The following is a 114711-nucleotide window of genomic DNA, read 5'->3' on the forward strand; positions in this document are numbered from 1 at the left end:
CCGACGCCGTCGAGGCCGCGCGCCAGGCGCAGGCCCGGGCCGTGCAGGCCGAGGGCCGGGCGGTCCAGCTGCGCGAGACGCGGACGGCGGCCGTCGGTGCCGCCGACGAGGAGCGCCGCCGCATCGAGCGCGACCTGCACGACGGTGCCCAGCAGCGCCTGGTCGCGCTCGGCGTCGAGCTGGGCGCCGCGCGGCGCAAGGTCTCGAGCGACCCGGTGGCGGCCGCGGCCCTGGAGCACGCGCACAGCGAGGTCAAGGAGACGCTGGCGGAGCTGCGCGACCTGGTCCGCGGCATCCACCCGGCCGTCCTCACGGATCGCGGCCTCGATGCGGCCCTCTCGGCGCTCGCCGCCCGCAGCCCCGTCCCGGTCCGCGTCGAGGTCCCCGACCCGCCCTCCCTGAGCCGCGCGAGCACCTCCGCGCAGGCCGCGGCGTACTTCGTCGTCGCCGAGGCGCTCACCAACGCRGCCAAGCACGCCGAGGCGCACCAGGTGGTGGTCACGGTCACCGCCGACGGCATGCTCCGCCTCGTCATCGCCGACGACGGGCGCGGGGGAGCGCACGCGACGCCCGGCAGCGGGCTGGACGGCCTGCGCAGCCGCGTCGCCGCCCTGGACGGCACCTTCGACCTGGACAGCCCGGCCGGAGCCGGCACCCGACTCACCGTGGAGGTGCCGTGCGCATCGTGATCGCCGAGGACTCGGTCCTGCTGCTCGACGGCCTGACCAGGCTGCTCGCCGCGGAGGGGCACGAGGTCACCGGCTACACCACCGCCGACGACGTGGTCGCCGCCCTCGGGCCGGCCACGGAGCTGCCGGACATCCTCGTCACCGACGTCCGGATGCCCCCGTCGCACACCGACGAGGGCCTGCGCGCCGCGGTCCACCTGCGCAGCCTGCACCCGAGGCTGCCGGTGCTGGTCCTGTCGCAGTACGTCGAGCAGCGGTACGCCCGGGAGCTGTTCGCCGGTGACGTCCGCGGGCTCGGCTACGTGCTCAAGGACCGCGTGGCCGACGTGGACGAGTTCCTCGACGCCCTCGGCCGCGTGGCCGGCGGCGGCACGGTGATCGACCCCGAGGTCGTCGCCCAGATCCTTGCCCGGGCACGGCGCTCGGGCCTCGAGACCCTCACGCCGCGCGAGCGGGACGTGCTCGGCCTCATGGCGGAGGGCCGCTCCAACGCGGCCATCGCCGACCGCCTCGTCGTCGGCCTCCCGGCCGTCGAGAAGCACGTGACGTCCATCCTCACCAAGCTCGACCTCCCGCAGGCCGCCGACGACCACCGCCGCGTGCTCGCCGTCCTGCGCTGGCTGGAGCACGAACCAGGAGACCGCTCATGACCACGACCCTCGAGCGCCCGCCGGTCACCTCGCCGCCCGCGCGCACCCCTGCTGCCCGCGCCCTGACCTGGGTCGGCGCCATCATCGGCGGCGTCCTCGTCCTCTCGGCCGGCTACAGCGCCGTCAACCTTCTCGTGCTCGGGTCCGGCGACGCGACGACCGTCGTCGGCACCGCCTCCTACCCGGCCGCGCCGGTGGTCGAGCTGGTCGCCGACGGCCACGTCACCGTGACCACCGGCGGCGACCGCGTCGAGGTCGAGCGCACCAGGCGCACGACGCTGACGCCCGCCCGCTACGACGCGGCCCGGGCCGGCGACCGCCTCACCGTCAGCTACCGGTGCGAGTCGTGGCGGCCGGGGTTCTGCTCCGCGTCGCTCGACGTGACGGTCCCCGACGGCACCGCCGTGGTGGTCCGTGCCAGCGACGGCGCGGTCGACGCGTCGGCCCTGCGCGGTCCGCTCGACGTCCGCGTCAGCGACGGGGACTCGAGGATCTCCGACGTCGACGGCGACGTCACCGTTCGCGCCAACGACGGCACCGTCGACGTGGACACGGTCCGCGGCTCGCTCACGGTGAGCTCCGCCGACGGCGGCGTGACGGTCTCGGGCGTGTCGGGCTCGGTCGTCGCGCGCTCGAGCGACGGGCGGGTCGAGATCTCGGACGTCCAGGGCGACGTCGACGCGCACGCCAGCGACGGGGACGCGACCGTGTACGGCACGGGGGAGCCGGTCGCGCTGGACATCTCCGCCTCGGACGGCCGCGAGATCATCGAAGGACCGACCGACCCCGCCGCGTCGACGCACGTGCGCATCCGCACCAGCGACGGAGACGCTGCGTTCCTGGCGCCGCGCGGCTGACCGACCGCACGAGAAAGGCCCCTGATCAGCAGATCTGCTGATCAGGGGCCCTTCTCGTCTGTCGGGGTGGCGGGATTCGAACCCACGACCTCTTCGTCCCGAACGAAGCGCGCTACCAAGCTGCGCCACACCCCGTGGAGCCTGGTAAGGATAGCCGACGACTACCCGTGCGACGAAACCGGATCAGGCCGCCACGAGCGTGAGGAGCGTCGCTTCCGGCCGGCACGCGAACCGCACCGGCGCGTACGGCGACGTGCCGAGCCCCGCGGACACGTGCATCCACGTCGAGCCCGCGCCGCCCGGCTGGTCCGGACGCGGTCCCGGCCAGCCGTGCAGACCCTTGGCTCGGCGGGTGTCGAGGTCGCAGTTGGTGACGAGCGCCCCCCACAACGGCAGCGCGAGCTGCCCGCCGTGCGTGTGCCCGGCGATCGCCAGGTCGACGTCGTCGGCGTGCATGGCGTCCAGCACTCGGCGGTACGGCGCGTGCGTGACGCCCAGGTGCAGGTCCACCGGCGTCGAGCCCGTGCGGGCGTCGTCGTCCTCGCCCGCCGCCGGGAACCGGTCGCGGTCGAGGTGCGCGTCGTCGGTGCCGACGAGCGACAGCACCCGCCCGTCGACCTTGACGACGTCCCGGCGGTTGGTGAGGTCGATCCAGCCCGCGGACCGGAACCGTGAGGTGAGCTCGCGCCACGGCAGCTCGACCGGCGGCTCCTGGTGGGTCCGACGGGCGTCGGGCAGCAGGTAGCGCGCGGGGTTCTTCGGCGTCGGCGCGATGTAGTCGTTGGAGCCGAGCACGAACGCGCCCGGCACCGCGAGGTGCGGCTCGAGGGCCTCCAGCAGCGCCGGCATCGCGTCGAGGTGCGCCCAGTTGTCACCCGTGTCGACGACGAGGTGCGGGTCCAGCGACGCGAGGTCGCGCACCCAGTCGACCTTCCTGCGCTGGCCGGGCGTCAGGTGCAGGTCGGAGAGGTGCAGGATCCGCAGCGGGTCCTGGCCGGCCGGCAGCACCGGGACGGTGACCTCGCGCAGCGTGTACCAGCGCGCCTCGACCAGCGAGTAGGCGAGCCCAGCCGCGCCGGCGAGCGCGACGGCACCGGCGGCGCGGGCGAGCGTCTGTGCGTTCGAGCGGTCCCCGCCCGTCACGGCTTGCCACGGCCGCGGCCGTCACCGGGTCCACCCTGGCCCGGCCCCGGCTGGGCGCCCTGCGCGGGCTGGTTGGGGTCGACCGGCGGCGGCGGCGCGGCCGGCTGGCCGTTGGACAGCGTGAGCAGGATCGCCGAGCCGCGCGTGGCGGTGCCGGACGGGCTCTGCGACACGACCGTGCCGGCCGGGTAGCCGGAGCCCACCTGGGTGGGGTCGATGCTCACGTTGAACCCGGCGCCCTTCAGCACCGCGCGGGCGTCGCCCTCGGACTTGCCGACGACGGACGGCACCGGGATCTTCTCGCCGAACACCAGCTTGTTGTCCGGGTCCGCGAAGCCGGGGTTCGCCGCGCCGTCGAGCGCCTGCGTCGAGAACCGCTTCCAGGTCGGCGCGGCGATGGTGGAGCCGAAGGTGTACTTGACGTACTTGCCGTTGATCGTCAGCTTCTGGACGGGCGTGAAGCCCTCCTTGTAGCCGACCCACACCGCGGTCGCGAGCAGCGGCGTGTAGCCCACGAACCAGGTCTCCTCGTTGTGGCTCGTGGTGCCCGTCTTGCCGGCGGACGGGAACGGCGGGGCGCCGACGGTCTTGGCGGTGCCGTTCCACACGTTGCTCAGCGCGAAGTTGATCGTGTTGGCGTACTTGGGCTCGATCGCCTGGTGGCAGTTGGCCTGGGGGACCGGGAGCTCGTTGCCGTTGGCGTCCTTGACGCTCGTGATGGCGACCGGGGTGCAGTAGGTGCCACCGGAGGCGAAGGTCGCGAACGCCGCGGCCATCGACAGGGGCGCGACCGAGTCGCTGCCGATGACGTTGGACGGGTTGGTGCCGGGGGTGGACGAGCCGTCGGCGCGAGGCTTCGCCGTGTGCATCCCGAGGTCCTCGGCGCCCTTCATGATGTTGCACATGTCGAGCTGGCTGGCCATCGTCAGGTAGGCCAGGTTGACCGAGTTCTTCGTGGCGTCGAGCACGGTCATCATGCCGGCGCCGCCCTCGGAGTTCCCCACGGGCCAGGGCTTGTTCGGGCCCTTCTGGCCGCACGTGGTGAACATGTTCTCGTTCAGGGTGCGCTCGGTGCCGTTGACCTGCTCATAGAGGCTGTGCCCCTGCTTGAGCCACTCGAGCAGCGTGAAGGGCTTGAACGTCGAGCCGGGCGCGAAGCCGCCGGAGCCGCCGTACGCGCCGTCGGTGTTGAAGTTGACCGACTCCTCACGCGTCCCGGGGGCCGCGGCCGCCGCGTAGATGCGGTTCTGCGCCATCGTGAGGATCTTGCCGGAGCCGGGCTCCACGGTGACGATCGACGTGGCCACGCCGGACGGGTCGTCGACCGGGATGCCGTTCTTGACCTCGGTGTCCGCGAGCGTCTGCAGGCGGGGGTCGAGGGTCGTCGTGATGGTCAGGCCGCCGCGGTAGAGCACCGACTTGCGCTCCGCCGGGGTCGCGCCGAACGCGGGGTCGTTGACGATCACCTTGGTGACGTAGTCGCAGAAGTAGCCGGCGCCGGCGATGACGTCGCCCGCGGCGACGCAGCCCTGCTTCAACGGCGTGACGTGCAGCGTGTCGGCCAGCGGCGTCGCGATCCCGGCGGCGTACTCGTCGGGCGTGATGTAGCCCTGCGCCTTCATGAGCGACAGGACCGTGTTGCGGCGGTCCTGCGACTTGTCAGGGTTGAGCACCGGGTCCCACTTGGACGGGCTCTGCGTGATGCCGGCGATCGTCGCGGCCTCGAGGTAGGTGAGGTCCTTCGCGGGCTTCTGGAAGTAGTACTGGGCCGCCGACTCCGCGCCGTACACCGAGGCGCCGAACTGCGCGATGTTCAGGTACTTCTCGAGGATCTGGTCTTTGGTGAACTTCTTCTCGAGCGAGATGGCGAGCTTGGCCTCACGCAGCTTGCGCGCGACGCCCTCGGCACCGTCGGCCTCGCGCGCCGCGTTGATGGCGGCCAGCCGCTCGGCCTCGGTGTCCTTGGAGAGCGCGGCGTCGATGAGCACGTTCTTGACGTACTGCTGCGTCAGCGTCGAGGCGCCCTGCTGCGGCCCGCTCGTCGTCTGGCCCTTGACGAAGGCGCGGAGCATGCCCTGGGGGTCGACACCGGCGTGCTGGTAGAAGCGCTTGTCCTCGGTCGCGATGACGGCGTGCTGCAGCTGCGGCGAGATCTCGGCCAGCGGCACGACGACACGGTTCTGGTCGTAGAACGTCGCCAGCAGCGAGCCGTCGGCGGCCAGGATCGTCGACTTCTCCGGGAGCGCCTGCTCCTGGAGCTCGGTCGGGAGGTCGTCGAAGGCCGTGACGGTCAGGTCGGTCACGCCGTTGGCGGCGGCGACTCCCGGGAGGACGAGTCCGGCGGCGAGCACCCCACCGACCCCGGCGACGAGCACGAAGGACAGCAGGAGGGCCAACGCCTGGAAGACGTTGACCTGTCGGCCGCGCTGGCGCGCAGGGTTCGGCATGCCGTCAGGGTAGTAGGCGGTCCTGTCCGCACTCGTCCGGATCGGCGGCCGACGCCCCGACCTGCACGGGACCTGCACATGCAGGATCCCGGCTGCCTGCGGTCCTCCCGAGTCGGTCACACGTCCATATGACGATATGACCCGAACGGAGTCTCGCCAGGAGGGTCGTCCGCCCGCTAGTTTCCGGGCAGGACTCGGGTGCGGTTGCCACGGCACGCCCCCCTCGGCGTGTTCAGGAGGATCGGGTGACCGCACTCGTGCAGGACGCGCACTGGACCGCGCTCGCGGCATGCGGCGCGGGCAAGCTGGCGCCCGACGCGCTGTTCGTCGAGGGGGCCGCCCAGCGCGAGGCGCGTGCCGTCTGCACCGCGTGCCCGGTCCGGCTCGCCTGCCTGGCGGACGCCCTCGACAACCGCATGGACTTCGGCGTGTGGGGCGGGATGACCGAGCGGGAGCGTCGGGCGCTCCTGCGCCGGCGCCCCGAGGTCCGGTCCTGGCGTGCGGAGCTGGTCGGCTCCGACCCGGTCGGCGGCCTGTGAGAGCGCTCCGACCGGCCGGGCGCCCCCGCTAGGGTGGCTGCCATGGCAACGACGTGGGAGTACGCGACGATTCCGCTCATCATTCACGCCACCAAGGCGATCCTCGACCAGTGGGGCGCCGACGGGTGGGAGCTCGTGCAGGTGATCCAGGGGCCGGACGCCGGCCTCGTCGCCTACCTCAAGCGGCCCAAGGAGTCCTGATGGGTGCCGCTGCCCGGCTGGCCGAGCTCGGGCTGGAGCTGCCGGAGGTCGCACTGCCGCTCGCGGCGTACGTGCCGGCCGTCCGCTCCGGCGCGTACGTGTACACGTCCGGCCAGCTGCCGTTCGTCGCCGGCGCGCTGCCGGCCACGGGCAAGGTGGGCGTCGGGGAGGGGCTCGTCGCCCCGGAGGACGCCGCCGGGTACGCGCGGATCTCCGCGCTGAACGCTCTCGCCGCGGTCGCCGCCGTCGTCGCGGCCGAGGGCGGCCCGTCGGGTCCGGACGCCCTCGACCGGATCGTGCACGTGACCAAGGTGGTCGGCTTCGTCGCCAGCGACCCTGCCTTCACCGGTCAGCCCGCCGTGGTCAACGGGGCGAGCCTGCTGCTGCACCAGGTCCTCGGGGACGCCGGCGTGCACGCGCGCTCGGCCGTCGGCGTGGCGGTGCTGCCGATGGACTCGCCGGTCGAGGTCGAGATCGTCGTCGAGCTGGGCTGAGCCCGCCGCTCAGCGGGCCCGGCGCTCCAGCCGCTCGACGTCGAGCAGCACGACGGCACGACCCTCGCGGCGGACCCAGCCGCGCGCCGCGAAGTCGGCGAGCGCCTTGTTCACGGTCTCGCGCGAGGCGCCGACGAGCTGCGCGAGCTCCTCCTGCGTCAGGTCGTGCGCCACGCGGATGCCCTCGTCCACGCGCTCGCCGAACCGGGTCGACAGGTCGAGCAGCGCCTTGGCGACGCGGCCGGGGACGTCGGAGAACACCAGGTCCGCGAGCGCCTCGTTGGTGCGCCGCAGCCGGCGGGCGAGCGCCTGGAGCAGGTGCTGCGCCACGGTGGGCTTGTCCTGGAGCCAGCGGATGAGGTCGCCGTGACCGAGCTCGAGCACGACGGCGTCGGCGACGACGGTCGCCGTGGCGGTGCGCGGGCCGGGGTCGAACAGGCTCAGCTCGCCGAACATCTCGCCGGGACCGAGCACGGCGAGCAGGTTCTCGCGTCCGTCGTTGGAGCGTCGGCCGAGCTTGATCTTGCCCTCGCGCACGACGTAGAGCCGGTCACCCGGCTCGCCCTCGTGGAACAGCGCGTCGCCGCGCGCGAAGTCGATCGCCTTCATCGTCGCGACGAGCGCCTCCGACGCTTCCGGGTCCAGACCCGCGAACAGCGGCGCCGACAGCACGATGTCGTCCTCCACTCCGGACACCTCACCTTCCTGGCCGCGCGCTGCCCGGATCGTCCCGGTGGCGGCATCGTTCACGACTGAGCACAGACGGACCGACCGCTGGTCAGCGGCTTGATCCGCCCTCAGTCTGCCCCATGGTGGCCGTCATCCGCGGCCCAGAGGCTCCCGCAGTCCGGCGACGACCACGTCGGGGTCCGCGGCCAGGCGCGCGATGAGGCGGTCCGTGGCGCGGGTGAGGGCCGCCTCGACCCCGGCGGCGTAGGTGGAGAGCTGGTCGTCGAGGGCGCGCAGCTCGTGGAGCCGCACGGCGTCGGCGACGGGTTCGGTGCCGCCGAGCACCGACGCGAGCGCGGCCGGTCGGGGGACCTCGACGCCGACCTCGAGCGGCAGGTGGAACGCCACGCCCTCGCCGAGGGTCTGCGGGCGCGCCGCCTGGGCCACCGCCAGGTCGAGGCGGGCGCGCACCAGCCGACGCCACCAGGTCACCCTGGCGTGCTCGGCGCGCAGCGCACGCCGGTCGAGTCGAAGATCGCTGACCCGCTGGTCGACGGGTGGCGCCATGGGCCGGTCCTCCTCAGCCGGGCGCCTCGTCCGGGCGCCATGTCTCGTTTCGGCCCGGTACGGCCCCACCTTGAGCGGGGATACCTGTGTGCGCCACGGGATCACTCCAAGGGAGCAACGCCGCAGGTCACAGGCGACTCGAACGGGTGTGGGCGGCGCGACGTACGCTGCCGCTGTGACTGACCCCGCCGTTGCATCCCCGCTCGCCGTCGAGTCCGACCTCGCCCGCACGCGGCGCGCCCGCCGCATCGACCGCGCCCTCGCGGTCCGGTACCCCGACGCCCGCTGCGAGCTCGACTTCACCTCGCCGTTCGAGCTGCTGGTGGCCACCGTGCTCTCCGCGCAGACCACGGACGTGCGCGTGAACCTCACCACGCCGGTCCTCTTCGCCCGCTACCCGGACGCGGCGGCCCTCGCGGCCGCCAACCCCGAGGAGCTGGAGGAGATCCTGCGGCCGACGGGGTTCTTCCGCGCCAAGGCCAAGGCCGTCATGGGCCTGTCCCGGGAGCTGGTCGAKCGGTTCGGCGGCGAGGTGCCCGGACGCCTGGTGGACCTGGTGACGTTGCCGGGCGTCGGGCGCAAGACGGCCAACGTGGTGCTCGGCAACGCGTTCGGCGTCCCCGGGATCACCACCGACACGCACGTGATGCGGCTGTCGAAGCGGCTGGGCTACACCGCGAGCGACGACCCGATCGTGGTGGAGAAGGAGCTCGACGCGCTGCTCCCCCGCAAGGACTGGACCATGGCGTCGCACCGGCTGATCTTCCACGGACGGCGCACCTGCTTCGCGCGCAAGCCGGCGTGCGGGGCGTGCCCGGTCGCGTCGATGTGCCCGTCGGCCGGCATCGGCGAGGTCGATCCCGTGCGCGCGCTCGCGATGCTCAAGGGCTAGACCGGCGCGACCGTCCGCAGCCAGGTCAGGAGCAGGTCCGTGACGCGCTCCGGCGCCTCCTCGGCGAGGTAGTGGCCGGCCGACGGCAGCAGCTCGAACTGGTACTGCGGCCCGACCAGCGCGGCGGTGTCCCGGGAGAGCGCCGCGCGCGTCGGCGGTCGCAGTCCGTCCCGGCCGCCGTGCAGCTGGAGCACGGGCAGGGGTCGGGTCTGCTCGAGGGCGCCGTGGTAGCGGCGGCCGTCCAGGCGCGGCATCGAGCGCACCAGCCAGCGCAGCTGCTCCATCTGGCTGTGCGCGGCGAAGGGGACGTTGGCCGCGGCGCGGTAGGTGCGTTCGGCCTCGGCATCGAGCCACCCCGGCGTGCCGCCCCACTCGCGCAGCAGCCGGGCGACCAGGTCGCCCCCCATGAGTGCGCGCTCCGGGAACGACGGCAGCTGCACGAAGGCCAGCCGCCGGACGGCCGAGGCCCGCACGGCGGCGCGCGGGTGCCCGCGGGTGTCCAGCGGGTGGGGCGCGGCCAGCGGCGCGATGGCCCGGACGCGGTCGGCGTGCAGCCCAGCCATGGCCCAGGCGATCTCCCCGCCCGTGCCGCTGCCGACGACCACCGCGTCGGGCGCCCCGAGCGACTGGATGACCCCGGCGACGTCGGCCGCGAGCGTCGGCACGTCGTACCCCTGGGGCGGCTTGTCCGAGCCGCCGGTTCCGCGCACGTCCATGGCCGCCACCCGGTAGCCCGCGTCGGCCAGCGGCGGGAGCTGGTGACGCCACGCCCACCAGAACTCCGGGACGCCGTGCAGCAGGACGACCAGCGGGGCGTCGCGGTCGTCCGGTCCGGCGACGGCGACGTGGAACCGGGCCCCGTTCGCGGCCACGAACCGGTGCTCCCAGGGGCCGTCGATGAGGAGCGAGGCGGAGTCGACGGTACTCATCGGGGCGAACCTACCCGGTCTCGTCGGCCCGCAGGGAGGGTGCCGCGGCCTCGCGCGCGTGATGTCGGTCGCGCTGGAACAGCGCTGCGCCGCCCAGCACGGCCGCGACGAGCGACGCGACGAGCACCGAGACGATGACGTGCTCGTCGTGCGCGCTGCCGGCTCCGAAGGCGAGCTCGCCCACCAGCAGGGACACGGTGAACCCGATGCCGCCCAGCAGCCCGACGGCGCCGACGTCCGCCCAGCCCAGCCCCGGCGCCAGCGAGGCGCGCGTGAACCGGGCGACGAGGAACGTCGCGCCGAGGATGCCGAGCGGCTTGCCGACGACGAGGCCGAGGGCGACGCCCTGGGCCACGGGGTCGGCGAACGTGGTCTGCAGCGCGCCGGCGGTCAGGGTCACTCCCGCCGCGAACAGGGCGAACACCGGGACCGCGACGCCCGCGGACAGCGGTCGCCACCGGTGCTCCCACCGTTCGGCCAGGGACTCCTCGGGATCGGCCGACAGCCGCAGGGCCGTGCGGGTCGCCGCCGGGGTGGCCGGCACGACGAGCCCGAGCGCCACCCCGGCGATCGTCGCGTGCACGCCCGAGGCGTGCACGGCGGCCCAGGCGACGAGCCCGAGCGGGACCAGCAGCCAGCCGCTGACCCACCCCAGGCGGATGACCAGCGCGAACACGGCCACGGACGCCGCTCCGACGCCCAGCCAGAGTGCGGAGACGCTGTCGGTGTAGACCACGCCGATGACGATGATGGCCAGCAGGTCGTCGACCACCGCGAGGGTCAGCAGGAAGGCGCGCAGGGCGTTGGGCAGGCTGCGCCCGACGATGGCGAGCACCGAGACCGCGAACGCGATGTCGGTCGCGGTGGGCACGGCCCAGCCCCGCGCGACGCCGTCGGCGGCAGTGAGGTTCACCGCCAGGTACAGCAGCGCCGGGACGACCATGCCGCCGACCGCCGCGACGATCGGGACGACCGCCGTGCTGGGCTTCCGCAGCTCTCCGGCGACGATCTCCCGCTTGAGCTCGAGGCCGACGACGAAGAAGAAGATCGCGAGCAGGCCGTCGGTGGCCCACGTGGCCACCGTCAGGTCGAGGTGCAAGGCGGCCGGCCCGAGGACCGTGTCGGACACCTGGGCGTACGACGCGGGGTCGAGGTTCGCCCACAGGAGGGCAGCGACCGTGGCGGCCAGCAGCAGCGCGCCGCCCACGCGCTCCTCGCGCAGGGTGTCGAGCAGGTTGCGCTCGGACCCGGGGGACAGTGCGGCGAACAGGCGGCTGACGGGCGTGGGCACGGGCACCTCCGTGGCAGGGGAGTGGACGCGCCGACCAGGCTTCCCGGCTCACCGCGGCCCAGGCTACCCAGGGTCAGGCGTCGGCGGTCTCGGGGACCTCGTTGCGCCCGTCGACCGCGCCGCGGCGGTCCTTGGGCGGGTCGAAGCGGTAGCCGACGTTGCGCACGGTGCCGATGAGCTGCTCGTGCTCGGGGCCGAGCTTGGCGCGCAGGCGCCGCACGTGGACGTCGACCGTCCGGGTCCCTCCGTAGTAGTCGTAGCCCCAGACCTCCTGCAGCAGCTGCGCGCGAGTGAACACGCGGCCCGGGTGCTGCACGAGGTACTTGAGGAGCTCGAACTCCTTGTACGTGAGGTCGAGCGGCCGACCGCGCAGGCGAGCGGTGTAGCCGCCCGCGTCGATGGTGAGCTCGCCCGACGAGATCTCCTGCGGGGAGTCGTCGTACCCCGCCGTCGCGGCGCGCTCCATGACGAGCCGGAAGCGCGTCTCCACCTCGGCGGGGTTGGCCGTCTCGAGGATGATGTCGTCGGCGCCCCACTCGGCGGTGACGACCGTGAGGCCGCCCTCGGTGAGGACGAGGATCAGGGGGACCGTCAGGCCGGTCGCGCGCAGCAGGCGGCACGTGGTCCGGGCGGTGACCAGGTCGCGCCTGGCGTCGAGCACGACGATGTCCGCGTCCGGTGCGTCCACGAGAGCCGACGGTTCTACGGGGAGCACGCGAACGCGGTGGGACAACAGACCGAGGGCCGGGAGCACCTGGGCGGAGCCCCCGGACGCTGGAGTGAGCAGCAGCAGATCTGCCACCTGGGACCTCCCCGCGTGCGAGTGGGGGCCACGGTACCGCGCGCGTCGGCGAAGTTGCGCCGGGATGTCGACAGGTGGCGTCCCGTCCCTCGCGTGCGCCGGCCGTAACGCGAGGGAAATCGCGCCGAGATGCGACAATCGGCGGCGTGCCCCTCCCCTTCCTGCAGGCCGCTCGCCTGCGCGCGCTCCCGGACCGGTCGTCCGTGACCCCGGTCGCGGGACGGTAGGGGACCCCATGCAGCTGGCTACCCGCGCGGTCGTCACGGCCGCGCTCGCCGCCGCCGTGGCCGTCGCCGGCTACCTCGGCGGCCTCCCGCTGAGCGTCGCCGCCGCGGTCCTCGCCGTCGTCTTCGCGCTCGGCTGGCCCTCACTCGCCGGCCTGCCCTTCGTGGCCGGCTCCGCCACGGTCGTGGCGCTCGGCGGGGTCGGGGCGGTCGCCGTGGTGCACCTGACCGACACGCAGCCCTTCCTGCGCTACCTGCCCGTGGTGTTCGCCGCCGCGATCCTGCTCGCCTTCGTCAGCGAGCTCGTCCGGCGCGACGGTCGCACCCGGCTCGTCGAGTCCGTCTCCGGGACCGTGGCCGGCACGCTCGTGGCGGTCGCCGTGGCCGGGTGGGTCGCGATCGGCAAGACGGCCGGCGGCGAGCCGCTCGTGGTCGTCGGCGCGCTGGCGCTCGCCGTGGGGTCGGCCGTGGTGGCGCTGCACCTGACGCCGTGGATCGGGTCGGTGGTCACCGCCGGTGCGTCCGCGGGTGCCGGCGCCCTCGGCGGCCTGCTGCTGCCGGGGATCGACCCGCTCGCCGGCCTGCTGCTCGGGCTCGCGGTCGGCATCCTCGTCGCCACGCTGCACGCACTGTTCGACCAGCTGCCGTCGCTCGCGCGCCGGTGGCCCTCGCTCGCCGCCGTGACGTTGCCCGTGACCGTGACCGGCATCCTCGTGTACGTCGTCGGACGGGTCCTGGTCGGCTGACCGGCGCTCACACCGCGAGACGGACGTGGTGCAGGCGGCGCGCGGCGTGCGACTCTGCGGCATCGTGCGCACGCTGACCGCCCTCCCGCTCGACGCCCCCGGCGTCGCGCTCGGCTGCGCCCCCGCACTCGGCGCACAGGCCTCGTGTCCGGGCGAGGTCCCCGCCGCCTGACGGTCGGCCCCCTGAGGGCGATCGGCCGGGCGCGCTGCGACCTCGGCCCCGGGTCGGCCCGTGCCGACCGACGCCCCCCGTCTCGTCCCTCCCCAGGAGTCCCCATGAGCACGCCCAGCACGCCCGCCGGCATCGACCCCCGCGGTCCGCGGTTCGGCGCCGCCCTCACCCTCGTCCTGCTGATCGTCGTCCTGCTGCTCGGCACGACGCCCGCGGCCTACGCCGTGCTCGCCGTGGTCGTCGCGAGCTTCGCCCTCGGCGCGTTCGGCGGCGTCGGTCGCACCTGGCAGGCGTGGGTGTTCCGGACGGTCGTCCGCCCGCGCCTGGATCCCCCTGCCGAGCTCGAGGACCCGCGCCCGCCCACGTTCGCGCAGCTGGTCGGCCTGATCATCACCGGGGCGGGACTCGTGCTCGGGCTCGCCGGGGTGAGCGCGGCGGTCCCGGTCGCCGCGGCGCTCGCGCTGGTCGCGGCGTTCCTCAACGCGGTGTTCGGCCTGTGCCTCGGCTGCGAGCTGTACCTGCTGGGGCTGCGGCTGCGGTCGAGCCGCACCGCCTAGTAGACGAGCGCCTGGGCCCGCTCCGCCAGGGACTCCTCGACGAACACCGCCGCGCCGGCGATCCGCACGCCCGGCAGCACCTGCTCGGGGGTGATGCCGCGGCGGGCCGCGCACTGCGTGCACACGGTCACGCGGCCGCCTTCGAGCACCATCGCCAGCAGCTCGGCCACCGGCGTCGCGTGCTCGAGGACGAGGTCGTCGGCGCGCCCGGGCAGGGCGAACCACGCCGACTCGCCCGTGAGCCACAGGCTGACGTCGGCCCCCGCGGCGACGGCGGCGGCGGCGACCGTGAACGCCTGGTTGGTGGCCTCGGGGCGGTCGGTCCCGGACGTGGTCTTGATCACGAGGGGGCGCGGCGTGAGGGTCATCGGAACAGGCTAGGGGTGTCCGCTCGTTAGGATCGTCGACATGACTGGGCTCGAGCTCTTCTACATCGGCCTGCTGGTCGCGGCGACGCTGACGATCGGCTGGTTCGCCTGCTTCGTCGTCTACCGGCTCTTCAAGGGTCAGCGTTGACCTGCTCCGACACCTCGTCCTGACAGGAGGCCCCCGCATGCCGTTCGTCCTGCCTGATCCCGAGGGCCTCGCCCCCGAGGTGTACCCGCTGGCGTGGCTGCTCGGCACGTGGCGCGGCGAGGGGGTCGTGGACTACCCCGGCATCGACGAGGCGACGTTCACGCAGGAGATCGTCATCGCCAGCGACGGCGGACCGTATCTCTCCTACACGTCCACCATCCGGCTCGTCACGGCACCGCCCGACACGGGCGCGCTGGTGGAGGAGCCCTCGGCGCCGGTCTGGCAGACGGAGTCCGGGTACTGGCGGATCCCGCCCGAGCGCCCCACCGACTGGGGGCTCACGCCCGACCAGCACCCCGTCGAGCTGCTGGTGGCCGACCCGTCCGGTCACGTCGCGCTGTACATCGGCGCCGTGGGCAAGGGCCGGATCGACCTGGTCAGCGACGCGATCGTGCGTGCGGCCTCCGGCGCCGAGGTCAGCGCCGGCAAGCGCCTCTACGGCCTGGTGAACGGCGAGCTCATGTGGGCCCACGACATCGCCGCGTTCGGCCACCCGATGCAGTCCTACGCCTCCGGCCGCCTCTCGCGGGTCGAGGCCCTCACCGACGACGAGGCCTGATGACCACCGACACGCCACCCGTCGAGGCCCCCGCGGGGCACGGCGAACCCCCGCGGCACAGCAGCCCGCTGCTCGCCCGGCACGGCGCGGTCCGCGCCTCGGGACCTGACGACGGGGTGGCGTGGCACTACGGCGACCCGACGGCCGAGCAGCGCGCACTCTCGCGCGGCGGCGCCGTGGTCGACCAGTCGAACCTGGGCGTCGTCACGGTCACCGGCCCCGACCGGCTGACCTGGCTGAACTCGATCACCTCGCAGGAGCTGACCACCCTCGCGCCGCGCACATCGACGGAGCTGCTGGTGCTCAGCCCGCAGGGGCACGTCGAGCACGCGGCCGGCGTGGTCGACGACGGCGAGACCACGTGGCTGCTCACCGAGACGCCGATCGCGCTCGCGGCCTGGCTGAACCGCATGAAGTTCATGCTGCGCGTCGAGATCGCCGACGCCACCGACGACTGGGCGGCCATCGGCGAGCCGGTCGACGCCGAGGGCACCCCCGACGAGCCCGTCACGTGGCGCGACCCGTGGCCCACCACGGCCGTGGGCGGCACGCGGTACGGACCGGCCGACGACGAGCACCCCGGCGCCGACCGCGCCTGGCGGCTCGTGCTGGTGCCGCGCGAGCGCCTGGTCGAGGAGGTGCGCGCGCGGGAGGCCGCCGGCTGGCCGCTCGTCGGCACCTGGGCCAGCGAGGCCGCGCGCGTCGAGGCGTGGCGCCCCCGCGCGTCGCACGAGGTCGACCACCGGACCATCCCGCACGAGCTCGACTGGCTGCGCACGGCGGTGCACCTGCAGAAGGGGTGCTACCGCGGGCAGGAGACCGTCGCCCGGGTGCACAACCTCGGCCGCCCGCCGCGCCGGCTCGTCCTGCTGCACCTCGACGGGTCGGGGCACCTGCTGCCCGAGCCCGGCGCCGCGGTGCACGACGTGGTGCGGACGGACGGCTCGCAGGAGCCCGGCCGGGTGGTGGGGCACGTGACCACGGTCGCCCGGCACCACGAGCTGGGACCCGTGGCGCTCGCGGTGGTCAAGCGCTCGACGCCGTCCGACGTCGAGCTCGTGGTCGACAGCGAGGGCGGCGCCGTCGCGGCGGGCCAGGAGCAGATCGTGCCCGGGGACGGCGTGTCCGTGGACCGGCCGGCCGCTCGCGGACCTCTGACCCGCGGCCTGGGGCAGCACCCGATGCTGTGAGGGTCCGGTGACGGACACGACCTCGCGTGCGCGCGTGGTCGTGGAGGCACGGGTCCGGCAGGGCTGGGCCCGGGTACGGGCCGCCTGGTTCCCGATCCTGCAGGCGTCGCTGGCCGCCGCCATCGCCTTCGCGGTCGCCCGCTACTGGGTGGGGCACCCGTACCCGTTCTTCGCGCCCGTCAGCGCGTGGGTGGCCCTCGGGTTCACCGCGGACCGGTCCCTTCGGCGCGTGGCGGAGCTCGCCGTCGGCGTGGCGATCGGGGTCGCGCTCGGCGACGTGCTCGTGCACCTCATCGGCAACGGTGCCTGGCAGGTGGCCGTGGTGCTGTTCCTCGCGGCGATCATCGCGCGGTTCATCGACCGCGGGCCGATGCTCACCACGCAGGCCGGCGTGCAGGCGCTCGTCATCGTCGGGCTGCCCGCGATCACCGCCAGCGGTGGCCCGCTCGGCCGGTGGATCGACGCCGCGGTCGGCGGTGCCGTCGCGCTCGCGGTCGCCGTGCTCACGCCCCGGGACCCCCGGCGACACCCGCGCGCGCTCGCGCACGCCGCGGTCGAGGAGCTGGCCGGCATGCTGCGCGTGCTCGCCCGCGGGCTGCGGTCGGGGTCGACCGCCGACGTGGAGGACGCCCTCGTCCGCGGCCGGGCGTCCCAGCCGGCGCTCGACGAGTGGTCGGAGGTGGCGGCCAACGCCGGCGAGCTCGCGCGCGTGTCGCCCGCCATCCGCAGGTTCCGCGACGAGCTGGCCGACCTCAGCGGCACGGCGGTGCTCATCGACCGCGCCATGCGCAATGCCCGGGTGCTTGCGCGGCGTGCCCTGGCGGCCGTCGAGGCGCAGACGCACGACATGGCGTCGATCGCCGCGCAGGTCGAGGCGACGGCGCGCGCCACGGACGACCTGGCCTCGGCGCTCCGCGCCGGGAAGGACCCCGAGCGCGCCCGCGCCCGGCTGCTCGAGGTGTCGCGCGCGCTCGACCCGTTCCAGCTGGCGGCGCGMGACTGGCAGGTGCAGAGCCTCGTGCTGCTGCAGCGCTCGCTCGTCGTCGACCTGCTGGAAGCGGCCGGCGTCTCGCCGCGCGACGCCCGAGAGTCGCTGCCCGAGATCTGACGCTCGGTGCCGGACCGGTGCCTACGGGCCCTGCGGGTTCGGTACGGTCGCTCCGTGGACGTCTCGGTCAGCGCGTTGCGCGCAGAGCTCAGGCAGTGGATCGAGGCCGCGCGCGCGGGCGAGGACGTGGTGATCACCGAGCGCGGGATCCCGGTCGCGCGGCTCAGCGGGATCGCGGCTGCGGACCTGCTGACGCGGCTGGAGCGCGACGGGCTCCTCACCGCGTCGTCGCAGACCCGGCCGCCGGCCCGCAGCGGCGACCGCACGTCACCGGCGGCGAAGGGCGGGGTCTCCGACCTGGTCCGGCGACTGCGCCGCTGAGATGGCGGTCGTCTACCTCGACACCAGCGCGCTGGTGAAGCTGTGCGTCGACGAGCCAGGATCCGCGCTGGTCGCGGCCCTCTGGGACGGCGCCGACCTGGTGGTCACGTCCCGGCTGGCCGACGCCGAGGTGCGCGCGGTGCTGGCCGGCGGCCGGCGTGCCGGGCGGCTCGACGACGAGACCGCCCGGCACGCGCTCGCGGCGTGGGACCGCCTGTGGCCGGGGCTGCACGTCCTCGAGCTCCGGGACGTGGTGACGACCGTGGCGGCCCGGCTCGTCGGCCGGCACCCGCTGCGCGCCGCCGACGCCCTGCACCTCGCGTCCGCCCTGGAGCTGCGGTCGCCCGACCTGGTGGTCGCCGCCTGGGACGAGCACCTCGCGGCCGCCGCGCGGGCCGAGGGGCTGCTGGTGGTCCCGTGACGTCTCGTAGGCTCGGCCCGTGATCGCGAGCCTGCAGGTCCTCATCTTCTTCGTGTTCTACATCGCCATCTTCGGCCTCAGCCTGTGGGCACTCATCGACCTGCTCCGGCGCCCGGCCAGTGCCTTCACGCAGGCGGGCAAGCTCACCAAGGGCCTATGGGGGGCGATCGTCGGCGTCGCCACCGCCGTCTCGTTCAGCGTGATCCCCATCCCCGGCGTGCCGCACCTGCCGTCGTTCCTCGCCCTGCTCGCGGCGGTCGGCGCGATCGTCTACCTGGTCGACGTGAAGCCGGCGGTGACGCCGTACACGCGCCGGCGCGGACCCCGTGGTCCGAGCGGCTCGTCCGGGGGCTGGTGAGCCGGTGAGCACGACGGACATCGGCACGGCGGCGGTCCCGCTCGCCCGGGTGCTGCGCGGAAGCCTGGTCGAGTCGGTGCACGCGGGCCACGTCGTGGTGCTCGCGCCCGACGGGTCGGACCGGCTGGTGCTCGGCGACGCGGACGCCGTCGTGTGGGCGCGGTCGTCGCTCAAGCCGCTCCAGGCGGTCGCGATGCTGCGGGCGGGCCTGGACGTCGACGACGTCGCCCTCGCGCTCGTGTGCGCGAGCCACAACGCGGAGCCGGGACACCTGGAGGTGGTCCGCGCGATCCTCGCCGGTGCCGGCCTCGGCCCCGAGGACCTGCGCAACACCCCCGACTGGCCGCTCGACGCCGACGCGGCGTGGCAGTGGCGCGCCGACGGCCACGGCACCGAGCCGCTGACGCAGAACTGCTCCGGCAAGCACGCCGGCATGGTGGCGACCTGCGTCGCCGCGGGCTGGTCCACCGACGACTACCTGGAGCCCGAGCACCCGTTGCAGCGGGCCACGCGCGCGGTGGTGGCCGAGCTGACGGGCGTCCCCGTGGAGCTCGCCACCGTCGACGGCTGCGGCGCCCCGCTCTTCTCGACGACCCTGCGGGGGCTGGCGCGGTCGTTCGGCCGCCTGGCCGCCGGTGACGGCCTCGAGCGACGCGTCGGGGCGGCGATGTCGGCGCACCCGTGGCACGTGGGCGGGACGGGCCGGGATGCCACGCGGTTCATGGAGGCGGTGCCGGGCCTGGTGGCCAAGGACGGCGCCGACGGCGTCTACGCGGCCGGCCTGCCCGACGGCGGCGCGGTCGCGGTCAAGATCGCCGACGGGTCGGCCCGCCCGCGCCCGGCCGTGCTCGCTGCCGCGCTCGCGGTCGCCGGCGTCGACCCGGCGCTCGTCGGGCCGGTGGGGCTCACGCCGGTGCTCGGGCACGGGGCTCCCGTGGGCGAGGTCGTCGCCACCTTCGGCCCGTGAGGGCGGTCGTCCAGCGCGTCACGCGCGCGTCCGTCACGGTCGACGGCATCGTCGTGGGCGCCATCGACCGACCCGGGCTGCTGGCCCTGGTCGGGGTGACGCCCGGCGACGGGCCGGCGCAGGTGAGCCTCATCGCCCGCAAGATCGCCGAGCTGCGGATCCTGCGCGACGAGCAGTGCGCCGTCGACGTCGGCGCGCCCGTGCTCGTCGTCAGCCAGTTCACGCTCTACGGCGACACCCGCAAGGGCCGCCGTCCCACATGGAACGCGGCTGCCCCGGGGCCGGTGGCGCAGCCGCTGGTCGACGCCGTGGTGGCGGAGCTGCGCGCCCGCGGGCTCGAGGTGGCGACGGGGCTGTTCGGCGCGGACATGGCCGTGGAGCTGGTCAACGACGGGCCGGTGACCATCCTGCTGGAGTCGGCGCCGGACGCCGGCGGCTGATCCCGACCAGGCCGAGAAGCCCGAGAAGCCCCGGACGCGGAGAAGGCCCCTCGGAGTAAGCGTCCGAGGGGCCTTGCCCGTGCTCCCAGGTCTTCCGTCACCGGCGGACCGGCGACCGACGCCGCGCTGACGGTGCGGCTACGTCCCGGCACCCGGTGCGCCACCGGTGCCGTCGACCCCGGAGGGAGTCCAGCACCTGCGGCCCGCCGCGGGCGGGACGACTGCGAGCAACCTCCCGGTCCGTAGCGACCCCCGCGGCGTCATCCGCGGGTCGCCGTGTTGCCACGACGATGTGGTCGTCCGTTCTCCGGTCGGCCCGACATCCACAGCCTGTCCACGCCGGCGCGACCTCCCCGAAGGGTGTCCTGCGCCGCCTGCACGGTGCCCCGGAGGGCTCCGCCGCGTCGAGGTTCCGGTCCTCCCGAGCTGGCCTCCACCCGGTCCCCGTGTCCTCCGAAGAGGGCACCTGACCTGCGGTTTCAGTCGTCCCTGGCGGGTTCCTTCACCTGCGGTTCTCGATCTGTCGATCTCGATGTGAGATTTCTAGTCCTGTTCGGGAAGGGGCCACAAGGGTTCCCAGCAGCTTTCTTTGTCCACCGGTTTCCCCACACCCTTGTCCACAGGCCCACCTGCGGAAACATCCCGTTGACACAGGGCTGTGGACAGAATTTGTGGACGGGTCGTGTGTCGTTCACCCGTCCGGGCGCAGGGTCCCGGTAGCCTGGCTCCAGCGAAGGCCCCTCGGAGTAAGCGTCCGAGGGGCCTTGCTGCGTGCGAGCCCCGATGATGGCTCCATGCGCATCGAAGCGGTCCGGGGCGACATCACCACGCAGGACGTCGACGTCGTCGTGAACGCCGCGAACTCCTCCCTGCTCGGCGGCGGCGGGGTCGACGGCGCCATCCACCGGGCGGCCGGCCCGGAGCTGCTCGCCGCCTGCCGCGAGCTGCGCCGCACGACGCTGCCCGACGGCCTCCCGGTGGGCGACGCCGTCGCGACGCCCGGATTCCGGCTGCCCGCGAGGTGGGTGGTGCACACCGTGGGGCCGAACCGGCACGCCGGCCAGACCGACCCCGTGCTGCTCTCGTCCTGCTTCGCGCGGCCGCTCGAGCTCGCCGTCGAGCTGGGCGCGTCGAGCATCGCGTTCCCCGCCGTGAGCGCGGGGGTCTACGGCTGGGCCGTCGACGACGTCGCGCGGATCGCCGTCCGGACGGTGCGCGCCTGGCAGGAGGGGATCGACGCCGGGTGGTCCGACGAGCACCCGCGGCCGGACGGCGTCGAGCTGGTGCGGTTCGTGCTCTTCTCGTCGGACGCCCTGGAGGCCTTCCAGACCGCGCTGGACGGCCGCTAGCGTCGCAGGATGCCCGAGCTGCTGCCGGCGCTGCCGGACTCCGACTTCCGCCGCGTGCTGTGCGTCGTGGCCCACCCGGACGACGTCGAGTACGGCACCTCGTCCGCCGTGGCCGTCTGGACCGCGCGCGGGGTCGAGGTCGCGTACCTGGTGCTGACGCGGGGCGAGGCGGGCATGGACGGCTCGCCGCCCGACCGTACGCGCGAGGTCCGCACCCGCGAGCAGGTCACCGGGTCGGCGGCCGTCGGCGTCACGGACGTGCGGTTCCTCGACCACCCGGACGGCGTCCTGGAGTACGGCCTGAGCCTGCGCCGGGACATCGCGCGGCACGTCCGCGAGCTCCGGCCCGACGTGGTCCTCACCGGCTCCTGGGAGGTCGAGTTCGTCGCCGGGCTCAACATGGCGGACCACCGCGTGGCCGGGCTGGCCACGCTCGACGCCGTCCGCGACGCCGCCAACCGGTGGGTGTTCACCGACCTGCTCGACGACGGTCTCGAGCCGTGGCAGGCGCGCTGGCTGCTRGTGAGCGGCGACCCCCGGCCGACGCACGGCGTCGAGGTCTCCGCGGCCGCGCTGCGCGCCGGCATCGCCTCGCTCGAGGCCCACGCGCAGTACCTCGCCGGGCTGCCCGGGCACCCGGCGCCGCGGGACATGCTGCCGATGATCGCGGGGCTGCAGGGGCGCGCGATGGGCGTCGAGCACGCCGTGCTGTTCCGCGCCTACGACCTGCAGGCGCCGCCACCGGTGCTCGGCGACGACCTCTAGACCCGGGCGCGCGCGGGGCTCACCGCCTCCTGAGTGGCGAGGACCAGCGGGGTCGCCGCGCTGCGGCGCATGAACACCTTGTCCAGCTCGGCGACGATCGGCAGCAGCAGGGCCAGGCCCAGGCACGCCAGCCACTGCGGTCCGGACAGCGACTGGGTGGTGAGCCACTGCTGCAGGAAGCCGAGCTCGGTGGCGAGCACGACGAGGATCACCGGGATCGACAGCACCTTGATGGCGGTGAGGATGGGCGCGGCCAGCCCCGACTCGGGCTCGCGGCGCAGGACGAGCCCGGAGAGCACGGAGCCGAGGCCCATGACGACGAAGGCCATCGTCATCGACGCCGTGGCATGGTCGGGGCTCGGCTCGTCGGGACCGCCGACCAGCGGGATCGCCGACGACGCGAACAGCACGAAGCCGTACAGCAGCCAGCGCCGCACGGCGTGGCCGTTGCTGATGCCCTGGGTGGGGTCGCGCGGCTCGCGGTCCATGATCCCGGGGCCCACCGGGTCCAGCATGATCGCGATCACGGGGAACACGCAGACGAAGAAGTTGAGGAACAGCACCATCATCGGCGTCATCGCGACACCGTCGGCGATGTCGAAGATGCTCGCGGCCAGGAACAGGATGACCAGCCCGATCAGCTGGCTCATCTGGAACCGGATGTACGCCGTGATCTTCTGGTAGATGCTGCGGCCCAGCTCGACCGCGTGCACCAGGGTGCTGAAGTTGTCGTCCGTGAGCACCAGGCGCGCGGCCTGCTTGGTCACCTCGCTGCCCGAGCCCATGGCGACGCCGATGTCGGCCTGCTTGATCGCGGCGGCGTCGTTCACGGCGTCACCGGTCATGGCKACGACGAGACCCTCCTTCTGCATGAGCTGCACCAGGCGGAGCTTGTCCTCCGGCGTGACGCGGCCGAAGACGTGCAGGTTGGGCAGGCGCTCGAGCAGCTCGTCGTCGGTCAGCTGGGCGAGCTCCGGGCCGCTGATGGCCCCCGGCCCGAGGCCCAGCTGGGCGCCGATCGCGCTCGCGGTGACCGCGTGGTCGCCCGTGATCATGCGGACCTCGATGCCCGCCTTGAGCGCGATCTCGACGGCCACCTTGGCGGTCGGTCGCAGGGGGTCGACGATGCCGACCAGGCCGACGAACACGAGCTGCTCGACGTAGGACATCGGGTCGGCGACCAGGGCGACCTCGTCGGCCGGCGTGAGGAACCGCGTCGCGAAGGCGAGGGTCCGCAGCCCCTGCTCGGCCAACCGCTCCATCTCCGCCTCGATGTCGGCGCGCATGTCGTCGAGCGGAACCGTCTGACCGGGTCCGGCGAGCGCGTGCGTGCAGCGTTGGAGCACGACGTCCGGGCCGCCCTTGACCACCTCGACCAGCGACCGGTCGCCGCGCCAGGGGAGCCAGTGGGCGGTGGCCATGAACTTGTACGCCGAGTCGAACGGCACCTCGGCGACGCGGGGGTACGTCCGGCGGCTCTCCTCCGCGTCGATGCCCAGCTTCGCGGCGAGCACCACCAGCGCGGCCTCGGTCGGGTCGCCGATCACGGCACCGTCGTCGGACACCGTGGCGTCGCTGGCCAGGCAGAGGCCGTACGCCAGCGGTGTGAGGTCGGGGAGGTCCGCGCCCGCCGTCTGCAGGATCCGGCCCGTCTTGGCGTAGCCGCTCCCCTCGACCGTGAAGTGCTGCCCGATCGTGTACAGGGCCGTGACCGTCATCTCGTTGAGGGTCAGGGTCCCGGTCTTGTCCGAGTTGATCGAGCTGGTGGCGCCGAGCGTCTCGACGTCGTTGAGGTTGGCCACGACGGCCTTGGCGTCGGCCAGCTGCCGCGCGCCGTACGCGAGCATCGCCTGGACGAAGGTGGGCAGGCCGGTGGGGATCGCCGAGATGGCCACCGCGGTCGCCAGGAACAGCAGGTCGCTGGCCGACTGCCCGCGCGCGATCCCGATGAGCACGATGACCGCCACGGCGCTCCAGGCGATCACGCCGAGCACCTTGGTGAGCTTGTCGAGCTCGCGCTGCAGCGGCGACTTCGTCTTCTCCACCGACGAGAGCAGGGTGGCGATGTTGCCGATCTGCGTGGTCATGCCGGTCGCGGTGACGAGCATCGTGCCCGTGCCGCGCGTGACCGAGGTGTTCTGGAACGCCATGTTCGCGCGGTCGCCCAGCGGGACCTCGTCGTCGGGGAGCGTCAGGACGTCCTTGCCGATCGGGGCGCTCTCGCCGGTGAGCGCCGCCTCCTGCGTCTCCATCGTCGCCGTGCGGATCAGCCGGCCGTCCGCGGGCACGATGTCGCCCGCCTCCAGCTCGACGACGTCGCCGGGCACGAGCTCACGTGCGAGGACCTGGACGAGGGCGCCGTCGCGACGCACCCGGGACTGCGGCTCCTGCATGGTGGCGAGCGCGTCGACACTCTTGCGGGCGAGCATCTCCTGGCGGGTGCCGATGACCACGTTGATCACCACGAGGAACCCGACGATCACCGCGGTGGAGCCCTGGCCGATCGCCGCGCTGACTGCGGCGACGGCGATGAGCATGATGTTCATGGGGTCGCGGACCTGCTGGAAGACCACCGCCCAGACCGACGGTGGCGCCTGCGCCGTGAGCGTGTTGGCCCCGTACCGTTCCCGCCTGGCTGTCACCTCGGTGGCGGACAGGCCCGCGACGACGTCCGTGCCCAGCTCGGCGCTGACGGCATCCGGGTCGAGCGCCCACCAGCGGGTAGCCGGCGCGGTGGTGGACGGTGGGGTCGCGATCTCGGTCACCTGAGCTCCTCGTGCCGTCGAAGCCCCACGCGGGGGCCCTCGAGCCGACGCTATCCCGAGATGCCCGGATCTGGTGACGATCCGGGCATCTCGGTCGCGCGCGAGGTGAGGGTCAGGCGACGGGGACCGCCACGGGCTCCTCCGCCGGCTCCGGCTCGGCCTGCTTGCTGAGCCTGCTGGGCCACCACATCGCCTTGCCGATGTCGAGGTTCAGGGCCGTGACCAGCACGGACCTGACCACCAGCGTGTCCAGCAGCACCCCGAAGGCCACGGCGAAGCCGATCTCGGCGAAGGCCACCAGGGGCAGGGTGCCGAGCACCGCGAACGTGCCCGCGAGCACCAGGCCGGCCGACGTGATGACCCCGCCGGTGGCCGCGAGACCGACGAGCGCGCCGCGGTGGTGCCCGATCCGCAGCGCCTCCTCCCGCACCCGGGTCATGAGGAAGATGTTGTAGTCGATCCCCAGCGCGACCAGGAACACGAAGACGAACAGCGGGAAGGACGTGTCCGCCCCGGCGTAGCCGAAGACGTACTTGAACACCAGCGCGCTGATCCCGATCGCGGCTCCGAACGACAGCACGACGGTGCCGACGAGCACGAGCGGGGCGACGACCGCGCGCAGCAGGATCATGAGGATGACGAAGACGACCAGCAGGATGATCGGGATGATGAGCCTGTTGTCCGCCGCGGAGGCGCGCTGGACGTCGAGGTTGACGGCCGTCGTGCCTCCGACGAGGGCGTCGGCACCCGGCACCGCGTGCACGGCGTCGCGGACCCGGTCGACCGTGTCGTAGGCGTCGTCGCTGTCGGGTGCGGAGGTCAGGGTGCCCTCGAGGTACGCCAGGTCGCCCTTGACGACGGGCTCGGTGATGCTCGTCGGGTCGATGCCCTCGACGCCGCCGAACACCGAGGCGACCTCGGTGGCCTGGTCGGCGTTGGCGATGACCGCGACGGGAGAGCCGGCGCCGCCCGGGAAGTGGGCGGAGAGCACCTTCTCGCCCTCGATCGACGGCTGGACCCCGCGGAACGACTCCTCCGTCGTCAGCCCGGTGGCGTTGAGCGCGACGATGCCGAGGCAGGCGACCGCGAGGGCGGCGGACGTGCCGACCCAGGTGGCGCGCGGACGACGCTCGATGCGTCCCCCGACCCGGGCCCAGAAGCCGTGCACCGACGGCTCGTCGTCGCCGAGCCGCGGTGTGCGCGGCCAGAAGATCCACCGGCCGCAGGTGACCAGCAGGGCGGGCAGCAGCGTGAGCATGACGAGCAGGGCGACGACGATGCCGACCGCGGCGACCGGGCCGAGACCGGCCGTCGAGTTCATGGTCGCGAAGAGCAGGCAGAGCATGCTGATGGCGACGGTCGCGCCGCTGGCGATGATCGCGGGGCTGGCCCGGTGCAGCGCCAGGGCCATGGCCTCGTGCCGGTCGCCGTGCTTGCGCAGCTCCTCCCGGTATCTCGCGACGATCAGCAGCGCGTAGTCGGTGCCCGCGCCGAACACCAGGACCGTGAGGATGCCGGCGCTCTGCGCGTTGACGGTGAGGTCGACGTTGTCCGCCAGCAGGTAGATGACGGCCTGGGACACCGTGAGCGCGACCCCCGCGGAGATCACGGGAAGGATCCAGAGGATCGGGCTGCGGTAGGTGATGAGCAGGATGAGGATGACGACCGCGACCGCCGCGTACAGCAGCGTGCCGTCGATGCCCTCGAAGGCCTTCGACGAGTCGGCGGCCGAGCCGGCCGGGCCCGTGACGTAGACGTCGAGGCCGTCGGGACCGTCCTGCGCCGTGGCCCGCAGGTCGGTGACCGCGTCGGCGGCGAGGTTCCAGCCGTCCTTGCCCAGGTCGAGCGGGACGATGATCTGCGCGGCCTGCCCGTCCTCCGAGGGGATCGGGCCGACGACCTGCCCGTCGAGCGTGTCGAGCGTGCCGAACTGCTGCGCGTCGGCCTGGATCGCCGCGAGGTCGTCGCGCGTCAGGCCCGAGGAGCGCGCGTAGACGATGACCGCGGGGATCGTGTTGGCGGAGACGAAGCTGCCGGCGACGTCGAGCACCTCGGTCGACTCGGCGTTGCTGGGGAGCCAGGACTTGGCGTCGTTGTCCTGCGCGCCCGTGAGCTTGCCCGCGAGCGGTCCGAGGAGCGCGACGACGACGAGCCAGAAGACGATGACGGCGTACTTGAGGTAGCGATGGGTGATCCATCCGGCGACCTGAGACATGGCTGATTCCTCTGTGGGGAGTCGACGACGACGAAGAAGGGCGGCTCGCGCGACGGGTGATACCGCGTCGGGGCGCCGGTGCCGGTGCTGCTTGCGATCCTAGGATTCCGGCGTCGTCAGGCCCAGGGATATCAGGGAGACCCCCGAGCCGACCCTCAGGTTTCCCTCAGGAGTTGCTCAGGGCAGCCGCGGCGCGCGCCACGTCCGCGTCGTCGTTCCACACGTGGAACGCGAGCCGGACCCGGCCCCCGCGGCCCGCCGAGCGCGTGCCGCCGGCCGCCAGGAGGGCTCGTCGCGACCCCGCGGCGTCGTCGGGCAGCGCCACGATCGCGCTGCCGCCGGGCTCGAGGCCGAGGGCCGCGCGGAGGCTGTCGGCCAGGCCGACGTCGTGCCGCCGGACCTGCTCGATGTCGGCGTCGGCGAACGCGGCGAGCACCGGCGCGGCGCCCACCCAGCACAGCCACGCGGGGGAGACGTCCAGCCGCCGCGCGTCGCGCGCGAGGGCCATGTCGGGGCCGTAGACCGACGACCAGATCTCCTCGCCCGCGTACCAGCCTGCGCTGCTGGGCCTCAGGTCGGCCAGGAGGTCCGGCCCGACGGTGAGGAACGCCGTGCCGCGCGGCGCCGAGAGCCACTTGTAGGCCGAGCACACGGTGACGTCGAACCGGTCCGCCGCCACGGGCAACCACCCGGCGGCCTGGGTGACGTCGCAGACGGTGCGGGCACCGGCCGCGCGMGCCGCGGCGAGGACGGCGTCGACGTCCGCGACCCGGCCGTCGAGCGACTGGACCAGCGCGAACGCGACCGTGTGCGTGCCGGGCCGGATCGCCGACGCGAGCTCCTCGAGCGGTGCGTGGCGCACGGTGACCCCGCGGTCGGCCTGGGCGAGGAACGGGAAGACGATGGACGAGAAGTCGCCGTCGACCACGAGCACCTCGGCGCCGTCGGGCACGCTCGCGGCGACCATGCCGACCAGCGCGGACGTCTGCGAGCCGATGGCCACCCGCGACGGGTCMGTGCCGACGAGCCGCGCGTACGCCGAGCGGGAGGCCACGACGGCCGCGTCGTAGACCGCGAGATCCGCCCGGCCCGCCTGCCACGTCTCGATGGCCTCGTGCATCGCCTCGGTCGTGGCCCGGGCCGGCAGCCCGCAGTGGCGGCGTCGAGGTAGCCGGGCACGGGCGTGAACGCGGCGCGCAGGGTGGCGAGGGAGTCCATGCGTCGATGGTCGCGCGGGACCGTTCATCACACAATGACGAGGTGCTTCGCCCAGGCATCACGCAGCGTGATACTTGCGCGTATGGCCCACACACAGCTGCCACCCCGAGCGTCCGCACGATCGGTCGTCAGGACGCCCGGATCTGCGGACATCGCGGGGGACCGCTCGGGGACGTCCGCGCATCCGACTGCCCCGACGACCGGTTCTGCGGACGTCGCGGGGGTGGGTGGGGTGAGCGGGCTCGAGGTCGGGTCGCTGCGCATGCTGCGCGCCATCGCCGACGCCGGCACGATCACCGGCGCCGCCGCGCTGCTCGGGTACAGCCAGCCCGCGGTCAGCCAGCACGTGCGGCGGCTCGAGCGGCGGCTGGGCACCGCGCTGCTCGACCGCACGGGCCGGACGGTCCGGCTCACTGAGGCCGGAGAGGTGCTGGCCCGGCACGGCTCGACGGTCGGCGCGGCGCTGCGCGCGGCGGACGCGGAGGTCTCGGCGCTGGCGGGCCTGCGCGCCGGGCGGGTGCGGCTGGTCGCGTTCCCGTCGGCGTCCGCGACGATCGTGCCCGGCGCGCTCGCGGACCTGCGCGCGCGGCACCCCGGCCTCACAGTCACGCTCGACGAGGCCGAGCCCCCCGAGTCGCTCCGAGCGGTCCGCGCGGGGTCGGCCGACGTCGCGCTGGCGTTCGCCTACCCCGGCGTCGAGCTCGGGCGGGGCGAGGACGACCTCGCGGGCCTGGTGACCCGCCACCTGCTCGACGACGCGACGATGGTCGCCCTCCCGGCGGACCACCCGGCCGCCGGGCGCCCCGAGCTCGACCTCGGCGACCTGGCCGGCGAGCCGTGGATCGCCGGCTGCCCGCGCTGTCGCGGCCACCTGCTCAGCGCGGGCGCCGCCTGCGGGTTCACGCCGGCGATCGCCTACGCCACGGACGACTACGTCGCGGTGCTGGGGCTGGTCGCCGCCGGCCTGGGGGTGGCGCTGCTGCCCGAGCTGGTCCGCCCGACCGCGGAGCGGCAGCCCGGCGTCGTGGTCCGCCGCGCCACGGGCACGTCCGTGCGACAGGTGCACGCGGTCACGACGCCGGACCTGCTGCGGGTGCCGGGCGTCGTGGCGACGATCGAGGCGATCGCGGCGGCCGCCCTCCGGGCCTGACCCGCCGGCTCACCGGCCGAGGGCGTCCTGCACCGACGTCTCGCGGGGCCCGTCGTACACGGGGGAGCGCCGGGTCACCGCGTCCCACGCGGCGCGCCACGACGCGGCGAGCTCGCGAGCGCGCCACGACATCGCCTGGACCGGGCGCACGGAGGCGGACGAGACGCCGACGCCCGTGACCGCGATGCCGGCCTCGGTGCAGGAGAACAGCGCGCGGCGCAGGTGGTAGTCCTGCGTGACGACGACCGCGGCGTCGACCCCGAACACGTCGTGCGCGCGGACGCAGGAGTCGTGGGTGTCGAAGCCGGCGTGGTCGCGGACGACATGGTCGGCCGGGACGCCGTGGGCGACCAGCCAGTCGAGCATCGCGGTGGGCTCGTCGTGGTTCGCGTGGGCGTTGTCGCCGCTGACCAGGACGACGTCGACCGCGCCGCGCGCGTACAGCTCGCGCGCGGCATCCAGCCGACGGGCGAGGTAGACCGACGGGCTGCCGTCCGGTCGGAGGCCCGCGCCCAGCACGAGCGCGACGGCGGTAGTCGGGACGTCGTCGGCGGCGCGGACCTCGGTCTGGCCGAGGCCCTGCACCCACAGGATCGGGCCGATGACCAGCGCGGACGCGGCCGCGACGACGATCCACGCGGCGCGGCGGCGGGTGCTCACGGACGGAGCGTAGGGCGCGAGACGGGACCTGCGTGGAACTTTCGCGCCGACGTCGTCACGCGAGGGCGTCGAGCCAGGTGCGGACGGCCTGCGCCACCGCGGCGGCGCTCGTCGGCAGGTGCGGTCCGGGCAGGAAGACAGTCGTGAGCGGGGCGGGGATCGCGGCCAGGTGCGCCGTCAGCTCGTCGGGCGACCCGAACGGGTCCGTCGAGCCCGAGACGGCCAGGACCGGGACGCGGATGTCGGGCAGGTGCGCGGTGCGCAGGGAGTCCGGGCGGCCGGGCGGGTGCAGCGGGTAGGACAGCAGCACCAGGCCGGCGGCGGGCAGGCCGTCGGCCACCGCCATCGAGCACATCCGGCCACCGAACGAGCGGCCGCCGAGGACCAGCTCGTCGGTGCCGACGCCCAGGGACGACGCGAACGCCTCGGCCTGCGCGCGGACCTGCGCGATCGCCGGGGCGGCGGTCTTCGGGAGGTCGAGCCGCAGCACCGGCAGGGGGGCCACGGCCTTCTCGACGGCGACGAGCGGGCCGCTCTCGCGGCTCCCGCCGAAGCCGGGCGTCAGCAGCAGGCCCGCGACGGTCACGACAGGCCCAGGACCGAGCGGATCGTGCGGACCACGCCGTTCTCGGTGTTGGCCGGCGCGACGAAGCGGGCGTGCGCGCGGACGTCGGGGTGTGCGTTGTCCATCGCGAACGAGTAGTGGGCCGCGTCGAGCATGCCGATGTCGTTGAAGTAGTCGCCGAACGCCATGGTCTGCTCGGCCGTGATCCCGAGCGCGTCCTGGACCGCGCGCAGGGCGTGGCCCTTGTCCGCGGTCGGGCTCATGACGTCGACCCAGTGCTCGCCGGACACCAGGGCGTCGAACGGCTCCAGCAAGGGTCCGGCGCCGGTGGTGGACGACCCGAAGTCGTACACGGCGACCTTGAGCACGTGGTCCTCGACGGCGAGCAGGTCGTCGACGACGGCGAGCTTGGCGTAGTACGGCGTGGCCTGCTCGAGGAACGCCAGGTCGGACCGCTCGACGTAGGCGGAGCGCTTGCCGCACAGCACGGTGCCGAGGTCCAGGTGGGTGGCCGCGCGGACCACCTCGACCACGGCGCGGGCCGTCGACAGGTCCAGGCCGTCCGAGCTGATCTCCTCGTCGTGCTGCACCACGTACGAGCCGTTCTCCGCGATGTAGACCAGCTCGTCGCGGCCGAACTGGCGGCGCAGGGTGGCGTACTGGCGACCGCTGGCCGGGCACAGCCGGATCCCCCGGCGGTCCAGCTCGTCGAGCAGCGGCCAGAAGTCGTCGTGGATCTTCTTCTCGTCGTCGAGCAGGGACCCGTCCATGTCGACGGCGATCAGCCGGATGTCGGGGACGGGGTCGACGACGAGGGGCTCCACGGACCGATCCTCTCAGGCGGTCTCGCGGGCCAGGTGCTCGACCGTCGCGGTCAGCGCCTGCAGGCCCGTCTCGACGTCGGCCAGGCTCACGTCCTCGTCCGGGTGGTGGCTGATGCCGTCGGGGTTGCGCAGGAACAGCATGCCGACGCCCGTGACGGCACCGATGGCCATGGCGTCGTGGCCCGCGCGACTGAACAGCGCGGGCACGTGCCGACGGCCGGTGTCCTCGATCCCGGCGCGCACGACGTCCTGCAGCAGGGCGTCGCACATCACGGCGGGGGCCTCGTGCAGCTCGCGCGCGGACCAGGTGAGCCCCCTGCGCCCGGCGATCTCGTCGAGCTCCCGCGTGATGCTGCCCCACACCCGGTCGCGGTCGTCGTCGTGCTCGCCGCGCAGGTCCACGGTCAGCCGCGCCTCTCCGGGCACCACGTTCACCGCACCCGGGAACGTCTCCAGGCGGCCGACGGTGCCGATGATGTGGTGCTCGGCCCGGCACAGCCGCTCGACGGCGAGCGCGACCTCGCTGGCGCCCAGCAGGGCGTCGTGCCGCTTCTCGTACCGCGCGCCGCCCGCGTGCCGGGCTTCGCCGTCGATCTGCACGGCGAACCGCCGGGCGCTCGCGATCGAGGTGACGACGCCCAGCGGTGCGCCGCCGTCGTCGAGCTCCGGACCCTGCTCGATGTGCGCCTCGAGGTAGCCGGCAAGTGACTCCGGGGTGCGCGCCGCCGCGCCGACCCGGCCCGGGTCGAGGCCGAACTCGCTGAACGCGGTGCGCAGCGTCGTGCCGTGCTCGTCGGTGAGGTCCCACCACGCCTCGTTCCACCGCCCGGCCATCGCGGACGACCCGAGGAGCGCCGTGCCGAACCGGGCGCCCTCCTCGTCCCAGAACGCGACGACGTCGAGCCCGAACCGCAGCGACGACGCGCGGGGGCGCAGCGCCCGGACCACCTCGATCGCCATGAGCACGCCGAGGATGCCGTCGTAGCGGCCGGCGTCGCGCACCGTGTCGAGGTGCGAGCCCAGCAGGAGCGCGGGCGCCTCGGGGTCGTGGCCGTCCAGGTGGCCGACGAGGTTGCCGGCCTCGTCCTGGCGCGTGTCGAGGCCGACCTCGCGCATCCACCGCGCCGCGACGCGGTTCACGCGGGCGTGCTCGGGGGACAGGTAGACGCGCTCGATCCCGCCGGTCATCGACGTGTACGCGGCGAGCTCGTCGCAGCGCGCCATGATGCGGCGGGCGGCCGCGTGCAGGTCGACGGGGTCCATTCAGAACGCCTCGTGGGCGGCGTCGACGCCGCCCCCCTGCGGGACGCGCGCCCCCGCCCGGCGCAGCACCTGCTCGAGGGCCGCGAGCGTCACCAGCACGGTGTCCAGGCGCGCGTTCGCGCCCATGGTGCCGATGCGCCAGACGCGCCCGTGCAGCGGGCCGAACGACGTGCCGATCTCGATGCCGAAGTCCTGCAGCATGGCGCCGCGGGCGGCATCGCCGTCCACCCCGTCCGGGATCTCGACCGCCACCACGTTGTTCATCTTGTGCGCGACGTCGCCGAACACGGTCAGGCCCAGGCCGCGGACACCCGCGAGCATGGCCCGCCCGGCGCGCTCGTGACGATCGATGACGGCTTGCCGCCCCTCGTCGAGGATGATCCGGGCGCACTCCCGCGCGGCGTAGAGCATGCTCGTCGCCTCGGTGTGGTGGTTGAGCCGCCGCGGACCCCAGTAGTCGAGGACCATGCCGAGGTCGAAGTAGTTGGAGTGCACCGGTTCGCCGGCGTCCTCGTCGGACTCCTCGCGCAGGCCGGCCTCGATGCGGCGCCGGCCGCGGATGACCTCCACGGCCGCGTCGGAGAGGCTGATCGGGGCGCTGCCCGACGGACCGGACAGGCACTTCTGCAGGCCCGCGGTCGCGGCGTCGATGCCCCATGCGTCCATCTCGAACGGGTTGCCGCCCAGCGACGCGGTGGCGTCCGTGTAGAGCAGCACGCCGTGCTTCTGGCAGATCGCGCCGAGCTCGTCGAGCGGCTGGTTCATCGTCGTCGACGTGTCGCCCTGCACCATGGCGAGCAGGTGCGGCCGGACGCGGACGATCGCCTCCTCGACGGCCGCAGCGGTGAACACCTGGCCCCAGGGCACCTCGATGGTGTGCACCTCGGCCTGCGCGCGCAGCGCGATCTCGGCCAGCAGGTGCCCGAAGCGTCCGAACACCGGCACGAGCACGCGCTGCCCGGGCCGGACCAGGGACACCAGAGCCGCCTCGATCCCCGCGCGGGACGTGCCGTCCACCAGGAGGGTCGCCTCGTTGGTCGTCGCGAAGACCTCGCGGTACAGCGCCATGGTCTCGTTCATGTAGCCGGTCATGACCGGGTCGTACTGGCCGATCAGCGGGGTGGACAGCGCCCGCAGCACGCGCGGGTCCGCGTTGACGGGCCCGGGGCCCATGAGCAGGCGGGGCGGCGGGTTCACCGGGGCGGTCATGCGGGTCCTCCGAGGGAGCGGGCGTGACGGACGAGGGACAGGTCGCTGCCGCGGGGCCCGACGAAGCAGACGCCGACGGGTGCCGGGCCGAGCGCCGACGGGTACCGCAGCGCGGGCACGGACAGCGCGGGCAGGCCGCCGATGCCGGCCAAGGCCGTCATTCGCAAGGTCGCCGCGCGGACGCCGTCGACCTCCTCGGCGCTCGCGGTCCGGGCGGGGGCCGGGCCGGGCGTCGTCGGGAGCACGAGGACGGCGTCGTCGGCGATCGAGCGGATCACCTGGACGAGCCGCTCGACCTGCGCCCGCGCGGCGGCCTCCTGGTCGGCCGTGACCTGGCTGGCGAGCGCGAACCTGGCGCGGACCGCGCCGCCGACCGCGTCGGGGTGCTCGGTGAGCCAGGCGCCGTGCGCCCGCCATGCCTCGGCGGCCTGCACGACGCGGAACGCCTCGGACCACTCGTCGAGCGGGCCGACCTCGACCTCCTCGACGGTGCCCCCGGCCCAGGCCTCGAACGCCTCGCGGGTGGCCGGCTCGACCAGCTGGAGCACCTCGACCGGCACCACCCGACGCGCGGGGAGCAGCGGGGCGTCGTCCTCGAGGCACCACGCCGCCACGGCCTCGAGCGTCGCGCCGTCGCGGGTCAGCCAGCCGACGGTGTCGAAGGACGGCGCGAGCGGCACCATGCCCTGCCGCGGGACCAGCCCGTGGGTGGTCCGCAGGCCCCACAGGCCCTGGTACGACGCGGGGACGCGGATGGAGCCGCCGGTGTCGCTGGCCAGGCCGACGTCCGCCTGGCCGGTGGCGACGGCGGTGGCCGGGCCGCTCGACGAGCCGCCGGGCAGCGCGCCGGGCAGGGCGCCGTTGGCCGGGGTGCCGTAGTGGGGGTTGGTGCCGGCGATCGAGTACGCCAGCTCGTCGGTGCGCGCCAGCCCGCGGACGGAGGCGCCACCCTTGAGCAGGTCGAGGACCACCGGGGCGTGCTGGCGCTCGGGGGCGGCGCCGCGCAGCCAGGTGGGGTTGCCGGCGCCGATGCGGTAGCCGCGGACCGCGAACACGTCCTTGACCGCGACCCGCAGCCCGAGCAGGGGACCCTCGAACGCGCCCTGGTAGAGCGGGTCGCCGACCGTCCGCCAGACCGCCGTGTCGAAGCTCGGCGTCCGCCCGGTCACGTGGGCCGCGGTGATCCGCCAGCGACCGTCCGGCCGCTGCCACACCTGGGTCTGCAGGCCGGTGCCGCCGCCGTCGTAGCGGGAGGTCGCGACGATCAGCCAGCAGTCGTCGGCCAGCCGGCGCGACTCCACGCGGTCCAGCACGCGCGGGGAGATGCCGCCGCGGGCGCCGCGGAACGCGCTGATGGCGTCGTGCCCGACGAGCAGGCCGCCGCTGTCGCCGCGCAGCGTGTCCGGTCCCGGCGCGAACGCGTCGTCGAGGGCCGCAACGTCGTCCTGCGCGAGCGCGTGCTCGTAGGCGTCGAAGGCGGCCTGGAGGTCGTCGGGGATCATCGGGCCAGCCCGTCGAAGTCAGCGATGCGGATCCGGGCGTGCGCGCCGCACACCCGGTCGACCACCTGCGAGATGTTGATGTCGGCCGCCGCCGACAGGTACGCGTAGGCGAGGTGCTCGTCGAGGCCCCAGCGGGCCTGCAGCAGCGCGAGCGCCGCCCGGACGCACCGGCGGACCGCCTCGTCGAGGTCCGCGTCGAGGCCCGTCGGCACCAGGTACTCCGGCGTCTCGACGAGCGGTCCCTCGAACGACCCGAACCGCGCGCGGGCCTCGGCGGCCGGGACGACGTCGAACCGGAGCGTGACCCGCAGCGAGGCCTCCAGCGCCGTGAGCGCCACCTCGCCGTCGCCCTGCGCGAAGTGCGGATCGCCGACGTAGGCGAGCGCGCCGGGGACCTGCACCGGCAGGTACAGCGTGCTGCCCACCTGCAGCAGGTTGATGTCGATGTTGCCGCCGTGCGCGCCGGGCGGCACGGAGTGCGGCCGCTCGTCGCCCGCCACGGCGACGCCCATGATCCCGAGGAACGGCGCGAGCGGGAACTCGACGAGCCGCTCGCCGCCCTCGACCGCCGGCAGGCAGCCGACCGGGCCGTCCTCGGTCTGCCTGACCGTCGCGAACACGCTGACGTTCTCGGGCCCGCGCGGCAGCTCGCCCGGCAGCGCGCCACGGCCGTGCCGGTTGGAGATCACGCCGTACGGGACCCGCGGCGTCGTCTCGAGCACCGTGACGGCCAGCAGGTCGCCGGGCACCGCGCCCTCGACGTGGATGGGGCCGGTCACCACGTGCGGGCCGTCGTCCGGGTCGCGGGTCAGGGTGCCGACGATCTCGACGGCGTCGCTGAGCACGTCCCGCGGGTCGACGCCGTGGCCCGTGAAGAACGCCATCGGGTCGCTGCCCTGGTCGTCGAGCAGGCCCTCGTGGCTGACCGTGTCGATGGTGACCTCGGTGCCGGCCGCGACCCGCAGCACGGGCTCGTCGGTCGCGCACGGGAGCCGGCCCCACAGCACCGTCGCCGGCGTGGACGCCAGGTACGTCGTCGCCCGGATCGGGCCGGTGCCTGGCTGCAGCGTTGCGCTCATCGGTCCCGCACCCCCACCATGACGCCGTGATGAAGACATGGGACGACGCCCGCCGCCACCTGGTGCTCATGCTGGCGCTGACGTTCACGACGGGCATCGTCGACGCCGTCGGCTACCTGGGCCTGGACCGTGTGTTCACCGCGAACATGACCGGCAACGTCGTCATCCTCGGCATGGCGCTCGCGGGCGCGGACGACCTGCCGATCCTCGGCCCGACGCTCGCGCTCGCCGGCTTCCTGGGCGGCGCCGCGGTGGGCGGTCGCGTGCTGCGCAGCGCACCCGCGGGCTGGTCGCACCGCACGAGCACGACGTTCGCCGCGACCGGCGTGCTGGCGGTCGCGCTCGGTCTCGGGGCGCTCGTCGCCCCACCGCAGGAGGGCACCGTCTGGGCGCTCGTCGTGACCACCCTGCTCGCCGTCGCCATGGGGCTGCAGGCGGCGACCGCCCGGCGCCTGGCGGTCAAGGACGTGACCACCGTCGTCGTGACCTCCACGCTGACCGGCCTCGCTGCGGACAGCCGGCTGGCCGGCGGCAGCGGCGACGGCTGGGCGCGCCGGTCGCTCGCGGTMGTCCTGATCCTGGTCGGCGCGGGTGTCGGCGCTCTGCTGCTGCGCGTGGGCGGCGAGCAGGGCGTGGGCGTCGGGATGCTGTTCGCCGGGGTGCTGGCCCTCGTCGCCTCGGCGCTCGGCCACCGGCACCGCGAGGCCTGAGCGCTCACGCACGGGCGGTCTCCGGCAGCAGCACGCGACCGGTGCCGGGCGCGGTGACCGCCCCGCGCTCGACGACGGGCGAGCCGTGCAGCCACACCGTGCGCACCGCGCCGGCCAGCGTGGTCCCGTCGTAGGGCGAGACCGGGTTGCGGTGCTCGAGGCGGTGCACGTCGACCACGCGCTCGTCGTCCGGTGCGAACGCGACGAGGTGCGCGGGCGCGCCGACCTCCAGCACGCCGAGCCCCACCAGCCCGGCGACCCGCGCCGGACCCGTGGTGAACAGAGGCAGCAGCGCCTCGAGCGGCACCCCGCGCGTGCGCGCCTGCGTCCACACCACCGACAGCCCCAGCTGCAGCCCGGCGATGCCGCCCCACGACAGCCCGAAGTCGGTGCCCTTGAGGTCCGCGGTGGACGGCGAGTGGTCGGAGACGATCGCGTCGATGGTGCCGTCCAGCACCGCGGCCCACAGCAGGTCCTGGTTGGCGGCGTCGCGGACGGGCGGGCAGCACTTGAACTGCGTCGCGGCCTCGGGCACGTCCTCCGCCCGCAGCGCGAGGTAGTGCGGGCAGGTCTCGACCGTCAGGGGCAGGCCCTCGGCCTTGGCGGACCGGACCAGACCGAGGGATCCGGCGTCGGACAGGTGCAGCACGTGCGCGCGGGCGCCGGTGCGGCGCATCGCGTCGATGACGCGGGCGATCGCGTGGCGCTCGCTGAGCGGGGGCCGGCTGGCCAGGAAGTCCGCGTAGCGCGGGCCGAGCGCGCCGTCCCCGCGCAGGTCGGCGGGGTCCTCGGCGTGCACGATCAGCACGCTGCCCAGGCCGGCCACCTCCGCGAGGGCGGTCTCGAGCTGCACCCCGTCGAGGTGCCCGAACTCGTCGACGCCCGACGGCGTGAGGAACGCCTTGAACCCCCGGACGCCCGCGGCGTGCAGCGGCGCCAGCGAGCCGAGGTTCTCCGGCACGGCGCCGCCCCAGAACGCGACGTCGACGCTGAGCTTGCCCACCGTCGCGGCACGCTTCGCCTCGAGGGCCGCGACCGTCGTGGTGGGTGGGATCGAGTTGAGGGGCATGTCGACGAGCGTGGTCACGCCACCGGCGGCGGCCGCGCGCGTCGCCGAGGCGAAGCCCTCCCAGTGGGTGCGGCCGGGCTCGTTGACGTGCACGTGGCTGTCGACCAGGCCCGGGAGCAGCACCTCCTCGTCGGCGAGCCGGACGACCGGGACACCCGGCGGCACGGGGCCGTCGACCGCGGTGACCACGCCGTCGGTCACGTGGACCTCGGCCGGGCGCAGCGCACCGTCGATCCATGCGCGGCCGGCGCGCACGACGAGGTCGGGCGGGGTCATCCAGGCTCCTTGCGTCGTCTGCTGCGTCAGGCTACGGCCACCGGTACGTCGGCGTGGCTCACCCAACCGGCCATCGATTTCGGCATCGTGAACTCTGGACGTCGGTCGTGAGTCCCCGGACGCGCCGAAGGGCCGAGCCCGCGGCCCGGCCCTTCGGCGTGCGTCAGTGGCCGTGCCGACCGAGATCGACGGTCCACACCTCCCCGCCGAGCGTGACGACGTAGGCCGTGCCGCGGATGATCTGGAACGACACCGGCTGGTCGAGGCCGTCGGCGACGACGTCGAGCGAGCCGTCCCTGCCGACCTTCAGCAGCAGGCCCGTGTCGGGCGCCGCCGGGGAGCCCGCCTGCCCGCCGAGCGGCCAGTCGCCCTGCGCGAGCGCGTACAGGGTGTGCCCGTGCGCGGCCTGGACGTCGACCATGAGCGGCCCGCCGGCGGCGACCTCGGTCGCGGTCGTGGAGCGCTTGCCGAACGTCACGACCTTGCCGTCCGCCGCGAGGTGCGGCAGGGGGCCGGCCTCGGCCATGTAGACCCGGGAGCCGACCGTGTCCAGTCCCGTCGGGACGATGTTCTCGAACGCGATCCGCACCGACACCGAGCCGTCGAGACCCACCTGGTAGACGCGGTTGTGGTGGCCGTCGGTGACCAGGAAGCCGCCGGCGTACGGCTCGAGCGCGTACGGGACGCCCGTCGCGATGAAGAAGTCGGTGCTCGGCGGGTTGTTTCTGGCGAAGTCACCGATGTCCGCCACGAGCGTGAACGCGCTGGGTCCGTCCATCCGGTAGATGCCGTCCACGTTGCCCTCAGCGCCGCCTGCCTCTGGCGTGACGAAGCCGACCAGCACGTACGGCGTCCCCCGCACGAACGCGATGTCGTGGGGGCCGCCGTTCGGGGCGGTCGGCAGGCCGGAGGCGAACGTGGTCGTCGCGCCGGTGCGCGGGTCGATCCGGGAGACCTCCCCGGTCCCGGACTCCGCCACGTACAGGGCGCCGTCCGGGCCGACGGTGCTTCCCCAGGCGCCCGACAGCCCGGAGGTGAGCAGCTGCGGCTCGGGCGACGGATCTGGGTGGTGCGCGTACGCGGTGGACGGCGCCAGGACGAGCAGCGCAGCGGAGGACAAGGCGAGCAGCAGTCGTCGGGGACCCATGGGACCCCTCCCCTCGAGGACAACCAGGAGTCGTGCGGGTTCGGGTGGCCGAGGCGTCGTCGCCCCTGCTCGCCCGGGACGCCCTTCGGGCACATCGACGCTAGACCCGGGCGCTCCGGCGATCCATGACCCTGGGCAACCGGGGGCCGTCGTCACGCCTGCGGCGAACACGGGCAGTCCCGGCACCAGCCCCCCGTTAGCATCGAAACAACGCCGCCGTCCGTCGTCCCCCGGTGCGCCAGCCAGGGGAGCCGGCACGCAGCTCGTGAGGAGTGCACATGTTCGAGAGATTCACGGACCGAGCCCGTCGCGTGGTCGTCCTTGCCCAAGAAGAGGCACGGATGCTCAACCACAACTACATCGGCACGGAGCACATCCTGCTGGGCCTGATCCACGAGGGTGAGGGCGTCGCCGCCAAGGCCCTCGAGTCGCTCGGCATCTCGCTCGAGGCCGTCCGCGCCCAGGTGCAGGAGATCATCGGCGAGGGCCAGCAGGCTCCGTCGGGCCACATCCCCTTCACCCCGCGCGCCAAGAAGGTGCTCGAGCTGTCGCTGCGCGAGGCGCTCCAGCTGGGTCACAACTACATCGGGACCGAGCACATCCTGCTCGGCCTCATCCGCGAGGGCGAGGGCGTCGCCGCCCAGGTCCTCAACAAGCTGGGCGCGGACCTGAACCGCGTGCGCCAGCAGGTCATCCAGCTCGTCTCCGGCTACCAGGGCAAGGAGCCCGTCGCCGCCGGCGGTCCCCAGGAGGGGCAGCCCTCGGGCAGCGCCGTCCTCGACCAGTTCGGTCGCAACCTCACGCAGGCTGCCCGCGACGGCAAGCTCGACCCGGTCATCGGGCGCGAGAAGGAGATCGAGCGGGTCATGCAGGTGCTGTCCCGCCGCACCAAGAACAACCCGGTCCTCATCGGGGAGCCCGGCGTCGGCAAGACCGCCGTCGTCGAGGGCCTCGCGCAGGACATCGTGCGCGGCGACGTGCCCGAGACGCTCAAGGACAAGCAGCTGTACACGCTGGACCTGGGCGCGCTCGTGGCCGGCAGCCGCTACCGCGGTGACTTCGAGGAGCGCCTGAAGAAGGTGCTCAAGGAGATCCGCACGCGCGGCGACATCATCCTGTTCATCGACGAGATCCACACCCTCGTCGGGGCGGGTGCCGCCGAGGGCGCCATCGACGCCGCGAGCATCCTCAAGCCGATGCTGGCGCGCGGCGAGCTGCAGACCATCGGTGCCACCACGCTCGACGAGTACCGCAAGTACGTCGAGAAGGACCCGGCCCTGGAGCGTCGTTTCCAGCCGATCCAGGTGGCGGAGCCGAACCTGCAGCACGCGATCGAGATCCTCAAGGGTCTGCGCGACCGGTACGAGGCCCACCACCGCGTGTCCATCACGGACGCCGCGCTGGTCGCCGCCGCCACCCTGGCGGACCGGTACGTCAACGACCGCTACCTGCCGGACAAGGCGATCGACCTGGTCGACGAGGCCGGCGCCCGCCTGCGCATCCGCCGCATGACGGCTCCCCCGGAGCTGCGCGAGCTCGACGAGCAGATCGCCGAGACGCGCCGCGACAAGGAGTCGGCGATCGACGAGCAGGACTTCGAGAAGGCAGCCCGTCTCCGCGACGCCGAGAAGCAGCTCGGTCTCAAGCGCGTGGAGAAGGAGAAGGCCTGGAAGTCCGGCGACCTCGACGCGGTCGCGGAGGTGGACGAGGAGCTCATCGCCGAGGTGCTGGCGATCGCCACGGGCATCCCGGTGTTCAAGCTCACCGAGGAGGAGTCCAGCCGCCTGCTCCACATGGAGGAGAACCTGCACAAGCGGGTCGTCGGCCAGGACGCCGCCATCAAGGCGCTCTCGCAGGCCATCCGTCGTACGCGTGCGGGCCTCAAGGACCCGAAGCGTCCCGGTGGGTCGTTCATCTTCGCCGGCCCCACGGGCGTCGGGAAGACCGAGCTGGCCAAGGCGCTCGCGGAGTTCCTGTTCGGCGACGAGGACGCGCTCATCCAGCTCGACATGTCCGAGTTCTCGGAGAAGCACACGGTCTCGCGGCTGTTCGGCTCGCCCCCCGGCTACGTCGGGTACGACGAGGGCGGCCAGCTGACCGAGAAGGTGCGGCGCAAGCCGTTCTCCGTGGTCCTCTTCGACGAGGTCGAGAAGGCGCACGCGGACATCTTCAACTCGCTGCTGCAGATCCTCGAGGACGGTCGCCTGACCGACTCGCAGGGCCGCGTGGTCGACTTCAAGAACACCGTCATCATCATGACCACGAACCTCGGCACCCGGGACATCGCCAAGGGCCTCATGACCGGCTTCCAGGCCGGCGGCGACCTGTCGACGTCGTACGAGCGCATGAAGTCCAAGGTCAACGACGAGCTCAAGCAGCACTTCCGGCCTGAGTTCCTCAACCGCGTCGACGACGTGGTCGTGTTCCCCCAGCTGTCCCAGCCGGAGATCTTCGCGATCGTCGACCTCATGGTCGCCAAGCTGGACAAGCGCCTGCGGGACAAGGACATGGCCATCGAGATCACGCCCGCGGCCAAGAAGCTGCTGTCGGAGAAGGGTTACGACCCGGTCCTGGGTGCTCGGCCGCTGCGCCGCGCCATCCAGCGGGACATCGAGGACGCGCTGTCCGAGAAGATCCTGTTCGGCGAGCTCAAGGCCGGCCAGCTGGTGATCGTGGACGCCGAGGGCGAAGGCCTGCTCGGGGAGTTCACGTTCCGCGGCGTCCCCAAGGGCGCCACGGTGCCGGAGCCGGTCGCCGTCGGTGCGGCGTCGTCCTACGGCACGCCGAGCTCGGGCACCGACCTGCCCGCGGCGGGCCCGACGATCAGCGACGGCGGCACGGGCACCCTGCCTCAGGTGGGCTGACCCAGCACGCAGCGAAGCCCCGGTCCGCRYGCGGACCGGGGCTTCGTCGCGTCTCGGGGCCAGCCCAGGGCGCCGGCTGCCGTCTCGAGAACGGCACTTTGCCGCGAGAACGGCACTGTGAACTGCCGTTCTCGCGGTGAACTGCCGTTCTCGAGACGTTCTCGTCCGCGCGGAGGCCCAGGACCGGTGGCAGGGTGGGCGCATGCCTGGACGCCGCCGACTGCCCCGATCCACGCCCGAGGAGCAGGGGGTCGACCCTCGGGCCCTGCTCGACCTGGTCGACGCCCTCGAGGCCTGGCCGGAGCTGCACTCGCTCATGGTGGTGCGGCACGGGTCGGTGGTCGCGGAGGGGTGGGCGGCGCCGTTCGCGGCGGACCGGCTGCACGAGCTCTTCTCGCTGAGCAAGAGCTTCACGTCGACCGCCGTCGGGTTCGCGGTGGCCGAGGGGCTGCTCACCGTCGACGACCTGGTGCTCGACCACTTCGCCGACGAGGCGCCGGACGAGCCCGACGAGAACCTCCAGCGCATGCGGGTGCGGCACCTGCTGACCATGACGACCGGGCACGACACGGACCCGACGGAGCGCGTGCGGGCCACGGACGACTGGGTGGCGGCGTTCCTCGCCGAGCCGGTGGAGCACGAGCCGGGCACGTTCTTCGTCTACAACACGGCCGGCACGCACGTGCTCTCGGCGCTGGTGCAGAAGCTGACCGGTCAGCGGCTGCTCGACTACCTCGGCCCGCGGCTGTTCGAGCCGCTCGGCATCGAGGGCGCGACGTGGCAGCAGTCGCCGGCCGGGATCGACGCGGGCGGCACGGGCATGTCGGGGACCACCGAGGACATCGCGGCCCTCGGTCTGCTCTACCTGCAGGACGGCGTCTGGGACGGACGACGGGTGCTCCCCGACGGGTGGGCGGCGCAGGCGACGACGAAGCAGGTGCCCAACGACGGCAACCCCGACATCGACTGGGCGCAGGGCTACGGGTTCCAGTTCTGGCGCGGGCGGCACGACAGCTACCGCGGCGACGGCGCCTTCGGGCAGTACTGCGTGGTGCTGCCGGCGCAGGACGTGGTCGTGGCGATCACGGCGGGCGTGGGCGAGATGCACGGCGAGCTGGCGCTGGTCTGGGAGCACCTGCTGCCCGGGCTGTCGGACGGCCCGCTGCGCGACGACCACGCCGCCCGGCACCGGCTGACCCAGCGGCTGGAGGACCTCCGCCTCGATCCGCCGCACGGCGCACCGACCACGCCGACGGGCGACCGGCTCAGCGGACGGACGATCACGTTCGCGCCGAACACGCTCGGGGTCCGGCACGCGGTGCTCGAGGTCGGGGACGGGCACGACCGGCTCACCGTCGACCACGAGGACGAGACGGTGATCCTCTCGGTCGGGCACGCGCAGCCCGCGCTGACGCGCACCACGCTCCGACGCCCCCACGACCCCGAGGACGTCCTCGTCAGCGGTGCGTGGACCGCACCGGACACCTACGTGGTGACCTGCCGGTTCGTCGAGTCGCCGTTCGTCCTCACGGCGACGGCGTCCGTCAGCGGTGACGAGGTATCGGTCACGAGCGGGTTCAACGTGGCGTTCGGGCCCCCCGAGCTGCCCGTGCTGCGCGGCACCGTCAGCTGAGCTCGAGCACCGTCCACCAGTCGTTGACGTCGCGCTTCGCGTAGCCCGTGACCTCCTGCTGGCCGGCGGTGAGCCGGGCGTCGGAGGCGCGGTGGGAGTGCAGCGCGGCGTTCGTGGCGACGTGCACGAGGCGCACGCGCGCGCCGGCGGTCCACGGGCGGTCGTCGATGACCTCGACGCGCCAGTCGGCCTGGTCGTCGGCGATGTCGCCCGCGCTGACCTCCTGCTGGTGGGAGAGGGGTGACGGCACGCCGGACGCGCTGCGCAGCCAGCGGCCGGTCGACACGTGCCGGAGCCGGATCACCGAGCCGTCGCGCAGGTCGGTGCCCGCGGGGGTCCCGGCCGTGCCGACCAGCAGCCACCGGTCGTTGTCGTCGGCACCGCCGAAGGCCGTGACCTGCTGGAGCCCGTCGGACCCGGGGTGCACGTACGCCCGGTCGTGCGAGTGCAGCGTGAGGCCGGTCCACACGTGCGAGAGCTTGACGGTGTCTCCCGTGGAGACCTGGTCCTTGGCGTCGGGGGCGTGCGTCGTCAGGACGCGCGGGGGCCTGCGCGTGTAGTCCTGCACGAAGAAGCCGCGCCACGCGTGCCCGTTGGACGCCGTCCAGTCGTGCTGGTCCTTCTCCGAGGTGAGGGTCACGGGGCGGCCGGGCGTGTTGTTGTCATGGAGGGTGAGGGTGACCCGCCCGGTCGACCGGTCCTGCTCGTAGCCGTAGGCGATGACCTGGTGGTTGTCGCCGATGGCGGCCAGCGACCGGGCGACGACGAGCCCGAGGACCACCGGCCGGCCGGCGTCGATCGACCGCACGACCCGCGGCAGCTCCTCCTCCTTCGTCCACCGCGTCACGCCCTTGAACACCCAGGTCTCGTCGTCGGAGTGCAGCGACCAGGTGACGAACTTGGCGGCGGACCCGGTGAAGAACGAGTCGCGCAGCCGCTGCGTGAACAGCTGGGCGAGCCAGTGGCTGTCGGGCGGAACGCGGCCGGGCGCCCACAGGTCGGCGCGCCAGCGGGGGACCGGCTGCCCGGCGAGGAAGTAGTCGAGCGCCGCGTACGCCATCCCGCCGCAACGGCCCGCCGTCGTGATCTTCGCGCCGTTGGGCAGCGTGAGCACCTCGTTGACGAACGCGTTCGGGAACGCGAACCCGTGGGTGGCCGGGTCGAACGCGACCGCCTGTCGGGTCAACAGCTGCTCCGGCATGGAATGTCCCTCTCGTCCTGGCGAGCCGCACGACGGCGCGGCGCCCCCCGCTATGGAGGGTGCCACGAAGGAGTGCGCAGGGCGGGGGTGAGATACGCCGACGGCCCCGGTTCCGCAGATCCGGGGCCGTCGGCGCTTCAGGAGCAGGTCACGGGTACTGGGTGACCGTGGCCGGCTTGGTCTCGGTGCCGGACGCCTGCGGCCCGACGCCGTTGACGACGTGGGCGTAGGTGCCCTTGCCGCCCAGGGACACGGTCGACAGGCTGTGCAGCTTCACGCCCGGCGCGACCGGGACCTCGAAGCCGTTGTCGACCGTGATGGACGGGTCCGTGGTGAACACGCAGTAGGAGCCCAGACCCCAGGCCTCGTGCGTGGTCACGTTCGCCGCCACCTTGTAGGCGGCGTACCCGCGGATCCCGTCGTGCGACCACGCCGCCACGCTGGGCGGGTCGTACGGCAGCTCGTTCTGGAAGAAGATCACGCGGCCGCGCTCGCCGTTCCAGAGCAGGTTGTACTTCTGGTAGTGCTCGACGAACAGGCCGTAGCCGTTGACGTCGTTCCCGTTGACGACGAGACCGTAGTCCGACGTGTTCTCGGTCCAGCCGGCCCCGGCCCCGTGGTCGGCGCGCCAGGACCAGATGTGGTCGATGATCGTGTCGTCCGCGTTGACGATGATCCCGTTGTCGGCCTTGCCGGCGACGACGCCGCCGATCCGCACGAAGACGTCCTGGATCGACTGCGGGTTGGCCGCGTGGTCCGTGTGCGCGCCGGCGACGCCGAGCTGGACGACGGCGTGCGACTTCGTGGTGCCCTGGTCGAACAGCAGCCCGGCGATCTTCACGCCGTCCACGTCGGCCGTGCGGATCCCGTCGACGCCGTTGTCCGGCACGATCGTTGCCATCCCGAGGCCCATCACGACGGTGTTGGCCCGCGTGACGTTGAGCGTCTGGTCGAGGTGGTAGACGCCGGGCGTGAACATCACGTTCAGGCCCTGCGCGAGCGCCTGGTTGAGGGTCGCGCCCGTGACGCCCGGCTTGGCCAGGTAGAACGTGTCGAGGCCGAGCGACGTACCGGGCGTCGAGCCGTTCTCCCAGGTGGTGCCGGTGCTGCCGTTGCGGAGGCTCGGGACGAAGACCGCCCAGCGCCCGTTCTCCTTGTAGAGGTACGGCTTCTCCCGCACGGCGCCCGTCGTCGGCAAGGTGGTGATGGCCGGGGCCGGGAAGCTGGTGGCCGGGGCGTTGCGCACGCCGGAGAACACCTGGTTCCAGAGCGAGCCGGTCCACGAGCCCACGCTCGAGTCGCGGGTGTACCACTGCTGCTGGGTGTAGGAGACGACCTGGCCGTCGATCTTCGAGTCGGCGATGTACCCGCCCGACGCCCAGCCGTAGGCCGACGAGTCCAGCGAGATGTTGCCCTTCACGTGGATCCGACGGAACGGCGCCGCCTGCGCGACGGCCCAGCGGGCCTGCCCGGTGCTCGGCGTCACGGCGAAGTTCTCCGCAGAGCGCCAGAAGTTCTGCGTCGCGTTGCCGCCGAACCACTGCGCATCCACCCAGACGCCGCCGTTGATCTGCACGTCGTCGGGGTTGCGACCCACGCCGTTGATGGACGTGTAGAAGCCGATGTTGGCCTGCACGCTGTACGCGCCGGGCTCGAACAGGAACTGCGCGCGCTCGGTGCCGAACTGGTTGGACTCCTGGGTGGCGAACACCTGGTTGACGGTGTTCTGGACCGTGGCCGCCGGCGTCGTCGGGGTGAACACGTAGGTGTTCGGGCCGAAGTCCGGGTTCACCGGGTCGGCGGCGGGGACCGTCGGGCCGGTCGGGGTGGGGTCGGGGGTGGACCCGGAGCCCGTGTACACGCGTGCCTCCCACAGTGAGTAGCCGTAGCCGGTGCCGCGCGCGGTGCCGACGATGCGCACGTAGCGACCGCTGCCGCTGACGGCGACCACCTGCTTGCCGCCGGTGCCGTTGGTCACGGTACCGATGGTCGTGTAGCCGGTCGTGGCGCTCGCCGACGCCTGGATGGTGAACGCCTTGCCGTACGCGCCCTCCCAGTCCAGCTCGACCCGGCACAGGCTTTGCGACGAGCCGAGGTCCACCTGCAGCCACTGCGGGTCGGACGCCGCGCTCGACCAGCGGGTGTCGCTCTTGCCGTCGAACGCGAGGTTGGCGGTGTAGTCGGAGCCGGTCTGCACGGACGACGCGGTCGCGGGCTTGTTCAGCGCGACGTTCGTCGTGCCGCACGTGCCGCTCGGCGGCGTCACGGTGCCCGTGGTGCCGAAGACCTGGAACTCCCACAGCGAGTAGCCGTAGCCGGTGGCGCGGGCGGTCAGGTTGAGACGCACGAACCGGGCGGTGCCCGAGACGGCGACGTCTTGCGTGCCGCCGGTGCCGTTGGTGACGGTGGCCGCGGTGGCCCAGGCGGACCCGTCGGCGGAGGTCTGCACGGTGAACGCCTTGCCGTACGCGGCCTCCCACACGAGGGTCACGTGGTCGAGCGTGGCGCTCTGGCCGAGGTCGACCTGGAGCCACTGCGGGTCGGCCGCGAGGCTGGCCCAGCGGGTGCCGGCGTTGCCGTCGACCGCGTTGGCGGCGGCCAGGTAGCCGGTGTTCTCGGACGAGCTCGCCGTGGCGGTCTTGCCCTGCGAGAGGTTGACGGGGGCGGCGTTCGCGGTGGTCGCGGCGGCCAGTGCGCCGACCGCGACGACCGCGGCCGCGACTACGGCGGCGGCCCACGCTCGGGCGCGCGAAGGGACAGGGGTGTGCATGGAGTGTCCTTACGGAGGGGGTGGGAGCACGGCCCGGCCGGGCCTTCGACGGGTGCGGCCGGGCCGTGCGTCGAGGGGGTTACGGGATGAGGTTGTAGCTCGCGTCGAGCACGGCGCCGGCCCACGGCTTGTAGAGGTCGTAGCCGCGGGGGTTGCACTGCAGGCCGCCGTTGATGCAGTGCTCGGTGAGCGCCTTGAGGGTGGCCGGGTCCCACGCGTTGAAGAAGTCGTAGTGGAACGAGTAGCCGCGACCGCTGCTGAACCGGACGTCGGACATGGTGCCGTCGGCCGGCCACGAGAGCTTGAACTCGATCATCGGCACCGCGACCGGGTGGGTCGCCGGGCACTCACCGTTGACGGGGTACGCCATGTGGCTCTTGTGGTTGGGGGAGTCGAGGTCGACGCCGTTCCAGCAGCTGGGCGCCTGGTAGCGGACGTTGAGCATCGAGCCCGTCGGGCAGGTGGCCGGGATGTCCCAGTTGAACGAGCTGGTGCCGCACTCGAAGCCCTCGACCGCGCCGGGCGCCGTCCGGAACTCGTCCTGCGTGGCGACCATGCTGCCCACCAGGAACTTCAGGCCCTGCGGGAACGGCATGACCTTCTTGTAGTCGAGGATCCCGGACTTGTAGTAGATGGTCTGCTCGGTGCTGGCGACGATCTTGTTCTCGCCCCGCATCAGCGTGGGGAACCAGTACGCCGACTTGTCCTGCGGCACGGTGCAGCTGGTGCCGGTGGCCGCGAGCAGCGACGTCGTCGTGCTGTTCGCGTCCGTGCTGCGGTTGCCCAGGAACGTGTGGCTGTGCGACGCGCCGGCCCGGCCCGGGTAGACGATCGGGTCGTCGTTGAGGGTGCGGGTCGGCGTGCAGTTGGCCTGGAACTCGTGGTGCGTGACCGTGGTGTCGGCGCCGGGCGGGGCCGGCGGCAGGGGCTTCGGGGTGGTCGACGGCGTCGTCGCACCCCCGGTCCCGAACACCTGGAGCTCCCACAGCGAGTAGCCGTAGCCGGTGCCGCGGGCGGTGAGGTTGAGCCGGACGTAGCGGCCGGTGCCCGGTGCGGCGACGGTCTGGTTGCCGCCCGTCCCGTTGGTCACCGTCGCGACGGTGGTCCAGGTGGTGCCGTTGGCCGACACCTGCACCTGGAACGCCTTGCCGTAGGCCGCCTCCCAGCGCAGCTGGACGTTGTCGATGGTGGCCGTGGCGCCGAGGTCGACCTGCAACCACTGCGCGTCCGAGAACTGGCTGGCCCAGCGGGTGCCGGTGTTCCCGTCGACGGCCTTCGAGCCGACGAAGTCGGGACCTTCCGCCGACGACGACGTCGCCAGCTTGCCCTGCGAGATGTTGACCGGTGCCGCGCTCGCGGACGTGGCGATCGCGGCACCGAGGCCGACGGCGACGAGCAGCGCGGACAGCGCGCCCGCGAGCCAGGCCCGGGCCTTCCTCGAGCGTGGGGCGTGCAGATGCGTGGGCATGGTTCTCCTTCAGGGGAGGGGTTCGGAACGGGCCTGAAGGAGGTGCGACGATGCACACGTCCCTCGGGCGTTGTCGGCTCTGTGAGGGGTTGGCCGAGGGGTGGTGCCCGGGGCGGGTGGCCGCCCGCCCCGGGCACGTCATCTAGCGGATGCTCAGGAGTAGATCCCGAGCTCGTACAGCGAGTACCCGTACGCCGTGCCGCGGGTCACGCCCTGCACGCGGACGTACCGCGCGTTCCCGGTGACGTTCAGCGTGTCGACGTTGCCGTCGCCGTCGGTGACCGTGGTCGCGGTGGACCAGGTGGTGCCGTTGTTCGACGTCTGGACGAGGTAGCCCTTGGCGAACGCCGACTCCCACACCAGCTGGACCGTCCGGAACGTCTTCACCGAGCCGAGGTCGACCTGGATCCACTCGTTGTCGGCCCAGTTGCTCGACCATCGGGTGGCGTAGTCGCCGTCGGTGGCCTGGCCCGGCGTGAAGTTGCCGTTGTACGGGTCGAACGACGACGCCGTGGCCGGACGACCCTTGGCGATGTTGGTGCCGGCGACGGCGGGCGGGACCACCCGGAACGACCGGGTCTCGACGCCGACGTTGCCCTTGCCGTCCTCGGCGAACACGTAGACCTTCCAGACGCCGAGCGTCTGGGGGGCCGTCACCGAGAAGGTGCTGCCGCTGCGCGTGAACGTCGCGGGGGCCAGACCCCCGGACTTGTTGATGTAGTTGCTGTTCAGCAGCACGTTGTAGGTGATCGCGTCCCCGTTCGGGTCGGTCGCGGGCGCGGTCACCGTGAAGGTGGAGCCGGCCACGACCGCGTCGCTGTTCTGCACGGTCATCGAGCTGAACGTGGGCGGCGTGTTGACGCCCGCGGCACCGGCGGAGCCGCCGTACGCCTTGGCCAGCGCGTAGTACGACAGGCGCTTGTTGGTGCCCGGCTTGAGGTTGAACCAGATGCCGCCGAAGTCGCCCTCGTTGCCGTAGTGGAACATCGTGGCGCCGAGCGCCACGCCCGGGTGCGCCTTGATGCAGTCCCACGACCGCGTGTAGCCGGCCGCGTTCTGCGCGTCGGTGCCCTGGTCGGGCACGCCGTTGGCGTCGTTGGGCACCTCCCACTCACCGGCAGGTCCGCTCTCCGTGATCAGGTACGGCTTGGTGTAGCCGCCGGCGATCCACGTCGCCTTGGCGTCGCACACCGCGTTGTAGCTGTTCAGGCCGTAGAGGTCCAGGTCGGGCGAGCTGGCCTTGTAGTACGGCCACGAGCCGGTCCACGCGTCGGTCGACGTCACCGGGTGGTTGGGGTCGATCTGGTGGATCCGCTTGGCGGCGTCATTGACGAACGTGGCGTAGGCGGCGCGCTGCGCCTCGAGCTCGGCGCCCGAGTAGCAGTTGCCCAGGCCGAGCAGGGACTCGTTGCCCACGTCCCACATGAGCACGCCGGGGTTGTCCTTGTACGCCGTGACCCACGTGACGATGTCGTTCATCGAGCTCGCCTTGTACGTGGCGTCCGTGACGTAGTTCGGGCAGCCGCCCGAGCCGGGGCCGCCGCCGGGTGCCAGCCAGAAGCCGGCGACCGTGCGGATGCCCGCGGCGGCCGCGGCGTCGAAGAGGACCTTGGAGCCCGCGTCGGTGCCCCAGGTGCGGATCGTGTTGACGCCGAGCGCCTTGAGGTTGGCCACGTGCTGCGGGAAGTCGGCGTTGGCCGGGCCCCACGTCACGCCCTTGACCACCCAGTTCTGGCCGTTGACCAGCAGCGCCCAGTTCCCCTGGCTGCCGGCGACGCGGACCTTGCCGTCGGCGGGGCCCGTCGGCGGCTCGGTCGGCGGGGTCGTCGTGCCGCCGCCGGCGGTGTTCACCGCCACCTCCCACAGGGAGTAGCCGTAGCCCGTCGCGCGGGTCTGCAGGTCGAGGCGCAGGTAGCGGGCGGTGCCGCTCACCGTGATCGCCTGCGTGCCGCCGGTGCCGTTGGTGATCGTGGACAGGGTGCTCCAGGTCGTCCCGTCCGTGGAGCCCTGCACCCGGAATGCCCTGCCGTACGCGCTCTCCCAGCTCAGCGTGACCTTGCAGAGGTTCTGGGCGGACCCGAGGTCCACCTGCCACCACTGCGCGTCGGCGAACGTGCTCGCCCAGCGCGTCGCCGCGTTGCCGTCGACCGCCATGCCGGCCGCGGTGCCGGCGCCCTGCTCGGACGTCGACGCGGTCGCTGCCTTGCCCTGCGCGACGTTCGTCGTCCCGCAGGTGCCGGTCGGCGGCGGCGTCGTCACCGTGCCCGAGGTGCCGTAGACCTGCATCTCCCACAGCGAGTACCCGTAGCCGGTGGCGCGCTTGGTGCCGAGCAGCTGCACGTAGCGGCCGCTGCCGGTGACGTCCAGGGTTTCCTTGCCGCCCTTGCCGGTGGTCGTCGTGGAGATCGTCGTCCAGGACGTGCCGTTGTCCGACGTCTGGAGCTGGTAGCCGGACGCGTAGGCCGACTCCCAGCTGAGGACGACCTGGCTGACCTGCGACGTCGTGCCCAGGTCGATGCGCAGCCACTGGGCGTCGGACGCCTGGCTGGACCAGCGGGTGCCGGCGTTGCCGTCGACCGCGGCGGAGGCCGGCGTGTAGTCGGCGTTCTCGGTGGACGAGGCCGTGGCCGTCTTGCCCTGCGACAGCAGGACCGGGTCGGCCTGGGCCGCTGCGGCGGGGATGCCGACGCCGGCCGCGACGAGCGCGGCCGCGGCCAGGAGGCCCAGGAGGCGTCGGCCGCGGCTGGGCGGCCTCGCGTTCCCGAGCGGGCGTGGGGTGGTGGTCGTGAACACAGGTGTCTCCTCCAGGGGTGGCCCGTGGCAGGGGACGAGGGTGTCGATCTCCGCAGTCGACCTCGTCGTCGATCCGGTGCGCCGGGCGTGCAGTTCGTCGTTGAGCTGTGCCGGTCGTGCTGGGTGCCGCCCGTGGCGGGACGGCGAATGTGGGAGAGCGCTCTATCGCATGGGCCGAATGGCGACCCTCGATCTCACGCTCACGGGTAGGGGTGGTGCCCGATCTGGCTCCCGAACGGGACCGTATACCCGTTTTCACCCGCTCGCATAGTCGTTGTGACGGGAGAAGCCTTCGCTTTGACGCCGAGTCGGCGGGCAGAAGCCGTAGAGCGCTCTCCCGCGCTGGTATCGTCGTGGCTGTGGTGGAGGACGTGAGCGGCCGAGCTCCGACGCCGGCGGACAGCGCTCGCGCGCACGCCGGGGCATCGGCGACGCTCGAGGCGACGCCGCCGGACGGCGTCCCCGCGGTGGCACCCCAGCCCCGGGCGTCCGGCTCGGGGGCGCCCACGCTCGAGGACGTCGCCCGGGTCGCGGGCGTCTCGCGCGCGACGGTCTCCCGCGTGGTCAACGGCAAGCGCCGCGTGGCCCCCGACATCCAGACGGTCGTCCGCGACGCGATCGCCGCCACCGGGTACGTGCCCAACCTCGCGGCCCGGTCGCTGGTCACGCGGCGGACCGGTGCGGTGATCGTCGTCATCTCCGGCGCCGAGGAGCAGGGGCAGCCCGCGACCATCGACTTCGCCGACCCGTTCTTCGGCCGCGTCGTCGGCGGCATGCTCCGTGCGCTGCGGCCCCGCGAGGTCGACCCGATCCTCATGCTCGCCGAGACCGATGCGGACCGCGCCCGGGTGCTGTCCTCGCTGCGCAACGGCAACGCCGACGGCGCGCTCGTCGTGTCCACGCGCGGCGACGACCCGATGCCCGCCCTGCTGGTCGAGGCCGGCCTGCCCGCCGTCGTCTTCGCCCGTCCCGGTCGGCCGATCCCGCTGAGCTTCGTCGACGTGGCCAACCGCGACGGCGCCCGCCTCGCCGCCGAGCATCTGGTCGCCCGCGGGTGCCGGCACGTCGCCGCGATCAGCGGCCCGCTCGACGTGCCGTCCGCCCAGGACCGGCTGTCCGGGTTCCAGGACGCCATGGCCCGGCACGGCCAGGCCTTCGTGCCGACGGTCGGCGGCAACTTCACGTACGAGAGTGGCGTCGCGGCCATGACCTCGCTGCTCGACGGCTACGCCGACCTGGACGGCGTGTTCGCGTCGAACGACCTCATGGCGCTCGGCGCCATCCACGCGCTGCAGGCGTCCGGCCGCCGGGTGCCCGACGACGTGCGCGTCATCGGGTTCGACGACAGCTCGCTCGGCGCCGCGTCCCGGCCCGCCCTGACGTCCGTCCGGCAGCCGATCGAGGAGATGGCGGCCGAGATGGCTCGCATCCTGCTCGACACCATCGCCGAGCCCGGCCGCCGCGTGACGTCGACGATCTTCGAGCCGACGCTCCGCATCCGCGACAGCGCCTGACGGCGGCTTCCCCTCGGAGCGTCCGCACATCCGGTCGCCCCGGCGACCGGTTGCGCGGACGTCCCTGTCGTCACGCAGCGACGTCCGCACTCCGGCGGGGTGGGGCCCCACGGAGTGCGGACGTCGGCGGCGGTTACGGCGGGTCAGCCGATGGCTGACTGCACCTCGAGCGTGAACTGCTTGGCGGCGTCCTTCGGCGTCATCCGACCGAAGAGCACCTCCTGGTTGAGGCGGCGGGTGATCTCGGCGACCTGCCCGGCGCCGACGGGCGGCACGGCGGGTCCGTCGACGATCTCGTCCTCGAGGTCCGCGAGGAAGTCGGCGGCCTGCTGGTCGGTGGGCGAGAACTTCGACTGGACGGCCGCGCGGACGTCGGTGTTGGCGGGCAGGCCGCGGTCGGAGAGCAGGATGTCGCCGGCGGCCTCGTCGTTGAGCAGGAAGTCGACCAGCAGCGCGGCCTCCTTCGGGTGGTCGGACTTGGCCGAGACCGAGTAGTACATGGCCGGCTTGAAGTACATGCCGGTCCGGTCCTCCTCCGACTCGCCGGGGACGCGCAGCAGCTTCAGCTCCTTGCCGGACGCGTTGGTGATGGCGGTCAGCTGGTTGGTCCAGAACCACGCCATGGCGCCCTTGCCGGTGCCGACCAGCGACTGCTCGGGACCGCCGGCGTCGACCTCGACGGTGGTGGCGGCGTCGGGCTCGCCCCCGCCGGACTGCAGGTCGAGCGAGTACTGCCACCAGTCGGCGAGGGTCTTCTCGTCGTACCCGAGCTTGCCGTCCTTCGTGTACAGCGACTCCCCGCGCTGGCGGGCGAAGATGGAGAAGCCGGGCTCGTTGAACCCGTAGTCCTGGGCGCCGTAGACGGTCTTGCCGGTGGCGGCGGAGATCTTGTCGGCGATCTCGACGTAGTCGTCCCACGTCCAGGTGGAGTCGTCGGGCATCTCGACGCCGGCCGCCGCGAACGCCGCCGGGTCGGCGACGATCGCGTAGGCGTTGACGCCGGTGGCCACGCCGTAGAGCTTGTCGTCGATGGTGCCGGACTGGAGCACGTTCTCGTCGATCTTCGAGGTGTCGAGGCCCAGCTCGTTGAGGTCGGCCAGCACCCCGCGGGAGGCGTAGTCGGCGAGGAACCGCTCCTCCTGCGTGATCACGTCGGGGGCGTCGCCGCCGGCCACCGACGTGCCGAGCTTGTCGAAGTAGCTGTTCCAGTCGGTGTAGTCGGGCACCACCGTGATGTACGGGTACTTCTCGGTGAACTTGTCCAGCACCTGCTGGGTCAGCTCGTGCCGGGTGTCGGACCCCCACCACGAGAAGCGGATCTCGACCGGCTGCGGCGGGCCGGACGAGGTGGCCTCGGCGGCGGGCTCGTCGGACGAGCCCGCGCAGGCGGTCAGGGCCAGGGCCGCGACGGCCAGCAGGGCACCTACGCGGAGGGACGGTCGGGGGCGCATGGTTCTCCTTGGGTGACGGGACGACGGTGTGCTGTCGGGAGGGCCGGCGGAACTACTTGATGCCCGTCGTCGCGATCCCCTTGACCAGGTACTTCTGGCCGAAGAGGAACGCGAGGAAGACGGGGACGAGCGAGACGATCGACATCGCGAACATCGGGCCCCACGAGCTGGCGCCCGTGGAGTCCAGGAACGTGCGGAGGGCGACCGGCGCGGTGTACATGTCCGGTCGGGTGAGGAAGATGAGCTGGCTGAAGAAGTCGTTCCACGTCCAGATGAACGTGAAGATCGCGGTGGTGGCCAGGGCGGGCAGCGACAGCGGCAGCATGATCCGCAGGTAGATCCGCCCGTGCCCGCAGCCGTCGAGCCGCGCGGCCTCGTCCAGCTCCCGGGGGATGCCTCGGAAGAACTGGACCATGAGGAAGATGAAGAACGCGTCCGTGGCCAGCAGCTTCGGCACGATGAGCGGCAGGAACGTGTTGATCCAGTCCAGGCGGGCGAACAGGATGTACTGCGGCACGATGATCACGTGGATCGGCAGCATGATCGAGCCGAGCATGATCGCGAACCACAGCCGCCGACCCCGGAACTCCAGCCGGGCGAACGCGTACGCCGCCATCGAGCAGCTGACCAGGTTGCCGAGCAGCGACCCGAGCACGATCACCGCCGAGTTCAGCAGGTACCGGCCGAACGGGTACTGCAGCGCGTTCCAGCCCTCCGAGTAGTTGGTCCAGTCGACGTCCGAGGGGATCAGCGAGACGTCGCGGAAGATCAGGTCGGTGGGCTTGAACGAGCTGACCAGCAGCCAGATCAGCGGGTACAGCATCAGCAGGCACAGGGCGACGAGGCCGGTGTGCTTGAGCGCGGCGCGGCGGCGGGCCGGCCACGGGGAGCGGCGGCGCAGCGGCGCGGGGGAGTCGGCGGCGAGCGCGGCGACGGGCGTCAGGGGGCGCACACGGACCTCAGTCATCGTAGAAGACCCAGAACTTGGAGGCGAAGAAGTTGATCGCGGTCATCACGCCGACGATGAAGACCAGCAGCCAGGCCATGGCGGACGCGTACCCCATGTCGAAGGCCGTGAAGCCCTTCTGGTAGAGGTAGAGCGTGTAGAACATCGTCGAGTCGGCCGGCCCGCCCGTGCCGCCGGAGACGACGAAGGCCTGCGTGAAGCTCTGGAAGGCGCCGATCACCTGGAGCACCAGGTTGAAGAAGATGATCGGCGTGAGCAGCGGGAGCGTGATGCTGCGGAACTTGCGCAGCATCCCCGCACCGTCGATCGCGGCGGCCTCGTAGTACATCTCCGGGATCTGCCGCAGCCCGGCGAGGAAGATGATCATCGGCGCCCCGAACGTCCACACGTGCAGGAGCACGAGCGTGCCGAGCGCGGTGTCCGGGTCCGAGACCCAGCCCTTGCCGACGATGCCGAACAGCGCGAGGAACTGGTTGACCAGCCCGTCGACCCCGAACACCTGGCGCCACAGGATGGCGACGGCGACCGAGCCGCCGAGCAGCGAGGGCAGGTAGAGGACCGACCGGTAGAACGGCAGCCCGCGCAGGCCGCGGTCGAGGATGAGGGCGAGGGCGAGCGCGGCGACCAGCTGCAGCGGCACCGCGGTGAACACGTACGTGAACGTGACCCGCAGCGAGTTGAGCAGCCGCGGGTCCTCGAACATCCGCGTGTAGTTCTCGAGCCCGATCCACTTCGGCGGCGCGAGCAGGCTGTAGTCCGTGAAGGACAGGTAGCCCGACGCGACCATGGGGCCGATCGTGATGAGGCCCAGCCCGAGGAACCAGGGGGCGAGGAAGAGCGCCGCGCTCCGCCCGTCGCCGCGCCGCAGGGGTCGCCGCGTCGGCGCGCCCTTCTCGGCACGGGCGGACCGGGCGGTCCGGCGTAGCTCCGTCACTACAGACATGTCGTCGATCACCTCGCTGTGTTCGCCGTGGGTTGCCGGTGAGAAACCGGTTCCTCGGCGGTACCGTAGCACCCGTTTCTGTGGCTTGGGAACCGGTTTCCCGTGGTGTATGTTCGGCGCGGAGCCACCCCCGTGAGGGTGGGCCGACGGTGGCGGCGGGAGGCTGCAGTGACGCAGAACGGGTGGACGCGCACCGCGTCGACCATCGCCGAGGTGGCGCACGCCGCCGGCGTGTCCCGGGCGACCGTGAGCAGGGTGATGAACGGCCGGTCGACGGTCGACCCCGAGCTCGCGGCGCGGGTGCGCGAGGTGGCCGAGCAGCTGCACTACCGCCCCAGCAACACGGCGCGCAGCCTGTCGCTCGGCCGCACCAACACCGTCGCCGTCGTCGTCCCCGACCTGGCCAACCCGATGTTCCAGCAGGTGCTGCGCGGGGTCGCCTCCGCCGCGGCCGACGAGGGCTACCGGGTGCTCGTCGCCGACACGGCCGAGCACGCCGCCGACGAGGAGCGCATCGCCCTCGACGCCCGTCTGCGCTGCGACGCGCTCGTGCTGGTGTCCCCGCGGATGCCCGAGGCGACCCTGCGGGCGCTGCTGCCCGAGATCGGGCCGGTCGTCGTGGTCAACCGCGCCGCCGACGGTGCGACACCGACGTTGGCCATCGACTACGCCGCGGGGATCGACCAGATCGTCGAGCACCTGACCGGCCTCGGCCATCGTCACCTGCTCTACCTGGCCGGACCGCCCGACAGCGCGTCGCACGCCGCGCGGCTGGACGCGCTGCGGACTGCCGCCGCGCGACGCGAGGACGTCCGGCTCAGCGAGCGGCCGGCCGGCTCGTCCGTCGAGTCGGGGTACGCCGCCGCGCAGGACGTGCTGGCGTCGCGCGCCACCGCCGTCGTGGCCTACAACGACCTCGTGGCGTTCGGGCTGCTCGCGCGGCTCAACGAGCTCGGTGTCGCGGTGCCGGGCGACGTGTCGATCACGGGTTTCGACGACATCGAGCTGGCGCGTTTCGCGACGCCGTCGCTCACCACCGCGACCGTCCCGCAGGCGGAGCTCGGCCGGCAGGCGTGGGCGCACCTGCGCGCGCTCCTGGGCGGTGCGGACCTGGACCCGACGCCCCCGCTGATCGCCCCGGTGCTGGCCGTGCGGGCCAGCAGCGGTCCGGTGCCGCCCGCCGCACGGCTCGGGCGTCGCGCGGCGTCGGACCCCGTCGGACCCGAGGTGCCCCTGCTCACCGGCACACGGTGGGCCCCCGACCTGGGCACCTATCTGCTGTCGGGACTGTCCTCCGGCGCGGCGGTCCCGCTCGCCCGGTACGAGTCCGGCAGCCGCCTGCCGTCCGTGCACGCCCCGCGCCCCTACCTGCACCCCGTGCACTCCGCCGCCGGCACCGCGCTCACGGAGACCAGCCCCGTCGACCACCGCCATCACTACGGCGTCTCGATGGCGGTCCCCGTGGTCAACGGCACCTCCTACTGGGGCGGTCGCACGTTCCTCCGCGACGAGGGCCCGACCCTGCTGCCCAACCACGGCCGGCAGGTCAGCGAGGCCACGCGCCTCGTCGACGGCGACGCCGCGCTCGTCGACGAGATCGTCTGGCGCGACGAGCGCGACCGTCCCCAGCTGCGGGAGGACCGCCGGCTGGCCGCCGCCCCCCTGGCCGACGGGCGCGGCTGGACGCTGCGCTGGTCGAGCGTGCTGCACGCCGCCCACGGCCCGCTGCGGATCGAGAGCCCCGGCACCAACGGCCGCCCGGGCGCCGGCTACGGCGGGATCTTCTGGCGCCTGCCGTCGGCGGACGTCACCACCGTGCTCGGCGAGGGCCTGGTGGGCGAGGAGGCCGTGCACGGCAGCCTGTCGCCGTGGCTCGCGTTCGTGCAGCGCCGGGAGACGACGACCACCACCGTCCTGCTGGTGCAGCCTCCCGACCAGCTCCGCCCGTGGTTCGCCCGGGTGGCGGAGTACGTCGGCGCCGGCCCCGCGCTCGCCTGGGACCGGGTGGTCGACGTGCCCGCGGGCGGTCGGCTCGCTGTGGGGCTCGCCGCGGTCGTCGTGGACCGGGCGCTCGGTGCCGACGAGGCCGCCGAGCTTGCCGGGCCGGCCTGGGGATGACGAGCACGCCGACCGTCGCCGTCGTCGGCGTGCACGGTCACGGCGCCTCGCACGTGCGGAACGTGGCCGACCTGGAGGCACGCGGCCTCGCCACGCTGGCGGCGCTCGTCGACCCCCGGCCCGTCGACGAGGACGTGCCGTGGTACCCCGACCTCGACGCCCTCCTGGCGCACGAGCCACCGGACGTCGTCGTGCTCGCGACGCCGATCCCGACGCACCTGCCGCTGGCGTCGGCGGCCCTGCGCGCCGGCTGCGACGTGCTGCTCGAGAAGCCGACCACCGCGTCGCTTGCCGAGCACGCCGCGCTGCTCGAGGTGGTCGAGGCGACCGGCCGGCTCTGCCAGGTGGGGTTCCAGACCTACGGCTCGGGGGCGGTCGACGAGCTCGCGCGGATTGTCGGCTCCGGCGAGCTCGGCCACGTGACCGGCGTCGGGGCTGTCGGCACGTGGGTGCGCACCGCGGCCTACTTCGAGCGCGCTGCGTGGGCGGGTCGCCGCACGCTGGACGGGGTCGAGGTGGTCGACGGCGTCGTGACCAACCCGCTGGCGCACGCGGTAGCGACGGCCCTGCTGGTCGCCGGTGCGCGGACGGTGGACGACGTCGCCGACGTGCGCGTCGACCTGTTCCGGGCGCACCCGATCGAGGCCGACGACACGTCCGCGGTGGTCGTCGAGACACGCACCGGCGCGCGGGTCTCGGCGGGGCTCACGCTGTGCGCGCCCGACCGCTCGCCCGCGCGGGTCACCGTCCGCGGGTCCCTGGGGACGGCGACGCTCTTCTACGAGACCGACGAGATCGAGGTGCGCTCCCGGCGTGGCACGCGTCGCATCCGGTGCGGTCGCGTCGACCTGCTGACGCAGCTGCTGAGCACGCGGGCCGACGCCGCCGTCGCGCTGCGGTGCTCGGTCGCCGACACGGGCGCGTTCCTCCGAGTGCTCGAGGCGGTGCGCACGGGCCCCGACCCGACCCCGGTCGCGGCCGAGCACGTGGTGTGGCACGGCGACGGACCGGCGCGGCACCCCGTGATCGCGGACATCGAGGACTGGTGCGCGCGCGTCGCCGCCGAGGGCGCGACCTTCACGGAGCTCGGCGCACCGTTCGCCCGCGGGGGGTGAACGCGGCTATGGCATGAGAGCGTCTCGACCGTGGAGGAATCCGAGCTGCTGGTCATCGGCGGGCGGTCCGGGGTCGGCAAGTCGACCGCCGCGTCCGCGCTGCACGCGCTGCTGCGTGCCGACGACGTCGCCCACGCCGTCATCGAGGGCGACGCGCTCGACCTCGCGTGGCCGACACCGTGGGAGCACCGGCTGAGCCTGCGGAACCTCGCGGCCGTCTGGGCGAACTACCGCGAGCTCGGCTACCGGCGGCTGGTCTACACCAACACCGTCGCGGTGCTCGAGGTCGAGGAGCTGGCGGCGGCCATGGGCGACGCGCCTCGCACCACCGCGATACTCCTCACCGCCGGCGACGCCGTGGCGGACGCGCGGCTGGCCCTGCGCGAGTCCGGCGTCGAGCTGGAGGCGCACAGGTCACGCTCCGCCGCCGCGGCGCTGCGCCTGGAGGCCGACGCCCCCATCGGCACGCACCGGATCGCCACGGACGGTCGCTCGCCCTCCCAGGTCGCGGCCGCGATCCGCTCGGTGGCGGGCTGGTAGCGGCGCCTCGTGCGGCACGATCAGGGGGTGGCCGGACGCTGGCGGGTGAGCGCGGTCGTCGGCGTGCTCGCGCTCGCGGGCTGCACCGGCGGACCGGCCGCCGAGCCGACCCCGACGCCCAGCCCCATCCCCGCGGACGTCCTGGCCGGGCTGTCCGTCGAGGTCCGGCAGGCGCGCAGCGACTGGGCGCTGCGCGTGGTCCAGCTGCGCGTGACCAACGCCGGACCCGGAGACGTGACCGTGTCCGAGGCGCGGCTCTCGACGCCGGACGACGAAGGCGTCGCGACGAGCGACCGTGAGCGGCCGGTCCGGGCCGGCGTCGACCGGGACGTCTCCGTGGCGCTGGGAACTCCGGTGTGCGACGAGGCGGCCTCCGGGACGGCTCGCGCGGAGCTCGACCTGGTCGACGATGCGGGTGGCCGGTCGACGCTCGTGGTCGAGCCCTCCGATCCCCAGGGCCACCTGGCCCGGATCCACGGCGAGGACTGCGCCGCGGCCGCTGTCGCGCGCGGCGCCACGCTGACCCTGGCCGACGCGATCACGACGCAGGACGCCGGCGGGACGCTGGCAGCGTCGGTGCAGCTCGGCGTGGTGCCGGTGGCAGACGGCCCGCGGGTGGAGATCACCCAGGTGGACGGGACCGTGCTGCTGGCGCCGGTCGGGGGAGCGACGAGCTGGCCCGCCGACGTGGACACGGCCGACGGCGCCTCGCGCATGATCCCCCTGCTGCTCGTGCCGTCGCGGTGCGACCCGCACGCCGTGGCCGAGGACAAGCGCGGGACGTTCTTCGGCGTGCACGCGCGGGTGGACGGGGTCGAGCAGCCGGTGTTCTACGTCGCCGCGAGCGACGCGTTGCGGGGGGCGTTGCACGAGTTCGTCGGGGAGTCGTGCGGGATGCCGGGCGCGGGCTGACCGGACCGCTCGACTCTCCGAGCGCGATCCGGCGCGAGTGAATTCTGACGCTCGGGACGTTGCTGGGCGGCACCTATGCGCCCGCCGAGCGAGCTGCGCATCCGTGCAGGTCAGCCCGCGGCTGGCGCTCGGCCGGAGGCGTCGTTCGGAGCCCCTCCCCTGGAAAGCGGAATGGCGAGCGCTTTCCCCAGTTTGCCGGAAACCCTTGCGCGACCCGGAGGGCATCGGTAGGAATGTCCTGCTTGCTCGGGTGAATCGTTACAGAATGAAACGATTCAGCACCGATCGGGCACGCCTCTCAACGACGAGACAAAGGGTGATGCCATGCGCTCGACGCGCGCGCACGACGAGGGACCAGGGGAACCGCGGGCGGGACGGACGCGCGTATCGGCGGGGCGAACCCGCACGCGGACACTCCTCGCGGGGGTGGCCACCGCGACCGCGGCCGCACTGGTCGCCGCGGGCGGCCTGCCGGCCCTCGCGGCCGACCCGCCGACCACGTGGAAGTTCGACCTGGGCACCGCGACCAGCCCGGTGGCCGACGGCTACCAGCAGGTGACCGACGCGACGCGGTACAGCGCCGGCACCGGGTTCGGCATCGTGCCGGCCGACGGAGTCACGCCGATCTCCCGCGACCGGGGCGCCGCGGACCCGGCCGACCGGGACTTCGTGCTCGCGACCAGCTGGTCGTTCGTGCTCGACGTGCCGAACGGCACCTACGACGTCACGGTCCGCTCGGGCGACCTGCTCGCGGGCACCAGCACCACCAAGACCACGGTGACCCTCGAGGGCGCCGGCGGCGGCACGCTGAGCACCAAGGCAGCCGCGATCGCCGGCACCTGGCCGGTCACCGTGGCCGACGGTCAGCTGACGGTGGGCATCACCGGCGCGGGCGCCGGCGGCTACGTCAGCTCGATCGTCGTGTCGCAGACCGGCACGACACCGCCGGTCGAGCCCGACCCCGGCACGTCGACCGTCGCCGCGCCCACCTCGGTGCGCATGGCCCACGTGACGCCGAGCGCCGTGACGCTGCGGTGGAACGAGGTCGCCGGCGCCACCGGCTACGTGGTCTCGCGGTCGGATGCCGTGGACGGCGCCTACACCGAGGTCGCCCGGACCGGCGCGCGCGAGGTGTTCGCCACCGACGCCGTCGACACCTCGACCTTGCGCTACTACCGCGTGCAGACGATCGACGCGGCCGGCCTGTCGACCCCGTCGGCCGCCGCCGTGAGCAGCCTGCCGACGGCGCCCAGCGTGCCCGCGGTTCTCGACTTCGACCTGGGCAGCGGAGCGCTGGCACCCGGCGCGATCCGGCTCGACGCGTCCAGCGCCTACGGCGCGCAGACGCGGTACGGCTTCGTGGACACCCGCGCCGTCACCGCCACCGACCGGGGCACCGCCGACCCCCTGCGCTCCGACTTCGTCAGCGTCGGCGACACCGAGCTCGTCGTCGACCTGCCCAACGGCGACTACACCGTGAGCCTGGTCGCGGGCGACGCGACCGAGGCGACGGACGTCGCGATCACCGCCGAGCAGATGGCCAAGGTGGCGCCGACCACCAAGGCGGCCGGCCAGTTCCTCGAGATGTCGTTCGACATCGCGGTGGTGGACGGCCAGCTCAACCTCGAGCTCTCCGGCACCGCGCCGAAGCTCAACGAGCTCCGCATCGCCGCGCAGAGCCCGCGGGCGCCGGGCGACGAGCCGACCGTGTGGATCACGGGCGACTCGACGGTCCAGACCTACACGGCCGACTACGCGCCGCAGGCCGGCTGGGGCCAGATGATCGACCGGTTCCTGTCCGACGACGTCACGGTGGACAACCGGGCGATCGGCGGCCGCTCGTCGAAGAACTTCATCAGCCAGGGCCGTCTCGACGAGGTGCTCCGCCTGATCAAGCCGGGCGACTACTTGTTCGTGCAGTTCGGGCACAACGACGCGACCTACGGGGTCGACGATCGCTTCGCCGCTCCCGCCGACTACGCCGAGTACCTGCGGACGTACGTCGACGGCGCCGTGCAGCGCGGGGCCACGCCCGTGATCGTCACGCCCGTCTCGCGGCGCAGCTTCGACCCGGCGACCGGAAAGTTCAACGTCTCGTTCCCCGAGTACGTGGCCGCGGCGACAGCTCTGGCCACCGACACCGGGACACCCCTGGTCGACCTCGCGGCGTCCAGCCGGGCGTACCTCGACCAGATCGGGCCGGAGGCGTCGACGAGCGTGTTCCTGCACGTCCCCGCCGGGGTCTACCCGGGCCGCCCGACCGGCACCATCGACGACACCCACTTCCAGGAGTACGGCGCCATCCAGATGGCGCGCCTCGTCGCCTCCGGCATCGAGAAGCTCGACGTGCCGCTGGCCGACGAGGTGGTCGACGCCGAGCCGCCGGCACAGGTCCCGGCAGCTCCCGCCGGGGTGGTCGCGGGCAGTGTCTCGAACGCCGGCGTGCAGCTCACCTGGACCGCGAGCGAGGGTGCGGACATCTACCAGGTGTTCCGCAAGGACGCCGCCGCCGGTGACGACGCGTACGCGTTGGTCGCCACCTCCACGCTGCCGCAGGCCGCGGTCGGCGGGCTGGTCGAAGGGGCGTCGTACGACCTGCGGGTCGTCGCCGTCAACGGCCGCGGCTCGTCGGCCCCATCGGCTGCGGTCCGGGTCACGACGAAGGCCGCGCTGTACAAGTTCGACGTGCAGCTGGCCGGCGGCCCCCTCATGCCGGGCTACACCGAGCTGAGCCAGAACTCGCGGTACACCCCGGAGATCGGCTGGGGCTGGCTGGACCCGACGGGTCTGGGCGGCCGCGACCGCGGGGTCAGCTTCACGCCGCCGCCCAACGACCTGCAGCGCGACTTCCTGCTGCCGGGCACCCAGCACGTGTTCGCCGTGGACGTGCCCGACGGCAGCTACGCGGTGAAGACGTACAACGGCGACTGGATCGGCACCAGCCGCTCCAACGTGCAGCTCGAGGGCAAGGACTTCGGCGCCTCCAACGCCGGCGCCGGATCCGTGTCCGAGAAGGTCAGCCAGCCGGTGCTCGTCACCGACGGGCAGCTCAACCTCGTGATGACCGGCTCGTCGAGCCGCCTGAACGGCATCGAGATCACGCCGCTGCTTCTGGCGCCGTCGGGCCTGACGCTGGACGACCTGAGCATCGACGGCTCGGCGGTGAGCGTCTCGCTCAGCTGGACCGGGACCGACGACTCCGCCGGCTACCGGGTCTACCGCAAGGCCGCGGGAGCCTCGGCCGCCGTGGCCCTCGGCGACGTCACCACGACGACGTTCGTCGACACCACGCCCGACGTCGGGCTGGCGTACGAGTACCACGTGGTCGCGCTCGACCCGAGCGGCGTCGAGTCGGTGCCCACCGACACGCTCGACGTCACGACGGTCGACCCCGACGTACCGACGGCGGGCGTACCGACGAACCTGAAGGTCGGCGCCGTCAACAAGAACGACGTCACCTTCACGTGGGACGCCGTCGACGGAGCGCTGTTCTACCAGGTGTCGCGCAAGGCGAAGGACGGCTCGTTCGTCGTCGTCGGCCGTGCGGACGGCCCGTCGTACACGGACACGACCGTGCTGACGACGATCGGGTACACGTACCGGGTCGCCTCGGTGAACGCGGGCGGGGTGTCGGCGGCGTCGTCGCCGATCACGACTCCCGCGGTCACCACGCTCGCGCGGCAGGCCGAGCGCCTCGACCGGTCGCCGGTCGCGGTGAAGACCGACGGCGGCGTCTACCTCGGCTGGCGACAGCTGGGCCTCGACCCCGACTCGATCGCGTTCCACGTGTACCGGGACGGCAAGAAGATCACGACGCTGCCGATCACGACCAGCACGAACCTGCTGGACGCGGGCGGTTCCGCGACGTCGGTCTACCGGGTCAGCTCGGTGGTCGACGGGATCGAGCGCTGGGCCACCGGTGAGTTCCGGGTCTGGGACAGCCAGCACCTGGACGTCCCGCTGGACAAGCCCGCGGACGCGTACACCAAGGACGGCCAGCCGTACACGTACAACGCCAACGACGCGTCCGTCGGGGACGTCGACGGCGACGGGCAGTACGAGGTCATCGTCAAGTGGGACCCGTCCAACAGCAAGGACAACTCGCAGGCCGGCTACACGGGCAACGTGTACGTCGACGCCTACGAGCTGGACGGCACGCGTCTGTGGCGGATCGACCTGGGCCAGAACATCCGGGCCGGCGCCCACTACACGCAGTTCCAGGTGTACGACCTGGACGGCGACGGCAAGGCCGAGGTCACCATGAAGACCGCGGACGGCACCGTCGACGGCGTCGGCACGGTCATCGGGGACCCGCGGGCGGACTACCGGAACTCGTCGGGCTACGTGCTCACGGGGCCGGAGTTCCTCACGGTGTTCAACGGCGCGACCGGCGCTGCTGTCGACACGATCGACTACACCCCGCCGCGCGGTGACGTGGCGGCGTGGGGCGACGCCTACGGCAACCGGGTCGACCGGTTCCTGGCCGGGGTCGCGTACCTGGACGGCGAGCACCCGAGCGTCGTCTTCAGCCGCGGCTACTACACGCGGGCCGTCCTGGTCGCGTACGACTTCGACGGGTCTTCTCTCACCAAGAGATGGACCTTCGACTCCGACGTGGCCGGGTCGCAGTACATGGGCCAGGGCAACCACAACCTGGCGGTGGCCGACGTCGACGGGGACCAGAAGGACGAGATCGTCTACGGGTCGATGACCATCGACGACGACGGCACGGCGCTCTACACCACCGGCCTCGGGCACGGGGACGCGCTGCACGTCAGCGACCTCGACCCCAGCCGGCCGGGCCTCGAGGTGTTCGCGGTGCACGAAGAGGCGCCGCGCAGCAAGGGCATCGGGGCGACGTTCCGCGACGCCAAGACCGGGGAGGTGCTCTGGTCGATGCCGGCCACCGCCGACACCGGTCGTGGTGCCTCCGGTGACATCGACGCCTCGCACCCCGGCTCGGAGTCGTGGGCCGTGGTGTCGGACGGGACGTGGAACTCGCGGTCGGGGGAGATGAGGGCTGCCGACGGCACCCTGATCAGCACCACCATCCCCGCCGCGAACTTCCTCACCTGGTGGGACGGCGACCTCCTGCGGGAGATCACCGACCACGACTGGAACACGACGACCCTCACCGGCGTCCCGACGATCGCCAAGTGGAACCCGTCGACCAAGACCGCCGACGAGATCTACCGGGCGACCGGCACCCTCTCCGACAACGGCACCAAGGGCACACCGGCCCTGCAGGCCGACCTGTTCGGCGACTGGCGCGAGGAGATCGTCACTCGCCTGGCCGACTCGTCGGCCCTGCGGATCGCCACCACGGTGGACCTCACCGACTACCGGATCCGCACCCTGCAGTCCGACCCGGTGTACCGACTCGGCGTCGCCTGGCAGAACACCGGCTACAACCAGCCGCCGCACACGGGCTACTACCTGGGTGACGGGATGTCGACGCCGCCGGCGCCGAGCATCGTCTACACGGGCGCCGCCACGGGTCCGGACGAGCGGGTTCCCGGACCGGCGACCGCCGCACCGGGCAAGGGCGTGCTCTCCAGCGACAACTGGGACAACGACAGCAGCTACACGGTGGCCATGAACCTGTGGTGGGGCCAGAACGCCCAGACCGTGACGCTGCTGGAGAACGGGGTGGCGGTGGCTACGCGCGACCTGGTCGACGCCACCCCGACCGCCCAGTCGGCGGCCTTCCAGATCGCCGGCAAGCCCAACGGGACGTACGTCTACACCGCCGTGCTGACCAACCAGCACGGGTCGACGACGACAGCCCCGCTCACGGTGAAGGTCACCGCAGCAAACCCCGGAGCCCCAGTGCTCACCGCCGACAACAAGGACGGCGACGGGTCGTACACGCTCACCACCAACCTCTGGTGGGGGACCAACGCGACCGTCTACCGACTGTACGAGGACGGGGTGCTCATCGACACCCAGTCGCTCACCGCCAACGGCTTCAACGCGCAGAAGGCGACGACGACGGTCAGCGGCCGAGGCATCGGCACGCACGTCTACCGCGCGGAGCTGGCCAATCCGCTCGGCTCGACCAGCAGCCCGGAGCTGAAGGTCAAGGTCACGCACTGACCTGACGACGACGGCCGGCCCGGGTGGCTCCTCCCACCCGGCCCGGCCGTCGTCGCGTGCTCGGCAACCCACAACGTCCGCACTCCTACGGGTCCTGACCCGTGTGTGTGCGGACGTTGCACTGGAGATGCAACAACGTCCGCGCTTCTACGGGTCCTGACCCGTGGTTGTGCGGACGTTGCGCTGGAGATGCAACAACGTCCGCGCTTCTACGGGTCCTGACCCGTGTTTGCGCGGACGTTGGTGGTGTCAGGGGAGGCGGACGTGCCGCGGGCCGAGCTCCTTGACCGTGGAGACGCCCAGCAGGGCCATGGTGCGGCGGATCTCGCGCTCGAGGATGTCGACCGCCCGGTCGACGCCGCGCTCGCCGCCGGCCATGAGGCCGTACAGGTAGGCGCGGCCGACGAGGGTCGCGTCGGCGCCGAGCGCCAGGGCGGCCACCACGTCGGCGCCGCTCATGATGCCCGTGTCGACCCAGACCTGGGTCCGGTCGCCGACCGCCTCGGCCACGTCCGGCAGCAGGCGCAGCGGGACCGGCGCGCGGTCGAGCTGGCGGCCGCCGTGGTTGGACAGCACGACGGCGTCGGCGCCGGCGTCGGTCACGCGCCGTGCGTCCTCGACGGTCTGGATCCCCTTGATGATCAGCGGGCCGTCCCACGACGCGCGGATCCACTCGAGGTCCGCGAACGTCATGGTCGGGTCGAAGAGCTTGTCCAGCAGGTCCGCGACGGTGCCGGACCAGGTGGTCAGGGACGCGAACGTCAGCGTCTCGGTGGTCAGCAGGTTCATCCACCAGGCGGGATGGGTCGCCGCGTCCAGCACCGTCTTGACGGTGAGCGCCGGCGGGATGCTGAAGCCGTTGCGGGCGTCGCGCAGGCGCGCCCCGGCCACCGGGACGTCCACCGTGAGCATGAGCGCCTCGTAGCCGGCGGCCTTGGCGCGGGCCATGAGGTCCTCGCCGGCGGAGCGGTCCTTCCACACGTAGAGCTGGAACCACTTGCGGGCATCCGGGCCGGCCTTGGCGACCTCCTCGATCGACGTCGTCCCCATGGTCGACAGCGCGTACGGGATGCCGCGGCGCTGGGCCACCTTGACCACCGCGCGTTCGCCCTCGTGGTTCATCATCCGCGTGAAGCCGGTGGGGGCGAACGCGAAGGGCAGGGCCGACGGGGTGCCGATCATGTCGGTGGTCGGGTCCACGTGGGACACGTCGTGCAGGATCGACGGCTGGAACTCGAGCTGGCGGAACAGCGACCGCGCGCGGCGCAGGCTGATCTCGGCCTCGGCGGCGCCGTCGGTGTAGTCGAACACCGACCGTGGTGTCCGCTTGCGCGCCAGCGTGCGCAGGTCGGCGATGGTCAACGCGTCTGCGAGCCGTCGCTTGGTGCCGTTGAGCTCGATCGGCTTGGGGCGCATCAGCGGCTTGAGCTCGGACCAGGACGGGATCTGACGGTCGGTCACCGGGACTCCTGAGGGTGTGGCGCGTCGTCGGGCTGCACGGAAGTTTGAAACGATACAACACGTCGGGGCGGAGCTCCATGCCCGTCCCGGACACCCCTCGACGCTAGCCATCGGGCCGCCGCGCCGCCCGCCCGGCCACCCCGGACGTCGGCATGGCCGGTCGTCCCGGCCACCGAATGTGCGGACGCTGCGCGGGGTGGGGCCGGAACGTCCGCACGATCGCGCGTCCCGACCATCGGATGTGCGGACGCTGCGCGGGTGAGTCGGAACGTCCGGCGAATCGGTCGTCCCGACGACCGAATGTGCGGACGCTGCGCGCAGGGGGCTCGGACGTCCGCACGATCGCGCGTCCCGACCACCCGAGGTGCGGACGTTGCACGAACGTGGGTCGGAGCGCGGACGCAGCAGCGGCCGACGACGGCGGGTAGCGCTTGCCTGACGGGCCGCTCGGTTCTGCCGCAGGCCGCAACGCGTGGCATGGTGGACGCTGGCATTCAGACGTTTGTAACGATTCAGCGAGATTCGTTGACAGCCCGGCAAGCGCTCGCCTACCGTCCGGAATGCGCTTTCACACCCCGAGCAAGGAGGCTCAACGACGATGAAGCGAACCCTGTGGAAGACGGCCGCCGTTGCCGCCGTCGCCGCACTCGCCCTGACCGCCTGCTCCTCTGGCGGTTCCGGCAGCACGGAGCCGACGGCCAGCAGCACCGGCCCTGACACCTCCCCCGTGACCCTGAACTTCACGTGGTGGGGCAACGACGACCGGGCCGACCGCTACAACCAGGCCCTGGCGCTGTTCAAGGAGAAGTACCCGTACATCACGGTCCAGACCAGCTTCGCTGCGTTCCCGGACTACTGGACGGCCCGCTCGACGGAGGCCGCCGGCCGCGCCCTCCCGGACGTCATGCAGTTCGACCTGTCGTACCTGCGTGAGTTCAACCAGAACGGCCAGCTGCTCGACCTGCAGAAGTACGTCGACAACGGCACGATCGACCTGTCGGGCTTCGACAAGACGCTCACCAAGGCGGGCGTGCTCGACGACAAGATGATCGGCATCCCGACGTCGACCAACACGTTCGCCATGTTCCAGAACCCGAACGTGATCGAGCAGACCGGGGCGACGTTCCCGGACGAGGCCGACTACACGTGGGACGACTACAACGACTTCATCAAGGACGTCTCCGCCGCCGGTGAGAAGACGCCCGACGGCTACGGCCTGTACGGCGCGGTCGACTACACGGGCACCTTCTGGTTCTTCATCCAGTGGCTGCTGCAGGAGGGCAAGACGCCCTTCAAGGACGACGGCACCTTCGGCTTCGAGCAGAAGGACATCGTCAAGTTCCTCGACCTGACGGCGGACCTGCGCAAGGACAAGCTCGTCTACCCGACGGACCGGAACATCGCGCTGGCCCCGAAGGGCGGCTTCACGGTGAACGAGACGGCGTCCGAGATGAGCTGGGACAACTTCCTCGCCGGCTACGTCGCCGACTCGGGCACGCAGAACCTGTCGATGGCGCAGATCCCGTCGGTGAAGCCCGGCGAGAAGCACCTGTTCTTCAAGCCGTCGATGCTGCTGTCGTCGGGTGCCAACACCAAGCACCCGGAGCAGGCCGCGACGCTGATCAACTTCCTGCTGACGGACCCCGAGGTCGGCAAGATCTTCGGGACGTCGAAGGGTGTGCCGGCGGACGCCGACCAGCGCGCCGCCGTCGACACCACCGAGGGCAGCGTCGACGCCCAGGTGATCGCGTACGAGGAGAAGATCGCCGACCAGGTGACCGAGTCCACGCCGATCCCCGTCAAGGGCTTCGGCACCATCGAGGCCAAGTGGAAGACGCTGGCCGAGGACCTGGGCTACGGCAACATCACGCCGGAGGACTTCGCCGAGCAGTGGTTCGCCGAGGCGGAGATGTCCACCTCCTGATCCCGGCGGTGGGCCGCCCGCACGCCCGGGCGGCCCACCACCGTCGCGATCCGCTCGACGGACCGCACCGCACCGACCGCACAACGAACGGATCACGCTCGTGACCCTCACCGCCGAGGCTCCGACGACGGGCTCCTCGATCGCCGCGCACTCCGCCGCCAAGAAGCGCCGGAAGCGGGCCGAGACCCGGGCCGGCTACGCCTTCCTCAGCCCCTGGTTGCTCGGGTTCGTCCTGCTCACCGCAGGCCCGATGCTCGCTTCCTTGTACCTGGCGTTCACGAACTACAACCTGTTCGCGCCGCCCCAGTGGATCGGGCTGGAGAACTTCCAGCGGCTGTTCCACGACCCGAACTACGCGCAGGCGTGGAAGGTCACGCTGACGTATGTGGTGCTGGGCACGCCGATCAAGCTGCTCGCGGCGCTGGCCGTGGCCATGCTGCTGAACAACGCGTTCAGCGGCAAGGGCTTTTACCGCTCGTCGTTCTACGCACCCTCGCTCATCGGGGCCTCGGTCTCGATCGCGATCGTGTGGAAGGCGATGTTCATCGACAACGGCATCGTCGACCAGGTCCAGCAGTTCTTCGGCTTCGAGGCCGGCGGCTGGGTCGGTGACCCGTCGCGCACGATGCCGATGCTCATCCTGCTCACCGTCTGGCAGTTCGGCGCCCCGATGGTCATCTTCCTGGCCGGGCTCAAGCAGATCCCCGTCGAGCTGTACGAGGCCGCCTCGGTCGACGGCGCCGGCCCCAGCCGGAAGTTCCGACAGATCACGCTCCCGATGCTCTCGCCGGTGATCTTCTTCAACCTGCTGCTCGAGATGATCCACGCGTTCCAGATCTTCGCATCGGCCTTCATCATCTCCAACGGCACCGGCGGCCCCGCGCGCTCGACGCTCTTCTACACGCTCTACCTCTACTTCCGCGGCTTCCAGGACTTCCAGATGGGCTACGCGTCCGCCATGGCATGGATCCTCGTGATCGTCGTCGGTGCCCTCGCCGCCGTCTTCTTCAAGACCTCGAAGTCCTGGGTCCACTACTCCGGGGAGGGCAAGTGATGAGCACCGTCACCGCCACTGCCGACCGCCTCGTCAGCTCGCAGGACAGCGCGCGGCTGCGCAAGTCGAGCAAGAACCGCAAGCGCGGCCGGGCCGTCCTCTTCCACGTGTCGTCGCTCGTGCTCGTCGCGATCGTGCTCTACCCGGCCATCTGGATGCTCATGTCGTCGTTCAAGCCGAGCAGCCAGATCGTCGGCAACGTGAGCCTCATCCCGACCGACGCCACGCTGGCCAACTTCCAGAAGGCCATCGAGGGCATCGGCGGCGTCTCGTTCTGGAGGTTCTTCACCAACTCGGTGATCCTCGCCGTGGGCTCCGTGGTCGGCATCACGATCTCGTGCTCCATCAGCGCCTACGCCTTCGCCCGGATCGAGTTCCCCGGCCGCAACGTGTTCTTCGCGCTCATGATCGGCACGCTGCTGCTGCCGTTCCACGTCGTGATCATCCCGCAGTACATCGTGTTCAACCGGCTCGGCCTGGTGGACACCTTCGTGCCGCTGCTCATCGGCAAGTTCCTGGCCGCGGAGGCGTTCTTCGTCTTCCTCATGGTCCAGTTCATGCGCAACCTGCCCCGTGAGCTCGACGAGGCGGCCCGCATCGACGGCGCCGGGCACGTGCGGATCTTCCGCTCGATCATGCTCCCGCTGATGAAGCCGGCCCTGGTGACCAGCTCGATCTTCGCGTTCATCTGGTCCTGGAACGACTTCTTCGGCCCGCTGCTCTACCTCAAGCGGCCCGACCTGTACTCGCTCCCGATCGCCCTGCGCCTGTTCGTCGACCAGACCACCACGTCCGACTACGGCGCCCAGATGGCCATGGCCGTCCTCGCCCTCGTCCCCGTGATGCTCTTCTTCCTCGTCTTCCAGCGCTACCTCGTCGAGGGCGTCGCCACGCAGGGGCTCAAGGGCTGATGGCCGTTTCCGCCGCGGGGCGTGAGCGTGTGAGGCTGGATCCCATGAGCACCCCGGGTCCCGACGACGACGCCACGCCCCCGGACGCGGCGCCCGCGCTCGAGCCGGCACCCGACGAGAAGCGGCTGCTCGGCGGCGGACGGTTCGGCCTCTTCAGCGAGGCGCTGCTGGTGGGTCTCGGGGTCTCGGTGCTGAGCCTGCCGATCATCACGGCGGTGCCCGCGCTCGCCGCGGGTGTGTCCCACGTCCGGCGGCACCTCGACGGCCGACCCGACACCCTGGCGGCCCTGTGGGAGGACTTCCGCGCGGCCTGCCGGGGCGTGTGGCTGGTCGCGATCGGCGCGCCGGTCCTGCTCCTCGTGTTCCTGTTCAACCTGCAGCTCGCGGGCTCGGGCGACCTGCCCGGGGGGACCGGCGTGCGCGTCGCGACCCTGTTCCTCGTCGCGATCCTGCTGGTCGTGGTCCTGCGCGCGGCCGCCGGCTGGTCGCCGGGGGCACGCTGGGGGACCGTCGTGCAGGCGGCGGCCAAGCGCGCCGGCGACGACCTCGTCGGCACCTTCCTGCTGGTCGTGGCGCTCGGGCTCTGCGCCGTGATGGTCTGGATGCTCACGCCGCTGGCGGTCATCGTCCCCGGCCTGCTGTCGCTGGCGGTCGTCGCGGTGGAGCACCGCCGAGCCGTCAAGGGCTGACGCTCCAGAGGGCTGCCGAGGTGCCCGCGCAGATCCCAGATCGGTCCCGTGGTCGTCGCGGCTGCTGTCGACGGTTGCTTTCGTCCTGCGGATCTGTGGGCAGGAATCGGCGAATCATCTTGTTCGGTGGCGGACCGGTCGCGGAACTCGGCGTGGATCGGCCTCACGATTCCCTGCTCGTGGCTAACCTCTAGGTGAGCGCGAGCAAAGGAGCCGTCGTGGTCGAGGACAATTGGCACGAAGCGCGATTGATTCCGACGTCTGGGATCAATGGTGCGGACGAGCAGGAGCGCCGCGCGACGTCCGCGCTGCTGGCCGTGATGTGCGCGGTCAGGGAGTTTGGACGGGCCCTGACCAAGCCGTTCGGGGCGCCCGCGGGCACGGTGGAGACGTATATCGAAGTGCCCTTTATCCTCGGCGAGTCGCGCCTCTATCCCGACGGACTGATCCGGGTGCGTCGCGGCCAGAGAACGTGGACCGCCCTCGTCGAGGTGAAGACCGGTGGCAATGAGCTCGCCGTGCCGCAGATCGAGTCGTACCTGGATATCGCCCGCGAGCAAGGCTTTGATGCCGTCATCACTATTTCCAACCAGATTCCGGCAGTTGCTGGGCAGCACCCCACCAAGGTCGACAAGCGCAAGCTGAAGAAGGTCGCGCTCCACCACCTCTCCTGGACGCAAGTTCTCGCCGAGGCGGTCATGCAGAAGGAGTTCCGCGGCGTTGCGGATCCTGATCAGGCGTGGATCCTCGGTGAGCTGATCCGCTACCTGGAGCACCCGCGATCGGGTGCGCTCGAGTTCGACGACATGGGCGAGAGCTGGGTTTCGGTCCGAGAGGCTGTGAAGGCCGGGACGCTCAGAGCCACCGACAAGGGCGTCGGCGAGGTGGCGGCCCGATTCGACGCCCTGTTGCGATTCGCGTGCTTGAGCCTCGGGCGACAGCTCGGGGCGGAAGTTGTGCCCGTCCTGTCGCGTAAGGAGCTAGCCGAGCCGTTGTTGCGGACTCAGTCGCTGGTGGCCGGACTCGTCGCGACGGGGCAGCTGGCTGGGGCTGTACGGATCCCCGGGACGGCGGGCGACCTCGTCATCACCGCCGATCTCCGCGCGAGCACCGTGACGTGCCACATCGACATCGACTCGCCTCGGGAAGGGCGGCCGACGACGCGCGTCAACTGGCTCACACGTCAGTTGAAGGCGGCTCCCGACACGGTCCGGGTCGAGGCATTCGCCATGCACGCCCGTGGGCCCGGGGCGGCTGAGCTGCTGCGCGTCGTCCGCGAGAACCCAGCCAGCCTGATCGTCGATCCGACCCGGGACATCAGGTCATTCCGCGTCGCGATGTCCATAGCGATGGGCGCGAAGCGCGGTCGCGGTCGCGGGGCGTTCATCGACTCGGTGCTCGCGGCCGTCGACGTGTTCTACCTCGAGGTGGTCCAACAGCTGAAGGCATGGTCGGCGACACCGCCGCGCCTGCGCCCCGAGCCGACGCAGGAAGTCGCGGAGCAGGAGGTCCCTCCTGCCCTCGTCTCCACGGCACTCTCGTCCCAGGACGGCGCCGTGGAGGCCAGCGAGCCGGAGCCGGCGGCGACAGTCGACTGATCGGTCAGGGCAGCGCCCCGACGAACTTCTGGATCGCCGCCAGCGCCTCCTGGCCGGCGTCCGTCGTCACGTGGAACTGGAACTCGTGCCCGACGGGCGGCACGTGGTCGGGCTCGAAGAACAGGGTCTCGAACGGCACACCCAGTGCCTCGAGCTTGGCGACGAGCGACAGCGAGTGCCCCAGCGCCGGGTCCGCGCTGCCGCAGGAGACCAGGGTGGGCGGGAAGTCGGCGGTGAGGTGCTCGACCACGGAGATCCCGGCGAAGCGGGGGTTGTCCAGGTAGTCGGTGCTGCCGGTGAACGACCGCATCACCGACTCGACGAACCACCGGTCCCGCCCCCGGAGCCCTCGGGCCAACGACATGTCGAAGACGCCGCAGAACAGGACCGTGCCGACGATCTGGTCGGGGCTGATCCGCGGGTGGGCGTCGATCGAGGCGGCGTACGCGGGGCTCACCACCATGCCCGTGACCTGCGACGCGATCTGCGCGCCGGCGGAGTCGCCCGCGAGCACGAGCCGCCGCGCGTCGACGCCGAGCTCCTCGGCGTGCTCGGTGAGGTACGCCAGGGCGTCGAGCACCTGCCGCGCGGGGGTCGGGTAGGTGGCGCGCGGGGCGATCGAGTAGCCGATGCCGACCACCGTGCAGCCGCCGCCAGCCACCACTCGCAGGTAGTTGGCGATGAGGTCCTTGCTGCCCGACAGCCACGCGCCGCCGTGCACCCAGACGATCGTCGGCAGCGTCCCGTCCGAGGCCGTCGACCGGTGCACGTCCAGGCGCGCGTCCCGGTCACCGGCGCGGTACGGGATGTCCAGCCGAGAGACGACGTCCGCGGGGACGAAGGGTGCCGTCGCGGTGAACCGCGCAGAGCCGTTCCGGTCGAAGTTGCGGCGCAGCAGCGCGGACGCGGGCTTGGGACTGAGGCGCGCGGCGATCCCGAAACCGACGAGGCCCGCGACGAGCAGGCCGATCAGCCAACCGAACCCGAGCGTCAGGCGCCTCATCTGTCGATCGTGCCACTGGCCACCACAAGTCAGACGCGTTCGAGCGTGCCCGGCAGGGCGGTCCAGGACTCGGGCGGCAGCGTGACGACGGTGCTGCCGACGCCGCCGGCCGGGCCGTCGACCTCCGACACGTGCGCGTCGGCCACCGCGGCGGCGTGCGCCGGGCCCTCGACCGCGGGCTCGTGGTCGGCCGTGACCCGCACGCCGCGGCCCAGCGTGAGTGTCACGCCCGGGTGCGAGAGCTCGACGTCCACGGGCGAGGCGGAGCGGTTGACCAGGAAGACGGCGAGGTCCGAGCCGTCGAGCGTGGCGGCGGCGGTGACCACCGGCACGTCGCCGTGGGCCTTCGTCGGCAGGGACGGGCCCGACACCCGGAGGTCCAGCGCCGTGCCCGTGGCCAGGCGCGCCGTCGTCGCGAAGGGGTGGAACGTGGGCTGGCGCCAGGCGGGGCCGCCGGGCTCGGTCATGATCGGCGCGATGACGTTGACCAGCTGCGCGAGGCACGCGACGGGCACGCGGTCGGCGTGGTTGAGCAGCGTGACCAGCAGGTCGCCGACGACCACCGCGTCGAGCGCGGAGTAGACGTCCTCGATGATCCGCGGGGCGTCGCGCTGCAGCGGGAGGTTCTTCTCGCCGACGAAGCGCGACTGCAGGTACCAGACGTTCCACTCGTCGAACGAGATGGTGATCTGCTTGTCGGAGCGGCGCCGAGCGGCCACGGCGTCGGCCGAGGCGACGACCCGGCGGATGAAGCGGTCCATCGAGGTGCCCGACCCGAGGAACGAGGCGCGGTCGCCGTCGAGCTCCTCGTAGTAGGCGTGCATCGAGACGTGGTCGACCACGTCCCAGGTGTGCTCGAGGACCGTCTGCTCCCACGAGCCGAAGGTGTCCATCATCATCGACGACGAGCCGCAGACCACCAGCTCGATCGACGGGTCGACCAGCCGCATGGCCTTGCCGGCCTCGGCCGCGAGCTTGCCGTACTCGTCGGCGTCCTTGTGCCCGATCTGCCACGGGCCGTCCATCTCGTTGCCCAGGCACCAGAGCTTCACGCCGTACGGCTGCTCGCGACCGTTGGCGATCCGTAGGTCGGCCCAGCGGGACCCGGCCTCGCCGTTGCAGTACTCCACCAGCGCCGCCGCCGCGGCGACCCCGCGCGTGCCCAGGTTCACGGCCATCATCGGCTCGATGCCCTCGCGCTCGGCCCACTGCAGGAACTCGTCGGTGCCGACGGTGTTCGGCTCGATCGTGCGCCACGCGAGGTCGATGAACGGCAGGCGGTCGGGCCCGACGCCGTCCTCCCACACGTAGTTGGAGACGAAGTTGCCGCCCGGGTACCGGACCATGCTGACGCCGAGCTCGCGGGTCAGGTCGGCGACGTCGCGCCGGAAGCCGTGCTCGTCGGCGGACTCGTGCTCCGGCTCGTAGATGCCCGTGTACACGGCCCGCCCCAGGTGCTCGACGAACGAGCCGAAGACGCGGCGGTCGATCTCGCCGACGCGGAAGTCGGGGTGGAGCAGGACGGTGGCGCGCTGGGTCATCGGTATCCCTGGGGGTCTGTGCGAGAGCGGGAACACCACCTAGGCTACCTATCGACCGGACAACGCTTTCCGTTGTCCGCCGCAACGAGGCGACGACACACACCGAGGACACCCGTGAGCGACCAGAACCCCACCGCACCGCGTCCCGCGTCCAGCTCCAGCACGGCCGCGAGCGCCGGCGTCATCCCGGAGTTCGCCCCCGCGCCCGCCGGCGAGCAGCTGCGCTACGCCGTCGCCGGCACCGGCCACCGCGCCGGCATGTACATCGGCGCGATCGTCGGCGAGCACGCCGACGTGGCGACGCTGGTCGCGCTGCTCGACACCAACCCCGGCCGCATGGCGTACTACGAGTCCGTCGTCTCGGAGGCGCTCGGGCACCCCGCAGAGCTGCCGCAGTACGCGCCCGACGGGCTCGAGAAGATGATCGCGGAGCAGTCCGTCGACGTCGTCGTGGTCACCGCGCCCGACCACGCCCACGCGGAGCTGGTCGCGCGCGCGCTCGCCGCGGGCGCCCACGTGGTCGTCGAGAAGCCGCTCACCATCGACCGGCCGGGCTGCCGCCGGATCACCGGTGCCGTCGCGGAGACGGGCCGGGACGTCGTCATGACCTTCAACTACCGCTACGCGCCGCGGAACTCCTCGCTGCGCCAGGTCATCGCCTCGGGCGAGATCGGCGAGGTGACGAGCGTGCACTTCGAGTGGGCGCTCGACACCGTGCACGGCGCCGACTACTTCCGGCGCTGGCACCGCGACAAGAAGAGCTCCGGCGGCCTTCTGGTGCACAAGTCGAGCCACCACTTCGACCTGGTCAACTGGTGGATCGGCGACGTGCCGGCCCGCGTCTATGCCCGCGGCGGGCTCAAGTTCTACGGCGACCGGAACGCCGCCGACCGCGGCCTCGGCGCGCGCCCGTCGCGCGGGACCGGCGTGGTGGGCGACCCCTTCGCGCTCGACCTCAACGACGACCCCCGTCTCAAGGCGCTCTACCTCGACGCCGAGGGGCACGACGGCTACCTGCGCGACCAGGACGTCTTCGGCCCCGGCATCACGATCGAGGACAACATGGCCCTGCTCGTCGACTACCGGGGCGGCGCCACCCTGACCTACTCGCTCAACGCGCACAGCCCCTGGGAGGGGTACCGCGTCACGGTCAACGGCACCGCCGGTCGGGCCGAGCTCGAGGTGGTCGAGCGGGGGGCGGTCGAGCTGGACGAGGACGGCAACGCGATCCTCGACCCGTCGGCGACGCCCACGGAGTCGTCGGGCTCGCTGCGGCCCGAGGGCGAGCGTCTGCTGGTGCAGAAGCACTGGGAGCGGGCGACCGAGTTCCCGATCCCGGACGGCATCGGCGGCCACGGCGGCGGCGACGCGATCCTGCTCAAGGACGTGTTCCGCCGGCACCTGCGGGTCTCCGACGACGCCCTCGGTCGGCCCGCCGGGTACCTCGACGGGCTGCGGGCGGTGTCCGTCGGCATCGCCGCCAACCAGTCGCTGGTCACCGGCCTGCCGGTGACGATCGCGGACCTGGACCTCGGCGCGGACCTGACCCGATGACCAGCCTCTCCGCGCTCCACGACGTCGGCCGCGCGATCGACGTCACGCTCGGCGGCACCACGCTCGCGCGCTACGTCTACGTCCCCAAGGACGTGCAGCTCGAGAGCCCGCGCCCGTACCTGCACCCGGTGCGCACCCGCGGCGGCGACCTGGTCACCGCCTTCCGCCCGCACGACCACGTGTGGCACAAGGGCATCGCCTGGTCGCTGCCGGTGGTGGGTGAGCACAACTTCTGGGGCGGCCCCACGTACGTGCACGGCGAGGGGTACGTGCAGCTGGAGAACGACGGGTCGATGGACCACGCCGCGCTCACGTCGCTGGCGGTGACGCCCGAGCGGGTCGACGTGGCGCACACCCTCGCCTGGCACACCCAGGCGCGCGAGCACGTCATCGACGAGCAGCGGTCACTCGCCTTCGTCGTGCCCCCGTCGCGCGACGACGCCTGGGTGCTGACCTTCGCGACGACGATGACCAACGTGTCGACCGCCGACCTCACGATCGGCTCGCCGACCACCCGCGGGCGCGAGAACGCCGGCTACGGCGGGCTGTTCTGGCGCGGGCCGCGGTCGTTCACCGGCGGCACCCTGCTCGCCCCCGACTTCGCGGGCGGCGAGGAGATCCGCGGGACCCGGGGGCCGTGGATGGGGTTCGTCGGTCGGCACGACGAGACCGGCGGGGCGTCGACGGTCGTGATCGTCGACGGCACGGACACCCCCCAGTGGTTCGCCCGCAACGAGCTGTTCGGCTGCCTCAACCCGGCGCCGTTCTTCTCCACCGAGGTGCCCTTCGCGCCGGGCGACTCGCTCACCTTCCGGTACGCGGTCGTCGTCGCCGACGGCGCCGGCGATCCCGCGATCGCCGCGGCGCTGGCGACCCTCGGTGGCGAGACACTGTCCGCATGAGCGGACTTCCCGGCGGCGTCTCGGTCAGCCACCTGCGCGTCTACGACTGGCCGGCGCCGGACGGGGTCGGGCTGGCCGGCAGCGGGTCGCCGCACCTGCACGTCGTCTCGTCGGAGGCGTACGTCGTGCTGGGCGGCACCGGCTCGGTCCACACGCTCGGGCCCACCGGGTTCGCCGCCCACCCGCTGCGCCCCGGGTCGATCGTGTCGTTCGGGCCCGGCGTGGTGCACCGCGCCGTCAACGACGGGGACCTCGAGGTGCTCGTCCTGATGTCGAACGCCGGCCTGCCCGAGGCAGGCGACGCGGTCCTGACCTTCCCCGCCGCCGTGCTCGCCGACCCGGCCGCGTACCGCGCCGCCGCGACGCTCACCGGTGAGGGTGCGTCCGACGACGAGATCGCCGCGGCCGCCCGGCGGCGCCGCGACCTCGCGCTCGAGGGGTACGCGGAGCTGGGCGAGGCCGTCGACCGCCTCGGCCCGGCCGCCGCGCTCGAACCGCTGCACGAGGCGGCCGCGCGCATCGTGCGGACGCTGGTGCCGCACTGGCAGGACGTGTGGACGCGCACGGTCTACCGGGAGACCGAGGCCACGGCCCGCGCGCTCGAGGGGCTCGTCCGCGGCGTCGCTCCCCACCTCGGGCGCGGTGTCGCGACGAACATCGATGCCGATCCCGCACCCCGCCGCTACGGCATGTGCGGCCGTCTGCAGACCTGGCCGATCGGCCCGTGACGCGGCTCTACGCTGCGTAGGACACCATGGGTGCACAGCCGGTCGACGACGGAGGTTCGATGGTTTCCGACAGCTCGCTCACCTTCGTCGGCCGATTCCTGCGCAGCAAGGGCCCGGCCGAGCTGCTGTACGGGGCTCTCGTCTCGGCCGTCGTGCTCGCGACGACGAGCGCCACCGTCGAGAGCGGCGAGACCGTGCTGATCGCGACGGCCCTGGTGTCCGTCACGTACTGGCTGGCGCACGTCTACGCGGACGCGGTCGGCGGGCGGTTCGACGACGTCGACCACTCGTCCCACCATCGCCTCCGGCACGCCTTGAAGAACAACACCGGCGTCCTGCTGGGCAGCATCCCCGTGCTGGCGGTCTTCTTCCTCGGGCGGCTGCTCGGCATGACCATCGCGAACGCCGCCTTCCTCGCCCTGTGGTTCACGGTCGCCATGCTCGCGGCCGTCGCAGCCCTCGCGGCCCACCGGGCCGGCGTCCGCGGCGGCGAGCTCATCGCGGAGACACTGATGGCCGGCGCGTTCGGGCTGCTCGTCATYGCCCTCAAGCTGATCCTCAGCCACTGACCTACTTCGCCTGGTCGTAGGAGTCGACGACGGCCACGTTCAGCGTGAAGTCGACGGGCGTGTCGCCGAACAGCAGCCGGCCGGCCTCGATTGCGGACTCCCGAACGGCGTCGGCGACCTCGGCCGCGACGGCCGCAGGGGCGTGCACCATGACCTCGTCGTGCAGGAAGAACACCAGGTGCGGCCGGCTCTCGATCGCCAGCAGCCGGCGCCGCAGCGACGCCATCCAGCACAGTGCCCACTCGGCGGCGGTGCCCTGCACGATGAAGTTGCGCGTGAACCGCCCCCAGTCCCGGCCGCGGCGACGGGCCTCGCGCACGTCGTCAGCACCCGCCCCCTCGGCCGAGGCGGCCGCGAGCTCGGCCTGCCACGCGGCGTCCGGCCGCGGGGACGTCCGGCCGAGCCAGGTGGACACGACGTCGCCACGCTCCCCGGCGCGCGCACCGGCCTCCACGAGGGCGACCGCGCGGGGATACGCCTTGGTCAGCCGGGGCATGAGGACGGCGGACGGCCCGGTGGTCGCGCCGTAGATGGCGCCGAGCATCGCGTACTTGGCCTCGGAGCGGGTCTCGACGATGCCCGCGTCGACCACGCCCTGGTAGAGGTCCGCGTGGCGGCCGGCCGCGGCCATCGCGCCGTCGCCTGACATGGCGGCGAGCACCCGCGGCTCCAGCTGGGCGGCGTCGGCGACCACGAGCGCCCAGCCGGGATCGGCCCGGACCGCGGCGCGCACGCTCGCGGGCAGCTGCAGCGCGCCGCCGCCGCTGGTGGCCCAGCGGCCCGTGACCACGCCGCCGGGCACGTAGTCCGGCCGGAACCGTCCATCGTGCACCCACGCGTCCATCCACGCCCAGCCGTTGGCGCTGAGCAGCCGGGACAGCTTCTTGTACGCGAGCAGCGGCTCCCGCACCGGGTGGTCGAGCTCCTTGATCTCCCAGGTGCGCGTCGACTCGACGTCGCAGCCGGCCGACCGCAGCCCACGCAGCAGGTCGGGCTGCGAGTCGAGGTTGAGCGACGGCTGCCCGAGCGCCGCGCGCACCTCGTCGGCGAGCGCTTCGAGCTTGGCCGGTCGACCGCTCGTCGGGCGCGGACCGAGCAGGTCGGTGAGCAGCGCGTCGTGCGCCTCGACGCTCCACGGCATGCCGTCGTGCTGCATCTCGGCCGCGATCAGCGCACCCGTCGACTCCGCGGCGAGGAGCAGGCGCAGCCGGCCGGGCTCCTCGGCGCCGGCGACGGCCGCGAGCTGGCGCTGCAGCTCGTCGAGCGGGTCCTCAGGCTCCTCCGCGCGGGGCTCGTCGAAGAGACTGACCTCGACCGGCGCGGGGATGCGCGGGCCGTCCCAGGGGCCCGGCTCGGCCGTGGCCAGCGCGGAGGCCCGCGAGTACACGCTCCGCCGCAGGATCGCGTGGCAGAGCCGCAGGTCGTGGCACCGCTCGACCCGCACGCCGGCGGCCAGCAGCGGCGGGTACCGGCGAGACGTGTCGTCCCAGACCCACCGCGGCCGCTCCGCCTCGCGCTCCCGCACGGCGTCGGCCAACCGGTCGGCCGGGACGTCGGTCGACGACACCAGCGCACCCTCGTCGGTCAGCGACTGCAGCGTGACGACGTCGGGGCGCGACGGGTCGTCGACGAGGAGCTGCAAGGGCACGGCTCATGGTCGCAGCCGCGTCCGACAGGATCCGTCAGGACGCGGCGCCGACCACGTGCCCGACGGTCTCGGGCCGGTCGAGCACGCGGAGCATGAGGTCGGCGACGTCCGCACGCGAGATCGACCAGCCGCCGCGGACGTTCTGGTCGATCGCGGTGCGGTAGTCGCCGGTCAACGGCTTGTCCGTCAGCTTGGGCGGGCGCGCGATGGTCCAGTCGAGCCCGCTGCCGCGCACGACGTCCTCCATGGCAGCGAGGTCCGCGTAGTGGGCCTTGAACAGCACCTTGGGGATCCGGCCGAACACGTGGCGCATGAAGAACCCGTCGCCGGCGTCGTGCTTCGGCGGGTGCGGGATCGCGGGGGAGGGGACGGTCCCGATGGGCGCGGCGCTGACGACGACGAGCCGGCTGGTGCCCGTCGCCCGCATCGCGTCGACGATCGCGCGGGTCCCGCGCGTCGCGATGCCCTCGTCGGCCTTGGTGCGCGCGCCCAGGCCGGACAGCACGGCGTCCGCGCCGGCGACGGCGTTGGCCAGCGCGGCTGTGTCCTTGTCGAGGTCCACGGTGACGACCCGCGCCGTGGTGCCGGGCAGCCGGGACGGGTCGCGGACGACCGCCGTGACGTCGTGCCCGGCGGCGGTCACCTGCTCGAGGATCTGGCGTCCGATGCCGCCGGTCGCGGCGACGATGGTGATCTTCATGGGGTGTGCTCCGGGCTCGGTGTACGGTGCTGATTGCTGTTCGAGAAGATATGAGGACCGTAACATATGACTTCCGAAGTGTCTGCCGACGAGCGCCGCCGCAAGCGCCGGCTCACGCTCGACGTGCGCGACTCCATGCGCGAGCTGAGCATCCAGCTCGACCTGCTCAACCACCAGGTGAGCCAGCGCCTCGACATGCGGGACGTCGACCTCGACTGCCTCGACCTCATCGGGCGGCACGGCCCCCTCGGCGCCTCCGCGCTGGCCCGCCTCGCCGGCCTGCACCCCGCGACCATGACCGGCGTGCTCGACCGGCTGGAGAAGGGCGGCTGGATCGTGCGCGAGCGCTCCGCCGAGGACCGCCGTGCGATCGTCGTCCGCGCCGCGAAGGACCGCGGCGCGGAGATCTACGCGTTGTACTCAGGCATGAATGCGTCGATGGAACAGCTGCTCGACGACTACTCGCCGCAGGAGCTGACGGTCATCGCCGACTTCCTGACCCGGGCCCGCGACGCCGGCGCTGCCGCGACCGGCGCGCTGGCGCGGGACTGACCCTCACACCCCCAGGCCGCCCACGACCTCGCCCTCGACGCTGGTGAACTCGCCGGCGAGCATGGGCATCGCCTCCGTGATCGCGGCGCGGGTGGCCGGGAGCTGGAGCGAGGCGGCGTGGTGGGCGGCCGACTCCCAGACCTCGGACACGGCGATCAAATCCTCGTCGTCGTCCACGAGGGAGACGACGTACGACCGGCACCCGACGTCGGCCAGCGAATCGGTGGAGCGCAGGAGGATCTCGACGACGGCCGCGCGCTGCCCGGGCATCGTCCGCATGGTCCCGACGTACGAGTAGGTCATCGCCGCGCGCTCCTCATCGCCGCCGTCACGGTGACGGGCGACCCGTCGGGGGCGGTGCCGGCCGCCAAGGCGTCGTAGTCGGGCGACCCCACCGGGTACACCGCGAGCCGTCCGTCGGCGTCGGCGTGGATGCCCCACCCGTACCGCTTGCCCAGGTCGCTGGAGCGCAGGCAGGCGTGCGACTGGGAGTAGAACGCGGCCCACTCGTCGGCGGACGCCGGGTCGACGTCGTGGCGGGACGCCCACACCCGGAAGATCACGTCCGACGAGCGCAGCGTGTACGGCGCGGAGGCGATCAGCGAGAAGGTGGCCGACGCGATGGTCGGCGCGTCGCCGCGAGGCAGCGGTTCGACGGCGGTCGGCCGGTCACTGTCGGGCGCGACCGCGATGAACGTGGAGGTGTAGTCGACGTTCTCCATGACGCCCGACGCTAGACCCGAGCACCGACAGCCGGCCTGCTCATGGGGAAGATCCACGGCCCCTCGTCGGTCGCGAGCGCCACGCGCGAGCGGACAGGTTCGTAGCCCAGCGCCGCGTAGTAGGCGACGTTGTCGGGCTTCGTGGTCTCCAGGTAGGAGCGGCCGGCGGCGTCGTCGATCAGGCCGAACGCGGTGGCCATGAGCCGCTTGCCGCGGCCGGCCCGCTGCAGGTCGGGCCGCACGCCGAGCGCCTCCACGTACCAGGAGTCGGACGGCACCCCGGCGGAGGTCACGTCGCCGAAGCGGATGATGCCGAGGCTGTGCTCGCGGGTGTGCGCGGCGATCCGCACGATCCGGAACGCCTGCCGCCACCAGCGCGCCGGCGTCATGGGATAGGTGCCCGGCGGGTAGAGCGCGATCGCCCCGGTGACGGCACCGTCGAGCCGGGTCACGAACGCGTGCCCGTGTCGCACGGCGTCCGACAGGGTCATCCGGTACAGCGCCCGCAGCTCGCGCTCGCGACGCGCGCGGACGGGGAACAGGTGGACGAAGCCGGGGTCGTCGGCCAGCGCCGCCGCCAGCACCGTGGCGGCCTCGGCGATCCCGGCGGCGCCCAGGGGCTCGACGACATCGGGCGGCGGCGGTGCGGACATGTCGGGCATCCTCTACGGGACGTGCGTCCAGATGCAACCCCGACGTGTGCTGGGCAAACGCCGGTGACCTGCGCAAACGCTTACGACGTGGTCAGTGCGTCCTTCAGCTTGATCCGCCCGCCGCTGCGCAGCACCGCGTTGGAGTAGATCCGGCCCGCCAGCCACACGAGCACGGGGATGAGCGCGAGCGACAGCCCGAGCGCGAGCGCGACCTCCCACGGCTCGACCTCGCCGAGGGCGATGCGCATGGGCATCAGCAGCGGCGCGCAGAACGGGATGTACGACAGCCACACCACCAGCGGGTTCGTCGGATCCCAGGGCGCGATGCTCACGCCGATGATGTACGGCACCATCATCAGCGTCATGACCGGCGCGGTCACGGATCCGACGTCCTCCTGCCGCGACACCAGGGCCGCCAGCGCCCCCAGCGCCAGCGCGTACATCGTGAAGCCGATGACGAACCAGATGACCACCCACAGTGCGGTCGTGCCGAGGTTGATCGAGCTAGTGTCGACGAGCCCCAGCGCGACCGCCGTCCCGGCGCCCGCACCCACGACGAGCACCACCTGCGTCAGCCCGATCAGGCCGATGCCCAGCACCTTGCCGGCCATGAGCTGCCAGGGCCGGACGGTGGCCAGCAGCAGCTCGACCACGCGGCTCGACTTCTCCTCGACCACGCCCTGCGCCACCAGCTGGCCGGTGGTCATGAGCGAGATGAACAGCAGGATCCCGGCGACGAACCCGGCGACGATCTGCCCGCTGTCGCGCTCCGGCCCGGGCTCCAGGGCGGTGACGTCGGGCGACGCCTGCGCGATCTCGCGCCCGACCTCCCCGGGGTCGCCGCCCAGCGAGGTGACCGCCGAGGCCAGCGCCTCCTGCTGCGCCAGTGACGCGAACACCGGCGCCAGCGAGTCGGAGAGCGTGGTGTGGACCACCACGGTCAACGGGTCCGTCGACGTCACCAGGGCGTCGATGGTGCCGTCGGTCAGCAGCGCCTCGCCGGCGGCCTGGTCGGCGACCTCCTGCGTCTTGACGGTCGCGCCGGTCACCGCGCCCGTGGCGACGATCTGCTCGGACACGTCCGCCGCGTCGGGCGTGACGCCGACGTGCTGCGTGGTGTCGGACTTCGAGCCGACGAGGTTGATCAGCACGCCGCCCAGCACCACCGCGGCGACGAGCGCGATGGTCGTCCAGATGAAGGCCTTGGACCGGATGCGGCTGCTGATCTCCCGGCCGGCGATCAGGCGGACGGCCGCGCCGGAGGACAGCTCGACGAGCGTCGGGCGGGGGTTCATGCGGACACCTCCGCGGTCTCGGTGAGCTCGGGGGCGTCGGCGTCGGCGCTCACCACGTGCCGGTAGAGCTCGGTGAGCGACGGACGCTGCAGGCTGAACTCGTGCACCGCGCCGGCCGCGAGCGCGGCCCGCAGGATCTGCTGGTCGGCGTCGTCGGCACCCTGTCCCTGCACCTCGACCACCGACCGCGCGCCGTCCGTCGAGACCACGCGGGCCGCGGGGACGGTCGACGCCCACGACGCGGCGGGTGGCCCGTCCACCACCCAGCGCCGGTGGTCGGTGCGCCGCAGCTCCTCGATGCCGCCGAACGCCACCATCGACCCGCTCTTGATGATGCCGACCCGGTCGCACAGCGCCTCGACCAGCTCGAGCTGGTGCGACGAGAACAGCACCGGCACGCCCGCCGCCGCCTGGTCGCGCAGCACCCCGCTCATCACGTCGACCGCGACGGGGTCGAGGCCGGAGAACGGCTCGTCCAGCACCAGGATCTCGGGGGAGTGGACGAGCGCCGCCGCCAGCTGCACGCGCTGCTGGTTGCCCAGCGACAGCTTGAGGATCTCGTCGCCCCGACGGTCCGCGATGCCCAGCACCTCGGTCCAGTGCTCCATCGCGTCCCGGGCCGAGGAGGCCGACAGCCCGTGCAGCCGCGCGAGGTAGACCAGCTGGTCGCCCACTTTCATCCGCGGGTACAGGCCGCGCTCCTCGGGCATGTACCCGATGCGCCGCCGCACGGCGAGGTCCACCGGACGTCCGTCCCAGCGCACCTCGCCCGAGTCGGCCTCCAGCACGCCGAGCACGATCCGCATGGTCGTCGACTTGCCCGCCCCGTTGGAGCCGACGAAGCCGACGATCTCGCCCGCGCGGACCTCCATCGAGAGGTCCCGCAGCGCGCGGATGTCGCCGTAGGTCTTGTTGAGGGACTCCATCGTCAGTGCGCCCATGCGGTCGATCCAAACATGCGGCACCCACCCGGATCGACCCCATAGCAAGATGCAGGCATGCGATCGCGGGCGGTCTGGGGTGTCGGGTTGGTCCTGGTCCTGGCGGCCTGCTCGGGCGGTGCAGCGGAGGCGCCGACCGCGACCCCCACACCCACCGCATCGCCCGGTCCGCTGGCCGGTTGGACCGTCGAGCAGAAGATCGGCCAGATCGTCATGGTGGGCGTCAACCTCGCGGCGCCGCAGCAGGCGAGCATCGACGCCGTGACCGACGCGCACGTCGGCAACGTCTTCCTGCAGAACCGCTCGTCGGCGGGCACCCAGCCGGTGCTCGACCTGGTCCACCAGTTCACCGACCAGGTCTCCGACGAGTCGACGCACGGTGTCCCGCTGTTCGTCGCGGTCGACCAGGAGGGCGGGCAGGTGCAGACCCTCGGCGGCCCCGGGTTCAGCACGATTCCCGCGGCGTTGACCCAGGGGTCGATGTCCGCCGCCGACCTGCAGGCCGCCGCGACGACCTGGGGCCAGGAGCTGGCCGCCGCGGGCGTCACCCTCAACCTCGCGCCGGTCGCCGACATCCCGACCGAGGAGGGCGCCGCCTCCAACGCGCCGATCGGCCACTACCAGCGCGAGTTCGGCTGACGCAGAAGGCCCAGACGGACGATGCCTTCGCCGCGAAGGTCGACGCCGCGGTCCTCCGCGTCCTGGCCGCGAAGCACGCGCGCTGAGAACGGCAGCTCCCCGCGAGAACGGCACTTCACGGTGCCGTTCTCGCGGAGAAGTGCCGTTCTCGCGACGACGCCCGCCAGGTCGTGGACCCGGCGGGCGTCGTCGGCGGCGGTCAGCCCTCGCGCACCACGGCGACCGCGCCGGGCGCGACCACCAGGGTCCCGCCGTCGACCGGCTCGCCGCGCAGCAGCTCGTGGCCGGCGGCGGGCACCTTGATCTCGTCGGCGCTGTGGTTGAGGACGAACAGCCACGAGCGGCCGTCGTCGGCGACGCGGCGCACGGCCTCGACGTCCCCGCTCTCGAGGACCGGGGTCAGCCCCGCCTCGGCGATGAGCGCGTCCGTCACGCCCTGCAGGCCGTCGGAGTCCAGCCGCGTGGCCAGGTACCACGCCGCACCCGCGCCGACCGGTCGGCGCGTGAGCGCCGGCCAGCCCGCGAGGTCTCCGTCGGCGAACGTGCGGATCACCTCGGTGTCCGGGCCGACGTGGACCTGCTCCGACCAGAGGTCCGCCGCCGACCCGTCGTCGAGCGTCAGCACCTCGCCGTCCTGGAGCGCCCAGAGCTCCTCCGTGCGGACGCCCAGCAGGTCCCGGAACGCGCCCGGGTAGCCGCCCAGGCGGATGTGGTCGTGCTCGTCGGCGATGCCCGAGAAGTACGTGACCAGCACCGACGCGCCGTCGGCGGCGGCCTGGGCGATGTTCGCCGCGTCGTCGTCGGTGACCAGGTAGAGCGCCGGCACGACGACCAGCTCGTAGCGCGACAGGTCCGCCGACGGGCGCACGATGTCGACCGTGATGTTCCGCCGCCACAGCGCCCGGTAGTGCGCGAGCACGCGGTCGGGGTACGTGACGGCGGCGGACGGGTGGCTGTCCAGCTCGGTGCCCCACCAGGCCGGGTAGTCGAAGACGATCGCGGCCTGTGCGCGCACGCGGCTGCCCTCGACCTCGCTGAGCGCCTGCAGCGCGGACCCGAGCGCGACGGTGTTCCGCCACACCTCGGTGTCCGTGCCGGCGTGCGGCAGCATCGCCGAGTGGAACTTCTCCGCGCCCGCGGCGGACTGCCGCCACTGGAAGAACATGACGGCGTCGGCGCCGTGGGCCACGTGCGCCAGCGAGTGCCGGAGCATCTCGCCCGGGCGCTTCGTGCGGTTGCGCGGCTGCCAGTTCACGGCGCTGGTCGAGTGCTCCATGAGCATCCACGGCTCGCCGCCGGCCACGCCGCGGCTCAGGTCCGCGCTGAACGCCAGCTCGATGTGCGCCTCGGGGTCGTGGGCGCGCGTGTAGTGGTCGTTGGCGATGACGTCGAGGTCGTCGGCCCAGGAGAAGTAGTCCATCCACTTCGTGCCGGTGCTGAGCATGAGGTTGGTGGTGATCGGGATGTCGGGCGTGATCTCGCGCAGCACGTCGCGCAGCGCCCGGTAGTGGACCAGCAGCTCGTCCGACGAGAACCGGGCGAAGTCCAGCTGCTGCGTCGGGTTCGGGTACGTCGGAGCGCTGCGCGGCGGCAGCACCTCGTCGAAGTCGTCGTACCGCTGCGACCAGAACGCCGTGCCCCAGGCGGCGTTGAGCGCCTCGACCGTGCCGTACCGGTCCGCGAGCCACCGCCGGAAGGCGACCGCGGCGTCGTCGGAGAAGTCGTGCGGCACGTGGCAGCCGAGCTCGTTGTCGACGTGCCAGATCGCCAGCGCGGGGTGGTTCTTGTAGCGCTCGGCCATGGTCCGCGTCATGCGGAGCGCGTACTCGCGGAACAGCGGCGCGGAGACCCGGTACGCCTGCCGGCCGCCCGGGTGCAGCACGGTCCCGTCGGCCAGGACGGGCAGCAGCTCGGGGTGCTTGCGGGTGAGCCAGGGTGGCGGGCTCGCCGTCGCCGTGGCCAGCGCGACCTTGATGCCGGCATCGCCCAGCCGGTCGAGGACGTCGTCCAGCCAGCCGAAGTCGTACTCGCCCTCGCGCGGCTCCAGCTGCGCCCAGCTGAAGATCCCGAGGCTGACCAGCGTGACGCCCGCCTGCTGCATGAGCTCCACGTCCTCGACGCGGGTGGCCAGGGGCCACTGCTCGGGGTTGTAGTCGCCGCCGTACTGGATCATGCCGTCCTCGCCTGTCGTAGGTCTTCGATGCCGTGCAGGAAACCGTCGCGCAGCGTGCTGCCGGGCGCCAGGTCCGCCTTGGTGACCGGGCGGCCCAGCGTGGCCGACGCGTAGATCGCGGTGACCAGCTCCAGCGACCGGTGCGGGTCCGACGCTACGGGCGGCAGGGGCTCCCCCGCGCGCAGGGCCTTGTAGACCGCGCGGAGCAGCGGGGTGTGGCCGGAGGGCTCGTCGCCGGCCGGGAGGGTCCACGACGACGGGTTCTCTGGAGCCTCGCCGCCCGTGACCGAGGGGGCGGCCGTCAGGCGCCACGAGCGCGCGTCGTGCCCGTACAGGTGCTCGACCTCGACCGTGCCGAGCGTCGTGTCCACCCGCACGTAGCTGGTCTGCCGCGGCGCGAGCGCCGTGGTCAGCACCGAGACGATCGCGCCGTTGGCGAACCGCACCACGGCGGTCGACGTGTCCTCGGTCTCCAGGTCGCGGTCCAGGCGGAACGCGCGCGCGTCGACCTCGGCCCACTCGCCCAGGAGGAACCCGAGCAGGTCGAGCTGGTGGATGCCGAGCCCGAGCAGCGGCCCGCCGCCCTCGGTGGCCCACTTCCCGCGCCACGGGACCGCGTAGTAGTCCTCCTGCTTGCGGTACCAGAGCGTGTGGCAGACGCCGACGAGCGGGCGGCCGAGCGTGCCGTCCGCCAGCAGCTTCTGCACGTGGCCGACGGCCGTTCCGGTGCGCTGCTGGAACACGACGGCGTACTCCCGGCCGACCTCGCGGGCGACCTCGAGCACCTCGTCCAGGTCTTTGAGCGAGAGCACCGGCGGCTTCTCGCAGACCACGTGCGCGTGCGCTCGCAACGCGGTGATCGCCTGGTCCTTGTGCAGGCCCGGGGGTGTGCAGAGGTGGACGACGTCGACGGCCTCAGTCTCCAGCAGCAGGTCGAGGCTGTCGTACCGGCCCGGCACGCCGTACTCGTCGGCGAACGCGTCCCGCACCGCCGGGTTCGGGTCCGCGACCGCGACGATCTCCGCCGACGGGTCGGCAGCGAGCACCTTCACGTGGGCGTGGGCGATCGCCCCGGTCCCGACGAGGGCGACCTTCAGCCGGCCCTCCGACAACTCCGTCACGTCCGCTCCCTTGCGTCGTCCCTGACCGTGCCCTGCAACGGTAAGCGCTTGCCTGTCCATCCGTCCATGCGATGGCACCCCGGCGTCGACGCGGCCCCCCGAGCGTGGCCCCCGGTTCGTGAGCTTGCGACGAAGTCGCGGGCGGCAACGCGCGACTTCGTCGCACAGTCACGGTCTCGCCGTCGACGCCGACCCGACCGCTCGCGTCCGGGCTCGTCTCACCGCCGCGCGCGTCGAACTCGTGACTCCAGGTCGACCTCGCCGGTCCTGACCGGCGAGCTCGACCAGCGGTCACGAGTTGGACGGCGGCTGTCCCTGCGCGGCGACCGACCCCGCGGACGCCGGCGTCAGGCCGACGGGTCCGACGAGCCCCGGACCACCAGCTCCGGCTGGAACTGGACGCGCTGGTGCTGGAAGCTCGCGCCCTCCGACCGCTGGCGCAGCAGCAGGTCGGCGGCGGTCCAGCCCAGCTGGTGGGTCGGCTGGCGCACGGACGTCAGCGGCACGGTCAGCATCGACGCGAAGACGACGTCGTCGTAGCCGACCACCGCCATCTCCGCGGGGATGGCGACGCCGTGGGCCCGCAGCGCGCGCAGGGCACCGAGGGCCGTGAGGTCGTTGACGCAGAAGACGGCGGTCGGGCGGTCGTCGGGCGCATCGAGCAGCTGGTTGATCCCCGCCTCGCCGCCCTCGGCGTTCAGCGAGCCGATCGTGATCTCGACCAGCGCCGTCTCCGGGTCGAGGCCCGCGCTGGCCAGGGCCTCCAGCACGCCGGCCCGGCGGTCGACGCACTGCTTGATGGTGAGCGGGCCGTTGATGAACGCGATACGGGTGTGCCCGAGACCGATGAGGTGCTCGATCGCGAGGGCGCCGCCGCGCACGTCGTCGACCGCGACCGAGGAGACGTCGTCGAGCGGCGACGTGGTGTCGAGCAGCACGACGTCGATGCCGCGGTCGCGCAGGGCGAGCACGTTGTCCAGCGACCCGGCGGACGGCGTGACCATGACGCCCTGCACGCCGTGCTCCTCGAACAGCCGCAGGTACCGGGCCTCGCGCTCGGGGTCCTCGTCGGAGGACGACAGCATCAGCGTGTACTCGTCGGCGGCCAGCCGGTCCTCGACGCCGCGGGCGACCTCGGTGAAGAACGGGTTGGCGATGTCGAGCACGATCGCGCCGACCGTCTGGATGGTCCCCGCGCGCAGCTGGCGCGCCGAGGCGTTGCGGACGAACTGCAGCTCCTCGATCGCCACGAGGACACGGTCGCGCGTGGTGTCACTGACCTGGTCGGGGCGGTTGAGCACGTTGGAGACGGTGCCGACGGACACGCCGGCCCGCTTGGCGACGTCGGTGATGGACGGGCGGCGGTCCGCGCGTCCTCGAGTCGTCGTCGACATCGAACCTCTCTTCGTCGCGCAGGGCGCTCGGGCTGTGCAAAACGTGCGTCGCGCGGGCGCCGGGGCTGTGCGCCGACTGTGCCCGGCGCAGGGCTGATGCTAGTTCCCGCTCGCGGACCGTCGTCGCCGCCCCGCTGCGGCATCCCATCCGGTTCCACCCCGTAGCGTAGTGAATCGATTCATGCAGTTTCAAGGCACCGGAAGCTCATTGCTTGACAGCCGGGCGACCGCGTCCCTAGAGTGCGTGAATCGTTTCAACGACGAGATGACCAGGAGGACGGGCTGATGACCCGCGTGTGCTTCATCTCCCGCGTCCGGCCCGACCGGCTGGACGAGTACCGGTCCCGGCACGCCGCCGTGTGGCCCGAGATGCTCGAGGCCCTGCGCGACACCGGCTGGCGCGACTACTCGCTGTTCCTGGCCGACGACGGCCTGCTCGTCGGCTACCTCGAGACCGACGACTACGCCGCCGCGCAGGAGGCGATGACCCGCACCGCGGTGAACCCGCGCTGGCAGGCCGAGATGAGCGACTTCTTCGTCGACGACGGCAATCCCGACGAGGGCTTCCGCGTCCTCGACGAGGTGTTCCACCTGGAGGACCAGCTGCTCGCGGCCGGCCTCCCGACCCATGCACAGGAGCTCCGCGCATGACCTTCACAGACGTCCTCGCCCAGCAGACGATCGAGCTCCCCTCGTGGGCGTTCGGCAACTCGGGCACCCGGTTCAAGGTGTTCGCCCAGCAGGGGGTGCCGCGCGACCCGTACGAGAAGATCGCCGACGCCGCGCAGGTGCACCGCTACACCGGGGTCGCCCCGCGCGTCAGCCTGCACATCCCGTGGGACCTGGTCGACGACTACGACGACCTGGCGCGCCACGCCAAGGAGCACGGCGTGAGCATCGGGGCGATCAACTCGAACCTGTTCCAGGACGACGACTACATGCTGGGCTCGTTGACGCACCCGTCGGCGGCGGTGCGCAAGAAGGCCGTCGCGCACCACCTCCAGTGCATCGACGTCATGCGCGCGACGGGATCGACGGACCTCAAGCTGTGGCTGCCGGACGGCCTGAACTACCCCGGCCAGGACTCGCTGCGGGCCCGGCAGGACCGGCTCGCGGACTCGCTGGCGGAGATCTACGCGGCCCTCGACCCGAACCACCGGCTGATCCTCGAGTACAAGTTCTTCGAGCCAGCGTTCTACTCGATGGACATCCCTGACTGGGGCACGTCGCTGCTGCACTGCCTCGCGCTCGGCGACCGGGCCTTCGTCGTGCTGGACACCGGGCACCACGCGCCGGGCACCAACATCGAGTTCATCGTCGCCCAGCTGCTGCGCGCCGGCCGGCTCGGGGCGTTCGACTTCAACTCGCGGTTCTACGCGGACGACGACCTCATGGTCGGCTCCGCGGACCCGTTCCAGCTGTTCCGGATCATGCACGAGATCGTGCAGTCAGGCGCCCTGGCTCCGACCAGCGGCGTGAACTTCATGCTCGACCAGTGCCACAACATCGAGCCGAAGATCCCCGGGCAGATCCGCTCGGTCATGAACATCCAGGAGGCCACGGCGAAGGCGCTGCTGGTCGACGCCGACGCGCTCCTCGCGGCGCAGACCGCCGGTGACGTGCTCGGTGCCAACGGCCTGTTGATGGATGCCTACAACACGGACGTCCGGCCGCTGCTCGCGCAGCTGCGGGAGTCGCAGGGCCTCGACCCCGACCCGATCGGGGCGTACAAGGCGTCGGGTTACGCGGAGAAGATCGTCGCCGAGCGGGTCGGCGGCACACAGGCGGGATGGGGAGCATGAGCACGGCAGACGAGCTGGTCGCACGGTCGAACCGCCTGGGCGCGGACCCGCGCACGACGAACTACGCCGGCGGGAACACCTCCGCCAAGGGCACGGCGACCGACCCGGTCACGGGGACGGACGTGGAGCTGCTCTGGGTCAAGGGCTCGGGCGGTGACCTGGGCACGCTGACGGAGAAGAACCTCGCGGTGCTGCGCCTGGACCGGCTCCGCGCGCTGGTCGACGTCTACCCCGGCGTCGAGCGCGAGGACGAGATGGTCGCCGCGTTCGACTACTGCCTGCACGGCAAGGGCGGCGCGGCGCCGTCGATCGACACGGCGATGCACGCCCTGGTCGACGCGGTGCACGTCGACCACCTGCACCCCGACTCGGGCATCGCGTTCGCGACCGCCGCGGACGGCGAGGCGCTCACGCAGGAGGTCTTCGGCGACTCGGTCGTCTGGGTGCCCTGGCGTCGGCCGGGCTTCCAGCTGGGGCTCGACATCGCGGAGATCAAGGAGAAGAACCCCCAGGCGATCGGCTGCATCCTGGGCGGCCACGGCATCACCGCGTGGGGCGACACCTCCGACGGGGCCGAGGAGCGCTCGCTCGAGATCATCCGGACCGCGGAGGCGTTCATCGCCGAGAAGCTCGCCGCAGGCCCGCACCCGTTCGGCGACGTCGTCGCCGAGGCCCTTCCCGACGACGAGCGCCGCGCCCGTGCCGCCGCTCTCGCGCCGGTGATCCGCGGCCTCGCGTCGACGGACCGGCCGCAGGTCGGGCACTACACCGACTCCGAGGTCGTGCTGGACTTCGTGTCCCGCTCGGAGCTGTCGCGGCTGGCCGAGCTCGGCACCAGCTGCCCCGACCACTTCCTGCGCACCAAGGTCAAGCCGCTCGTCGTGGACCTGCCGCCGGACGCACCGCTCGAGGACGTCGTCGGCCGGCTCAAGGAGCTGCACGCGCTGTACCGCGCCGACTACCAGGCGTACTACGACCGCAACGCGACCCCGGACAGCCCGGCGATCCGCGGCGCCGACCCGGCGATCGTGCTGGTCCCGGGCGTCGGGATGTTCTCGTTCGGCAAGGACAAGCAGACCGCGCGCGTGGCCGGCGAGTTCTACGTCAACGCGATCAACGTGATGCGCGGCGCCGAGGCGATCAGCACGTACGTGCCCATCGACGAGGCCGAGAAGTTCCGCATCGAGTACTGGGCGCTGGAGGAGGCCAAGCTGGCGCGGATGCCGAAGCCGAAGCCGCTGGCCACACGCGTCGCACTGGTGACGGGCGCGGGGTCGGGCATCGGGCGGGCGATCGCCGAGCGGCTCGCCGCCGAGGGTGCCTGCGTCGTGATCGCGGACCTCAACCTGGAGGGCGCCCAGGAGGTCGCCGCGTCGCTCGGCGGCCCCGACGTGGCCGTCGCGGTGCGCGCCGACGTGACGTCGGAGGCCGAGGTGGCCGACCTGATCGCGGCCACGTCGCTCGCGTTCGGCGGCATCGACCTCGTCGTCAACAACGCGGGCCTGTCCATCTCCAAGCCGCTGCTCGAGACCACGGCGAAGGACTGGGACCTGCAGCACGACGTCATGGCGCGCGGCTCGTTCCTGGTGGCGCGCGAGGCCGCGCGGGCGATGATCGCGCAGGACATGGGCGGCGACATCGTCTACATCGCGTCGAAGAACTCGCTGTTCGCCGGCCCGAACAACATCGCCTACTCGGCGACCAAGGCGGACCAGGCCCACCAGGTCCGGCTCCTCGCCGCCGAGCTGGGCGCTTTCGGCATCCGCGTGAACGGGGTCAACCCCGACGGTGTGGTGCGCGGCTCGGGCATCTTCGCCGGTGGCTGGGGCGCTCAGCGCGCGGCCACCTACGGCGTGCCCGAGTCCGAGCTGGGCGCGTACTACGCCCAGCGCACGCTGCTCAAGCGCGAGGTGCTGCCGGAGCACGTCGCCGCGGCGGTGTTCGCGCTGACCGGCCCGGACCTGGTGCAGACCACGGGTCTGCACGTCCCGGTCGACTCCGGCGTGGCGGCGGCCTTCCTGCGATGAGCCTCGAGAACGGCACTTCCCCGCGAGAACGGCACTGCGAGGTGCCGTTCTCGCGGCGATCTGCCGTTCTCGGGTCGGCGAGCCGATGAGCGCGTTCGCCGCCGTCGACCTCGGGGCGTCGTCCGGCCGGGTGATCGTCGGGACCGTCGCCGACGGACGCGTCCACCTCCACGAGGTCAACCGGTTCCCCAACGGGCCCGTGCGCGTGGGCGGGTCGCTGCACTGGGACGTGCTCGGGCTGTACCGCGGAATCCTCGACGGGCTGCGGGCGGCGACGCGCGAGGCCGGCGCGCTGGACGGCGTCGGCATCGACTCGTGGGCCGTCGACTACGGGCTGCTCGACGCCGACGGCGCGCTCGTCGGCACCCCGTTCCACTACCGCGACGGGCGGACGGACGGCATCCCGGAGAAGGTCTTCGCGACGATCCCCGCCGCCGAGCTGTACGCGCGCTCGGGCCTGCAGGTGCAGCCGTTCAACACGGTGTTCCAGCTGGTCGCGGCGCAGGGCACGGCTGCACTCGCGAACGCCCGGGGGCTGCTGCTCGTCCCGGACCTGCTCGGGTACTGGCTCACGGGCGTCCGGGTCGCGGAGGTCACCAACGCGTCGACCACCGGCCTGCTCGACGCGACCACGCGCACGTGGGCGACGGACGTCGCGGACCGGCTCGGCATCGACCCAGGGCTGCTGCCGCCGCTGCGTGACGCGGGCGTGCTGCTCGGGCACGTGCGCGAGGACGTCGGGCTGCTCGGGTCGGTGCCGGTGTGGACCGTGGGGTCGCACGACACGGCGTCGGCGGTCGTCGCGGTCCCGGCCACCGCCGACGACTTCGCCTACATCTCCTGCGGCACGTGGTCGCTGGTCGGCCTCGAGCTCGACCGCCCGGTGCTGACCGAGGAGAGCCGCGCCGCGAACTTCACCAACGAGGCCGGCGTCGACGGGACGGTCCGCTACCTGCGCAACGTCATGGGCCTCTGGGTGCTGCAGGAGTCGATCCGGACGTGGAACGAGGCCGGCCTGCCCGCCGACCTGCCCGACCTGCTCGCCGCTGCGGCCCGGGTCCCGGCGCTCACCACCGTGGTCGACATCGACGGACCGGTGTTCCTGCCGCCCGGCGACATGCCCGCGCGCATCGCCGCGGAGGCCGCACGGACCGGGCAGACGCCGCCGCAGTCGCAGGCCGAGACCGTGCGCTGCATCCTCGACTCGCTCGCGCTCGCGTACCGGCGGGCCGTGCGGCAGGCGTCGGCGCTCGCGGACCGGTCGGTGTCGGTCGTGCATGTCGTCGGTGGCGGCGTGCGCAACGAGCTGCTCTGCCAGCTCACCGCCGACGCGACGGGGCTCCCGGTCGTCGCCGGCCCGGTGGAGGGCGCGGCGCTGGGCAACGTGCTGGTCCAGGCGCGGGCAGCCGGGGTGCTCTCCGGTGGCTTGGCGGACCTGCGGGCGGTCGGCGCGCGCGGTCTGGAGCTGCGGCGCTACGAGCCCGGCGCCACCGGTGGCCCGTCGGACCGGCAGTGGGACGCGGCGGCGGCCAGGGCCGGGTGGATCGACGCTCCGTAGGAGCCGCCCGTGCGACCTCCGGTCCGACGCGGTCGTCCTCGGCGACAGCACCGTCGTGCAGGCGGGAGACCGGCGCGCGGGCCGCTGCGGACGGGTCCGCGCGCCGGTGGTGTCATCGTCCAGCCGGCGGTCCCGCCGGGCGGGGACCAAGGTCCCGCGTCCCGGGGCGTCAGTGGCGGCACGATGGGGTGAAACGATTCATCCCACCGAGAGGTGCAGGCCATGCTGCAGTCCCACCGCACCGCGCGCGCGACGCCGCAGGTGCGCGACGAGATCCTCTACTACTGCCGCGAGTCCGTCCGGGCCGGCCTGAACTTCAACACCCAAGGCAACATCAGCGTCCGCCTGGGCGACGACGCCGTCGTGATCACACCGTCCGGTGTCCGGTACGACGTCATGACCCCGGACGACCTGCTGGTGGTGGACCTCGACGGCAACGTCCTGTCGGGCAGCCTGCCGCCGTCGACCGAGCTGCCCGTGCACCTCGCGCACTACCGCCGCCGCCCCGAGGTCCGGGCGATCGTGCACACCGAGTCGACCTTCGTGAACGTGCTCGGCGTCCTCGGCCGGACCGTCGATCCCGTCCTGCTCAACATGGTGCTCTACGCCAAGGGGCCGGTCCCGGTCATGCCGTTCGAGTTCTCGACGCACGCGGAGTTCGGCCGTCGCAGCGCCGAGGTCATGGGCGACGACGTCGACGCGGTCGTGTGGGCGAACCACGGGCTGCTGGCCGTCGGCACGACGCTGGAGCGGGCGTTCAAGGTGGCCGTCGCGGTCGAGGAGAACGCCGAGGTGCTGCACCACGCGAGCCTGGCCGGCGTGCCGAACGTCCTCGTCTACGACGACATCGTCGTTCCCGACGGCGCCCGGCTGCCCTGAGTCAGCCCAGGGTCGCGGCGACCACCAGCAGGACCGGCACGCACAGCACGGTCGTCACGAGGCCGGCGTCGCGGGCGAGCGCCTCGCCGTGCCGGTACTGCATCGCGTAGACGAGGACGTTCTGCGCGGTCGGCAGCGCGGCCATCGCGACCACCGCGAGCAGCGCGTGCGGGGGCAGGTGCAGCGCGGTGCCCAGCGCCCACGCGAGGACGGGGTGCAGGACCGTGCGCAGGCCGACCGCGAGGGCGAGGTCGGGTCGCGGCGCGGCCGACTCGACGGTGCGGGCGACTGCGAGCGACATGCCGAACGTCAGCAGCGCGAGCGGTGCGGCCGCGGCGCCGACCAGCCGGAACGGCTCGAACACCCCGTCGGGCAGGTGCCACGGCAGGGCGGCGAGGATCAGCCCGGCCAGGGTCGCGACGATGATCGGGTTGCTCAGCGTGCGTCGGGCGACGGTGCGGATGCGCATGGGCCCGCTGCGCGCGTCGAGGACCGCGAACGCCACGGGGGCGAGCACGAGCAGCTGGAAGAGCAGGGTCGGCACCACCGCGACGGCGTCGTCGAGGAGGTAGACGGCGAGCGGGAGCCCGAGGTTGCCCGCGTTGACGTACGACGACGCGAGCGTCCCGATCGTCACGTCGGCGGGGGTTCGTCGCCAGGCGAACCGCAGGGTGACGACGGCGAGGAGCGCGACCGTGGCCGTCGACGTCCACGTGACCACCGCGGTGCGGGACAGCAGCAGGTGCAGGTCGGCGTGCGCGACGGTGCTGAGCAGGAGCGCCGGCGTCGCGACGGTGAACACCACCCGCGCCAGCACGGGCGCCGCCCGGTCGCCCAGGACCCCGCGCCGTGCGAGCAGCCAGCCGAGCGCGACGACGGCGCCCATGGTGCCGAACGCGGTGACGACGGCTCCCATCAGGTAGTCGCAGGTCGCCGGGGGCTCACGGGCCGATCCTCGCACGCGATCGTGTGGTGGGAAAGCGCTTGCCTTGGACCGTGCGCCGTGGCACGATCGGTACCGACGCGCAGGTCACGCGCGCGTCCCGCACACGAGAGAAGGTAACGATGCCGGCAGTCGCACTGGTCACCGGGGGCAATCGGGGGATCGGCCTCGGGATCACGCAGCGGCTGCTCGCCGACGGCTTCGCGGTCTCGATCCTGGCCACGCGCGAGGAGCCGACCGAGCTGCTGGAGTCGTTGGACGCGCCCGGCCGGGTGCGTTACGTGCGCGGGTCGGTGGCCGACCTCGAGGACCACGCCCGGTTCGTCGACGACGCGGTCGAGGCCTGGGGTCGCCTCGACCTGCTGGTGAACAACGCCGGGGTCGCTCCCGCCGTGCGGGCGGACCTCCTCGAGGCCGGCCCCGAGAGCTTCGACCGCGTGCTCGGCATCAACCTGCGCGGGCCGTACTTCCTCACCCAGACGTTCGCCAACCGGGTCATCGCGCTCGGGTCCGACGCCCTTCCGCGCGCCACCGTCATCAACGTGTCGAGCATCTCCGCGACCGCCGTCTCCACCAACCGCGGCGACTACTGCGTCTCCAAGGCGGGTGTCGCGATGGCCACCCAGCTGTTCGCCGTGCGCCTGGCCCCCGAGGGGATCGTCGTCTACGAGGTGCGGCCCGGCGTCATCGCCACCGACATGACCGCGGGCGTCACCGAGAAGTACGACGCGATGATCGAGAACGGGCTGGCGCCGATCAACCGGTGGGGCCGCCCGTCCGACGTCGCCGGCGCCGTGTCGATCCTGGCCTCGGGGCAGACCCCGTACTCGACCGGCGAGGTGTTCCACGTCGACGGCGGCATGCACATCCCGGTGCTGTGATGGAGTCTCTGCACGGCGTCCCCGTCGTCACCGTCAACACCGTGGTCGTCGGCACCGGCTCGGCCGGCTTCTGCGCCGCCGACCGGCTCTGGGAGCTCGGCCAGACGGACGTCGTCATGGTCGCCGACAAGGTCAACGCCGGCTCGTCGCGGAACGCCGGCTCCGACAAGCAGACGTACTACAAGCTCACGCTGTCGGGCGGCGACGGCGACTCCGTGCGCGAGATGGCCGAGACGCTGTACTCCGGCGGCGCCATGGACGGCGACAACGCGCTGGCCGAGGCCGCCCTCTCCGCCCGCGGGTTCCTGCGCCTGTGCGACCTCGGCGTCCCGTTCCCGCAGAACCGGTACGGCGAGTTCATCGGCTACAAGACCGACCACGACCCGCGTCGTCGCGCCACGTCCGTGGGCCCGTACACGAGCCGGTCGATGGTCGAGCAGCTGGAGAAGAAGGTTCACCGCAACGGCACCCGCATCTACGACGAGTGCCGGGTGGTCGACGTGATCGTCGACGACGGCAAGGTCGCCGGGCTGCTCGTGCTCCGGACCGACGTGCCGCACGACGGCGCCGAGAGCCCGTTCCTGCTGTTCCGCTGCACCAACCTCGTCTACGCGACGGGCGGCCCGGCGGGGATGTACGCGACGCGCGTCTTCCCCAACGGCCAGTGGGGCGCGTCTGGGGCCGCCTACCGCGCGGGCGTGCACGGCAAGAACCTCACCGAGTGGCAGTTCGGGCTGGCCTCGACGCACCCGCGCTGGAACGTGTCCGGCACGTACATGCAGGTCATCCCCACGTTCGTCTCGACGGACGCTTCTGGTGGCGACGAGCGCGAGTTCCTGACCGAGGCCATCCCGGACTACGGGCAGCTCATGTCGCTGGTGTTCCTCAAGGGGTACCAGTGGCCGTTCGACATCCGGAAGGCGCGGGACGGGTCGTCGCTCATCGACCTGCTCGTCTACCGGGAGACCGTCCTGCGCGGCCGGCGGGTGTTCCTCGACTTTCGTCGGAACCCGGTCCTTCCCGAGCTCGACCCGTCGGCGCTGAGCCCCGAGGCGCACGACTACCTCGACCGCGCGGGCGTCCTGTTCGGCACGCCGATCGAGCGGCTGCGGCGCATGAACGAGCCCGCGTACCAGTTCTACCTGGGCAAGAACCCGTACGTGGACCTCGAGACGACCATGCTCGAGGTCGACGTCTGCGCGCAGCACAACAACGGCGGTCTCGTCGTCGACGCCTGGTGGCAGTCGAACGTCGAGGGCTTCTTCCCCGTCGGTGAGGCCGGCGGCGCGCACGGCGTCCACCGGCCCGGCGGCGCGGCGCTGAACAGCGGGCAGGTGGGCGCGACGAGGGCGGCGCAGTTCATCGCGGCCCGGYGGTCGTTCGCGCCGCCGCCGTTCGACGCGGCCGCTCCCGTGCTCCAAGCGGCGCTGTCGCTCGTCGAGGCGGCCTCCGCCCGCGCCGCCTCGGGCATCCCCGACAACACCGGCGACCTGCTGCGGGAGGTCCAGGTGCTCATGAGTGCCAAGGCCGGCCCGGTGCGGTCGGCGTCGTCCATCGACGAGGCGCTCGCGCAGGTCCACGAGTGGCTGTCGACCTACGAGGCGACCGTGTCCGCCGACACCTCCTCGCGCCGGTCGATCAACCGGACGTTCCTCGTCCGCGACATCCTCACGAGCGCGTACGTGTACCTCTCGGCGATGGCCGACTACGTCGCGCACGGGGGACGATCCCGGGGTTCGGTGCTCTACACCGACCCGGCGGGCGAGCTGCCGCACGGCCTCCCGGAGCTTCCCGACGTCTTCCGCTTCACGCTCGACGGCGGCGCTCTCGACGACGAGGTGCAGGAGACGTCGTGGGTGCCGGCGTCGGGTTGGCGGCCCGTCGTGCCACGGGTTCCCGACGACCCCGCCGGCGAGCCGGTGTTCCGCTGGCGTCCGCGCCGGCCGATCCCCGAGGACGACGACTTCTTCGAGAACGTGTGGCGGGAGTTCCGCGAGCACGGGAACGTCCACTGATGCGTCTGGCGCTGCCGGACCCGCGGGTCGAGATCCGCGGGGCGGCGTGGGTGGAGGACGGCCTGCCGCACCGGCTCCCTGCCTCGGCGCGGTGCCAGTTTCCCGACGACTTCATGGCGATGGTCGAGTCGCAGCCGTCCGGGGTCCGGCTGCGGTTCCGGACCGCCGCGCGCACGGCGTCGCTCCAGGTCCAGTCGCTGCGGGTGGCCGTCGACCCCGCCCCGCCCGGCGCGCCGCAGCCCTACGACGTGCTGGTCGACGGGGCGGTCGTGCCGCAGCCGTCGGCGGTCGCGTCCTCCGCCGGCGTGGTCGTGCTCGAGCCGCTCGCCGGGACGACCGTGGAGCGCCCCGGGCCGCCCGGCGTGGTGCAGCTCCTCCTGGGCGGCGACGGGTTGATCGAACGGGACATCGAGATCTGGCTGCCGCCGGGGGAGACCACGCGGCTGCTCGCCCTCACCGCCGACCAGCCCGTGTCCGCGCCCTCGCCCGTCCACGAGCCCCGCTGGGTGCACCACGGCTCGTCGATCAGCCACGGTGCCGGCGCGACCTCCGCCCTCGGTGCGTGGCCGGTCGTGGCCGCCCGCGCCGCAGGGCTCGACCTGGTGAACCTCGGGTTCTCCGGCAACGCGGTGCTCGACCCGTTCGTCGCGCGCGCGATCCGCGACCAGCCGGCCGACGTCATCACCCTCAAGCTGGGCATCAACGTGGTCAATCACGACGCGATGCGCCTGCGCGCGTTCACGCCCGCGGTCCACGGCTTCCTCGACACCGTCCGCGACGGGCACCCGACCACCCCGCTGGTCCTCGTCTCGCCGCTGCTGTGCCCGTTGGTCGAGACCGTTCCGGGGCCCACCTCGTTGGACCCGGCGGACCCGTCCGTATTCCGCACGGTGAGCCACGCGTCCGAGGTCGCCGACGGCAAGCTGTCGCTCACGGTCATCCGGTCCGTGCTGAGCGCGGTCGTGGCGGCGCGGGACGACCCGCACCTCACCTACGTCGACGGGCTGTCGCTCTACGGCTGGCCCGACTGGGACGACCTGCCGATGCGGGACCTCATGCATCCGGACGCCGCCGCGCACCGGCTCATCGGCACGCGGTTCGGCGCGGTGCTCACCGGGCTGCTCGCGCGCTGAGGTCGGTCACAGCCCGTCGAGGATGCGCTGCCGGATCTCGCCGAGCTCGTCGCCAGTGATCAGGCCGCGGTCGTGCAGGTCCTGGGCGTCGGCGAGGCGGGCCTCCGCGGGGCGGGGCACGTCGTCCGTCCGCTCGGGCGCGAGCAGCCGGCTCGAGCGCGCCTGCGCGAGCAGCTGGGCCTCGGCGGTGAACGGGTCGAGGCCGGCCTTCCGGAGGACGGACGCCTTCCGCGCGGCGGTCACCACCGAGAAGACGATCCCGGCGACGATGACCAGCACGACGATGACGAACGCGGCGCTGAACATCGTGTCGAACCCGGTGGGAGCGAGCGGGTCCATCGGCAGTCCTCACCTCGGAGCGAGTCGTCGCCACACGCTAGCGGCGGCAGGCACCGCTCGTCAGAGGAACGGCTGCACGTGCTCCAGGTAGCGCTCGGCGAGCGTGGCGATCGTCTGGTCGCCCGGGGCTTCCCAGACGGACGCGTTGAAGATCTCCACCTCGACGTCGCCGGTGTAGCCGCTCTCGGCCACCCACCGGGTGATCGTCGGGAAGTCGACGTACCCGTCGCCCACGTGCCCCCGGGACAGCAGGGCATCGGCGGCCAGGGGCAGGATCCAGTCGCACACCTGGTAGCTGGCGATGCGGCCCGCGGCGCCGGCGCGGGCGATCTGCCGCTGCAGGTCCGGGTCCCACCACACGTGGTACGTGTCGACGACGACGCCGACGACGTCGGCCGGGAACGGCTCCGCGATGTCGAGGGCTTGGCCGAGCGTCGAGATCACCGCGCGGTCCGCGGCGAAGATCGGGTGCAGCGGCTCGAGCACCAGCCGGACGCCGTGCCCGGCGGCGAACGGTGCGAGCTCGCCGATCCGGTCGGCCACGCGCTGGCGGGCTCCGACGAGGTCGCGCCCGCCCGGCTCCCGGCGCGCCGGTCCGCCAGGAGCGGTCGCGGCCGGCAGGCCACCGACCACCATGATCAGCTCGCGCGTGCCCAGCGCCGCCGCCTCGACGATCGCGCGGCGGTTGTCGTCGAGCGCCGCCTTCGCGTCGGCGTCGTCCTCCGCCGTGAGGAAGCCCCCGCGGCACAACGACGACACCCGCAGCCCGGCATCCGCGATGATCCGCGCCGCCTCCGCCACGCCGATCTCGTGCACCCGGTCGCGCCACGGGGCGATCGCCGGCAGCCCGGCGCGTACGACGCCGTCGACGGCCTCCCGCAGCGTCCAGTGCTTGGTCGTGGCCGTGTTGAGCGACAGCCGGGCCAGCGCCGTGTCTGCCGCGCCCACCGCCGGCTCCGCCCAGGTCTCCGTCGTCACAGCGTGATCGTCGGGACGTCGAGGCGCCGACCCTCCGCCGACGACTGCAGCCCCAGCTCGGCGAGCTGCACGCCGCGCGCGGMCGAGAGCAGGTCGAACCGGTGGGTGCGCCCGGCGACGACGTCGCGCAGGAACTCCTCCCACTGCAGCTTGAACCCGTTGTCGAGGTCGCCGTTCGCCGGGACCTCGAGCCACTGGTCGCGGAACGACTCCGTGACGGGCAGGTCCGGGTTCCACACCGGCTTCGGGGTGTGCGCGCGCTGCTGGGCGACGCACTTGTTGAGCCCGGCGACCGCCGAGCCGTGCGTCCCGTCGACCTGGAACTCCACCAGCTCGTCGCGGTACACGCGCACGGCCCACGACGAGTTGATCTGCGCGACCACCGGGTCGCCGCCGGGCGTCTCGATCTCGAAGATGCCGTACGCGGCGTCGTCGGCGGTCGCGTCGTACGCGTTGCCGCGCTCGTCCCAGCGCGTCGGGATGTGCGTGACGGCCTGCGCGTTCACGGTCTTCACCGTGCCGAGGATGCCCTCGAGCACGTAGTTCCAGTGGCAGAACATGTCGACGACGATGCCGCCGCCGTCCTCCTTGCGGTAGTTCCAGCTGGGGCGCTGGGCCTCCTGGCCGTCGCCCTCGAACACCCAGTAGCCGAACTCGCCGCGCAGCGACAGGATCCGGCCGAAGAAGCCCTCGTCCACCAGGCGGCGCAGCTTGACCAGGCCGGGCAGGTAGAGCTTGTCGTGCACCACACCCGCCGTGACGCCCGTGCTCTCGCGCAGCCGCGCCAGGTCGATGGCGTCCGCCAGCGTCTCGGCCGTCGGCTTCTCCGTGAAGATGTGCTTGCCGGCCTTCATCGCCGCGGCGAGCGCCTCGTACCGGCGGCTGGTCACCTGGGCGTCGAAGTAGATGTCGACCGTCGGGTCCGCGATCACCGCGTCCGCGTCCGTCGTCCAGTGCTCGACCCCGTGCAGCTCCGCGAGCTCCCGCACCTTGTCCGCGTTGCGCCCGACGAGGATCGGCTCGACCTGCACGCGGGTGCCGTCCTCGAGCGTGACGCCGCCCTGGTCGCGGATCGACAGGATCGACCGGACCAGGTGCTGGCGGTAGCCCATCCGGCCGGTGATGCCGTTCATCCCGATGCGCAGGGTGCGAGTCGTCATGGGTTGCTGCTCCGAGTGTTGAGGACCGCGGTGTCGGTCGGAGTGGAATGCGCTTTCCAGCGTAGCGCATGCCGGTCCGGTCCCGTCAAGGCCTCGAAGCCCTGGCGCGGCCGGCCGTGCGAGCAAGTCCCCGGCATGGCCGCCCTCAGCACCTGGCGGGAAGACGTGGTTCCGCGGGGTGCAACGAAGTCTTCCCGGACGTGGCAAGCGCCGGTGTCCGGGCCGGCGTTCGGGCCGGAGCTCGTGCGGACGCGACGGTCCGGGTGACGCCGGAGGTCGGACGCAGACTCGCTCGGCTCGCGGCGACTCAGATGCGGCTGGGCACGAGCGCGGCGACGGCGCTCCGCACGGCCGACCGGAACGCCGTCGAGTCGCGCAGGTCCTCGCCGAACACCGCCCGCACGTCGAGCATCCGGTCGGCGAGGGTGTCGAGCGGCCCGGCGGCGGCCGCCGCGAGGGCGGGCGCGAGCGGGTCGTCGAGCGCGATCCGGCGGCCGTCGACCTCGAGCTCGCCCTGCGTGGTCGCGCGGACGTAGGCGATCCACGCCGCGACGGTGGTCGCGGCGGCCGTCGGGACCGAGCCGGCGGCCAGGCGGTCGCGCACCGTGCCCAGCAGGCGCTGGGGCAGCTTCTGCGAGCCGTCCATCGCGACCTGCACCGTGGTGTGCCCGGTGTTCGGGTTGGCGAACCGGGCGAGGACGTCGTCCCGGTACGCAGGCAGATCGAGCCCGTCGGGCGCGACGAGCGTCGGCAGCACGTCGTCGTCGACCAACGCGCGCACGGCGGCTGACAGGTCAGGGTCGGCCACCGCCTGCGCGATCGTCGCGTACCCGCGCAGGACGCCGAGGTACGCGAGCGTCGAGTGGCTGGCGTTGAGCACGCGCAGCTTGGCCCGCTCGTACGGCGCGACGTCGCCGGTGAGGGTCGCCCCGGCGCGCTCCCAGGCGGGCCGCGGCCCGGCGAACGCGTCCTCGATCACCCACTGCGTGAACGGTTCGCCGACGACCAGGCCGGCGTCCGACAGTCCGAGGAGCGCCCGCGCCTCGTCGCGGTGGGCATCCGTCGTGGCCGGGACGATCCGGTCGACCATCGTCCCCGGGAACCGCACCGACGACTCGATCCATGCGCGCAGAGCGTCCCCGCCCGGCACCGTGTCGAGCGTCGCCCCGACCAGTCGGGCCAGCACCGCACCGTTCTCCGCCAGGTTGTCGCAGCAGACGACGGTCAGAGGTCCGGAGTCCCGCTGCCGGCGCGTCGCGAGTCCGCGCAGCAGCAGGCCGAGTGGCGAGCGCGCGGGCGGGACCTCGGGCGAGCCGCCGCGCAGCTCGGCGGCGAGGCTGTCGAGGTCGGCGGCGAGGTCCGGGTCGGCGAGGTCGGGGCCGCCGTCCGCCGCGCGCCGGTAGCCCTTCTCCGTCACGGTGAGCGTCACCACGTGGGTCGTCGGCGCCGCGATCGCCTCCAGGACGCGCGCCGTGTCCGTGCCGGGGAATGACACGCCGCGCAGCGGCCCGACGAGCCGCAGCGACGTCTCGTCGGTGCCCTTGGTGAGCACGCCGTAGAGGCCGTCCTGGGGTGCGAGCTGCTCGACGACGCGGGCGCTGCGCTGCGTCACGCCGAGGATGCCCCAGCCGAGCTCGCCCGTGGCCGCCGCCGCGTCCTCCGTGAAGACCGCCTGGTGCGCGCGGTGGAACGCGCCGAGGCCGAGGTGCACGATGCCGATGCCCACGGCGCCCGGGTCCACCGCGGGGCGTCGCACGGCGGGAGCCAGGTGGCGGGTGTCGAGCGCCGCCAACGTCTGGCGGGACAGTCGCGCCGAGCCGGCGACGGTCATCGGAGGGCCGCCGACGGGCTGGCCGCGGCGACGCCGGTCGACGCGCGGACCACCAGCTCGACCCCGATGCGCACCGTCGGCGCCGCGTCGTACGTGGCGTCGGCCCTGGGCACCGGCGCCGCCGGGTCGCGACGCGCGGCGGTGAGGGCCGCGGCCAGCGCGGACTCCGTCGCCGTGGCGGCCGGCACGGACCCGGTCTCGACGAGCAGGTCGACCGCCGCCCGGCCGAGGCGCGCGAGCGGGACGGTCACGGTGGTGAGCGCCGGCGAGACGAGCGTCGCGGCCGGGATGTCGTCGTAGCCCACCACGGACACGTCCTCGGGAACGCGGACTCCACGCGCCCGGAGCCGGCTGAGGATGCCGAGCGCGAGCAGGTCGTTGTGGGCGAGCACGGCGGTGACCTCGCTGGCCGCGACCAGGTCGCCCGCGGCCACCCCGCCGCCGAACACCGGCGGGAAGTGGCCGAGGTCCACCACGTCGACGCTGCGTAGCCCGTGCGACGCGTGCTCGAGGCCGCGGCGCCGCTGCCCGTCCGACCAGGAGCCGACGGGCCCGCCGGCGAAGCCGATCCGACGGTGCCCCAGGGCGTACAGGTGCGTGACGGCCTGGCGGACGCCGTCGGCGTTGTCGATCACGACGGACGGCAGACCCCCGTGCAGCCGGTTGACGAGCAGCAGCGGCACGTCCCGGTCGAGGACGTCGCGGCTGAGCCGGTCGAGCTCGGCCTCCGACATCCGCGGAGAGCAGAGCACGACCCCGTCCACCTGTGCGCCGAGATGCCCGACGAGCTCGGCCTCGAGCCGAGGGTCCTCCTCCGCGTCGGCGACGAGGAGCGCGAAGCCCAACGCGCGTGCCCGCGCCTGGACGCCCTTGGCGACCGCGGCGAAGAACGGGTTCTCCAGGTCGGGCACGACGAGGCAGAGGTTGCCGGTGCGCCCTGTGATGAGCTCGCGCGCGGCGCGGTTCGGCCGGTAGCCGAGCTCGCGCGCGATCTGCTGCACGTGCTCGCGACGGGCGGGCGCGACGAGGTCGGGCGCGCTCAGTGCACGCGATGCCGTGGCGGGAGACACGCCCGCGGCCCGCGCGACGTCGCGCAGCGTCACCACCACGTCGCCTCCTTCCTCGTTCACTAACCGGTCGATGAATGCGATTTCATCACCTGACGCTCGTCGTGGCAAGGATCGTCCCGAGATGCGGGACGCCGCCGCTCCGGCCCTTGTTAACGGATCGACGACCTGGTTTGCTGCCATGAATGCGTTTGCACCGTCGGTGCGTCCGACGGGTGCTGCGGGGCTTGAAGGAGGGTTCGATGTCGAGCGAGACCGGGTGGTCGCTGCATCCCGACCGGGCGTTGCCGAGTGATCCGTCGGTGCGTCCGATCGCGCGGGAGATCCTCGCGACGACGGCCGGGCTTCCCATCGTCTCCATGCACGGCCACGTCGACGCCGGTGTGCTGGCGCGCGACGAGCCGTTCGCCGACCCGGCGTCGCTGCTGGTGACGCCGGACCACTACCTGGTGCGGATGCTGGTGTCCCAGGGTGTGCCGCACGACGCCCTCGGGGTCGCCCGTGCAGACCGGCCCGGCGTGGTCGCCGACCCGCGCGAGGTCTGGCGCACGTTCGCCACCCACTGGCCGCTGTTCCGCGGGACGCCGACCCGCTACTGGCTCGAGCACGAGCTGGTCGAGGTGTTCGGCGTCGACGAGCGACCGTCGGCCGCCTCCGCCGACCGGCTGTACGACCTGCTGTCCGAGCGGCTGGCGAAGCCCGGGTACCGCCCGTTGGCGCTGTTCGAGCGGTTCGGGCTGGAGATTCTGGCGACGACCGACGCGGCGACCGCCACCCTGGCCGACCATGGTGATCTCGCCGCCCGCGGTTGGGGCGGACGCATCGTGCCGACGTTCCGGCCGGACGCGGTCCTGCACGTCGACCGGCCCGGCTGGCGCGCTGACATCGCTCTGCTGGAGCAGCGGTCGGGCGTGTCGATCGGCGGGTACGGGGATCTCGTGCGCGCGCTGGAGCAGCGGCGGAGCGCGTTCGTGACGGCGGGGGCGCGCGCGACCGACCACGGCCACCTCTCGGCCGACACCACCCCGCTGAGCGTCGCCGAGGCGGAGCGGATCGTCGCGGACGCGCTGCGGGGAGAGGTCAGCGCGGCGGATGCGCAGGCGTTCTCCGGTCACATGCTGTTCGAGATGGCGCGGATGTCGTCGCAGGACGGGCTCGTCATGCAGCTGCACCCGGGCGTCCTGCGTGACCACGACCGGTCGGTCGCCGCACTGCGCGGACCCGACGTGGGCTACGACATCCCGGTGGCCACCGAGTACGTGCGCGGGCTGCGACCTGTCCTGGAGGCGTTCGGCCACCACCCGAACCTCCGCCTGGTGCTCTTCACCGTGGACGAGGACACGTTCAGCCGCGAGCTGGCGCCGCTCGCGGGGGTCTACCCGGCGGTCCGGCTCGGGGCGCCGTGGTGGTTCCTCGACACCCCGGACGGCATGCGCCGCTTCCGGGAGGCGGTCACGGACACGGCCGCCTTCGCCAACACCACCGGGTTCGTCGACGACACCCGCGCGTTCTGCTCCATCCCGGCGCGGCACGACCTGGCGCGCCGCATCGACGCCGGCTTCCTGGGCCGCCTGGTGGCCGAGCACCGGCTCGAGCTCGACGAGGCGATCGAGACCGCGGTCGATCTGGCGTACCGCATCCCACTGCGRGCGTATGCTCCTCCGAGAGCGGCAAACGCTTTCCCGACGTCCCGTGCGGGTGCAGCACCCGGCGACGAGCACAGTGCGAAGGAGCACGAGTGAGCGAGATCCTGGAGCGCCTGGCGGCGCACCGACTTGTCCCCGTGGTCGTCCTCGACGACGCCGCCCACGCCGACGCGCTCGCGCAGGCGCTCGTGGACGGCGGCCTGCCGGTCGCCGAGGTGACCTTCCGCACGGCGGCCGCGGCGGACGCGATCCGGACCATGGCCGCACGCGGCGACGTGCTCGTCGGGGCGGGCACGGTCCTGACGCCGCAGCAGGTCGACGCCGCGGTCGCCGCGGGCGCGTCGTACGTGGTCTCGCCGGGCACGAGCCGCGCCGTGGTCGAGCGGTGTCAGGAGCACGGCGTTCTCGCGCTGCCCGGCGCGGTGACGGCGACCGAGGTGCAGGCCGCGCTCGAGCTCGGCCTGAGCACGGTGAAGTTCTTCCCGGCCGGCACGTCCGGCGGTGCCAAGGCGGTGGCCGCGCTCGCGGCGCCGTTCGGCGACGTCGGGTTCGTGCCGACCGGCGGCATCGGTCCGTCGAACCTGGCCGAGTACCTTGCGCTGCCCTCGGTGCGTGCCGTCGGCGGGTCGTGGATGGTCCCCCGGGACCTCGTGCGCGGGGGCGACTTCGGTGCCGTCCGCGACCTGACGGCCGAGGCGGTCAGCCTCGTCGCGCACCCCTGAGCCACCCGACACCGAAGGAGCGCCCGCTCATGTCCGACCTGGTCATCCGCCCCGCGGCCGAGACGCGCTACGACGCCGTCTCGCTCGGTGAGGTCATGCTGCGTCTCGACCCCGGTGAGGGGCGCATCCGCACCGCCCGCTCGTTCCGGGTGTGGGAGGGCGGCGGGGAGTACAACGTCGCTCGCGGCCTGCGCCGGGCGTTCGGGCTGCGCACCTCGATCGTGACCGCGCTCGCGGACAACGAGGTGGGTCGGCTGGTCGAGGACTGCATCCTGACCGGCGGCGTGGACACCTCGTTCCTGCGCTGGGTGCCCTACGACGGGGTCGGCCGTGCGGTGCGCAACGGGCTGAACTTCACCGAGCGTGGCTTCGGGGTGCGCGGGGCGGTCGGGGTCAGCGACCGCGGGCACACGGCGGCCGCGCAGCTGGCGCCCGGCGACGTGGACTGGGAGCACCTGTTCGGCGAGCTCGGGGTGCGGTGGTTCCACACCGGCGGCATCTTCGCGGCCCTGTCGGACAGCGCGGCCGAGACCGTCATCGAGGCGGTGACGGTCGCCCGCAAGCACGGCACGATCGTCAGCTACGACCTCAACTACCGGCCCAGCCTCTGGAAAGCGGTCGGCGGGCAGGCCCGCGCGCAGGAGGTCAACCGGGCGATCGCCCCGTCGATCGACGTGATGATCGGCAATGAGGAGGACTTCACCGCCTCGCTCGGCTTCGAGGTCGAAGGCGTCGACGAGAACCTCAGTACCCTCGAGCTCGGCTCGTTCGCGGCGATGATCGACCGGGTCGCGCAGGCGTACCCGAACTTCCAGGTGATCGCGACGACGCTGCGCACCGTGCACTCCGCGACCGTGAACGACTGGGGCGCGATCGCCTGGTCGAAGGGCACCGGGTTGGTCAGCGCGACGCACCGCGAGCGCCTGGAGATCCTCGACCGGGTGGGCGGGGGCGACTCGTTCGCCTCCGGCTTGGCCTACGGCCTGCTGGCCGGCGAGGACCTGCAGACCGCCGTGGAGTACGGGGCCGCGCACGGCGCTCTCGCCATGACCACACCCGGCGACACCACGATGGTCAGCAAGGCCGAGGTGCTCAAGCTCGCCGGCGGCGGGGGAGCCCGCGTCGACCGATGACCCAGGGCCGCCGGCCGGCTACTCCGTGAACCGCCACGACCCGACGGGCGCGTAGGTCGAGTCGGAGATCGTCTCGCCGGCGCCCGGCTCCATCGGGTAGTGCTTCACGTTGCCCGCCCAGTAGCGCAGGATGCGACCCAACTCGCCCAGCACGTCCTCGGGCACGGCGCCGGCGGACAGGTCGACCTCGAGCGTGAACTTCATCGCGCCTCCTTCCGACGAACCGACCGTAGCGTCGGCGGCCGCGCGGCCGTCAAGCAGGCGGGGGCGGCGGTGAAGCGGGCGGCCGCGCGGCCGTCAAGCAGGCGGGGGCACGGCCGTCAGGTCGGCGGGTGCGCGCCGGTCACGCAGGCGCGCCCGCCGTCAAGCGGCGCCGGTCGCTCAGGTGACGGCGCCGAGCTGCCAGGGGATGAACTCGTCGGCGCCGAGGTCGAGCTCTTCGGAGACGGTCTGGCGTCCGGAGGCGACGGCGATGATCATCTCGAACAGCTCTTCGCCGACGGAGGTCACGGTGGCGGTGCCGTCGACGATCCGCCCGGCGTTGAGGTCCATGTCCTCGGTCATCCGCAGGTAGGTGGCGGTGTTCGTCGCGACCTTGATGGACGGGGTGGGTTTGCAGCCGAGGACGGACCCGCGGCCGGTGGTGAACACGACGACGGTGGCGCCGCCGGCGACCAGGCCGGTCACGGAGACGGGGTCGTAGCCGGGGGTGTCCATGAAGGTCAGGCYGCGGGCGGTGACGGGTTCGGCGTACTGGTAGACCTCGACCAGCTCGGCGGTGCCGGCCTTGGCCACGGCGCCGAGCGACTTCTCCAGGATCGTGGTCAGCCCGCCGGCCTTGTTGCCCGGCGACGGGTTGTTGTCC

General features: G+C 72.8%; 99 protein-coding genes and 1 tRNA gene (1 of these 100 only partly in view). 51 read left to right on the forward strand and 49 right to left on the reverse strand.

Annotated elements, in window-relative coordinates; all coding sequences use genetic code 11:
- The 3 genes from AC1DQC_RS07205 to AC1DQC_RS07215 all read left to right on the forward strand — a co-directional run.
- Positions 1-689 (forward strand): sensor histidine kinase (locus tag AC1DQC_RS07205; protein WP_477050540.1); only part of this gene is annotated, 689 nt, incomplete at its 5' end.
- Positions 677-1339 (forward strand): response regulator, encoded by a 663-nt coding sequence (locus AC1DQC_RS07210; RefSeq protein WP_477050541.1) that lies wholly within the window; start codon positions 677-679, stop codon positions 1337-1339. The genes AC1DQC_RS07205 and AC1DQC_RS07210, both read left to right, overlap by 13 nt.
- On the forward strand, positions 1336-2196 hold the full coding sequence (locus tag AC1DQC_RS07215) for a DUF4097 family beta strand repeat-containing protein (RefSeq protein WP_477050542.1): 861 nt from the start codon (positions 1336-1338) through the stop codon (positions 2194-2196). Before AC1DQC_RS07210 ends, AC1DQC_RS07215 begins: the two co-directional genes overlap by 4 nt.
- A gap of 61 nt (positions 2197-2257) precedes the next feature.
- On the opposite strand, the gene AC1DQC_RS07220 is transcribed toward AC1DQC_RS07215, so the two are convergent.
- The 3 genes from AC1DQC_RS07220 to AC1DQC_RS07230 all read right to left on the reverse strand — a co-directional run bounded on the left by AC1DQC_RS07220 (position 2258) and on the right by AC1DQC_RS07230 (position 5786).
- Positions 2258-2331, reverse strand: a tRNA-Pro gene (locus AC1DQC_RS07220).
- Between the two features lie 48 nt (positions 2332-2379).
- Positions 2380-3339, reverse strand: coding sequence for a metallophosphoesterase (locus tag AC1DQC_RS07225; protein WP_477050543.1), 960 nt, complete (start codon positions 3337-3339; stop codon positions 2380-2382).
- Entirely contained in the window at positions 3336-5786 is a 2451-nt protein-coding gene (locus tag AC1DQC_RS07230) for a transglycosylase domain-containing protein (protein WP_477050544.1), read from the reverse strand. The genes AC1DQC_RS07225 and AC1DQC_RS07230 overlap by 4 nt, the downstream gene beginning before the upstream one ends.
- A 245-nt stretch (positions 5787-6031) precedes the next feature.
- Between AC1DQC_RS07230 and AC1DQC_RS07235 the strand changes: the two genes are divergently transcribed.
- The 3 genes from AC1DQC_RS07235 to AC1DQC_RS07245 are packed head-to-tail and all read left to right on the forward strand — an operon-like array spanning position 6032 to position 7020.
- The gene (locus AC1DQC_RS07235; protein WP_477050545.1) at positions 6032-6325 is read left to right on the forward strand and encodes a WhiB family transcriptional regulator; all 294 of its coding nucleotides are present in this window, start codon (positions 6032-6034) and stop codon (positions 6323-6325) included.
- Positions 6326-6367: 42 nt separating this feature from the next.
- Entirely contained in the window at positions 6368-6526 is a 159-nt protein-coding gene (locus AC1DQC_RS07240) for a DUF4177 domain-containing protein (protein WP_146847999.1), read from the forward strand.
- Positions 6526-7020 (forward strand): RidA family protein, encoded by a 495-nt coding sequence (locus AC1DQC_RS07245; RefSeq protein ID WP_477050546.1) that lies wholly within the window; start codon positions 6526-6528, stop codon positions 7018-7020. The genes AC1DQC_RS07240 and AC1DQC_RS07245 overlap by 1 nt, the downstream gene beginning before the upstream one ends.
- Before the next feature lie 9 nt (positions 7021-7029).
- Here the strand turns inward: AC1DQC_RS07245 and AC1DQC_RS07250 are convergent, their stop codons facing one another.
- A complete protein-coding gene (locus AC1DQC_RS07250) occupies positions 7030-7707 on the reverse strand; it encodes a Crp/Fnr family transcriptional regulator (RefSeq protein WP_477050547.1) in 678 nt (225 codons plus the stop codon).
- Between the two features lie 132 nt (positions 7708-7839).
- The gene (locus AC1DQC_RS07255) at positions 7840-8256 is read right to left on the reverse strand and encodes a hypothetical protein (RefSeq protein ID WP_477050548.1); all 417 of its coding nucleotides are present in this window, start codon (positions 8254-8256) and stop codon (positions 7840-7842) included.
- A 175-nt stretch (positions 8257-8431) separates the two neighbouring features.
- On the opposite strand from AC1DQC_RS07255, the gene nth reads away from it, so the two are divergent.
- Positions 8432-9148, forward strand: a complete 717-nt coding sequence (nth, locus tag AC1DQC_RS07260) for an endonuclease III (RefSeq protein WP_477050549.1) — start codon at positions 8432-8434, stop codon at positions 9146-9148.
- Here nth and AC1DQC_RS07265 read toward each other — a convergent pair.
- The 3 genes from AC1DQC_RS07265 to AC1DQC_RS07275 all read right to left on the reverse strand — a co-directional run bounded on the left by AC1DQC_RS07265 (position 9145) and on the right by AC1DQC_RS07275 (position 12170).
- On the reverse strand, positions 9145-10077 hold the full coding sequence (locus tag AC1DQC_RS07265) for an alpha/beta fold hydrolase (RefSeq protein ID WP_477050550.1): 933 nt from the start codon (positions 10075-10077) through the stop codon (positions 9145-9147). The two genes, nth and AC1DQC_RS07265, sit on opposite strands and share 4 nt — an antisense overlap.
- A gap of 10 nt (positions 10078-10087) precedes the next feature.
- Entirely contained in the window at positions 10088-11368 is a 1281-nt protein-coding gene (nhaA, locus tag AC1DQC_RS07270) for a Na+/H+ antiporter NhaA (RefSeq protein ID WP_477050551.1), read from the reverse strand.
- 73 nt (positions 11369-11441) lie between these two features.
- Positions 11442-12170, reverse strand: a complete 729-nt coding sequence (locus AC1DQC_RS07275) for a winged helix-turn-helix transcriptional regulator (protein WP_477050552.1) — start codon at positions 12168-12170, stop codon at positions 11442-11444.
- Positions 12171-12405: 235 nt separating this feature from the next.
- On the opposite strand from AC1DQC_RS07275, the gene AC1DQC_RS07280 reads away from it, so the two are divergent.
- On the forward strand, positions 12406-13140 hold the full coding sequence (locus tag AC1DQC_RS07280) for a hypothetical protein (RefSeq protein WP_477050553.1): 735 nt from the start codon (positions 12406-12408) through the stop codon (positions 13138-13140).
- Positions 13141-13416: 276 nt separating this feature from the next.
- Positions 13417-13869, forward strand: a complete 453-nt coding sequence (locus AC1DQC_RS07285) for a DUF4395 domain-containing protein (RefSeq protein WP_477050554.1) — start codon at positions 13417-13419, stop codon at positions 13867-13869.
- On the opposite strand, the gene AC1DQC_RS07290 is transcribed toward AC1DQC_RS07285, so the two are convergent.
- The gene (locus AC1DQC_RS07290) at positions 13866-14237 is read right to left on the reverse strand and encodes a DsrE family protein (protein ID WP_477050555.1); all 372 of its coding nucleotides are present in this window, start codon (positions 14235-14237) and stop codon (positions 13866-13868) included. The genes AC1DQC_RS07285 and AC1DQC_RS07290 overlap by 4 nt on opposite strands.
- 185 nt (positions 14238-14422) lie before the next feature.
- On the opposite strand from AC1DQC_RS07290, the gene AC1DQC_RS07295 reads away from it, so the two are divergent.
- From AC1DQC_RS07295 to AC1DQC_RS07340, 10 genes are all read left to right on the forward strand, one after another.
- Positions 14423-15004, forward strand: coding sequence for a heme-binding beta-barrel domain-containing protein (locus tag AC1DQC_RS07295; protein WP_477050556.1), 582 nt, complete (start codon positions 14423-14425; stop codon positions 15002-15004).
- On the forward strand, positions 15004-16194 hold the full coding sequence (gene ygfZ, locus AC1DQC_RS07300) for a CAF17-like 4Fe-4S cluster assembly/insertion protein YgfZ (RefSeq protein WP_477050557.1): 1191 nt from the start codon (positions 15004-15006) through the stop codon (positions 16192-16194). Before AC1DQC_RS07295 ends, ygfZ begins: the two co-directional genes overlap by 1 nt.
- A gap of 7 nt (positions 16195-16201) precedes the next feature.
- Positions 16202-17302, forward strand: coding sequence for an FUSC family protein (locus tag AC1DQC_RS07305; protein WP_477050558.1), 1101 nt, complete (start codon positions 16202-16204; stop codon positions 17300-17302).
- A 54-nt stretch (positions 17303-17356) separates the two neighbouring features.
- On the forward strand, positions 17357-17623 hold the full coding sequence (locus AC1DQC_RS07310) for a type II toxin-antitoxin system Phd/YefM family antitoxin (RefSeq protein WP_477050559.1): 267 nt from the start codon (positions 17357-17359) through the stop codon (positions 17621-17623).
- A gap of 1 nt (position 17624) precedes the next feature.
- Entirely contained in the window at positions 17625-18044 is a 420-nt protein-coding gene (locus AC1DQC_RS07315; protein ID WP_477050560.1) for a type II toxin-antitoxin system VapC family toxin, read from the forward strand.
- Positions 18045-18063: 19 nt separating this feature from the next.
- A complete protein-coding gene (locus AC1DQC_RS07320) occupies positions 18064-18402 on the forward strand; it encodes a DUF2516 family protein (protein WP_477050561.1) in 339 nt (112 codons plus the stop codon).
- A 4-nt stretch (positions 18403-18406) separates the two neighbouring features.
- Positions 18407-19369, forward strand: coding sequence for an asparaginase (locus AC1DQC_RS07325; RefSeq protein ID WP_477050562.1), 963 nt, complete (start codon positions 18407-18409; stop codon positions 19367-19369).
- Positions 19366-19809 carry a D-aminoacyl-tRNA deacylase gene (dtd, locus tag AC1DQC_RS07330; protein ID WP_477050563.1) on the forward strand — a complete coding sequence of 148 codons (444 nt, stop codon included), beginning with the start codon at positions 19366-19368 and terminating at the stop codon, positions 19807-19809. Before AC1DQC_RS07325 ends, dtd begins: the two co-directional genes overlap by 4 nt.
- A gap of 794 nt (positions 19810-20603) precedes the next feature.
- The gene (locus AC1DQC_RS07335) at positions 20604-21158 is read left to right on the forward strand and encodes an O-acetyl-ADP-ribose deacetylase (protein ID WP_477050564.1); all 555 of its coding nucleotides are present in this window, start codon (positions 20604-20606) and stop codon (positions 21156-21158) included.
- Between the two features lie 9 nt (positions 21159-21167).
- Positions 21168-21923, forward strand: coding sequence for a PIG-L deacetylase family protein (locus tag AC1DQC_RS07340; protein ID WP_477050565.1), 756 nt, complete (start codon positions 21168-21170; stop codon positions 21921-21923).
- Here the strand turns inward: AC1DQC_RS07340 and AC1DQC_RS07345 are convergent.
- The 3 genes from AC1DQC_RS07345 to AC1DQC_RS07355 all read right to left on the reverse strand — a co-directional run bounded on the left by AC1DQC_RS07345 (position 21920) and on the right by AC1DQC_RS07355 (position 28023).
- Positions 21920-24688 carry a cation-translocating P-type ATPase gene (locus tag AC1DQC_RS07345; RefSeq protein WP_477050566.1) on the reverse strand — a complete coding sequence of 923 codons (2769 nt, stop codon included), beginning with the start codon at positions 24686-24688 and terminating at the stop codon, positions 21920-21922. The two genes, AC1DQC_RS07340 and AC1DQC_RS07345, sit on opposite strands and share 4 nt — an antisense overlap.
- 112 nt (positions 24689-24800) lie before the next feature.
- Entirely contained in the window at positions 24801-26903 is a 2103-nt protein-coding gene (locus tag AC1DQC_RS07350; protein WP_477050567.1) for an MMPL family transporter, read from the reverse strand.
- Positions 26904-27069: 166 nt separating this feature from the next.
- Positions 27070-28023 (reverse strand): aminotransferase class V-fold PLP-dependent enzyme, encoded by a 954-nt coding sequence (locus AC1DQC_RS07355; RefSeq protein WP_477050568.1) that lies wholly within the window; start codon positions 28021-28023, stop codon positions 27070-27072.
- A gap of 330 nt (positions 28024-28353) precedes the next feature.
- On the opposite strand from AC1DQC_RS07355, the gene AC1DQC_RS07360 reads away from it, so the two are divergent.
- Entirely contained in the window at positions 28354-29271 is a 918-nt protein-coding gene (locus AC1DQC_RS07360; RefSeq protein WP_477050569.1) for a LysR family transcriptional regulator, read from the forward strand.
- A gap of 9 nt (positions 29272-29280) precedes the next feature.
- Here AC1DQC_RS07360 and AC1DQC_RS07365 read toward each other — a convergent pair whose 3' ends face one another.
- Genes AC1DQC_RS07365 through AC1DQC_RS07395 form a run of 7 tightly spaced genes read right to left on the reverse strand, consistent with a single transcriptional unit; the run spans position 29281 to position 36373 of the window.
- Positions 29281-29931, reverse strand: coding sequence for a SanA/YdcF family protein (locus tag AC1DQC_RS07365; RefSeq protein ID WP_477050570.1), 651 nt, complete (start codon positions 29929-29931; stop codon positions 29281-29283).
- Positions 29932-29986: 55 nt separating this feature from the next.
- On the reverse strand, positions 29987-30517 hold the full coding sequence (locus AC1DQC_RS07370) for an alpha/beta hydrolase family protein (RefSeq protein WP_477050571.1): 531 nt from the start codon (positions 30515-30517) through the stop codon (positions 29987-29989).
- Complete coding sequence (locus AC1DQC_RS07375; RefSeq protein ID WP_477050572.1) at positions 30514-31320, reverse strand: Cof-type HAD-IIB family hydrolase; 807 nt, start codon at positions 31318-31320, stop codon at positions 30514-30516. Before AC1DQC_RS07375 ends, AC1DQC_RS07370 begins: the two co-directional genes overlap by 4 nt.
- Positions 31321-31332: 12 nt before the next feature.
- Positions 31333-32583, reverse strand: coding sequence for an allantoate amidohydrolase (locus AC1DQC_RS07380; protein WP_477050573.1), 1251 nt, complete (start codon positions 32581-32583; stop codon positions 31333-31335).
- The gene (locus AC1DQC_RS07385) at positions 32584-33792 is read right to left on the reverse strand and encodes a pyridoxal-phosphate-dependent aminotransferase family protein (RefSeq protein ID WP_477050574.1); all 1209 of its coding nucleotides are present in this window, start codon (positions 33790-33792) and stop codon (positions 32584-32586) included.
- A complete protein-coding gene (locus tag AC1DQC_RS07390; protein ID WP_477050575.1) occupies positions 33789-35294 on the reverse strand; it encodes an AtzH-like domain-containing protein in 1506 nt (501 codons plus the stop codon). Before AC1DQC_RS07390 ends, AC1DQC_RS07385 begins: the two co-directional genes overlap by 4 nt.
- On the reverse strand, positions 35291-36373 hold the full coding sequence (locus tag AC1DQC_RS07395; protein WP_477050576.1) for an acetamidase/formamidase family protein: 1083 nt from the start codon (positions 36371-36373) through the stop codon (positions 35291-35293). The genes AC1DQC_RS07390 and AC1DQC_RS07395 overlap by 4 nt, the downstream gene beginning before the upstream one ends.
- A 29-nt stretch (positions 36374-36402) precedes the next feature.
- On the opposite strand from AC1DQC_RS07395, the gene AC1DQC_RS07400 reads away from it, so the two are divergent.
- The gene (locus AC1DQC_RS07400; RefSeq protein WP_477050647.1) at positions 36403-37083 is read left to right on the forward strand and encodes a YoaK family protein; all 681 of its coding nucleotides are present in this window, start codon (positions 36403-36405) and stop codon (positions 37081-37083) included.
- A 4-nt stretch (positions 37084-37087) separates the two neighbouring features.
- Here AC1DQC_RS07400 and allB read toward each other — a convergent pair whose 3' ends face one another.
- Both allB and AC1DQC_RS07410 read right to left on the reverse strand, forming a co-directional pair.
- On the reverse strand, positions 37088-38428 hold the full coding sequence (gene allB / locus AC1DQC_RS07405) for an allantoinase AllB (RefSeq protein WP_477050577.1): 1341 nt from the start codon (positions 38426-38428) through the stop codon (positions 37088-37090).
- Positions 38429-38591: 163 nt separating this feature from the next.
- Positions 38592-39575, reverse strand: coding sequence for a ScyD/ScyE family protein (locus AC1DQC_RS07410; RefSeq protein ID WP_477050578.1), 984 nt, complete (start codon positions 39573-39575; stop codon positions 38592-38594).
- 278 nt (positions 39576-39853) lie between these two features.
- Here AC1DQC_RS07410 and AC1DQC_RS07415 point away from each other — a divergent pair, with 278 nt between their 5' ends.
- Complete coding sequence (locus AC1DQC_RS07415; protein WP_477050579.1) at positions 39854-42439, forward strand: ATP-dependent Clp protease ATP-binding subunit; 2586 nt, start codon at positions 39854-39856, stop codon at positions 42437-42439.
- A gap of 202 nt (positions 42440-42641) precedes the next feature.
- On the forward strand, positions 42642-44072 hold the full coding sequence (locus AC1DQC_RS07420; protein WP_477050580.1) for a serine hydrolase domain-containing protein: 1431 nt from the start codon (positions 42642-42644) through the stop codon (positions 44070-44072).
- On the opposite strand, the gene AC1DQC_RS07425 is transcribed toward AC1DQC_RS07420, so the two are convergent.
- The 4 genes from AC1DQC_RS07425 to AC1DQC_RS07440 all read right to left on the reverse strand — a co-directional run bounded on the left by AC1DQC_RS07425 (position 44065) and on the right by AC1DQC_RS07440 (position 52304).
- A complete protein-coding gene (locus AC1DQC_RS07425; RefSeq protein WP_477050581.1) occupies positions 44065-45273 on the reverse strand; it encodes an MIR domain-containing protein in 1209 nt (402 codons plus the stop codon). The two genes, AC1DQC_RS07420 and AC1DQC_RS07425, sit on opposite strands and share 8 nt — an antisense overlap.
- A 148-nt stretch (positions 45274-45421) precedes the next feature.
- Positions 45422-48043 (reverse strand): discoidin domain-containing protein, encoded by a 2622-nt coding sequence (locus tag AC1DQC_RS07430; protein ID WP_477050582.1) that lies wholly within the window; start codon positions 48041-48043, stop codon positions 45422-45424.
- Positions 48044-48122: 79 nt separating this feature from the next.
- Entirely contained in the window at positions 48123-49511 is a 1389-nt protein-coding gene (locus AC1DQC_RS07435; RefSeq protein WP_477050583.1) for a DUF1996 domain-containing protein, read from the reverse strand.
- A gap of 153 nt (positions 49512-49664) precedes the next feature.
- Positions 49665-52304, reverse strand: a complete 2640-nt coding sequence (locus AC1DQC_RS07440; RefSeq protein WP_477050584.1) for a discoidin domain-containing protein — start codon at positions 52302-52304, stop codon at positions 49665-49667.
- Between the two features lie 371 nt (positions 52305-52675).
- Here AC1DQC_RS07440 and AC1DQC_RS07445 point away from each other — a divergent pair, with 371 nt between their 5' ends.
- Positions 52676-53818, forward strand: a complete 1143-nt coding sequence (locus tag AC1DQC_RS07445; protein ID WP_477050585.1) for a LacI family DNA-binding transcriptional regulator — start codon at positions 52676-52678, stop codon at positions 53816-53818.
- A 143-nt stretch (positions 53819-53961) separates the two neighbouring features.
- On the opposite strand, the gene AC1DQC_RS07450 is transcribed toward AC1DQC_RS07445, so the two are convergent.
- Genes AC1DQC_RS07450 through AC1DQC_RS07460 form a run of 3 tightly spaced genes read right to left on the reverse strand, consistent with a single transcriptional unit; the run spans position 53962 to position 57179 of the window.
- On the reverse strand, positions 53962-55269 hold the full coding sequence (locus AC1DQC_RS07450) for an ABC transporter substrate-binding protein (RefSeq protein ID WP_477050586.1): 1308 nt from the start codon (positions 55267-55269) through the stop codon (positions 53962-53964).
- 52 nt (positions 55270-55321) lie between these two features.
- Positions 55322-56236, reverse strand: coding sequence for a carbohydrate ABC transporter permease (locus AC1DQC_RS07455; RefSeq protein ID WP_477050587.1), 915 nt, complete (start codon positions 56234-56236; stop codon positions 55322-55324).
- Positions 56229-57179: a carbohydrate ABC transporter permease gene (locus AC1DQC_RS07460; RefSeq protein ID WP_477050588.1), complete on the reverse strand. Its 951-nt coding sequence runs from the start codon at positions 57177-57179 to the stop codon at positions 56229-56231. The genes AC1DQC_RS07455 and AC1DQC_RS07460 overlap by 8 nt, the downstream gene beginning before the upstream one ends.
- Positions 57180-57347: 168 nt before the next feature.
- Between AC1DQC_RS07460 and AC1DQC_RS07465 the strand changes: the two genes are divergently transcribed.
- The 5 genes from AC1DQC_RS07465 (at position 57348) to AC1DQC_RS07485 (ending at position 67960) form a co-directional block, all read left to right on the forward strand.
- A complete protein-coding gene (locus AC1DQC_RS07465) occupies positions 57348-59297 on the forward strand; it encodes a DUF6807 family protein (RefSeq protein ID WP_477050589.1) in 1950 nt (649 codons plus the stop codon).
- A complete protein-coding gene (locus AC1DQC_RS07470; protein WP_477050590.1) occupies positions 59294-60412 on the forward strand; it encodes a Gfo/Idh/MocA family protein in 1119 nt (372 codons plus the stop codon). The genes AC1DQC_RS07465 and AC1DQC_RS07470 overlap by 4 nt, the downstream gene beginning before the upstream one ends.
- 30 nt (positions 60413-60442) lie before the next feature.
- Positions 60443-60952, forward strand: a complete 510-nt coding sequence (locus AC1DQC_RS07475) for an ATPase (RefSeq protein ID WP_477050591.1) — start codon at positions 60443-60445, stop codon at positions 60950-60952.
- A 27-nt stretch (positions 60953-60979) separates the two neighbouring features.
- Entirely contained in the window at positions 60980-61864 is an 885-nt protein-coding gene (locus tag AC1DQC_RS07480) for a hypothetical protein (protein WP_477050592.1), read from the forward strand.
- A 426-nt stretch (positions 61865-62290) separates the two neighbouring features.
- Entirely contained in the window at positions 62291-67960 is a 5670-nt protein-coding gene (locus AC1DQC_RS07485) for a rhamnogalacturonan lyase family protein (RefSeq protein WP_477050593.1), read from the forward strand.
- A gap of 249 nt (positions 67961-68209) precedes the next feature.
- On the opposite strand, the gene AC1DQC_RS07490 is transcribed toward AC1DQC_RS07485, so the two are convergent.
- On the reverse strand, positions 68210-69421 hold the full coding sequence (locus AC1DQC_RS07490) for an alpha-hydroxy acid oxidase (protein WP_477050594.1): 1212 nt from the start codon (positions 69419-69421) through the stop codon (positions 68210-68212).
- 598 nt (positions 69422-70019) lie between these two features.
- Here AC1DQC_RS07490 and AC1DQC_RS07495 point away from each other — a divergent pair.
- The 5 genes from AC1DQC_RS07495 to AC1DQC_RS07515 all read left to right on the forward strand — a co-directional run bounded on the left by AC1DQC_RS07495 (position 70020) and on the right by AC1DQC_RS07515 (position 75597).
- Entirely contained in the window at positions 70020-71345 is a 1326-nt protein-coding gene (locus tag AC1DQC_RS07495) for an ABC transporter substrate-binding protein (RefSeq protein WP_477050595.1), read from the forward strand.
- A 139-nt stretch (positions 71346-71484) separates the two neighbouring features.
- Positions 71485-72399 (forward strand): carbohydrate ABC transporter permease, encoded by a 915-nt coding sequence (locus AC1DQC_RS07500; RefSeq protein WP_477050648.1) that lies wholly within the window; start codon positions 71485-71487, stop codon positions 72397-72399.
- Positions 72399-73310 carry a carbohydrate ABC transporter permease gene (locus AC1DQC_RS07505; protein WP_477050596.1) on the forward strand — a complete coding sequence of 304 codons (912 nt, stop codon included), beginning with the start codon at positions 72399-72401 and terminating at the stop codon, positions 73308-73310. Before AC1DQC_RS07500 ends, AC1DQC_RS07505 begins: the two co-directional genes overlap by 1 nt.
- A 44-nt stretch (positions 73311-73354) precedes the next feature.
- The gene (locus AC1DQC_RS07510) at positions 73355-73999 is read left to right on the forward strand and encodes a hypothetical protein (RefSeq protein ID WP_477050597.1); all 645 of its coding nucleotides are present in this window, start codon (positions 73355-73357) and stop codon (positions 73997-73999) included.
- 218 nt (positions 74000-74217) lie between these two features.
- Positions 74218-75597 (forward strand): hypothetical protein, encoded by a 1380-nt coding sequence (locus AC1DQC_RS07515; protein ID WP_477050598.1) that lies wholly within the window; start codon positions 74218-74220, stop codon positions 75595-75597.
- Positions 75598-75601: 4 nt separating this feature from the next.
- Here the strand turns inward: AC1DQC_RS07515 and AC1DQC_RS07520 are convergent, their stop codons facing one another.
- Both AC1DQC_RS07520 and arfA read right to left on the reverse strand, forming a co-directional pair.
- The gene (locus tag AC1DQC_RS07520; RefSeq protein WP_477050599.1) at positions 75602-76600 is read right to left on the reverse strand and encodes an alpha/beta hydrolase; all 999 of its coding nucleotides are present in this window, start codon (positions 76598-76600) and stop codon (positions 75602-75604) included.
- A gap of 29 nt (positions 76601-76629) precedes the next feature.
- A complete protein-coding gene (gene arfA / locus AC1DQC_RS07525; protein WP_477050600.1) occupies positions 76630-78141 on the reverse strand; it encodes an arabinosylfuranosidase ArfA in 1512 nt (503 codons plus the stop codon).
- A 114-nt stretch (positions 78142-78255) separates the two neighbouring features.
- On the opposite strand from arfA, the gene AC1DQC_RS07530 reads away from it, so the two are divergent.
- Genes AC1DQC_RS07530 through AC1DQC_RS07545 form a run of 4 tightly spaced genes read left to right on the forward strand, consistent with a single transcriptional unit; the run spans position 78256 to position 81894 of the window.
- The gene (locus AC1DQC_RS07530; protein WP_477050601.1) at positions 78256-79695 is read left to right on the forward strand and encodes a Gfo/Idh/MocA family protein; all 1440 of its coding nucleotides are present in this window, start codon (positions 78256-78258) and stop codon (positions 79693-79695) included.
- Positions 79692-80597: a DUF6807 domain-containing protein gene (locus AC1DQC_RS07535; protein ID WP_477050602.1), complete on the forward strand. Its 906-nt coding sequence runs from the start codon at positions 79692-79694 to the stop codon at positions 80595-80597. Before AC1DQC_RS07530 ends, AC1DQC_RS07535 begins: the two co-directional genes overlap by 4 nt.
- Positions 80594-81325 (forward strand): cupin domain-containing protein, encoded by a 732-nt coding sequence (locus AC1DQC_RS07540; protein ID WP_477050603.1) that lies wholly within the window; start codon positions 80594-80596, stop codon positions 81323-81325. The genes AC1DQC_RS07535 and AC1DQC_RS07540 overlap by 4 nt, the downstream gene beginning before the upstream one ends.
- A 59-nt stretch (positions 81326-81384) precedes the next feature.
- On the forward strand, positions 81385-81894 hold the full coding sequence (locus AC1DQC_RS07545; protein WP_477050604.1) for a hypothetical protein: 510 nt from the start codon (positions 81385-81387) through the stop codon (positions 81892-81894).
- 1 nt (position 81895) lies between these two features.
- Here AC1DQC_RS07545 and AC1DQC_RS07550 read toward each other — a convergent pair whose 3' ends face one another.
- Together AC1DQC_RS07550 and AC1DQC_RS07555 are read right to left on the reverse strand one after the other, a co-directional pair.
- The gene (locus tag AC1DQC_RS07550) at positions 81896-83542 is read right to left on the reverse strand and encodes a bifunctional 3'-5' exonuclease/DNA polymerase (protein WP_477050605.1); all 1647 of its coding nucleotides are present in this window, start codon (positions 83540-83542) and stop codon (positions 81896-81898) included.
- Positions 83543-83576: 34 nt separating this feature from the next.
- Positions 83577-84242 (reverse strand): NAD(P)-dependent oxidoreductase, encoded by a 666-nt coding sequence (locus AC1DQC_RS07555; RefSeq protein WP_477050606.1) that lies wholly within the window; start codon positions 84240-84242, stop codon positions 83577-83579.
- A gap of 66 nt (positions 84243-84308) precedes the next feature.
- Here AC1DQC_RS07555 and AC1DQC_RS07560 point away from each other — a divergent pair, with 66 nt between their 5' ends.
- The gene (locus tag AC1DQC_RS07560) at positions 84309-84794 is read left to right on the forward strand and encodes a MarR family transcriptional regulator (RefSeq protein WP_477050607.1); all 486 of its coding nucleotides are present in this window, start codon (positions 84309-84311) and stop codon (positions 84792-84794) included.
- Between the two features lie 3 nt (positions 84795-84797).
- Here the strand turns inward: AC1DQC_RS07560 and AC1DQC_RS07565 are convergent, their stop codons facing one another.
- The 5 genes from AC1DQC_RS07565 to AC1DQC_RS07585 all read right to left on the reverse strand — a co-directional run bounded on the left by AC1DQC_RS07565 (position 84798) and on the right by AC1DQC_RS07585 (position 88405).
- Positions 84798-85097, reverse strand: coding sequence for a putative quinol monooxygenase (locus tag AC1DQC_RS07565; RefSeq protein WP_477050608.1), 300 nt, complete (start codon positions 85095-85097; stop codon positions 84798-84800).
- Positions 85094-85516 (reverse strand): DUF6157 family protein, encoded by a 423-nt coding sequence (locus AC1DQC_RS07570; protein ID WP_477050609.1) that lies wholly within the window; start codon positions 85514-85516, stop codon positions 85094-85096. Before AC1DQC_RS07570 ends, AC1DQC_RS07565 begins: the two co-directional genes overlap by 4 nt.
- Positions 85517-85527: 11 nt before the next feature.
- Positions 85528-86169 carry a GNAT family N-acetyltransferase gene (locus tag AC1DQC_RS07575; protein ID WP_477050610.1) on the reverse strand — a complete coding sequence of 214 codons (642 nt, stop codon included), beginning with the start codon at positions 86167-86169 and terminating at the stop codon, positions 85528-85530.
- Positions 86170-86249: 80 nt separating this feature from the next.
- Positions 86250-87464, reverse strand: a complete 1215-nt coding sequence (locus AC1DQC_RS07580) for an ABC transporter permease (protein WP_477050611.1) — start codon at positions 87462-87464, stop codon at positions 86250-86252.
- A complete protein-coding gene (locus AC1DQC_RS07585; RefSeq protein ID WP_477050612.1) occupies positions 87461-88405 on the reverse strand; it encodes an ABC transporter ATP-binding protein in 945 nt (314 codons plus the stop codon). The genes AC1DQC_RS07580 and AC1DQC_RS07585 overlap by 4 nt, the downstream gene beginning before the upstream one ends.
- 57 nt (positions 88406-88462) lie before the next feature.
- Here AC1DQC_RS07585 and AC1DQC_RS07590 point away from each other — a divergent pair, with 57 nt between their 5' ends.
- Entirely contained in the window at positions 88463-89044 is a 582-nt protein-coding gene (locus AC1DQC_RS07590) for a glycoside hydrolase family 3 N-terminal domain-containing protein (protein ID WP_477050613.1), read from the forward strand.
- Positions 89045-89243: 199 nt separating this feature from the next.
- On the opposite strand, the gene AC1DQC_RS07595 is transcribed toward AC1DQC_RS07590, so the two are convergent.
- The 3 genes from AC1DQC_RS07595 to AC1DQC_RS07605 form a co-directional block, all read right to left on the reverse strand.
- On the reverse strand, positions 89244-91217 hold the full coding sequence (locus tag AC1DQC_RS07595; protein WP_477050614.1) for a beta-galactosidase: 1974 nt from the start codon (positions 91215-91217) through the stop codon (positions 89244-89246).
- Positions 91214-92338, reverse strand: coding sequence for a Gfo/Idh/MocA family protein (locus AC1DQC_RS07600; protein ID WP_477050615.1), 1125 nt, complete (start codon positions 92336-92338; stop codon positions 91214-91216). The genes AC1DQC_RS07595 and AC1DQC_RS07600 overlap by 4 nt, the downstream gene beginning before the upstream one ends.
- 347 nt (positions 92339-92685) lie before the next feature.
- Complete coding sequence (locus tag AC1DQC_RS07605) at positions 92686-93732, reverse strand: LacI family DNA-binding transcriptional regulator (protein WP_477050616.1); 1047 nt, start codon at positions 93730-93732, stop codon at positions 92686-92688.
- 285 nt (positions 93733-94017) lie between these two features.
- On the opposite strand from AC1DQC_RS07605, the gene AC1DQC_RS07610 reads away from it, so the two are divergent.
- From AC1DQC_RS07610 to AC1DQC_RS07630, 5 genes are all read left to right on the forward strand, one after another.
- Entirely contained in the window at positions 94018-94383 is a 366-nt protein-coding gene (locus AC1DQC_RS07610; RefSeq protein ID WP_477050617.1) for an L-rhamnose mutarotase, read from the forward strand.
- Positions 94380-95534, forward strand: coding sequence for an L-rhamnose isomerase (gene rhaI / locus AC1DQC_RS07615; RefSeq protein ID WP_477050618.1), 1155 nt, complete (start codon positions 94380-94382; stop codon positions 95532-95534). Before AC1DQC_RS07610 ends, rhaI begins: the two co-directional genes overlap by 4 nt.
- Positions 95531-97561: a bifunctional aldolase/short-chain dehydrogenase gene (locus AC1DQC_RS07620; RefSeq protein ID WP_477050619.1), complete on the forward strand. Its 2031-nt coding sequence runs from the start codon at positions 95531-95533 to the stop codon at positions 97559-97561. The genes rhaI and AC1DQC_RS07620 overlap by 4 nt, the downstream gene beginning before the upstream one ends.
- Before the next feature lie 85 nt (positions 97562-97646).
- On the forward strand, positions 97647-99119 hold the full coding sequence (locus AC1DQC_RS07625; protein ID WP_477050620.1) for a rhamnulokinase: 1473 nt from the start codon (positions 97647-97649) through the stop codon (positions 99117-99119).
- A gap of 222 nt (positions 99120-99341) precedes the next feature.
- Positions 99342-99998: a class II aldolase/adducin family protein gene (locus AC1DQC_RS07630; protein ID WP_477050621.1), complete on the forward strand. Its 657-nt coding sequence runs from the start codon at positions 99342-99344 to the stop codon at positions 99996-99998.
- A gap of 1 nt (position 99999) precedes the next feature.
- Here the strand turns inward: AC1DQC_RS07630 and AC1DQC_RS07635 are convergent, their stop codons facing one another.
- Positions 100000-100914, reverse strand: a complete 915-nt coding sequence (locus tag AC1DQC_RS07635) for an AEC family transporter (protein WP_477050622.1) — start codon at positions 100912-100914, stop codon at positions 100000-100002.
- 149 nt (positions 100915-101063) lie between these two features.
- Between AC1DQC_RS07635 and AC1DQC_RS07640 the strand changes: the two genes are divergently transcribed.
- Genes AC1DQC_RS07640 through AC1DQC_RS07650 form a run of 3 tightly spaced genes read left to right on the forward strand, consistent with a single transcriptional unit; the run spans position 101064 to position 104970 of the window.
- Entirely contained in the window at positions 101064-101822 is a 759-nt protein-coding gene (locus AC1DQC_RS07640) for a 3-ketoacyl-ACP reductase (protein WP_477050623.1), read from the forward strand.
- Complete coding sequence (locus tag AC1DQC_RS07645; RefSeq protein WP_477050624.1) at positions 101822-103837, forward strand: FAD-binding protein; 2016 nt, start codon at positions 101822-101824, stop codon at positions 103835-103837. The genes AC1DQC_RS07640 and AC1DQC_RS07645 overlap by 1 nt, the downstream gene beginning before the upstream one ends.
- The gene (locus AC1DQC_RS07650) at positions 103837-104970 is read left to right on the forward strand and encodes an SGNH/GDSL hydrolase family protein (protein ID WP_477050625.1); all 1134 of its coding nucleotides are present in this window, start codon (positions 103837-103839) and stop codon (positions 104968-104970) included. Before AC1DQC_RS07645 ends, AC1DQC_RS07650 begins: the two co-directional genes overlap by 1 nt.
- Before the next feature lie 6 nt (positions 104971-104976).
- Here AC1DQC_RS07650 and AC1DQC_RS07655 read toward each other — a convergent pair whose 3' ends face one another.
- From AC1DQC_RS07655 to AC1DQC_RS07675, 5 genes are all read right to left on the reverse strand, one after another.
- Positions 104977-105309, reverse strand: a complete 333-nt coding sequence (locus AC1DQC_RS07655; protein ID WP_477050626.1) for an SHOCT domain-containing protein — start codon at positions 105307-105309, stop codon at positions 104977-104979.
- A 60-nt stretch (positions 105310-105369) separates the two neighbouring features.
- Positions 105370-106287 (reverse strand): sugar phosphate isomerase/epimerase family protein, encoded by a 918-nt coding sequence (locus AC1DQC_RS07660; protein WP_477050627.1) that lies wholly within the window; start codon positions 106285-106287, stop codon positions 105370-105372.
- Entirely contained in the window at positions 106284-107447 is a 1164-nt protein-coding gene (locus AC1DQC_RS07665) for a Gfo/Idh/MocA family protein (protein WP_477050628.1), read from the reverse strand. Before AC1DQC_RS07665 ends, AC1DQC_RS07660 begins: the two co-directional genes overlap by 4 nt.
- 307 nt (positions 107448-107754) lie before the next feature.
- Positions 107755-109278 carry a mannitol dehydrogenase family protein gene (locus AC1DQC_RS07670; protein ID WP_477050629.1) on the reverse strand — a complete coding sequence of 508 codons (1524 nt, stop codon included), beginning with the start codon at positions 109276-109278 and terminating at the stop codon, positions 107755-107757.
- Positions 109275-110408, reverse strand: a complete 1134-nt coding sequence (locus tag AC1DQC_RS07675) for a LacI family DNA-binding transcriptional regulator (RefSeq protein WP_477050630.1) — start codon at positions 110406-110408, stop codon at positions 109275-109277. Before AC1DQC_RS07675 ends, AC1DQC_RS07670 begins: the two co-directional genes overlap by 4 nt.
- Positions 110409-110587: 179 nt before the next feature.
- Here AC1DQC_RS07675 and uxaC point away from each other — a divergent pair, with 179 nt between their 5' ends.
- Genes uxaC through AC1DQC_RS07690 form a run of 3 tightly spaced genes read left to right on the forward strand, consistent with a single transcriptional unit; the run spans position 110588 to position 113846 of the window.
- Positions 110588-112087 carry a glucuronate isomerase gene (gene uxaC / locus AC1DQC_RS07680; RefSeq protein WP_477050631.1) on the forward strand — a complete coding sequence of 500 codons (1500 nt, stop codon included), beginning with the start codon at positions 110588-110590 and terminating at the stop codon, positions 112085-112087.
- Entirely contained in the window at positions 112084-112713 is a 630-nt protein-coding gene (gene eda / locus AC1DQC_RS07685; RefSeq protein ID WP_477050632.1) for a bifunctional 4-hydroxy-2-oxoglutarate aldolase/2-dehydro-3-deoxy-phosphogluconate aldolase, read from the forward strand. The genes uxaC and eda overlap by 4 nt, the downstream gene beginning before the upstream one ends.
- 29 nt (positions 112714-112742) lie before the next feature.
- Complete coding sequence (locus AC1DQC_RS07690; protein ID WP_477050633.1) at positions 112743-113846, forward strand: PfkB family carbohydrate kinase; 1104 nt, start codon at positions 112743-112745, stop codon at positions 113844-113846.
- Positions 113847-113864: 18 nt separating this feature from the next.
- Here the strand turns inward: AC1DQC_RS07690 and AC1DQC_RS07695 are convergent, their stop codons facing one another.
- Complete coding sequence (locus tag AC1DQC_RS07695) at positions 113865-114050, reverse strand: hypothetical protein (protein ID WP_477050634.1); 186 nt, start codon at positions 114048-114050, stop codon at positions 113865-113867.
- A 177-nt stretch (positions 114051-114227) separates the two neighbouring features.
- Positions 114228-114711, reverse strand: the 3' portion of a protein-coding gene (locus AC1DQC_RS07700; RefSeq protein WP_477050635.1) for a UxaA family hydrolase. It continues 1040 nt past the right edge of the window; only the last 484 of its 1524 coding nucleotides appear in the window; the start codon falls outside the window, past its right edge; it ends in the stop codon at positions 114228-114230.

The organism is Cellulomonas sp. P4_H12 (genome assembly GCF_056400905.1).

What these genes read in the sequence shown, in the direction of transcription:
- AC1DQC_RS07215 (WP_477050542.1), top strand. Translation starts at nt 1,336, where the DNA reads ATGACCACGACCCTCGAGCGCCCGCCGGTCACCTCGCCGCCCGCGCGC.
- AC1DQC_RS07230 (WP_477050544.1), bottom strand. Translation starts at nt 5,786, where the DNA reads ATGCCGAACCCTGCGCGCCAGCGCGGCCGACAGGTCAACGTCTTCCAG.
- AC1DQC_RS07240 (WP_146847999.1), top strand. Translation starts at nt 6,368, where the DNA reads ATGGCAACGACGTGGGAGTACGCGACGATTCCGCTCATCATTCACGCC.
- AC1DQC_RS07245 (WP_477050546.1), top strand. Translation starts at nt 6,526, where the DNA reads ATGGGTGCCGCTGCCCGGCTGGCCGAGCTCGGGCTGGAGCTGCCGGAG.
- AC1DQC_RS07255 (WP_477050548.1), bottom strand. Translation starts at nt 8,256, where the DNA reads ATGGCGCCACCCGTCGACCAGCGGGTCAGCGATCTTCGACTCGACCGG.
- AC1DQC_RS07265 (WP_477050550.1), bottom strand. Translation starts at nt 10,077, where the DNA reads ATGAGTACCGTCGACTCCGCCTCGCTCCTCATCGACGGCCCCTGGGAG.
- AC1DQC_RS07280 (WP_477050553.1), top strand. Translation starts at nt 12,406, where the DNA reads ATGCAGCTGGCTACCCGCGCGGTCGTCACGGCCGCGCTCGCCGCCGCC.
- AC1DQC_RS07285 (WP_477050554.1), top strand. Translation starts at nt 13,417, where the DNA reads ATGAGCACGCCCAGCACGCCCGCCGGCATCGACCCCCGCGGTCCGCGG.
- AC1DQC_RS07290 (WP_477050555.1), bottom strand. Translation starts at nt 14,237, where the DNA reads ATGACCCTCACGCCGCGCCCCCTCGTGATCAAGACCACGTCCGGGACC.
- AC1DQC_RS07295 (WP_477050556.1), top strand. Translation starts at nt 14,423, where the DNA reads ATGCCGTTCGTCCTGCCTGATCCCGAGGGCCTCGCCCCCGAGGTGTAC.
- ygfZ (WP_477050557.1), top strand. Translation starts at nt 15,004, where the DNA reads ATGACCACCGACACGCCACCCGTCGAGGCCCCCGCGGGGCACGGCGAA.
- AC1DQC_RS07315 (WP_477050560.1), top strand. Translation starts at nt 17,625, where the DNA reads ATGGCGGTCGTCTACCTCGACACCAGCGCGCTGGTGAAGCTGTGCGTC.
- AC1DQC_RS07335 (WP_477050564.1), top strand. Translation starts at nt 20,604, where the DNA reads ATGCGCATCGAAGCGGTCCGGGGCGACATCACCACGCAGGACGTCGAC.
- AC1DQC_RS07350 (WP_477050567.1), bottom strand. Translation starts at nt 26,903, where the DNA reads ATGTCTCAGGTCGCCGGATGGATCACCCATCGCTACCTCAAGTACGCC.
- AC1DQC_RS07380 (WP_477050573.1), bottom strand. Translation starts at nt 32,583, where the DNA reads ATGGACCCCGTCGACCTGCACGCGGCCGCCCGCCGCATCATGGCGCGC.
- AC1DQC_RS07385 (WP_477050574.1), bottom strand. Translation starts at nt 33,792, where the DNA reads ATGACCGCCCCGGTGAACCCGCCGCCCCGCCTGCTCATGGGCCCCGGG.
- AC1DQC_RS07390 (WP_477050575.1), bottom strand. Translation starts at nt 35,294, where the DNA reads ATGATCCCCGACGACCTCCAGGCCGCCTTCGACGCCTACGAGCACGCG.
- AC1DQC_RS07395 (WP_477050576.1), bottom strand. Translation starts at nt 36,373, where the DNA reads ATGAGCGCAACGCTGCAGCCAGGCACCGGCCCGATCCGGGCGACGACG.
- allB (WP_477050577.1), bottom strand. Translation starts at nt 38,428, where the DNA reads ATGACCCCGCCCGACCTCGTCGTGCGCGCCGGCCGCGCATGGATCGAC.
- AC1DQC_RS07410 (WP_477050578.1), bottom strand. Translation starts at nt 39,575, where the DNA reads ATGGGTCCCCGACGACTGCTGCTCGCCTTGTCCTCCGCTGCGCTGCTC.
- AC1DQC_RS07415 (WP_477050579.1), top strand. Translation starts at nt 39,854, where the DNA reads ATGTTCGAGAGATTCACGGACCGAGCCCGTCGCGTGGTCGTCCTTGCC.
- AC1DQC_RS07420 (WP_477050580.1), top strand. Translation starts at nt 42,642, where the DNA reads ATGCCTGGACGCCGCCGACTGCCCCGATCCACGCCCGAGGAGCAGGGG.
- AC1DQC_RS07425 (WP_477050581.1), bottom strand. Translation starts at nt 45,273, where the DNA reads ATGCCGGAGCAGCTGTTGACCCGACAGGCGGTCGCGTTCGACCCGGCC.
- AC1DQC_RS07430 (WP_477050582.1), bottom strand. Translation starts at nt 48,043, where the DNA reads ATGCACACCCCTGTCCCTTCGCGCGCCCGAGCGTGGGCCGCCGCCGTA.
- AC1DQC_RS07435 (WP_477050583.1), bottom strand. Translation starts at nt 49,511, where the DNA reads ATGCCCACGCATCTGCACGCCCCACGCTCGAGGAAGGCCCGGGCCTGG.
- AC1DQC_RS07450 (WP_477050586.1), bottom strand. Translation starts at nt 55,269, where the DNA reads ATGCGCCCCCGACCGTCCCTCCGCGTAGGTGCCCTGCTGGCCGTCGCG.
- AC1DQC_RS07455 (WP_477050587.1), bottom strand. Translation starts at nt 56,236, where the DNA reads ATGACTGAGGTCCGTGTGCGCCCCCTGACGCCCGTCGCCGCGCTCGCC.
- AC1DQC_RS07460 (WP_477050588.1), bottom strand. Translation starts at nt 57,179, where the DNA reads ATGTCTGTAGTGACGGAGCTACGCCGGACCGCCCGGTCCGCCCGTGCC.
- AC1DQC_RS07470 (WP_477050590.1), top strand. Translation starts at nt 59,294, where the DNA reads ATGACGAGCACGCCGACCGTCGCCGTCGTCGGCGTGCACGGTCACGGC.
- AC1DQC_RS07495 (WP_477050595.1), top strand. Translation starts at nt 70,020, where the DNA reads ATGAAGCGAACCCTGTGGAAGACGGCCGCCGTTGCCGCCGTCGCCGCA.
- AC1DQC_RS07505 (WP_477050596.1), top strand. Translation starts at nt 72,399, where the DNA reads ATGAGCACCGTCACCGCCACTGCCGACCGCCTCGTCAGCTCGCAGGAC.
- AC1DQC_RS07510 (WP_477050597.1), top strand. Translation starts at nt 73,355, where the DNA reads ATGAGCACCCCGGGTCCCGACGACGACGCCACGCCCCCGGACGCGGCG.
- AC1DQC_RS07520 (WP_477050599.1), bottom strand. Translation starts at nt 76,600, where the DNA reads ATGAGGCGCCTGACGCTCGGGTTCGGTTGGCTGATCGGCCTGCTCGTC.
- arfA (WP_477050600.1), bottom strand. Translation starts at nt 78,141, where the DNA reads ATGACCCAGCGCGCCACCGTCCTGCTCCACCCCGACTTCCGCGTCGGC.
- AC1DQC_RS07535 (WP_477050602.1), top strand. Translation starts at nt 79,692, where the DNA reads ATGACCAGCCTCTCCGCGCTCCACGACGTCGGCCGCGCGATCGACGTC.
- AC1DQC_RS07540 (WP_477050603.1), top strand. Translation starts at nt 80,594, where the DNA reads ATGAGCGGACTTCCCGGCGGCGTCTCGGTCAGCCACCTGCGCGTCTAC.
- AC1DQC_RS07555 (WP_477050606.1), bottom strand. Translation starts at nt 84,242, where the DNA reads ATGAAGATCACCATCGTCGCCGCGACCGGCGGCATCGGACGCCAGATC.
- AC1DQC_RS07560 (WP_477050607.1), top strand. Translation starts at nt 84,309, where the DNA reads ATGACTTCCGAAGTGTCTGCCGACGAGCGCCGCCGCAAGCGCCGGCTC.
- AC1DQC_RS07565 (WP_477050608.1), bottom strand. Translation starts at nt 85,097, where the DNA reads ATGACCTACTCGTACGTCGGGACCATGCGGACGATGCCCGGGCAGCGC.
- AC1DQC_RS07570 (WP_477050609.1), bottom strand. Translation starts at nt 85,516, where the DNA reads ATGGAGAACGTCGACTACACCTCCACGTTCATCGCGGTCGCGCCCGAC.
- AC1DQC_RS07575 (WP_477050610.1), bottom strand. Translation starts at nt 86,169, where the DNA reads ATGTCCGCACCGCCGCCGCCCGATGTCGTCGAGCCCCTGGGCGCCGCC.
- AC1DQC_RS07580 (WP_477050611.1), bottom strand. Translation starts at nt 87,464, where the DNA reads ATGAACCCCCGCCCGACGCTCGTCGAGCTGTCCTCCGGCGCGGCCGTC.
- AC1DQC_RS07585 (WP_477050612.1), bottom strand. Translation starts at nt 88,405, where the DNA reads ATGGGCGCACTGACGATGGAGTCCCTCAACAAGACCTACGGCGACATC.
- AC1DQC_RS07590 (WP_477050613.1), top strand. Translation starts at nt 88,463, where the DNA reads ATGCGATCGCGGGCGGTCTGGGGTGTCGGGTTGGTCCTGGTCCTGGCG.
- AC1DQC_RS07595 (WP_477050614.1), bottom strand. Translation starts at nt 91,217, where the DNA reads ATGATCCAGTACGGCGGCGACTACAACCCCGAGCAGTGGCCCCTGGCC.
- AC1DQC_RS07605 (WP_477050616.1), bottom strand. Translation starts at nt 93,732, where the DNA reads ATGTCGACGACGACTCGAGGACGCGCGGACCGCCGCCCGTCCATCACC.
- AC1DQC_RS07610 (WP_477050617.1), top strand. Translation starts at nt 94,018, where the DNA reads ATGACCCGCGTGTGCTTCATCTCCCGCGTCCGGCCCGACCGGCTGGAC.
- rhaI (WP_477050618.1), top strand. Translation starts at nt 94,380, where the DNA reads ATGACCTTCACAGACGTCCTCGCCCAGCAGACGATCGAGCTCCCCTCG.
- AC1DQC_RS07620 (WP_477050619.1), top strand. Translation starts at nt 95,531, where the DNA reads ATGAGCACGGCAGACGAGCTGGTCGCACGGTCGAACCGCCTGGGCGCG.
- AC1DQC_RS07625 (WP_477050620.1), top strand. Translation starts at nt 97,647, where the DNA reads ATGAGCGCGTTCGCCGCCGTCGACCTCGGGGCGTCGTCCGGCCGGGTG.
- AC1DQC_RS07630 (WP_477050621.1), top strand. Translation starts at nt 99,342, where the DNA reads ATGCTGCAGTCCCACCGCACCGCGCGCGCGACGCCGCAGGTGCGCGAC.
- AC1DQC_RS07635 (WP_477050622.1), bottom strand. Translation starts at nt 100,914, where the DNA reads ATGGGAGCCGTCGTCACCGCGTTCGGCACCATGGGCGCCGTCGTCGCG.
- AC1DQC_RS07640 (WP_477050623.1), top strand. Translation starts at nt 101,064, where the DNA reads ATGCCGGCAGTCGCACTGGTCACCGGGGGCAATCGGGGGATCGGCCTC.
- AC1DQC_RS07650 (WP_477050625.1), top strand. Translation starts at nt 103,837, where the DNA reads ATGCGTCTGGCGCTGCCGGACCCGCGGGTCGAGATCCGCGGGGCGGCG.
- AC1DQC_RS07655 (WP_477050626.1), bottom strand. Translation starts at nt 105,309, where the DNA reads ATGGACCCGCTCGCTCCCACCGGGTTCGACACGATGTTCAGCGCCGCG.
- AC1DQC_RS07670 (WP_477050629.1), bottom strand. Translation starts at nt 109,278, where the DNA reads ATGACCGTCGCCGGCTCGGCGCGACTGTCCCGCCAGACGTTGGCGGCG.
- AC1DQC_RS07690 (WP_477050633.1), top strand. Translation starts at nt 112,743, where the DNA reads ATGTCCGACCTGGTCATCCGCCCCGCGGCCGAGACGCGCTACGACGCC.
- AC1DQC_RS07695 (WP_477050634.1), bottom strand. Translation starts at nt 114,050, where the DNA reads ATGAAGTTCACGCTCGAGGTCGACCTGTCCGCCGGCGCCGTGCCCGAG.